110 protein-coding genes and 1 pseudogene are annotated in these 115,343 nt (G+C 35.3%); 60 read left to right on the top strand and 51 right to left on the bottom strand.

What is annotated here, in order from left to right:
- Window positions 1-133 precede the first annotated feature (133 nt).
- Both QZ657_RS01760 and QZ657_RS01755 read left to right on the top strand, forming a co-directional pair.
- The gene (locus QZ657_RS01760) at window positions 134-1,756 is read left to right on the top strand and encodes an alkaline phosphatase PhoX (protein WP_291964557.1); all 1,623 of its coding nucleotides are present in this window, start codon (window positions 134-136) and stop codon (window positions 1,754-1,756) included.
- Between the two features lie 77 nt (window positions 1,757-1,833).
- Window positions 1,834-3,672: a cytochrome-c peroxidase gene (locus tag QZ657_RS01755; RefSeq protein ID WP_291964555.1), complete on the top strand. Its 1,839-nt coding sequence runs from the start codon at window positions 1,834-1,836 to the stop codon at window positions 3,670-3,672.
- Here QZ657_RS01755 and QZ657_RS01750 read toward each other — a convergent pair.
- From QZ657_RS01750 to QZ657_RS01740, 3 genes are read right to left on the bottom strand one after another with little or no spacing between them, the layout of a single operon-like run.
- Window positions 3,669-4,433: a TIGR02757 family protein gene (locus QZ657_RS01750; RefSeq protein ID WP_291964553.1), complete on the bottom strand. Its 765-nt coding sequence runs from the start codon at window positions 4,431-4,433 to the stop codon at window positions 3,669-3,671. The genes QZ657_RS01755 and QZ657_RS01750 overlap by 4 nt on opposite strands.
- The gene (locus QZ657_RS01745; protein ID WP_291960408.1) at window positions 4,430-4,987 is read right to left on the bottom strand and encodes a CPBP family intramembrane glutamic endopeptidase; all 558 of its coding nucleotides are present in this window, start codon (window positions 4,985-4,987) and stop codon (window positions 4,430-4,432) included. Before QZ657_RS01745 ends, QZ657_RS01750 begins: the two co-directional genes overlap by 4 nt.
- Window positions 4,988-4,998: 11 nt before the next feature.
- Complete coding sequence (locus tag QZ657_RS01740) at window positions 4,999-5,679, bottom strand: ABC transporter ATP-binding protein (protein WP_291964551.1); 681 nt, start codon at window positions 5,677-5,679, stop codon at window positions 4,999-5,001.
- A gap of 232 nt (window positions 5,680-5,911) precedes the next feature.
- On the opposite strand from QZ657_RS01740, the gene folE reads away from it, so the two are divergent.
- The 4 genes from folE to QZ657_RS01720 all read left to right on the top strand — a co-directional run bounded on the left by folE (window position 5,912) and on the right by QZ657_RS01720 (window position 8,650).
- A complete protein-coding gene (gene folE / locus QZ657_RS01735) occupies window positions 5,912-6,511 on the top strand; it encodes a GTP cyclohydrolase I FolE (protein WP_291960411.1) in 600 nt (199 codons plus the stop codon).
- A gap of 79 nt (window positions 6,512-6,590) precedes the next feature.
- Window positions 6,591-6,890 carry a hypothetical protein gene (locus tag QZ657_RS01730; protein ID WP_276473355.1) on the top strand — a complete coding sequence of 100 codons (300 nt, stop codon included), beginning with the start codon at window positions 6,591-6,593 and terminating at the stop codon, window positions 6,888-6,890.
- Between the two features lie 53 nt (window positions 6,891-6,943).
- Window positions 6,944-8,164, top strand: a complete 1,221-nt coding sequence (locus tag QZ657_RS01725; protein ID WP_291964549.1) for a sulfite oxidase — start codon at window positions 6,944-6,946, stop codon at window positions 8,162-8,164.
- The gene (locus QZ657_RS01720; RefSeq protein ID WP_291960415.1) at window positions 8,165-8,650 is read left to right on the top strand and encodes a monoheme cytochrome C; all 486 of its coding nucleotides are present in this window, start codon (window positions 8,165-8,167) and stop codon (window positions 8,648-8,650) included.
- A gap of 62 nt (window positions 8,651-8,712) precedes the next feature.
- Here the strand turns inward: QZ657_RS01720 and QZ657_RS01715 are convergent, their stop codons facing one another.
- The 8 genes from QZ657_RS01715 to QZ657_RS01680 all read right to left on the bottom strand — a co-directional run bounded on the left by QZ657_RS01715 (window position 8,713) and on the right by QZ657_RS01680 (window position 17,020).
- Window positions 8,713-9,267, bottom strand: coding sequence for a type 1 periplasmic binding fold superfamily protein (locus QZ657_RS01715; protein ID WP_291964547.1), 555 nt, complete (start codon window positions 9,265-9,267; stop codon window positions 8,713-8,715).
- Between the two features lie 34 nt (window positions 9,268-9,301).
- Window positions 9,302-11,695: a TonB-dependent receptor gene (locus QZ657_RS01710; protein ID WP_291964545.1), complete on the bottom strand. Its 2,394-nt coding sequence runs from the start codon at window positions 11,693-11,695 to the stop codon at window positions 9,302-9,304.
- Between the two features lie 433 nt (window positions 11,696-12,128).
- Window positions 12,129-12,443 (bottom strand): DUF6787 family protein, encoded by a 315-nt coding sequence (locus QZ657_RS01705; protein WP_276473360.1) that lies wholly within the window; start codon window positions 12,441-12,443, stop codon window positions 12,129-12,131.
- A gap of 30 nt (window positions 12,444-12,473) precedes the next feature.
- The gene (locus tag QZ657_RS01700) at window positions 12,474-12,938 is read right to left on the bottom strand and encodes a DUF6146 family protein (protein ID WP_291964543.1); all 465 of its coding nucleotides are present in this window, start codon (window positions 12,936-12,938) and stop codon (window positions 12,474-12,476) included.
- A gap of 67 nt (window positions 12,939-13,005) precedes the next feature.
- On the bottom strand, window positions 13,006-13,638 hold the full coding sequence (locus QZ657_RS01695) for a DUF937 domain-containing protein (protein WP_291960421.1): 633 nt from the start codon (window positions 13,636-13,638) through the stop codon (window positions 13,006-13,008).
- Window positions 13,639-13,708: 70 nt separating this feature from the next.
- The gene (locus tag QZ657_RS01690; protein ID WP_291960423.1) at window positions 13,709-14,659 is read right to left on the bottom strand and encodes a D-2-hydroxyacid dehydrogenase; all 951 of its coding nucleotides are present in this window, start codon (window positions 14,657-14,659) and stop codon (window positions 13,709-13,711) included.
- Window positions 14,660-14,820: 161 nt separating this feature from the next.
- Window positions 14,821-15,885, bottom strand: a complete 1,065-nt coding sequence (gene serC / locus QZ657_RS01685) for a 3-phosphoserine/phosphohydroxythreonine transaminase (RefSeq protein ID WP_276473364.1) — start codon at window positions 15,883-15,885, stop codon at window positions 14,821-14,823.
- Window positions 15,886-15,955: 70 nt separating this feature from the next.
- A complete protein-coding gene (locus QZ657_RS01680; RefSeq protein WP_291964541.1) occupies window positions 15,956-17,020 on the bottom strand; it encodes an acyl-CoA reductase in 1,065 nt (354 codons plus the stop codon).
- An 89-nt stretch (window positions 17,021-17,109) separates the two neighbouring features.
- Here QZ657_RS01680 and QZ657_RS01675 point away from each other — a divergent pair, with 89 nt between their 5' ends.
- Window positions 17,110-17,460 (top strand): 4Fe-4S dicluster domain-containing protein, encoded by a 351-nt coding sequence (locus QZ657_RS01675; protein ID WP_276473366.1) that lies wholly within the window; start codon window positions 17,110-17,112, stop codon window positions 17,458-17,460.
- Window positions 17,461-17,629: 169 nt separating this feature from the next.
- On the opposite strand, the gene QZ657_RS01670 is transcribed toward QZ657_RS01675, so the two are convergent.
- Genes QZ657_RS01670 through QZ657_RS01660 form a run of 3 tightly spaced genes read right to left on the bottom strand, consistent with a single transcriptional unit; the run spans window position 17,630 to window position 22,413 of the window.
- Window positions 17,630-20,749 carry a TonB-dependent receptor gene (locus QZ657_RS01670; RefSeq protein ID WP_291964539.1) on the bottom strand — a complete coding sequence of 1,040 codons (3,120 nt, stop codon included), beginning with the start codon at window positions 20,747-20,749 and terminating at the stop codon, window positions 17,630-17,632.
- A gap of 14 nt (window positions 20,750-20,763) precedes the next feature.
- Window positions 20,764-21,777 carry a FecR family protein gene (locus tag QZ657_RS01665; protein WP_291964537.1) on the bottom strand — a complete coding sequence of 338 codons (1,014 nt, stop codon included), beginning with the start codon at window positions 21,775-21,777 and terminating at the stop codon, window positions 20,764-20,766.
- Window positions 21,778-21,834: 57 nt separating this feature from the next.
- A complete protein-coding gene (locus QZ657_RS01660; RefSeq protein ID WP_291964535.1) occupies window positions 21,835-22,413 on the bottom strand; it encodes an RNA polymerase sigma factor in 579 nt (192 codons plus the stop codon).
- Window positions 22,414-22,614: 201 nt separating this feature from the next.
- Here QZ657_RS01660 and ychF point away from each other — a divergent pair, with 201 nt between their 5' ends.
- A complete protein-coding gene (gene ychF / locus QZ657_RS01655) occupies window positions 22,615-23,709 on the top strand; it encodes a redox-regulated ATPase YchF (RefSeq protein WP_291964534.1) in 1,095 nt (364 codons plus the stop codon).
- Here the strand turns inward: ychF and QZ657_RS01650 are convergent.
- On the bottom strand, window positions 23,706-23,999 hold the full coding sequence (locus QZ657_RS01650) for a chaperone modulator CbpM (protein WP_291961947.1): 294 nt from the start codon (window positions 23,997-23,999) through the stop codon (window positions 23,706-23,708). The two genes, ychF and QZ657_RS01650, sit on opposite strands and share 4 nt — an antisense overlap.
- A 1-nt stretch (window position 24,000) precedes the next feature.
- Entirely contained in the window at window positions 24,001-24,906 is a 906-nt protein-coding gene (locus QZ657_RS01645; RefSeq protein ID WP_291964532.1) for a J domain-containing protein, read from the bottom strand.
- 237 nt (window positions 24,907-25,143) lie between these two features.
- Here QZ657_RS01645 and QZ657_RS01640 point away from each other — a divergent pair, with 237 nt between their 5' ends.
- The 4 genes from QZ657_RS01640 to QZ657_RS01625 all read left to right on the top strand — a co-directional run bounded on the left by QZ657_RS01640 (window position 25,144) and on the right by QZ657_RS01625 (window position 31,197).
- Entirely contained in the window at window positions 25,144-27,009 is a 1,866-nt protein-coding gene (locus tag QZ657_RS01640; RefSeq protein WP_291964530.1) for a DNA topoisomerase IV subunit B, read from the top strand.
- 25 nt (window positions 27,010-27,034) lie between these two features.
- A complete protein-coding gene (locus QZ657_RS01635) occupies window positions 27,035-29,695 on the top strand; it encodes a DNA gyrase/topoisomerase IV subunit A (protein WP_291964528.1) in 2,661 nt (886 codons plus the stop codon).
- A gap of 8 nt (window positions 29,696-29,703) precedes the next feature.
- Complete coding sequence (mscL, locus tag QZ657_RS01630) at window positions 29,704-30,132, top strand: large-conductance mechanosensitive channel protein MscL (protein WP_291964526.1); 429 nt, start codon at window positions 29,704-29,706, stop codon at window positions 30,130-30,132.
- 108 nt (window positions 30,133-30,240) lie between these two features.
- Entirely contained in the window at window positions 30,241-31,197 is a 957-nt protein-coding gene (locus QZ657_RS01625) for a sterol desaturase family protein (protein WP_276473376.1), read from the top strand.
- A gap of 121 nt (window positions 31,198-31,318) precedes the next feature.
- Here the strand turns inward: QZ657_RS01625 and QZ657_RS01620 are convergent, their stop codons facing one another.
- From QZ657_RS01620 to QZ657_RS01610, 3 genes are all read right to left on the bottom strand, one after another.
- Window positions 31,319-32,128 carry a TerC family protein gene (locus tag QZ657_RS01620; RefSeq protein WP_291961955.1) on the bottom strand — a complete coding sequence of 270 codons (810 nt, stop codon included), beginning with the start codon at window positions 32,126-32,128 and terminating at the stop codon, window positions 31,319-31,321.
- 2 nt (window positions 32,129-32,130) lie between these two features.
- Entirely contained in the window at window positions 32,131-32,508 is a 378-nt protein-coding gene (locus QZ657_RS01615; RefSeq protein ID WP_291964525.1) for a hypothetical protein, read from the bottom strand.
- Window positions 32,509-32,578: 70 nt separating this feature from the next.
- Window positions 32,579-32,935, bottom strand: coding sequence for a helix-turn-helix transcriptional regulator (locus tag QZ657_RS01610; protein WP_291964524.1), 357 nt, complete (start codon window positions 32,933-32,935; stop codon window positions 32,579-32,581).
- Between the two features lie 259 nt (window positions 32,936-33,194).
- Between QZ657_RS01610 and QZ657_RS01605 the strand changes: the two genes are divergently transcribed.
- From QZ657_RS01605 to QZ657_RS01595, 3 genes are all read left to right on the top strand, one after another.
- On the top strand, window positions 33,195-34,295 hold the full coding sequence (locus tag QZ657_RS01605; protein ID WP_291964523.1) for a M14 metallopeptidase family protein: 1,101 nt from the start codon (window positions 33,195-33,197) through the stop codon (window positions 34,293-34,295).
- Between the two features lie 119 nt (window positions 34,296-34,414).
- Entirely contained in the window at window positions 34,415-34,894 is a 480-nt protein-coding gene (locus QZ657_RS01600; protein WP_027066901.1) for an Lrp/AsnC family transcriptional regulator, read from the top strand.
- A gap of 80 nt (window positions 34,895-34,974) precedes the next feature.
- On the top strand, window positions 34,975-35,496 hold the full coding sequence (locus tag QZ657_RS01595; RefSeq protein WP_291964521.1) for a DinB family protein: 522 nt from the start codon (window positions 34,975-34,977) through the stop codon (window positions 35,494-35,496).
- Here QZ657_RS01595 and QZ657_RS01590 read toward each other — a convergent pair.
- Together QZ657_RS01590 and aroB are read right to left on the bottom strand one after the other, a co-directional pair.
- On the bottom strand, window positions 35,493-35,822 hold the full coding sequence (locus tag QZ657_RS01590; protein WP_291964519.1) for a hypothetical protein: 330 nt from the start codon (window positions 35,820-35,822) through the stop codon (window positions 35,493-35,495). The genes QZ657_RS01595 and QZ657_RS01590 overlap by 4 nt on opposite strands.
- Before the next feature lie 108 nt (window positions 35,823-35,930).
- Window positions 35,931-36,992 carry a 3-dehydroquinate synthase gene (aroB, locus tag QZ657_RS01585; RefSeq protein WP_291964517.1) on the bottom strand — a complete coding sequence of 354 codons (1,062 nt, stop codon included), beginning with the start codon at window positions 36,990-36,992 and terminating at the stop codon, window positions 35,931-35,933.
- Window positions 36,993-37,102: 110 nt separating this feature from the next.
- Here aroB and QZ657_RS01580 point away from each other — a divergent pair, with 110 nt between their 5' ends.
- Entirely contained in the window at window positions 37,103-38,269 is a 1,167-nt protein-coding gene (locus QZ657_RS01580; RefSeq protein ID WP_291964515.1) for a proline dehydrogenase family protein, read from the top strand.
- A gap of 8 nt (window positions 38,270-38,277) precedes the next feature.
- On the opposite strand, the gene QZ657_RS01575 is transcribed toward QZ657_RS01580, so the two are convergent.
- From QZ657_RS01575 to QZ657_RS01550, 6 genes are all read right to left on the bottom strand, one after another.
- Entirely contained in the window at window positions 38,278-38,667 is a 390-nt protein-coding gene (locus QZ657_RS01575; protein ID WP_366009890.1) for a DUF4258 domain-containing protein, read from the bottom strand.
- Between the two features lie 69 nt (window positions 38,668-38,736).
- Window positions 38,737-39,936, bottom strand: a complete 1,200-nt coding sequence (locus tag QZ657_RS01570; protein ID WP_291961969.1) for an alanine dehydrogenase — start codon at window positions 39,934-39,936, stop codon at window positions 38,737-38,739.
- A gap of 96 nt (window positions 39,937-40,032) precedes the next feature.
- Window positions 40,033-40,674 (bottom strand): hypothetical protein, encoded by a 642-nt coding sequence (locus QZ657_RS01565; RefSeq protein ID WP_291961971.1) that lies wholly within the window; start codon window positions 40,672-40,674, stop codon window positions 40,033-40,035.
- Window positions 40,675-40,781: 107 nt separating this feature from the next.
- Complete coding sequence (locus QZ657_RS01560; protein WP_291964514.1) at window positions 40,782-40,913, bottom strand: hypothetical protein; 132 nt, start codon at window positions 40,911-40,913, stop codon at window positions 40,782-40,784.
- A 223-nt stretch (window positions 40,914-41,136) separates the two neighbouring features.
- Window positions 41,137-41,550 (bottom strand): tRNA (adenosine(37)-N6)-threonylcarbamoyltransferase complex ATPase subunit type 1 TsaE, encoded by a 414-nt coding sequence (gene tsaE, locus QZ657_RS01555; RefSeq protein ID WP_291961976.1) that lies wholly within the window; start codon window positions 41,548-41,550, stop codon window positions 41,137-41,139.
- Between the two features lie 7 nt (window positions 41,551-41,557).
- Window positions 41,558-43,102, bottom strand: coding sequence for a response regulator (locus QZ657_RS01550; RefSeq protein WP_291964513.1), 1,545 nt, complete (start codon window positions 43,100-43,102; stop codon window positions 41,558-41,560).
- Between the two features lie 86 nt (window positions 43,103-43,188).
- On the opposite strand from QZ657_RS01550, the gene QZ657_RS01545 reads away from it, so the two are divergent.
- The 22 genes from QZ657_RS01545 to hisIE all read left to right on the top strand — a co-directional run bounded on the left by QZ657_RS01545 (window position 43,189) and on the right by hisIE (window position 63,673).
- Window positions 43,189-44,418 carry an HD domain-containing protein gene (locus QZ657_RS01545; protein WP_291964512.1) on the top strand — a complete coding sequence of 410 codons (1,230 nt, stop codon included), beginning with the start codon at window positions 43,189-43,191 and terminating at the stop codon, window positions 44,416-44,418.
- A 23-nt stretch (window positions 44,419-44,441) separates the two neighbouring features.
- Window positions 44,442-45,458, top strand: coding sequence for a UDP-3-O-(3-hydroxymyristoyl)glucosamine N-acyltransferase (gene lpxD, locus QZ657_RS01540; RefSeq protein ID WP_291964509.1), 1,017 nt, complete (start codon window positions 44,442-44,444; stop codon window positions 45,456-45,458).
- Window positions 45,459-45,460: 2 nt separating this feature from the next.
- The gene (locus QZ657_RS01535) at window positions 45,461-46,861 is read left to right on the top strand and encodes a bifunctional UDP-3-O-[3-hydroxymyristoyl] N-acetylglucosamine deacetylase/3-hydroxyacyl-ACP dehydratase (RefSeq protein WP_291964507.1); all 1,401 of its coding nucleotides are present in this window, start codon (window positions 45,461-45,463) and stop codon (window positions 46,859-46,861) included.
- 1 nt (window position 46,862) lies between these two features.
- A complete protein-coding gene (gene lpxA, locus QZ657_RS01530; RefSeq protein WP_276473392.1) occupies window positions 46,863-47,648 on the top strand; it encodes an acyl-ACP--UDP-N-acetylglucosamine O-acyltransferase in 786 nt (261 codons plus the stop codon).
- Window positions 47,649-47,693: 45 nt separating this feature from the next.
- Window positions 47,694-48,260, top strand: coding sequence for an elongation factor P (gene efp, locus QZ657_RS01525; protein ID WP_276473393.1), 567 nt, complete (start codon window positions 47,694-47,696; stop codon window positions 48,258-48,260).
- Between the two features lie 41 nt (window positions 48,261-48,301).
- Complete coding sequence (locus QZ657_RS01520; RefSeq protein WP_291964505.1) at window positions 48,302-49,237, top strand: UDP-3-O-(3-hydroxymyristoyl)glucosamine N-acyltransferase; 936 nt, start codon at window positions 48,302-48,304, stop codon at window positions 49,235-49,237.
- A 70-nt stretch (window positions 49,238-49,307) separates the two neighbouring features.
- Window positions 49,308-50,180: a succinate--CoA ligase subunit alpha gene (gene sucD / locus QZ657_RS01515; protein WP_291962768.1), complete on the top strand. Its 873-nt coding sequence runs from the start codon at window positions 49,308-49,310 to the stop codon at window positions 50,178-50,180.
- A gap of 106 nt (window positions 50,181-50,286) precedes the next feature.
- On the top strand, window positions 50,287-51,036 hold the full coding sequence (gene fabG, locus QZ657_RS01510) for a 3-oxoacyl-[acyl-carrier-protein] reductase (protein WP_291964503.1): 750 nt from the start codon (window positions 50,287-50,289) through the stop codon (window positions 51,034-51,036).
- A 162-nt stretch (window positions 51,037-51,198) separates the two neighbouring features.
- Window positions 51,199-53,226, top strand: coding sequence for a VWA domain-containing protein (locus QZ657_RS01505; RefSeq protein WP_291964501.1), 2,028 nt, complete (start codon window positions 51,199-51,201; stop codon window positions 53,224-53,226).
- A 10-nt stretch (window positions 53,227-53,236) separates the two neighbouring features.
- On the top strand, window positions 53,237-54,052 hold the full coding sequence (locus tag QZ657_RS01500) for a prohibitin family protein (RefSeq protein ID WP_276473398.1): 816 nt from the start codon (window positions 53,237-53,239) through the stop codon (window positions 54,050-54,052).
- A gap of 234 nt (window positions 54,053-54,286) precedes the next feature.
- Window positions 54,287-55,144: an ATP phosphoribosyltransferase gene (gene hisG, locus QZ657_RS01495; RefSeq protein ID WP_291962775.1), complete on the top strand. Its 858-nt coding sequence runs from the start codon at window positions 54,287-54,289 to the stop codon at window positions 55,142-55,144.
- 126 nt (window positions 55,145-55,270) lie between these two features.
- Window positions 55,271-56,554, top strand: coding sequence for a histidinol dehydrogenase (hisD, locus tag QZ657_RS01490; protein WP_291964499.1), 1,284 nt, complete (start codon window positions 55,271-55,273; stop codon window positions 56,552-56,554).
- A 43-nt stretch (window positions 56,555-56,597) separates the two neighbouring features.
- A complete protein-coding gene (hisC, locus tag QZ657_RS01485) occupies window positions 56,598-57,644 on the top strand; it encodes a histidinol-phosphate transaminase (RefSeq protein WP_291964498.1) in 1,047 nt (348 codons plus the stop codon).
- 1 nt (window position 57,645) lies between these two features.
- Window positions 57,646-58,782 carry a bifunctional histidinol-phosphatase/imidazoleglycerol-phosphate dehydratase HisB gene (gene hisB, locus QZ657_RS01480; RefSeq protein ID WP_058102629.1) on the top strand — a complete coding sequence of 379 codons (1,137 nt, stop codon included), beginning with the start codon at window positions 57,646-57,648 and terminating at the stop codon, window positions 58,780-58,782.
- A gap of 32 nt (window positions 58,783-58,814) precedes the next feature.
- A complete protein-coding gene (locus QZ657_RS01475) occupies window positions 58,815-59,165 on the top strand; it encodes a four helix bundle protein (protein ID WP_291963759.1) in 351 nt (116 codons plus the stop codon).
- A 60-nt stretch (window positions 59,166-59,225) separates the two neighbouring features.
- Window positions 59,226-59,807, top strand: a complete 582-nt coding sequence (hisH, locus tag QZ657_RS01470) for an imidazole glycerol phosphate synthase subunit HisH (RefSeq protein WP_291964495.1) — start codon at window positions 59,226-59,228, stop codon at window positions 59,805-59,807.
- Window positions 59,807-60,214, top strand: coding sequence for a GNAT family N-acetyltransferase (locus QZ657_RS01465; RefSeq protein WP_291964493.1), 408 nt, complete (start codon window positions 59,807-59,809; stop codon window positions 60,212-60,214). Before hisH ends, QZ657_RS01465 begins: the two co-directional genes overlap by 1 nt.
- 71 nt (window positions 60,215-60,285) lie before the next feature.
- A complete protein-coding gene (locus tag QZ657_RS01460; RefSeq protein ID WP_291963757.1) occupies window positions 60,286-60,636 on the top strand; it encodes a four helix bundle protein in 351 nt (116 codons plus the stop codon).
- Window positions 60,637-60,737: 101 nt separating this feature from the next.
- Complete coding sequence (gene hisA, locus QZ657_RS01455; protein ID WP_291964491.1) at window positions 60,738-61,469, top strand: 1-(5-phosphoribosyl)-5-[(5-phosphoribosylamino)methylideneamino]imidazole-4-carboxamide isomerase; 732 nt, start codon at window positions 60,738-60,740, stop codon at window positions 61,467-61,469.
- Window positions 61,462-61,977: a DinB family protein gene (locus QZ657_RS01450; RefSeq protein ID WP_291964490.1), complete on the top strand. Its 516-nt coding sequence runs from the start codon at window positions 61,462-61,464 to the stop codon at window positions 61,975-61,977. The genes hisA and QZ657_RS01450 overlap by 8 nt, the downstream gene beginning before the upstream one ends.
- Window positions 61,978-62,093: 116 nt before the next feature.
- Window positions 62,094-62,849 (top strand): imidazole glycerol phosphate synthase subunit HisF, encoded by a 756-nt coding sequence (gene hisF, locus QZ657_RS01445; RefSeq protein ID WP_291964489.1) that lies wholly within the window; start codon window positions 62,094-62,096, stop codon window positions 62,847-62,849.
- 215 nt (window positions 62,850-63,064) lie between these two features.
- On the top strand, window positions 63,065-63,673 hold the full coding sequence (gene hisIE, locus QZ657_RS01440) for a bifunctional phosphoribosyl-AMP cyclohydrolase/phosphoribosyl-ATP diphosphatase HisIE (RefSeq protein ID WP_291964488.1): 609 nt from the start codon (window positions 63,065-63,067) through the stop codon (window positions 63,671-63,673).
- A 3-nt stretch (window positions 63,674-63,676) separates the two neighbouring features.
- Here hisIE and QZ657_RS01435 read toward each other — a convergent pair whose 3' ends face one another.
- From QZ657_RS01435 to QZ657_RS01415, 5 genes are all read right to left on the bottom strand, one after another.
- Window positions 63,677-64,414 carry a class I SAM-dependent methyltransferase gene (locus tag QZ657_RS01435; RefSeq protein WP_291964487.1) on the bottom strand — a complete coding sequence of 246 codons (738 nt, stop codon included), beginning with the start codon at window positions 64,412-64,414 and terminating at the stop codon, window positions 63,677-63,679.
- Window positions 64,407-64,826: a GNAT family N-acetyltransferase gene (locus QZ657_RS01430; RefSeq protein ID WP_291964485.1), complete on the bottom strand. Its 420-nt coding sequence runs from the start codon at window positions 64,824-64,826 to the stop codon at window positions 64,407-64,409. Before QZ657_RS01430 ends, QZ657_RS01435 begins: the two co-directional genes overlap by 8 nt.
- Window positions 64,827-64,869: 43 nt before the next feature.
- The gene (locus QZ657_RS01425) at window positions 64,870-65,064 is read right to left on the bottom strand and encodes a hypothetical protein (RefSeq protein ID WP_291964483.1); all 195 of its coding nucleotides are present in this window, start codon (window positions 65,062-65,064) and stop codon (window positions 64,870-64,872) included.
- Complete coding sequence (locus QZ657_RS01420) at window positions 65,061-65,729, bottom strand: hypothetical protein (RefSeq protein ID WP_291964481.1); 669 nt, start codon at window positions 65,727-65,729, stop codon at window positions 65,061-65,063. Before QZ657_RS01420 ends, QZ657_RS01425 begins: the two co-directional genes overlap by 4 nt.
- A 129-nt stretch (window positions 65,730-65,858) precedes the next feature.
- A complete protein-coding gene (locus tag QZ657_RS01415; RefSeq protein ID WP_071342139.1) occupies window positions 65,859-66,179 on the bottom strand; it encodes a winged helix-turn-helix transcriptional regulator in 321 nt (106 codons plus the stop codon).
- 116 nt (window positions 66,180-66,295) lie between these two features.
- On the opposite strand from QZ657_RS01415, the gene QZ657_RS01410 reads away from it, so the two are divergent.
- A complete protein-coding gene (locus QZ657_RS01410; RefSeq protein ID WP_291964479.1) occupies window positions 66,296-66,808 on the top strand; it encodes a lactoylglutathione lyase family protein in 513 nt (170 codons plus the stop codon).
- Between the two features lie 63 nt (window positions 66,809-66,871).
- On the opposite strand, the gene QZ657_RS01405 is transcribed toward QZ657_RS01410, so the two are convergent.
- From QZ657_RS01405 to QZ657_RS01395, 3 genes are read right to left on the bottom strand one after another with little or no spacing between them, the layout of a single operon-like run.
- Window positions 66,872-67,960, bottom strand: coding sequence for a hypothetical protein (locus tag QZ657_RS01405; RefSeq protein ID WP_291963058.1), 1,089 nt, complete (start codon window positions 67,958-67,960; stop codon window positions 66,872-66,874).
- The gene (locus QZ657_RS01400; protein WP_291963056.1) at window positions 67,944-68,483 is read right to left on the bottom strand and encodes a hypothetical protein; all 540 of its coding nucleotides are present in this window, start codon (window positions 68,481-68,483) and stop codon (window positions 67,944-67,946) included. The genes QZ657_RS01405 and QZ657_RS01400 overlap by 17 nt, the downstream gene beginning before the upstream one ends.
- A complete protein-coding gene (locus QZ657_RS01395) occupies window positions 68,483-69,025 on the bottom strand; it encodes an RNA polymerase sigma factor (protein WP_252736432.1) in 543 nt (180 codons plus the stop codon). Before QZ657_RS01395 ends, QZ657_RS01400 begins: the two co-directional genes overlap by 1 nt.
- 227 nt (window positions 69,026-69,252) lie before the next feature.
- On the opposite strand from QZ657_RS01395, the gene QZ657_RS01390 reads away from it, so the two are divergent.
- Both QZ657_RS01390 and QZ657_RS01385 read left to right on the top strand, forming a co-directional pair.
- Window positions 69,253-71,661 carry a TonB-dependent receptor gene (locus QZ657_RS01390; RefSeq protein ID WP_412759669.1) on the top strand — a complete coding sequence of 803 codons (2,409 nt, stop codon included), beginning with the start codon at window positions 69,253-69,255 and terminating at the stop codon, window positions 71,659-71,661.
- 4 nt (window positions 71,662-71,665) lie between these two features.
- Entirely contained in the window at window positions 71,666-72,505 is an 840-nt protein-coding gene (locus tag QZ657_RS01385; protein ID WP_291964477.1) for a DUF4249 family protein, read from the top strand.
- Window positions 72,506-72,633: 128 nt separating this feature from the next.
- Here the strand turns inward: QZ657_RS01385 and QZ657_RS01380 are convergent, their stop codons facing one another.
- The 7 genes from QZ657_RS01380 to QZ657_RS01350 all read right to left on the bottom strand — a co-directional run bounded on the left by QZ657_RS01380 (window position 72,634) and on the right by QZ657_RS01350 (window position 80,163).
- Complete coding sequence (locus QZ657_RS01380) at window positions 72,634-74,181, bottom strand: hypothetical protein (RefSeq protein ID WP_291964475.1); 1,548 nt, start codon at window positions 74,179-74,181, stop codon at window positions 72,634-72,636.
- Between the two features lie 175 nt (window positions 74,182-74,356).
- The gene (locus QZ657_RS01375; protein WP_291964474.1) at window positions 74,357-74,971 is read right to left on the bottom strand and encodes a hypothetical protein; all 615 of its coding nucleotides are present in this window, start codon (window positions 74,969-74,971) and stop codon (window positions 74,357-74,359) included.
- A gap of 261 nt (window positions 74,972-75,232) precedes the next feature.
- Window positions 75,233-76,072: a class D beta-lactamase gene (blaOXA, locus tag QZ657_RS01370; protein ID WP_291964472.1), complete on the bottom strand. Its 840-nt coding sequence runs from the start codon at window positions 76,070-76,072 to the stop codon at window positions 75,233-75,235.
- A 168-nt stretch (window positions 76,073-76,240) separates the two neighbouring features.
- Window positions 76,241-76,849, bottom strand: coding sequence for a hypothetical protein (locus QZ657_RS01365; RefSeq protein ID WP_291964471.1), 609 nt, complete (start codon window positions 76,847-76,849; stop codon window positions 76,241-76,243).
- 100 nt (window positions 76,850-76,949) lie between these two features.
- Window positions 76,950-78,767, bottom strand: coding sequence for an RNA-directed DNA polymerase (locus QZ657_RS01360; RefSeq protein ID WP_291964469.1), 1,818 nt, complete (start codon window positions 78,765-78,767; stop codon window positions 76,950-76,952).
- A 156-nt stretch (window positions 78,768-78,923) separates the two neighbouring features.
- The gene (locus tag QZ657_RS01355) at window positions 78,924-79,259 is read right to left on the bottom strand and encodes a hypothetical protein (protein ID WP_291964467.1); all 336 of its coding nucleotides are present in this window, start codon (window positions 79,257-79,259) and stop codon (window positions 78,924-78,926) included.
- A 154-nt stretch (window positions 79,260-79,413) separates the two neighbouring features.
- Window positions 79,414-80,163 (bottom strand): DUF1853 family protein, encoded by a 750-nt coding sequence (locus QZ657_RS01350; RefSeq protein ID WP_291964465.1) that lies wholly within the window; start codon window positions 80,161-80,163, stop codon window positions 79,414-79,416.
- 632 nt (window positions 80,164-80,795) lie between these two features.
- On the opposite strand from QZ657_RS01350, the gene QZ657_RS01345 reads away from it, so the two are divergent.
- The 3 genes from QZ657_RS01345 to QZ657_RS01335 all read left to right on the top strand — a co-directional run bounded on the left by QZ657_RS01345 (window position 80,796) and on the right by QZ657_RS01335 (window position 85,040).
- Window positions 80,796-81,947 carry a vWA domain-containing protein gene (locus QZ657_RS01345; RefSeq protein ID WP_291964463.1) on the top strand — a complete coding sequence of 384 codons (1,152 nt, stop codon included), beginning with the start codon at window positions 80,796-80,798 and terminating at the stop codon, window positions 81,945-81,947.
- A gap of 15 nt (window positions 81,948-81,962) precedes the next feature.
- Entirely contained in the window at window positions 81,963-83,432 is a 1,470-nt protein-coding gene (locus QZ657_RS01340; protein WP_291964461.1) for a magnesium chelatase, read from the top strand.
- 429 nt (window positions 83,433-83,861) lie between these two features.
- The gene (locus tag QZ657_RS01335; RefSeq protein ID WP_291964459.1) at window positions 83,862-85,040 is read left to right on the top strand and encodes a Calx-beta domain-containing protein; all 1,179 of its coding nucleotides are present in this window, start codon (window positions 83,862-83,864) and stop codon (window positions 85,038-85,040) included.
- 100 nt (window positions 85,041-85,140) lie between these two features.
- Here QZ657_RS01335 and QZ657_RS01330 read toward each other — a convergent pair whose 3' ends face one another.
- The 3 genes from QZ657_RS01330 to QZ657_RS01320 form a co-directional block, all read right to left on the bottom strand.
- Window positions 85,141-86,637, bottom strand: coding sequence for a sensor histidine kinase (locus QZ657_RS01330; RefSeq protein WP_291964457.1), 1,497 nt, complete (start codon window positions 86,635-86,637; stop codon window positions 85,141-85,143).
- On the bottom strand, window positions 86,634-87,332 hold the full coding sequence (locus tag QZ657_RS01325) for a response regulator transcription factor (RefSeq protein WP_291964455.1): 699 nt from the start codon (window positions 87,330-87,332) through the stop codon (window positions 86,634-86,636). Before QZ657_RS01325 ends, QZ657_RS01330 begins: the two co-directional genes overlap by 4 nt.
- A 231-nt stretch (window positions 87,333-87,563) precedes the next feature.
- Window positions 87,564-88,049 (bottom strand): hypothetical protein, encoded by a 486-nt coding sequence (locus QZ657_RS01320; RefSeq protein WP_276472580.1) that lies wholly within the window; start codon window positions 88,047-88,049, stop codon window positions 87,564-87,566.
- A 288-nt stretch (window positions 88,050-88,337) separates the two neighbouring features.
- Between QZ657_RS01320 and QZ657_RS01315 the strand changes: the two genes are divergently transcribed.
- The 3 genes from QZ657_RS01315 (at window position 88,338) to QZ657_RS01305 (ending at window position 90,981) form a co-directional block, all read left to right on the top strand.
- On the top strand, window positions 88,338-89,123 hold the full coding sequence (locus QZ657_RS01315) for a tRNA pseudouridine synthase A (protein WP_291964453.1): 786 nt from the start codon (window positions 88,338-88,340) through the stop codon (window positions 89,121-89,123).
- A 34-nt stretch (window positions 89,124-89,157) separates the two neighbouring features.
- Window positions 89,158-90,252, top strand: coding sequence for a magnesium/cobalt transporter CorA (gene corA, locus QZ657_RS01310; protein WP_291964451.1), 1,095 nt, complete (start codon window positions 89,158-89,160; stop codon window positions 90,250-90,252).
- Between the two features lie 186 nt (window positions 90,253-90,438).
- A complete protein-coding gene (locus QZ657_RS01305; RefSeq protein ID WP_291964450.1) occupies window positions 90,439-90,981 on the top strand; it encodes a hypothetical protein in 543 nt (180 codons plus the stop codon).
- Window positions 90,982-91,052: 71 nt separating this feature from the next.
- Here QZ657_RS01305 and cysM read toward each other — a convergent pair whose 3' ends face one another.
- Together cysM and epsC are read right to left on the bottom strand one after the other, a co-directional pair.
- Window positions 91,053-91,937, bottom strand: a complete 885-nt coding sequence (gene cysM / locus QZ657_RS01300; protein ID WP_291964448.1) for a cysteine synthase CysM — start codon at window positions 91,935-91,937, stop codon at window positions 91,053-91,055.
- A complete protein-coding gene (gene epsC / locus QZ657_RS01295; RefSeq protein WP_276472575.1) occupies window positions 91,930-92,721 on the bottom strand; it encodes a serine O-acetyltransferase EpsC in 792 nt (263 codons plus the stop codon). The genes cysM and epsC overlap by 8 nt, the downstream gene beginning before the upstream one ends.
- Before the next feature lie 94 nt (window positions 92,722-92,815).
- Here epsC and QZ657_RS01290 point away from each other — a divergent pair, with 94 nt between their 5' ends.
- Window positions 92,816-93,496, top strand: coding sequence for a DUF2461 domain-containing protein (locus QZ657_RS01290; RefSeq protein WP_291961760.1), 681 nt, complete (start codon window positions 92,816-92,818; stop codon window positions 93,494-93,496).
- Here the strand turns inward: QZ657_RS01290 and QZ657_RS01285 are convergent.
- Window positions 93,485-93,895: a glyoxalase gene (locus QZ657_RS01285; RefSeq protein ID WP_412759659.1), complete on the bottom strand. Its 411-nt coding sequence runs from the start codon at window positions 93,893-93,895 to the stop codon at window positions 93,485-93,487. The two genes, QZ657_RS01290 and QZ657_RS01285, sit on opposite strands and share 12 nt — an antisense overlap.
- A 373-nt stretch (window positions 93,896-94,268) precedes the next feature.
- Between QZ657_RS01285 and QZ657_RS01280 the strand changes: the two genes are divergently transcribed.
- Window positions 94,269-94,673: an acyl-CoA thioesterase gene (locus tag QZ657_RS01280; protein ID WP_276472572.1), complete on the top strand. Its 405-nt coding sequence runs from the start codon at window positions 94,269-94,271 to the stop codon at window positions 94,671-94,673.
- Here QZ657_RS01280 and QZ657_RS01275 read toward each other — a convergent pair.
- A complete protein-coding gene (locus QZ657_RS01275; RefSeq protein WP_291964446.1) occupies window positions 94,670-95,959 on the bottom strand; it encodes a dipeptidase in 1,290 nt (429 codons plus the stop codon). The two genes, QZ657_RS01280 and QZ657_RS01275, sit on opposite strands and share 4 nt — an antisense overlap.
- Window positions 95,960-96,101: 142 nt before the next feature.
- Between QZ657_RS01275 and QZ657_RS01270 the strand changes: the two genes are divergently transcribed.
- Genes QZ657_RS01270 through QZ657_RS01245 form a run of 6 tightly spaced genes read left to right on the top strand, consistent with a single transcriptional unit; the run spans window position 96,102 to window position 105,827 of the window.
- Window positions 96,102-97,862, top strand: coding sequence for a sensor histidine kinase (locus QZ657_RS01270; RefSeq protein WP_291964444.1), 1,761 nt, complete (start codon window positions 96,102-96,104; stop codon window positions 97,860-97,862).
- 1 nt (window position 97,863) lies between these two features.
- Window positions 97,864-98,229, top strand: a complete 366-nt coding sequence (locus QZ657_RS01265; RefSeq protein WP_276472569.1) for a response regulator transcription factor — start codon at window positions 97,864-97,866, stop codon at window positions 98,227-98,229.
- A gap of 15 nt (window positions 98,230-98,244) precedes the next feature.
- A complete protein-coding gene (locus tag QZ657_RS01260; RefSeq protein ID WP_291964442.1) occupies window positions 98,245-100,707 on the top strand; it encodes a HEAT repeat domain-containing protein in 2,463 nt (820 codons plus the stop codon).
- The gene (locus QZ657_RS01255) at window positions 100,700-102,130 is read left to right on the top strand and encodes a glycosyltransferase family 2 protein (protein ID WP_276472567.1); all 1,431 of its coding nucleotides are present in this window, start codon (window positions 100,700-100,702) and stop codon (window positions 102,128-102,130) included. Before QZ657_RS01260 ends, QZ657_RS01255 begins: the two co-directional genes overlap by 8 nt.
- Window positions 102,131-102,135: 5 nt before the next feature.
- A complete protein-coding gene (locus tag QZ657_RS01250; RefSeq protein ID WP_291964440.1) occupies window positions 102,136-104,517 on the top strand; it encodes a sulfatase-like hydrolase/transferase in 2,382 nt (793 codons plus the stop codon).
- Window positions 104,517-105,827, top strand: coding sequence for a YaiO family outer membrane beta-barrel protein (locus QZ657_RS01245; protein WP_291964438.1), 1,311 nt, complete (start codon window positions 104,517-104,519; stop codon window positions 105,825-105,827). The genes QZ657_RS01250 and QZ657_RS01245 overlap by 1 nt, the downstream gene beginning before the upstream one ends.
- Here QZ657_RS01245 and QZ657_RS01240 read toward each other — a convergent pair.
- Together QZ657_RS01240 and QZ657_RS01235 are read right to left on the bottom strand one after the other, a co-directional pair.
- Window positions 105,817-107,109, bottom strand: coding sequence for an interleukin-like EMT inducer domain-containing protein (locus QZ657_RS01240; RefSeq protein ID WP_291964436.1), 1,293 nt, complete (start codon window positions 107,107-107,109; stop codon window positions 105,817-105,819). The two genes, QZ657_RS01245 and QZ657_RS01240, sit on opposite strands and share 11 nt — an antisense overlap.
- A gap of 753 nt (window positions 107,110-107,862) precedes the next feature.
- A complete protein-coding gene (locus QZ657_RS01235; RefSeq protein WP_036154298.1) occupies window positions 107,863-108,726 on the bottom strand; it encodes an RNA polymerase sigma factor RpoD/SigA in 864 nt (287 codons plus the stop codon).
- Window positions 108,727-108,898: 172 nt separating this feature from the next.
- Here QZ657_RS01235 and QZ657_RS01230 point away from each other — a divergent pair, with 172 nt between their 5' ends.
- The 5 genes and pseudogenes from QZ657_RS01230 to QZ657_RS01210 form a co-directional block, all read left to right on the top strand.
- A complete protein-coding gene (locus QZ657_RS01230; protein ID WP_291964434.1) occupies window positions 108,899-109,408 on the top strand; it encodes a DUF6155 family protein in 510 nt (169 codons plus the stop codon).
- Between the two features lie 3 nt (window positions 109,409-109,411).
- Window positions 109,412-110,341 (top strand): 2-hydroxyacid dehydrogenase, encoded by a 930-nt coding sequence (locus QZ657_RS01225; protein ID WP_291964432.1) that lies wholly within the window; start codon window positions 109,412-109,414, stop codon window positions 110,339-110,341.
- A gap of 98 nt (window positions 110,342-110,439) precedes the next feature.
- On the top strand, window positions 110,440-111,951 hold the full coding sequence (locus tag QZ657_RS01220) for a DEAD/DEAH box helicase (RefSeq protein WP_276472561.1): 1,512 nt from the start codon (window positions 110,440-110,442) through the stop codon (window positions 111,949-111,951).
- Between the two features lie 165 nt (window positions 111,952-112,116).
- On the top strand, window positions 112,117-114,327 hold the full coding sequence (locus QZ657_RS01215; protein ID WP_291964429.1) for a hypothetical protein: 2,211 nt from the start codon (window positions 112,117-112,119) through the stop codon (window positions 114,325-114,327).
- Window positions 114,328-114,642: 315 nt separating this feature from the next.
- Window positions 114,643-115,343: pseudogene (locus tag QZ657_RS01210) on the top strand (glycosyltransferase); the annotation flags it as partial.

The following is a 115,343-nucleotide window of genomic DNA, read 5'->3' as shown; positions in this document are numbered from 1 at the left end:
CTTCAACTTCAAGTTAAGTTTACATGTTAACATTATCATAAGGTTTAGTTCATTTATTGCTAATTTTTAGAATACCTTATTACAAGGTTATCTCTATAGTTTTGGCATTCATAACCTAAAAACTATATTGATAATGAAACAAACGAAAAATTTACTATTTAAAGCCCTTTTCCTTTCTTGCTTAGGATTAGCTGTTATGAGCTGTGATGGAGAAGACGGTGTAGATGGTACAAATGGTATTGACGGTGTAGACGGTGCTGATGGCGCAGACGGAGCCGATGGCGCCGATGGTGCTGACGGACAAGATTTGACTCTGGAAGAATCTATTCCATTAACTAGTTCCGTAACTCCAAACGAACTATTCGAACTTAAAGGTGTTTTTGCAGGTTCTGCCGACCTTAATATGATCATGTCTTCTGCAGATATCTTAGAATCTGATTCTACTTTTGTTTATGGTTCTTATATGGATGGAGCTGCACTTTACCCTACAGAAGATGGTAACTATGCTTTGATCAATAATTTAGAAGCAGATTACTCTATTGCAAGAATTATGTTGAATTCTAATTTAGAGCCTTTACAAGGAGATTATATCGTAAATTCTACAGCTACTGCTTTTACGGCAATGTGTTCTGGATCTTCAGTTACTGTTGAAGAGCACGGGTTTGGTCCTTTATACCTTTCTGGTGGAGAATGGGGCGGTAACGCTAAAGGTGTTTTTAAAGTAAACCCGTTTAGAGCAAAAGAAGATAGGGTAGAAGTAGAAAGATTACCTGCAATGGGTGAGTGGTCAACAGAAAATGCTGTTGTTATTGGAAAAGATGCCTATTCTTCTCAAACAGTAGTTTTTATGGGTGATGACCACAGTGATAATACATACCCACAAGCTCATTTTGGAATGTACGTTGGTCAAAGAGGTGATCTTTATGGAGGTAAACTTTATGTACTTAGAGGTACAAACCCAGTAGAATCTGCTCCTGGAGAAGGCGGTCAATTATTTGAAATGGGTATGGCTCAAGACATTGAATACGATGTAGAATGGGTAGAAGTTACCGAAAGAACAATAGATGAATTGAACCAAGAAGCTATTGACTTGGGTGCTATAGGATTTCAAAGAATTGAAGATATCGATTGGAGAAGAGGTTCTGCCGACGCTCAAAGAGAAGTATATTTTAATGCTACCGGTAGAATTCGTGGAGATAATCCGGATCTTAACTTAAGAGGAACAGGTTTTGGTCGTGTTTACAAACTGGTTTTAGATCCTGAAGATCCAACGGCTCCTGCTAAATTAACTGTTGTAGTTGATGGTGACTTAGAAGGTGGAAAAGGTGATGGAATGCATTCTCCAGATAACATTTTGGTAACTGAAAACTATGCTTACATCCAAGAAGATCCAAACGGATATTCTGACTTAAACGCTGATATTACTGGGTTTGCGAAGTTGTGGCAATTAGACCTAAATACGGGCAACTTTGTTGAAGTTATGGAGTGTAACCAAACATATGCTGCTAGTGTTGGTATTGGTAATACCGATAGTATGTGGGAAATAACCGGCTTGATCGATGTTACCGATATCATAGGTGCATCTGAACCAACCTTTATTGGTGGAGCTCAAGTACATGGTTGGAATTTTAGTACCACTCCTGATACAGCTGTAAGGGCAGACGGACTTAAATTTGTTGACCCTACTGCAATTAGTGAAGGCAGTGCTCGCTTAGAAGGTTCAGTTTTATTCAAATTGACTGGCTTACCTAGATAAGTGATGTAATTGTACCAAGTTTAAAGGTTCCCTTCACTGGGAACCTTTTTCTATTCATATTAATTTCAAAGTGAAACATGAGCGCATTTTATTATAAATGGATTTTGATAGTATTTGTTTGTTTTTTTCTGTCTTGCAAGAATGAGGAAACAAAACCTTTGTTGGCTATAAATGCTAATGATCAATCTATGTTCAACAATGCTATAAGGGAACATTATTTTTTGGCATTGGATAGTACTTCTTATTACATGCAGCAAATAGATACCGCACAATCGCTCTCAAAGAACAAAGAACTGTTTTTAAAAAGTAGGGAATGGTATAAAAGGGTAGAGCCTATGCTTATCGCATATGATTATGAGAATTACATCTCAATGAATGCGCCTAATTTGCTTAAGGTAGAAATAGACGACCATACCGATATTAAAAAACAAAAACCAAAGAGTTTTCAAGTATTGGAAGAGCTTCTTTATAGTGAAGAAGGATATTCCAATGAAGATTTGAATATCGTATTGGAGTATTTAAAGATTAGAATTCCGTTTGTACGAAAAAATCATATTCTTATCACCCAAAGAGATAGGCATCATTTAAAAATGATAAGAGATGCCATTGTAAATGTGGCTACTAAAGGTATTACAGGTTTTGATTCTCCAATGTTGGCAAACTCTTTGAACGATGCTGTTTATAATTATGAAACGCTACAAACAGTTTTGGATATTTATAAAAAGGCTTTCAAGGATAATACGTTATATGCACAATGGGAAAAAGAAATTTCTTCCACCATTGATGATTTACAAAGTGCCAATTTTGATGAATTTGATCGATACTCATTTATAAAATTACATACCAATAAGCAATTGGAGCTAGTTGATAAGACTGCTAATGATTGGGGAATTGAATTAAGCCAATCAAGAGCTTTAGACCCTAAGGTGACCAATCTTTTTGACAAGAACTTTTTTAATATGAAGATGTTTTCCACGCAAAGAGCACCAGATATTACTGAAGAAAGAATTGAGTTAGGAAGACAGTTGTTCAATGATACAGATTTATCCGGCTCCGGTACTATAAGCTGTGCCACTTGCCATATTGCGGAAAAAGCATTTACCGACGGTCATAAAATTGCTAAAGGTATAAACGGCCAAGATTTGCAACGTAATTCACCAACATTAACTTATGCCGTTTACCAACGTTCTTTGTTTTATGATGGTAGGGCAGATGGTCTTGAGGATCAAATTGTTGGAGTCACCAATAATGAAAATGAGTTTCACATCGATTTGGAAAAATTAGAAGAGAAAATTCAAGATAAATCAGTGTATAAAGTTCAATTTGATTCGCTTTACGATGGCAAAATTACCGATATGAACGTGCGTAATGCCATTGCAACATATATAAGAAGTTTAGCTCCGTTCGATTCTAAATTCGATCGGAACATGAACAATCTAGAAGAAACAATGACCAATGAGGAAATTAATGGCTTTAATCTTTTTATGGGTAAAGCTGCGTGTGCCACTTGTCATTTTCCACCGGCATTTAACGGTACAGTGCCTCCTAAATATATGGAAAGCGAATTTGAAAATTTGGGCGTGCCCAAAAACGCAAGTTTTGAAAACCCTGTTTTAGATGATGATTGGGGGCAGTATTATCCTTATGAAGTAGAGGAGAAGAAGCATTTTTTTAAAACTTCAACAGTGCGTAATGCAGAATTAACCGGACCTTACATGCACAACGGAGTGTATGAAACTTTAGAGGAAGTAGTGGAGTTTTATAATGTTGGTGGTGGTCAGGGCATGGGTTTAGATGTACCTTACCAAACATTACCTCCAGATTCTTTACATCTAACGACTACAGAATCTAAGGCAATTATTGCGTTTATGAAAACACTGACCGATAAAAGATTTGACAAAGAAGCCTTAAACTAGAATTTTTCAAAAACACCTAAACCAAAAAGGGCAAAATCATATTTAACTGGATCCAAAGGGTCCAGTTTTCTTAAGCTTTTATCTAGTTCGGCTAACGCTTTTGCATCGTTTTGTTTTCGTTTTAATAATCCTAATTTTCTAGCTACATTACCTGAATGTACATCTAATGGGCAAGATAATTTTGAAGCAGGTATTCCTTTCCATATGCCAAAATCTACATTGGTAGTTGCATCTCTAACCATCCAACGTAAAAACATATTTATCCTTTTGGCGGCAGAACCTTTTAAAGGATCAGATACGTGCTTTGTTGTGCGTTGCTCATATGGTAATTCAAAAAATGTTTTCTTGAATTTTGAAATTGTGGGCTGTAGACTGTCATTAGATTGATGCATGGTAAATACACCTTCAAGACCTTGGTGGAACGTGTAAATATTTTTTAAGCTTTTTATAAAATATTTTAAATCATTTTCATTGAACGTTCTATGAACAAATCCTGATAAATTATCTAAATCATCATCGGTATGGTTAAGCACAAAGTCATACGGACTTTGTCCCATTTTTTCCATTAACTTATGAGAATTATTGATGATGCTCTTTCTGTTGCCCCAAGCAATGGTTGCCGTTAGAAAAGCACTGATTTCAATATCTTCTTTTTGTGTGAAAAGATGTGGAATTTGTATAGGATCGGTTTCTAAGAATTCAGGTTTGTTATATTCAAAAACCTTTTCGTCAAGAAATATTTTTAGCTCACTTTTTGTCATTCAATAGAAATATCTAACAATTGCATAATTAGCACAGGAACCACTAAAACCATATTGTAAATGGCGTGTAGCGCGATGGACCATAACAAACCAAATTTTACCCGTATGTAGCCTAAAAGAAATCCTACACTAATTTGTGGTGCAACCAACAATGGAGAAAAAAGTAAAACCTGAGTGCTCATTTCAAAATTACTGATATGCATAAGGCCGAACGCAATTGTAAACAAATAGAAAATTAATTTAAAATATTTTGAATCTTTAAAAAAGACAAGCGGACCTCTAAATAACAATTCTTCAAAGAAAGGAGCTACAATTACTGCTAAAAAGAAAATAAGTGCCACTGAGTAATTTCCGAATAAATCATCCATGGCATGTTTGCCCATCTCAAGCTTTAGAATACTTTCTAAAACTCCTGCTACCATTAATAATACAATACTTGCCGTTAATGCGATAATTAAAAGGTTGAAGAGAATTCTCAATTTTTCTGATAGAGAACTTTCAATATCTTGTGTATAGACAGGTTTTATTATAAATGAAAGTAGCTCTTGAAGCATACGGATCTTGGTTATGCTATTATTATTTCCTTGTCTACAATTTTACCATCTACCATGGTTAATTTACGATCTGCCGTTTCTGCCAATTCAGCATTGTGGGTAACGATTACAAAGGTCTGTCCAAACTTTTCACGTAGCTCAAAAAATAGTTTGTGCAGGTTATCAGCGCTTTCTGAATCTAAATTACCGCTAGGTTCATCGGCAAAAATTATGGAGGGGTTGTTGATCAAGGCACGGGCAACCGCTACACGTTGTTGTTCTCCGCCAGATAGTTCTGATGGTTTGTGGTCGTAACGATGGGATAATCCTAAAAAATCTAAAAGTTCTTTGGCTCTATCTTCAGCTTCAGATTTTGGCGTCTTTTTAATAAATGCAGGTAGGCATACATTTTCAATGGCCGTAAATTCTGGCAATAATTGGTGAAATTGAAAAATGAATCCTATATGTTCATTTCTAAATTTTGCTAAATCTTTATCATTTAGTTCTGTAGTTTCAATACCATTTATCAGTAACGTACTGTCTTTTCTATTTGATTGAACGTCTAAAGTTCCTAAAATTTGTAATAAGGTAGTTTTACCGGCACCGGAAGCACCAACTATAGATACTATTTCTCCTTTTTGAATATGAAGGTCAACTCCTTTTAGTACTTCTAATTCTCCGTAGTACTTATGAATGTTAGAAGCTTTTATCATGGGTAAGTTTATGTTTAAGGTTGTAAATTGATCAAATTCAAATTTAATGAAAAACGATCATGCTAAATATAGTTATTCATTTTAAGTATTAATTATTATCCGGTTTAAGCGTAATTGAAAATGGCTATTCTAAAATATGCACTATTTTATGATATTTTTACGTTTGATGATGAAAGAAAATATTAAATTTGTTCAACCTAAAATGAATTAGGTTAAACACAAATAGAAATTTATGTCCCCTTATAAGAATTTAGAAGAATACAATCTTGAAATTACCGATGAAGTTAAAAGTAGATATTCATCTATAATAGATGAAATTGGTGAAGATGTATCTAGGGAAGGTTTGGTTAAGACACCGGAACGTGCAGCTAAAGCTATGTTGTTTTTAACACAGGGGTATCAGCAAGATGCCGTTGAAATTTTACAAGGGGCAATGTTTAAAGAAGATTATGATGACATGGTCATTATAAAGGATATTGAGCTATATTCTTTGTGTGAACATCACATGTTGCCATTTTTTGGTAAGGCCCATATTGCTTATATCCCTAATGGACAAATAGTTGGGTTGAGTAAGATACCTCGTGTAGTTGATGTTTTTGCTAGAAGATTACAGGTACAGGAGAGACTTACGCATGACATATTGGAATGTATTAACAATACACTGAAACCAAAGGGAGTGGCCGTAGTAATTGAAGCTTCGCACATGTGCATGATGATGCGTGGTGTGCAAAAACAGAACTCTGTTACCACAACATCTGGCTTTAGAGGTCAATTTGAAAAGATTGAAACCAGAAATGAATTTTTAAAATTGATTAGCTCAGATCTTTCATAATCTGAAAAATTGCGTATAATCAATTTTTAAATTTGGCATCTTTGTTGCATTATTTAGTTAGAATAACTAATTTTTCAATATGTCAATTTTAAAAGATAAAAAATACAAGCAACTTTTTATGGGTTTGCTTTTTGATGGTATAGGTATGCTTTCTTTTGCTATACCGTTCGTGGGCGAATTTTCTGATATAGTTTGGGCTCCGCTCTCTGCTTGGTTAATGACCCGCATGTATAAAGGCAAAGTAGGTCAGGCAGCTGGGATATTCACTTTTGTAGAAGAGATTATACCAGGTTTTGATGTAATACCATCGTTTACCTTAATGTGGTTATATACCTATGTTTTTAAGGGTTCAAAAAAAGGTCAAACAATAGAGGTTTAGAACATTATTTAAATTTGTAAAATCACTTAACTTTATCTCAAATACCATGAGTTGTGAAGAGAAGAAGTTTTGTTGCAAAATCCAGTTTAAGTAGTATAGCTACTTTGTTAGGAGTAGATATTGTCTTTAAACAAGTAATGCCCGATGGTTATACTCCAATAGCTTTACAAGATACAGACCCATTTAAATTATTCAATAAAGATAAGGGTATGATGGTTTTGAACGATAAGCCTTGGAATATTGAAGCACAAGCCCATCTCTTAGATGATAAGGTAACTCCCAATAAGTCTATTTTTATTAGAAATAATGGACTTGTTCCTGAAAAAATCGATGTAGAAAACTGGACTCTTACCATTGACGGGGAGTCTGTAGAAAAGCCAAAAACTTATTCACTTGCAGAGTTAAAGTCAAAATTTAAACATCATACTTATCAATTGACCTTAGAGTGTGGCGGTAATGGTAGAAGCGAATTTGATCCACCTGCAAAAGGAAATCAATGGACAGTGGGTGCGGTCTACTGTGCTAATTGGACTGGTGTAAGGTTAAAAGATGTGTTAGAAGATGTAGGTATTAACGATGATGCTGTCTATTTTGGTTATCACGCTGCAGATGTGCATCTTAGTAGAGATCCTGGTAAAGAACCTATATCTAGGGGAGCACCCATTGCAAAAGCTTTACAAGATGAAACATTGTTGGCCTTTAAAATGAACGGAGCCGATATTCCTTTAGTACATGGTTATCCCTTACGGGTCATTGCAGGAGGATGGCCTGCCTCGGTTTCTGGAAAATGGTTACAACGTATTAGTATTAGAAATATAGTTCATGACGGTACCAAAATGACCGGAACGGCATATAGAGTGCCTTGTAAACCCGTTGCTCCTGGTGAAAAAGTCGCGGATGAAGATATGTGTATCATTGAATCTATGCCGGTAAAATCTTTAATTACATACCCTAAATCTGGTGCTATTTTATCAAAAAGTAAAAAGTTAAGTATTAGGGGTCATGCCTGGGCAGGTGAATTAGAGGTTGCCAAAATGGAATATTCCATAGATTTTGGTGCTACTTGGAACTCTTGTTCTTTACAAAGACCGGTAAACCGTTTAGCGTGGCAGCATTTTTCAGCAGATATTTCATTTCCGCAGGAGGGATATTATGAAGTTTGGGCAAAAGCCACTGATACAAACGGGGTAGGGCAGCCTATGTTACTACCCGGATGGAACCCGAAAGGGTATTTAAATAACGCTTGTCATAGAATAGCCGTAAAAATCACCTAGATGAAAAAGCAAAATCTTGATACGCTAAAACGCGATTTTAAAGATTTATATAGAAAGACTATACTTGCCAGTGTTGTAATTGCTATTGGAGGTATTGCTTTACTATACTTTATAGTTGACCCAAATTTATCTGCTTTTAAAGCTAACGAACCTAAAACGGAAATTGTAGAGATACCTGCTGAAAACGATTTTAATAAAATAGAAAATGGTATTCATGTAGCAACTGGTTTTATAGAGGCGCCAGGTATGACAGAAACAATACAGAATTGTACCAATTGCCATTCATCTAAGTTGGTCATGCAGAATAGAATGAATGAAGAACGATGGAAATCTACTATTGAATGGATGCAAGAAACCCAGAACCTGTGGGATTTAGGAGAAAATGAAGCTGTTATCATCAACTATTTAATTACCAACTATCCACCAAAAAAAGTGGGTAGGAGGGCGGTACTTGCGGATGTTGAATGGTATCAACTAGAAGAATAAATAGAAAAAGCCTTTGAATTTAATTCAAAGGCTTTTTAATTACGTTAAGTGGTAGCGTATACTTATTCTACTACTACGTCAAAAGTCTGAGTAATATCAGTTTCTCCACCTGCATCTGCCAAAGTACCATCGTTTGGTTTTGTGGGTTCATGACGTAATGTAATAGTTACAGTTCCTGTTCCTGCATCACCAGTTAACAATTCAAATTCAAGACCAATAGGATTTCCATCTCCATCTTCATCAGAATATGTTACCTCTGTAATAGCTCCTGATAGTCCAAAGAAAAATTGGTGTTCGTCAGCTTCTTCAGCTACTTCTTCGGTAATATCTTCAGCAGGAGTTTCAGTTTCGTTCAATAATTCAATACTACCTGCGTAGGTTGTGTTTGCCGTTAAATTATCTGCCGTTATAACAGGTTTATTTGGTCCATCACCATCTAAATCTTGAGATTGAAGTGTAGCAGTACCGTCAGCACTAGTTAAAGTAACAGTCATTGTAGTGATAATTTCTTCTTCGTTTACTACTTCTGGTGTATCATCGTCACTAGAACATGATGTCATTACTGTTGCCATTAAACTTAATGCTAAAATGGTTTTTACTGTTTTGTTTCTTTTCATAATTGTACTTGTTTTCAATTGTTAATATTTATTCTTAATAGTTAAAAATTAGGCGCAGACGTATATTTCTGCCCATGTCGTCTGCAAAATATCGTTGCCTATTTAGGTAGTCACGATAATTGGTATTCAATAGGTTGCTTGCATTTAGACCCACAGTAAAATCGTTTTTATTTTTTAATGAAAAAGATGCTTCTGTATTTAGAGCTAAAAGGTGATAAGCATCTGGTGGTGTATTTATGTCCAGAATCACATTTTCTTGCTGTTCTGGAGAAAATACTTCAATGTTATCAGGATATCTTGTTTGTTCAAAAACATACTGACTTTCTAAACTAACTAGAAAGTTGTTCCATTTAGGATTTGTATATGTAATACTGTTAGAGAAATTTACGGCAGGCATATTTATAAGCGGAGTATCTGTATCTGTATCCGTTCCTCTTACCCAAGCAAACTTATGGTCCGTTCTTATATGTGAAGACCAATTTTTGTATAAAGATGCATCAAGTCCTAATAAAACAGCGTTAGTCTGGCGATAAGACCATACAGGGAAAGCTCCTCTAAGCGTAAATTCTACACCCGTAGGTTCCACAAGTATAAAGTCTTTTATACTGTTTAGAAACGGAGCAATAGTATAGCCCCAGGTATTGGTGTTTCTTTCTAAAGATGCTGAGAATTTAGATGATGTTTCGCTTTTAATTCTTAAATCGCCTAATTCTATACGTGCCGCAGAATGATGTAAACCATCACTGAACAATTCTGAAGGATTGGGCGCTCTTTGTGAGTAAGCGTAATTAAAACGTAAATGATCTTTGTTGTTTAATTTGTAATGCAACCCTGCTGTGCCAGAGAAATTATGGTAGTCAAAAACAGGATTAACAAGTAATTGCGTGCCCAAGTCCTCAAGAATTATATCCGAAAAATCGGTATCGTAGCCACGTTCTTCCCATCTTGATGTCCTATAGAATTTTTTAGCATCTATTCTACTATAGTCATAACGAGCTCCGGCATCTATGTTCCAATCACTGTTAAGTTCATAGCTACCTATAGCATAAAGGCCAAAGTCGTATTTGTCATAATCAGGAATTAGCCTTCTGACACCGGTATCAGGGTTGGCAAAATTGGTTTGAAATCTACCTAATGCCCCTACTTTAAAATCAAAGCCTTCTTTGGCATCAAATTTTAAATTGGTCAATAAGGAATGTGTGGTCAATTTTAAATCTAACGATGCTTTGTCTGCATCATCACCTACACGAACATCATATTCTAATCTTCTATTTTGTTGAAAATCATATTGTGAGGTCCATTTTCCAAATCCTTCAAATCTTTTATAGTAACTAAGTTTACCCAAATGATGGGTTACTTCTTGGTAGGGTTGGTCAATATCATAGGTAAAATCGTTGATTACGCTAGGTACATCACTATTAATGGCAGTAATTAAATCATCTACATTACCAATATGTGAGGCCCTTAAAATTCCAATTTCTGAATTAAAAAAGGAATAGTAACCTTCCCATCCTCTTTCAAAATCGGTTTTTCCAGCATTAAGGGATAGACCACTTTCTTTTATACCAGTGTTTGAAAGTATATAATCTGGAGCTTCTAAATCCCCTAATTTTTTATAAGAACCTTGTGCCTTAATATACAGACCGGATTTATAAGATTTGGTCAATGTAGATGTAATATTTCCGCCACGACCATTTGAAGCAAGATTTAGTTGTGTTTTACCAAACAAAGAATCTGTTCTAACAACAGGTAGTGCTTCTAAAACAATTACCCCGCCAATGGCATCACCACCGTATTCTATAGCGGCCGCGCCCTTGATTACACTTATGTTTTGATTTGCATTGACATCTACGTTAGGGGCATGTTCCTCACCCCATTCCATGTCCTGCATACGAACGTTATTATTCAGAATTAAGATTCTACTGCCTTTTAAGCCTTGTATTACCGGTTTTACAATATTACCACCTGTATTTAACGTAGATACTCCGGCTATTTTTTTAAGTGCATCGCCTAAACTGTTACCGCTATTACGCTCTATATCTTTTACGGATAAAACATTTTCTTGTGCAGAATTGGTGGTCTTTTGTATATCACCTATAACCTTAACTTCCTTTAATTCTTCTAAGTGATGTTCTAATCTTATTTCAGAAAACGTGTCACCATTGATTGTTACCGTAATAAATTTGGTGGTACATTCTGGGTGGGAAATCTCTAATTCTATAACTCCATCACATAGATTTTTAAAGGTAAATTTTCCATTTTCTTTAGAAACTGTAGAAAGATTTTTACCGGTTATATTGATAGTTGCTCCACTTAACGTACTGTTGTCATGGAAATCTACTATTTCTCCTAATAGAATTGAATTGCAATCTTGAGCGTAAGCTATTGTATAACAAAAGATTGCAAAAATATATAAATATGATTTCATTATATGATTTTAGCGCGAATAGGTACCGATGCAGAAATTGACATCGATTATTTTTTTTCTGGGAGTGAGTTAATTCTGAATAGGGGGAGGCCTGCCAAACGTTGCATACCTGAAATAGGAAGAAGGAACTTTACTAACAAAAGGCGATATTTTTTTACCTGTATATATTATCAACGGTAAAAGAATAAATATCAATGTAGCAACAAACGTAAAATCTGAATTTAGATTTTGTACTGCAAAATCACAAATGCTACAATTCTCAATTGTATCTACAGCATTATCTTGATGAGTGTAAACATGAAAAGAAGTCACCTTAATAAGCATAAGGCAAAACAAAATAAATACAGAGAAGTATGTAAATATTGATTTCTTCACAAAGCTAAATTACTAAAAGAAGTAGAACTGAATGTTAAAGAAAACCTAACACGGTTATTTAAAAGAGAAATCCTAGTCCTAATCTTTTAAGCATTTTTTTTTCAAAGGCCCAAAAGAATTTGAATTGTCCAAATAACCAGCCATATATTACCAATAATATCTGATAAAACGGAAAAATCAGTAAAATACGTAAAATCCAATAGATTGCAGAACCCCACCATGTATCTGCAAAATTAGCTTGTTGTAAGCCAATTAAATTTAAAAAAGGTTTTGCAACATATACAGAAGAAGATCCTGTAATGGCAAAAACTATGAAAATAATGATTAATTGAAAATTGCTGGTAACGCCCCAGCGTTCTTTTAATTTTTGCATGACATCTATTGAATGCCGCAAATATACTTTTTAAATGCGGGGTACAAAAGGACCTAAACGTTGATTGTACTTTCTTTGAAAATAGATGAAATAATTATACAATTTATAATTTACTTCATATCCATAATCTATATGACGAGCGTAATCTATTTGTAGTTCATATAAATTGGGATTAAACCTAGTGGGTTGTAATACTCTATTATTCCATTCTAAAACCATGATATAATTTCTATTCTCAAGAAAACTTTGAGAATAATAGCCCTCAGGTTTTGCAACGGAGTTTAACCAAACATTAAAACCAGGTTCTATTATAATTATTTCGTATTCTGTTTTGTCGCTTGAAATGGTAATAGTGTCTCCTTCAACTTGTTTAAAGGCCTGCTCTTCATCACTAGATATAGATAAAGATTCTTTTGAAGAACCGCAACAAACCATAAATGATGCAAGCACAGCAAGTAAAAACAAATTCTGAAATAGTAAATAGTTCTTTTTCATAAGTTATAAGATACAAAAAAACCCACTTGCACCTGCAAGCGGGTTATTTAGATAGAATTTTATAAAATTATTTACCGAACAAGCCTCCTAAAAGACCTCCTATACCGCCACTACTTTTATTACCCCCCATTACCATACCGGCAACATCATCTAATATGCTACCATCACCATCAGCATCTAATAAAGAGGTAATTAAACTTTGGTTTTCCTGTGGCTGTCCACCTAGCATACTTCCTAATAACGCATTCATTCCCGTACTGTCATTTACGTTACTTTGTGCAGTTTGCTTACCTATCATTCCCATAACTATAGGAGCGGCTATCTTTAAAATTTGGGCAACCGAACCAGAATCTATACCGGATTTTGAGCTTAGGGCACTTTCTACCTGAGGTTGTTTGTCACCAAACACATGTCCTAAAATACCGGCGCCGTCTGCCATTACACTATCGTCAACTCCACCGCCAAAAAGGCCTCCTAGATTGTCTAGAATACTACCGTTGTGATTGCTAGATAAGGCACTCATTAAACCTTGTGCACCTTCTGGTGTAGAAACATTTTTCTTCATAGCACCAAGTATTAACGGCATAGCCATACTTAGTACATTTGCGGTTTTATCTGCTGGTTGATTTGTCTGACCTGCAACTCCACTAATTAATTGTTGCCCCATTGGGCTATTTAATAAATCTAATAATCCTGCCATTGTAATGGTTTATTTTATGTTTATGTTGTAAAATACAAAAAAGCGAACACAATTTTGATTATCTGTAACCTTAATTTAATAATGAAATTATCTGTTCCGCTAGTTCTAGTCCTATTCTTTCTTGAGCTTCTAAGGTTGCAGCACCAATATGTGGAGAAAGAGAAATGCTTGAATGCATCAATATTTTAATTTCTGGTTTTGGTTCGGATTCGTATACATCTAAACCTGCAAAAGCTACCGTGCCGTTTTCTAAAGCATCAATAAGGGCAACTTCATCCAAAACTCCACCTCTTGCAGCATTAACGATGCCTACACCTTTTTTCATTTTTGCAAATTCCGATTGGCCTAAAACATAATCATCTTGTCCGGGAATATGTAGGGTTATGTAATCGGCCTGCTTAAGTAAATCTTCTTTTGTTGAATTTTTTAAATTAAAAACTACCTTTTGTCCATCAAAAAACGAAAGTTCAACGTCGGTTTGTTCTACCTCTGGGTCACAATACATGACGCTCATACCTGCGCCAATGGCAAGTTTTGCAGTTGCTTGACCTATATTGCCAAAACCGAAAATACCTAGGGTTTTTCCTCTTAGTTCGGTGCCTTTTGAATATGATTTCTTAAGTCCTTTAAAGTTGCTGTCTCCTTCTAAAGGCATATTTCTATTGGCGTCATATAAAAAACGGGCGCCACCAAAAAGATGACCGAACACTAATTCCGCTACAGATTCTGATGAAGCGGCAGGTGTATTGATTACATGTATGCCTTTTTCTTTTGCATAGTCAACATCAATGTTATCCATGCCAACACCACCGCGGCCAATTAGTTTAAGGGTAGGGCAGGCATCGATCAATTCTTTTCTGACCTTTGTGGCACTTCTTACTAATAAGGCATCGATCTTATTTTCATTAATATAATTTACCAACTGCTCTTGAGCAACGGTCGTTGTCAAAATTTCAAATCCTGATTTCTCAAGTACGGCAATACCGTTTTGAGAAATACCATCATTTGCTAATATCTTCATATAATTTGCTCGTTAATCGAGATTTTATTGTTCTAAGGTTTTCAGTACGGTATGAGCGTACCTAAAATTTTACGCTGAGTTTTTTAAGCAATACACTCATCGCATAGTTAAGCGCATATTTCCTTGTTCTAATTATGGAAAGAAATGTTCAGGACAAGTGATTATCCTTTTCGCTCCATTTCACTCATAACATCTACCAAAACACCAACACTTTCTAAAGATAGCGCATTGTACATACTGGCTCTGTAACCACCCACTGAGCGGTGACCGTTTAAACCATTTATACCGGCTTCTTTTAGCATATTGTCAAAGGTTGTTTTTAATGCTTCGTCAGTAATGTTGAAGGTTGCATTCATTAATGAACGGTCTTCAGTATTTGCATAGCCTTCAAAAACTGGATTTAAATCAATCTCAGAATACAACAATCTTGCTTTCTTTTCATTCACTTCTTCTATTGCAGCTATACCACCAAGATTTTTAAGCCATTCTAAGGTTAGCATTGAGGTGTATACCGCAAAAACAGAAGGTGTGTTGAACATACTATCTTTAGATATATGTACTTGATAGTCTAGCATAGATGGGATTTTTCTAGAAACTTGACCTAGAATCTCTTCTTTTACGATAACTAGCGTTGTTCCTGCTGGTCCCATATTTTTTTGTGCACCGGCATAGATTAAATCGAACTGAGAAAAATCCAATGTTCTGGAAAAAATATCAGAACTCATATCACATACCAAAGGACAGTCTGTCTTAGGGAATTTTTTGAATTGGGTACCGTATATTGTATTGTTTGAAGTAATATGTAAATAATCTAAACCAGTTGGTACGGAATATCCTTTTGGAATGTACTTAAAGTTTTCGTCTTTAGACGAGCCCACTTCCACTACTTCTCCAAACAATTTTGCTTCTTTGATAGCTTTATCGCTCCAAGTACCTGTATTTAGATATCCGGCTTTTTGTTCCAATAAGTTATATGCTACCATTAAAAACTCAAGACTTGCTCCGCCTTGTAAAAATAGTGCTTTGTATCCTTTATCCTTTAAATCTAAAAGTTCTAATGCCAACGATCTTGCATTCTCCATTACGGCCACAAAATCTTTACTTCTATGTGAAATCTCTACAAGTGAAAGTCCGGAACCATTGAAGTCCATAACGGATTCAGAAGCTTTTAATAATACTTCTTTTGGTAAAATACATGGTCCGGCACTAAAATTATGTTTTTTCATTTGTCTGTAAATTAAGGATGCAAATGTCAGAATTTTTTAAAGATTTTTCGATACGGAACGGTATTTAATTCTAAGATGTTCTCAACAAGAAATCAACTGTGTCTATACCATCGGCATAATCGTTCAAGGAAGGTTTTTGGGTGTTGCCAAATGAAATCTCACCATCTATAAAGCCAGAAGATACAATACATTGAATTTTGTCCTCATGTTTCTTTAAAGCTGTTTTTAATTCTATAGCATTTTCATAATACTCGTAAAATAAAGATGCGATAGGGGAACCAAAACTTTCTTCCTCTTTTAAAATAAGAAAACCGTTATCTAAAATTTTAAACTCGCTCATTAAATACACCGCCTTATTGTAGTCATAATTATTAGCGTATTTATGATGGTTGATAATATCATTGTAGGGGAACATGGCCTTGTAAAAAGTATCTATATCGTAGTTTTTTGGGATATAGATTTTCGATACACTTCTGCAGCCTAAACCAAAATATCTAAATATATCTTCGCCCAAAGCTGTTAGTTCTTTAGAACTTTCCTTTCCGTTTAAAACAGCTATAGAGTTTCTGTTTTTTCGTATAATATTTGGTTTTTTGCTAAAATAGTATTCAAAATATCTTGCAGTATTGTTACTGCCCGTTGCTATAACTGCATCGTAATTTGTTAGCTTTTCTTTGGTGAAGGTTACTTTGTCCTTAAAAGATGGTTCAATAGCAATTAAATAATCAATTATTAATGGAATTAGCTTTTGATCGTTGCTCGATAATTTTACAAGCGCTTTGTTACCCGTAATTAACACGCACAGCAGGTCATGAAATCCAACCAAAGGAATGTTTCCTGCCATTATCAAAGCAATAGTCTTTTCTTTATTAATTGTTAAATCATAATTGTTCAACCATCTTTCTATGTTTTGCTTGGTAAGTATATTGCCCCATTCGTTATAAGCATGTACACAATTTTCTTCTGAAAACCATCCATTATAATGTTGCGCTTTTTCAGCCTCGGATTTAAAACGCGCTATCCATTCGTCATTTAAATGCTCAGAAATGGTGTTTGTTGTGACTAAATGGCAAAATGTTCTTAGAAAATTTCCAAGTTTAACAAAAGCTTCTATAGTAGGGTTGCTATGGGTCATTATATTTGTATACTAGTTGAGGAGGAATTACCTTTGTGCAAAAATAAGCATGCCCGTTCTTTTTTGGGCATTTTAACGTAGAAGAAATTATGGCAATTATAATAACAGACGAATGTATTAATTGTGGAGCTTGTGAACCTGAATGTCCTAACACCGCAATATATGAAGGAGCAGATGAATGGAGATACGCTGATGGTACTTCTTTAGAAGGCAATGTTGTTTTACCAAATGGTAAAGAAGTTGATGCCAATGACGTTCAAGAACCTATTAGTGATGAAGTGTATTATATAGCACCCGATAAATGTACGGAATGCATGGGATTCCATGAAGAGCCACAGTGTGCAGCAGTATGTCCTGTAGATTGTTGTGTGCCAGATGATGATCATGTAGAAACTGAAGAAGCACTTTTGGCAAAGCAACGTTTCATGCACCCAGAATAAAAAATATTATAAGTTTTAAGGGATATTACCTTAAGATTAAGGATTATCTTATTGCATAACAGAAATGTGGTAATGGTTTTTACAGGCTTAAAAATCACTTAACATACTTATAAATGAAAAAAGCTACCTAAATAAATAGGTAGCTTTTTTTAATAAAACTAAATCAAAACTAAAATTTATAATTCAACGATAGGTTGAACATTGTACCTAATTGGCTAAAGTGATAACCATCATAAGTCATTTGAGAATAACGTTGGTTAAAGGTTATTAAATTAGATTGGTTTTGAGTTTGTGCAGCATCGGCTAATATGGCATCACCTGCAGCATTTTGTGAAACAAAACTCCATTCAGGCAGAACATTCAGCAAATTGTTGATGTTAAGTGCAATAGTCAATTTGTCAGAAGCGCTATAATTAACTCCTAAATCTGTAACAATTTTAGGGTCAAACTCAGTACCTAAATTAAAGTTGCCGTTTGCATCTGTACTTAAACCTTGTTGAAAAAAGCTTGTTTTACCAAATAAGGTGTTGTTCAATGAAAAACCGAATTTGTTGATTTCATAATTAGCACCTAAGATCCATTTTGTTCTTGGTCTCGATGTAAAAAATAAAGCTTCTTGCGTTTGGTTTACTACAGATTGGCCTGAATTTGCAACTAAAGCAATATCCTTTACCGGTCCGTCTAATTCATTTTGAATTGTATAGTTACCTGATAAGTTTAAATCTAAGCTTCCTTCACCAATATTAATTCCTTTGTAAGCTAGAACAACATCTACACCAGAGGTTTTAGTGTCTATAGCGTTAGAAAAGAAGCTAACATCACTTAAATTGTTATTTGCCAAAAGAACATCTAAAGGATTTGTTGGGTCCCCACTTCCGCCTATTTCATTACCCAATACAATTCTATCTTTTACTTTAATGTTGTAATAATCAAAAGTATAGCTGAATTTGTTAGCAATTTTCCCTCCAAAACCAACAGTAAAGTTAGTAGAAGTCTCAGCATCTAATTGTGGTATACCCAAAAGTTTTGCTTGGGTAGAAACGTTGTTGATTAGACCACCGACTTGAATACCTTGACCCGGCACAAAACTATACTGTGCTTTTTGAGTGTAAATTTGGTGAAGGGTAGGAGCTCTAAAACCAGAGGAAATAGAACCTCTTAAAGTGAACGCATCACTAAACTTATAACGCGAACTAAATTTGTAGATGAAAGTATTACCAAAATCAGAATAATTTTCTGTTCTTATAGTACCGCTTAGTAAAAACGCATCAGATACATCATAATCTAAACTTAAATATCCACCAATGTTGTAGCGATTGAATTTTCCTGAGTTTTGAGGGGAAGCACCTGCAAATGAATCTGCACCACCACCATCGTAAGATGCCAATTCACCTTCTATAATTTCAAAAGTTTCGGTTCTAAACTCGGCACCAACACCAATACTTACTTTGTCCGAAAGTAATCTTGAAATATCAATGTTACCTACGTTATGAGAAAACCTAGTTCCTCCCGGATCAAATGACTGTTGGCTATTTTCTCTATATAATTCTGAACCTTCAGTTATTTCGCCGTCATCTACAGAGCCATTACCATTGGCATCTATAAATACAGAAGGAGAATATACAACGTTTCTATTGTGGGTATTGTTTACCTTGTACGTTTGTAAGTTGCCACCAGTAGTAAAACTTGCATCAATATTCCAATCGTTTATCACCGATTTGAAACCAATAGTTGCATTATAATCACTTAATAAACCTTCAAATGTTGGTAAGTATCCATCGTATCCACCAGCTGTATTTGGATTGTCACCGGGAAAGAAATCAGCCAGGTAAGGAAAATCATCAACTGTTCTCCAATACGGTGTTCTATAGTTTGCAAAACTATTTACTGCTTTATAAACATAGGCGGCATTACCATATAAAGAGGTGTTCGCACTTAGGTCATATCCTAAATTTACAGAAAACTTTGCAGCCGCAGTTTCGGGCGAACCGTTAATGTTCCCTGCATCGGGGCGTCTAGATAGGAATTCTTGTACATCTGCAATATCAGCGCCAAAATCACCAGCTTCACCGGCTGCATCTACCGTACCTGGTCTATTCGCTTGATTAACTTTAGATAAATCTACAGTGTAGTTTACAAAACCTTTGTCATCACCAATTGTGGAACCATTATTAATTGCAACACCGAACATTTCTCCATCACCTTCAGATGTTATTCCTGTTCTCAATGTAGCAGAACCATCATTTGGTGAATCTTTAAGTATAATGTTCATTACGCCCGCAATAGCATCTGATCCATATTGTGCAGAGGCACCGTCACGTAAGATTTCAACTCTTTTAATTGCATCTGTTGGTATAGCTGAAATATCTGCACCGGTTTCACCACGGCCCGGAGATGTCTGCGTATACAATAATGCACTTAAGTTCTTACGTTTACCGTTAATCAAAATCAATGTTCTTGACGGTCCCATGTTTCTAATTTCGTAAGGATCTAATAACGATGTTGCGTCATTTACGGGAGTTTGTACCGTATTAAATGATGGTATTCTGTATTGTAGGGCCTTGTCAAAAGTTGCCTGACCTGTAGAGGTCAATTCTTTTACGCCTACTACATCTACAGGTAAAGGTGTGTCTGTATTACTTCTTGGTGCGGTACGAGAACCTACTACAATAAATTCGTCTAACTGCATACCTTCGGACAATTGCACGTTTATTGTGTTTTTTCCGGCCGTTGATATTTCTTGAGTAGCGAAACCAATATAGCTAAATACTAGTTTTGCATTGTTAGATATGTTAATGGTGTAATTACCATCAAAATCAGAGGTTGTACCGTTGGTAGTACCTTTTTCAACAATGTTAACTCCTGCCAAAGGCATTCCGGAATCATCTGTCACTTTACCTGAAATACTGTTTTGAACTTTTTTGTTCAAAGTTGTAGCGGTAATACCATTTGTAGCAGAATTAACTTTTAGGACTTTGGCCCTTTCTGCTTTTTTATGGTAAACAACATAATATTTGTTGCCCAGATATTCAAAATCAAAACTAGTCTTGCGTTCTAGTTTATTAATAATTTTATCCAAAGCAGGGAATTTATATTCCTCAGGATTTAAACTGGTACTTGATACCAAAGTTGGGTTGTAGGTGAAAAAGACTTCATGTTTTTCACTGATCTCATTAAGAAATTCGCTCAGGGTAACGTTTTCTTTGAGGTCATTAGCTGCCGTTGCGCTGGTGATGCTTGAAAAAAGCATTACCGCAAGCAGTAATCTCATAAGTTTGTTCGTTCTCATAAATAAAAGTTTAGTTAATTAATAGGGTTTTCTTGTACGCGTAAAATATTATCATTGTTTATAATTCTGGTTCCTGTAGCTTTCTCTATAGCCGCTATACATATTTGTAAGTTTTGATTTGGTATTCCCCCGGAAATGGGTAATTCTTTTAAGTAATCCAATTCATAACTTACTTCAACTCCGTATGTGGTCTCTAGGTTGTACATAACTTCTTTAAGTGGAATTTCATTAAAAGTGTATGTTCCACCTCGCCATAATGCATAGGGAGTTTCAATGTCCACTTTTTTATGTGTTAATTTTTTGCTCTCATTAGAGAAAGAAACTATTTCTCCAGGAATCATTTTAGTAACATCTCCATTGGCAAGTTCTAAGTGAATAGAGCCTTCGTCAAGAACCACGTTTGTTTTTTGTTTTCTTGTATTTACATGAAATTGTGTACCAAGAACTTCAACTTTAAGGTCTTCTGTAATTACCCAAAATTTAGCTTTGGTACTAGGTATAGGTTTTACTTTAAAATAAGCTTCACCTATTAAATTTATAAGTCTAGGGTTTTCATTGTCGTACCATATTTTACTATTACCGTTAAGAACTACAGATGTTCCGTCAGGTAATTTTAGGTCAATAATCTCACCAAAATTGGTCTTATGTATAGTTGTTGTATTATAATTTAAATAAGTATAGGTGGTAAAACCTATTAAAACGAGTAATACAGCAGCTGCCGCTGTAATTATAGAATTGTTTAAGGTTCGTGTTTTCTTAAAATTAGATTTTTTAGAAACGTTTAATCCTACCTTGGGTAAAACATTGGCAAGTGCTTCATTAACCTTTTGGTTGCTTGGGTATTCTTGGTTGAAACTTATACCTATTATTATAGATTTTGCATTTTCTACGGTTTCTAAATGTTCGGTATTGTTCTGGATCCAATTATTCCAATATGCTATATCATTTTTATTAGTGCCTTTGGCCCAGTTTTCAAATGAAGCATCGGATAAGAAATAGTGAAGATCGTATTTGTTCTTTTCGTTCATGTAGTAAGGTGTTCCATTAATAAGAGATGGATCTCTTAAAAATATACCCTACTATTTTCAACTTTTTTTTAAAATATTTTTAATTTGTTGATTTTCAGATGATTTTCTAAGTTTTGTTAAGGCTTTTTGTAATACGTTCAAAACACTTTGGTAGTTCATATCCATTACTTCTGCAATGTCCGAACTTTTCATTTCGCTGTAATATTTTAAGTATAATACTTCTTTTTCTCTTGGTGATAATTTGTTAATGAGGTTGGCTAGGGTAGAAGTACAAAGAAATTGTATTTCTTGGTGTATGGAAATTTCTTCTGCAGAAAATGTAAAATTCGCTTTAAATAATTGCGCTTCTGAGATGGGAACGTTGTTTTGGTTTTTTTGTAATTGTTTTATTAACCTTCTTTTAAAAGATACAAATAAGTACGCTTTTAAATTATTGATCGAATTTTGCTTATCTCGATCTTCAAATAATTGAATAAAGAAATTTTGTAAACAATCCTCTGTCAATTCTTGATCATTGCTCAGTTTTAAACCATAAACGTGTAATTGTGGATAGTACTTTTTAAAAAGTAGACTAAAGCCATTGGCTTCGCCCTTTTTAAAAAAATACCATATCGTTTCATCAGAATGAAGTTCCATAAATTCTTACATGTTCTGGTACCAAAGTAAGAATAATTTCTTAAAATGTGTTAAAAGTATTTATTTTAACTATCCTTTGACTAATTATTTTGGTTATTGCTTAAATAATTATTAGGAAGATCGTTATAAATGTTAGGTCAAATTTTGAATGCATAATCTTCTGGTAAAAACTATATTTGCACCCTTGAAATATTTTAAATTATGAAAGCAGGTATTGTAGGATTGCCAAATGTTGGTAAATCAACACTTTTTAATTGTTTGTCAAATGCCAAGGCGCAAAGTGCAAATTTTCCATTTTGTACCATTGAACCTAATATAGGTGTTGTAAACGTGCCCGATTCCCGTTTGCAAAAATTAGAAGAATTGGTTAATCCTGAAAGGGTTTTGCCTGCTACCGTAGAGATCGTGGATATTGCCGGTTTGGTAAAGGGCGCTAGTAAAGGTGAAGGTTTGGGCAACCAATTTTTGGGGAACATTCGCGAAACCGATGCCATATTGCATGTATTGCGTTGTTTTGATAATGATAATATAGTTCATGTAGATGGCAGTGTAGACCCAATAAGGGATAAAGAAACCATTGATATGGAGCTCCAATTGAAAGATTTGGAGACTGTTGAGAAAAAGTTGGAGAAAGTAAAACGGGCCGCTAGAACAGGAAATAAGGATGCACAGAAAGAAGAAGCTGTTTTATTGGCGATAAAAACTGGATTAGAGGCCGGTACTTCAGTTAGGGCCATAGAAATAGAAGAAGAGTCTAGGGCCGAATTTGTAAAACCTCTTCAGTTCATTACGGATAAACCGGTTATGTATGTGTGTAATGTAGATGAAGAAGCTGCCGTATCGGGTAACGCATATGTTGAAAAAGTGAAAGAAACTGTAGCGGCCGAAAATGCAGAGGTTATATTTTTGGCAGTAGGTACAGAAGCGGATATTACGGAGTTGGAGACTTATGATGAACGCCAAATGTTTTTAGAGGATTTAGGTTTGGAAGAGCCAGGTTCTGCAAAATTGATACGTGGAGCCTACAGGTTATTGGATTTAGAGACTTACTTTACGGCTGGTGTAAAAGAAGTTCGTGCATGGACAATTCCTGTTGGTGCAACTGCTCCACAAGCAGCCGGTGTTATACATACCGATTTTGAAAAAGGTTTCATTAGGGCAGAAGTTATTGCTTATGATGATTACGTGTCATTTGGTAGTGAGGCTAAAGTTAAGGAAGCTGGTAAAATGAGGGTTGAAGGTAAAGAGTACATCGTTAAAGATGGCGATGTAATGCATTTCCGTTTTAACGTTTAATGTTCATATATAGTCAACCGGTCACGTAGCAGTTTTAATTCTTGCTCTAATCGGTTGACTTTTTTTATCATATGGTTTAAAGTGTCTATTCCTTCCATATTAATTCCTAGCTCTTCTCGTAATCTATAAACACGTTCAATTTCTACAATAGAATGTGGTTCAACATAGATTTTATTTTCTATTTGCTGTACTTCTATCATTTCAAATTCTAGAAGGTCCTCTATGAATTCCATTGGAGTTTGTGTTTGCTGACAGTATACTTCTATTTGTATGTAGTTATCTGGATTCATATTATCGTAATTCTGAAAGTTGTTTAAATAATTCCTTTTCTTTTTCTGACAGTTTTGTTGGCATGATCACCTTGTAGGTAATATATAAGTCGCCATGTTTACCTTTTTTCTTGTAAACAGGCATACCTTTTCCTTTTAACTTCACCTTGGTGTCGTTTTGGGTTTCTGGTTTTACTTTTAGTTTTACTTTTCCTGATAAAGTTTCTACTTCAATGGAGCCACCTAATATTGCATCATACAATGAAATAGATTCATTTTTATATAAATCGTCCTTAACTCTTTGAAAGGTAGTATCGTTGTTAATTTCAAAAGTTAAATAAAGATCTCCTTTAGGTCCGCCGTTTACACCTTCGCCGCCATAACCTGAAATTTTAATGGTTTGCCCATCTTCTACGCCTGCCGGTATGGTAATTCTAATTTTTTTATTGCCCAGGTCTAAAGTTTGTTTTTGGTCTTCAAGTATATCTATAAGATTTAATTTTAGGGTAGCATTTAAGTCTTGCCCTTTAAATCGTGTAGACCTTTGTCGACCACCACCAGTAAAACTTCCGCTGGCGCCGCCAAACATAGATTCAAAGAAATCGGAAAAATCTTCATGTGTTCCTGTAGAGCTAGAATAGGTTCTTCGATTTCCGCTGGTAGAACTTCGCTGATTTCTTTTAGCTTCTTCAAAAGCATCGGCATGTTCCCAATCTTTACCATATTGGTCATATTTCTTTCTTTTCTCGGGATCGCTCAAAACCTCATTTGCTTCGTTTATGCGTTGAAACTTTTCTTGCGCGGTTTTATCGTTCGGATTTAAATCCGGATGAAGCTTACGAGCTAATTTTCGATAAGCCTTTTTAATATCGGCTTGTGTTGCTTTCTTGTCAATTTCAAGAATTTTGTAATAATCAATGAATTCCATGGCTGTTTAAATTCTACAATAAATATATTAAAAGAACTATTTTTTGACAATGACTTTGGTCAGTTATCCCTAACTCGTTTAAATAAATTTTTAACGAAATATTTTATGGAACATGATCGGAATAGTAACGGCTATCAACAAAGAGAACTGGTTAATTGTTAATTACTTTAACAGTTAGCTATTTTATCTTTTGTTGAGTGGTGCTATCTTTAACGCAACTTTCATAATTTTTATTAAATGTCTAAAGACACTACTCAATATACCGAAGACAATATACGCTCGCTTGATTGGAAAGAACATATTCGATTACGGCCTGGTATGTATATTGGTAAGTTAGGGGATGGGTCTTCTGCCGATGATGGAATCTATATTCTTTTAAAAGAGGTCATAGATAACTGTATAGATGAATTTGTAATGGGCGCCGGTAAGACCATTGAGATTTCTATTAAGGATAAGGTGGTTAAGGTTAGGGACTATGGTCGTGGTATACCGCTAGGCAAAGTTGTAGATGTGGTCTCCAAAATGAATACCGGTGGAAAGTACGACAGTCGCGCCTTTAAGAAATCTGTTGGTTTAAATGGAGTAGGTACCAAAGCGGTAAATGCCCTATCCAGTTTTTTTGAAGTTCAGTCATCTAGGGATAATCAGTTAAAAACTGCTCAGTTCAGTTCTGGTAACTTAGAAAAAGAAATTGGTCCTGAAGAGACCGGTAAGAGAAAAGGAACCAAGGTTACTTTTATTCCTGATGATACCATTTTTAAAAATTACAAATATAGAAATGAGTATGTTGAGCGCATGCTTAAGAACTATGTGTACTTAAATCCAGGCCTTACCATTGTTTTTAACGGTGAAAAATTTCATTCTGAAAACGGATTAAAGGATCTGCTAGATGACAATAACAATGTGGAGGATATGCTTTATCCTGTTATTCATTTAAAAGGGGAGGATATTGAAATTGCTATTACACATAGTAAAACACAATATAGCGAAGAATACCATTCTTTTGTAAATGGTCAACATACTACCCATGGAGGTACCCACCAGGCCGCTTTTAGAGAGGCTATCGTTAAAACCATCCGTGATTTTTATGGAAAATCATATGATGCATCAGATATTCGTAAATCTATTATATCCGCAATCTCCATTAAGGTAATGGAGCCGGTTTTTGAAAGTCAGACAAAAACGAAATTGGGCTCTACTGATATGGGAGGAGATTTTCCAACGGTTAGAACCTATATTAACGATTTTGTAGGTAAGTATTTAGATAACTACCTACATAAAAATGCCGATACGGCCGAAAAGCTTCAGCGTAAGATTATGATGGCCGAGAAAGAGCGTAAAGAGCTTTCCGGTATTAGAAAACTGGCTCGTGACCGAGCTAAAAAGGCTAGTCTGCATAATAAAAAACTCCGTGATTGCAGGGTGCATTTAGGTGATATAAAACATGATCGTAGATTAGAGACCTCTTTGTTCATTACCGAGGGTGATTCTGCATCTGGCTCTATAACAAAATCTAGAGATGTAAACACGCAGGCGGTTTTTAGTCTTAAGGGGAAGCCGTTGAACTCTTACGGGATGTCCAAGAAAATCGTTTATGAAAATGAGGAGTTCAATCTCTTGCAGGCGGCATTGAATATAGAGGAGTCTATTGAAGATTTGCGATATAACAATATTATTATTGCTACTGATGCCGATGTGGATGGAATGCATATTAGATTACTGTTAATTACATTTTTCTTGCAGTTTTTTCCTGAGCTGATAAAAGAGAATCATTTGTATATTCTGCAAACGCCATTATTTAGGGTTAGAAATAAAAAGGAAACTATTTATTGTTACAGTGATGAGGAGCGCCAAATGGCTATAAACAAATTATCTGGCAAACCCGAGATTACACGATTTAAAGGTTTGGGTGAAATTTCTCCAGATGAGTTCAGGCATTTCATTGGCGATGATATTAGGTTAGAGCCGATAATGTTAGATAAAGCTATGTCAATTGAAGAATTGCTGAGTTTTTATATGGGCAAGAATACGCCTGATAGGCAAAAATTTATTATCAACAATCTTAAAGTTGAAGTTGATTTAATTGAAGATAAAGTAGTATAAACTAGATTAATACGATTGCTTCTGAATGGAAGAAAATGACGATTTGAACGAAGAAATAAACGATAGCCTTTCTGAAGAGAATAATGAACAAACTGATTCATCTGAAGCGCTTACCAGGGTTTCTGGTATGTATAAAGATTGGTTCTTGGATTACGCTTCTTATGTAATTTTAGAACGAGCGGTCCCTGCTATTGAAGACGGATTTAAACCTGTGCAACGCCGTATCATGCATTCTTTGAAAGAGCTAGATGATGGTCGTTACAATAAGGTTGCCAATGTTGTTGGTCATACCATGCAATACCATCCACATGGTGATGCAAGTATTGCGGATGCCATGGTACAAATTGGACAAAAAGACCTGTTGATCGATACTCAAGGTAACTGGGGAAATATTTTAACAGGGGATAGGGCGGCCGCTTCAAGATATATTGAGGCAAGACTGTCTAAATTTGCATTAGAAGTTATTTTTAGCCCTAAAATTACGGAATGGCAAGCTTCTTATGATGGTAGAAAGAAAGAGCCTGTAAACTTACCTGTAAAATTTCCTTTACTATTGGCCCAAGGGGCAGAAGGTATTGCCGTTGGTTTATCTACAAAGGTTCTTTCACATAACTTCGTTGAGCTTATTGATGCTTCAATAAAACATTTAAAAGGACAGCGTTTTAAAATATTTCCAGATTTCCCCACGGCCGGTATTATAGATGTTACCAACTACAACGATGGATTAAGGGGAGGTAAGATAAGGGTGCGTGCCAAGGTTTCTCAATTAGATAAAAACACCTTGGTAATCAGTGAGATACCTTATGGAACCAATACTGGTAGTTTAATTGATTCAATCTTAAAAGCCAATGAAAAAGGCAAGATAAAAATTAAAAAAATTGAGGATAATACAGCTGCTAATGTAGAGATTCTTATTCATCTTCCTTCCGGAATATCTCCTGACAGAACTATTGATGCTCTTTATGCATTTACATCCTGTGAATCTTCCATTTCACCTCTTGGGTGTATTATTGAAGATAATAAGCCTTTATTTATCGGGGTAACGGAAATGCTTAAAAGATCAACGGATTCTACGGTAGATTTGTTAAAGCAAGAACTAGAAATTCAATTAAGGGAGCTTGAAGAGCAGTGGCATTTTGCATCTCTTGAGCGAATATTCATAGAAAATCGTATCTATCGTGATATTGAGGAGGAAGAGACGTGGGAAGGTGTTATTGCTGCTATAGATAAAGGCTTGGCGCCATTTACAAAACACCTAAAACGAGCGGTAACCGAAGAGGATATTACAAGGCTAACCGAAATTCGTATCAAAAGAATATCAAAATTCGATTTGGATAAGGCGCAACAGCATCTAGAGAGTTTGCAGGAGCGAATTGCGGAGGTCAAGCATCATTTGGCCAATCTTATTGAATTTGCTATTGATTACTTTAAGAATTTGAAAGAAACTTATGGTAAGGATAGAGGTCGGTTAACTGAGATTCGGGTTTTTGACGATATTGAAGCTACTAAGGTAGCTATTAGGAACACTAAGCTTTATGTAAATAGGGAAGAGGGCTTTGTGGGTACTTCCTTGAAAAAAGATGAGTATGTAACCGACTGTAGTGATATTGATGATATTATTATGATAACCAACTCAGGTAAAATGATGGTGTCAAAAGTAGATTCCAAAATTTTTGTGGGCAAGGGGATTATTCATGTAGCGGTATTTAAGAAAAAAGATAAGCGTACAACCTATAATATGGTGTACAAGGATGGTAAAGGCGGTCCAACCTATATAAAGCGTTTTAATGTAACCAGCATAACAAGGGATAGGGAGTATGATCTAACGACTGGTAAGGCCGGGTCTCAGGTCTTGTATTTCTCCGCCAACCCAAATGGTGAAGCCGAGGTAATTACGGTTTTACTGCGCCAAGTTGGTAGTATTAAAAAATTGAAATGGGATATCGATTTTTCTGATGTACTCATAAAGGGTAGGGCTTCTAAAGGAAATATTGTAACGAAGTATTCTGTTAAGCGTATAGAGTTGAAAGAAAAAGGCGTATCTACCCTTAAGCCTAGAAAAATTTGGTTCGATGATGTGGTGCGAAGATTGAATGTTGATGGTAGAGGGGAGCTTTTGGGTGAATTTAAAGGTGATGATCTAATACTGGTAATCAATCAAAAAGGTGTTGCCAAAACATTTTTGCCTGTACTTACCTCTCATTTTGACGATGATATGATCGTGTTAGAGAAATGGATTCCTGAAAAACCTATTTCAGCTATTTATTGGGAAGGGGAAAAGGAACGTTATTATATTAAAAGGTTTTTGATCGAAAATGAAAATAAGGAAGAAATGTTTATTTCTGAACATCCAAAATCATATTTAGAGCTTGTTTCTACAGATTGGAAACCTAGGGTTGAAATTGAATTTCCTAAGCCCAGAGGTAAAGAGGCGAAAGAGAATGAAACGGTTGATGTAGAAGGTTTTATATCAATTAAGGGAATTAAAGCATTAGGTAACCAGTTTATTGTAGAAAAAGTTAAGAATATAAATCTTCTTGATCCTGTACCTTATGAACCTGAGGAGCCCGAAGAAGTGGAAAATATTGAAGTGGTTGACGAAGAGGCTTTAGGTTCTGTCGAAGAATCAGAAACTAAAAAAGGTGAAGATGGTACTGCTACCGATGAACCAACTTTATTTGATTAGTCCTTGTTATGAAAAAGTTTTTTGAAGAGTTCAAGAATTTTGCCATTAAAGGCAATATGATAGATTTGGCCGTTGGTATCATAATAGGTACGGCTTTTAATAAAGTGGTAAGTACAATTGTTTCTGCTATTATTATGCCACCGTTGTCCTTGTTGACTGATGATGTTAATCTTTCAAATAAAAAATGGGTTCTTAGGGAAGCTGCAGAATCAGTGGAGGAAGTTGCCATTGTTTATGGTGAACTCATTGAGTCTTTGATAGATTTCGGTATTATAGCGTTTACCATATTTGTTATGGTGAAGTTTATAAATAGGTTTAAGGCAAAATCTGACGATCCCGCCAATAAAGAGGTTGAAACGCCTAAGAATATCGTATTGCTATCTAGCATGGAAAAATTACTACAGGAACAAAATGCTCTACTTAAAAATAAAAAGTAAATAAACTGTTTAATAATTGAGAAGTCTTATGCTTGGATAGAATGTTAAGATTAGACAAATTCTAAGAATAATTTCTTTTATAACTACCTTTACAAAAATTTTTGATTAATGGATTTCACTAACCCCCTGGTGTATGGCGCACCGGCCTTTATTGCATTTATTTTATTAGAATTAACCTATAGCAAAACCCATGGAGATGATGATCTTTATGATTGGAAAGATTTTGCGGCAAGTAGTGTTATGGGAATTGGATCTGCCATTATCGGTCCATTGTTAAAAGTAATCTTATTAGTTGTTCTTTTTGAATATGCCTATGAATTATTCAACCCAATGGTAGATGGTGTTAGAACAAATATAATGGGGTATGAGTCCTTTGGTTATGCTTGGTATGTTTGGTTGCTCTGTCAATTAGCGGATGATTTTACGTACTATTGGTTTCATAGGGCAAATCATGAAATACGAATTTTATGGGCCGCGCACATAGTACATCACTCTTCAGATAATTTTAATCTTGGTACCGCTATAAGAAATGGGTGGTTCACCTTATTGTATAAACCTTTTTTCTATGTCTGGATGCCTATTATTGGTTTTCCGGTAGAAATGGTGGTTGTTTGTCTGGCTATAGAATCTTTCTGGCAGTTTCAATTACATTCCCAATATGTACCTAAAATGGGATTCATAGAAAAAATATTCAATACACATACCATGCATCAGGTACATCATGCGCAGAACGTGGAGTATTTGGATAAAAACCACGGTGGATTCTTAAATTTTTTCGACAAAATTTTTGGGACCTGGAAAGAATATGATGAAAATATTGATGTCAAATTTGGGGTAATTCACGCTCCAAATTCCAATAATCCTTTAGTGATCCTAACTCATGAGTTTAAGGATATTTGGGCAGATACTAAAAAGTCTAAAAAACTAAGTCATAAGTTGATGTACATATTTGGACCTCCAGGATGGAGCCATGACGGCAGTACAATGACGGTAAAGCAGCAGCAACGCTTGTACAAAGAACAGAAGGAGGCTAATCCTGATGTTGCTTTTGATAGGCCTAATTAAACGGTTTAGACCACTGTAGCAGGCTTAGAAACTAATTTGCTGTATAATATCTTAAAATAAATAATCCCGATTGAGCACTGGCTTAATCGGGATTTTATTTTTTTCAGAATTATCTAAATAGTTAATCTACAATCTCATTATTAGGTCTCTTGTTCTTTTTCATACGTAAATCAAAGAATTCAACCATTAATGAGAATGCTATTGAGAAATATAGATAACCTTTAGGTATAGTGCCAACCTCGTTACCAAATACCACTAAGTGACATAAATGAGCTGATTCTGCAATTAGCATGAATCCAATTAATATCAAGAAAGACAATCCTAGTATTTGTATAGAAGGGTGTCTGTTAACAAATTCGCCTACAGGATTGGCAAATAGCATCATGATCACTACAGAGATGACAACTGCTACTACCATTAGAACAAGAGCATCGTTTGGGTTGGGTGAAATACCATTGGTCATACCTATGGCGGTAAGGATAGAGTCAAAAGAAAATACAATGTTTATCACGGTTATTTGAAGTATTGCATTGGTCAAAGAAGTTGATCTTGCTTTTTTTACCTCGCGTTCGTCATGACCCTTGTCTTCAACCTTCTCATGTATTTCCTTGGTGCTTTTGTAAAGCAAGAATAGCCCTCCTAAAAAGAGTATAATTCCCTGGCCACTTATTCCACCGGTAATCCAGTCGCTATCAAATACCCAAAAAGGTTTTTTCATTGAAGTCAATAACGTAATACCGAATAACAAAACAATACGCATTACCATTGCTAGGATCAGACCAATATTCGTTGCTTTTTTTCGTTGTGCAGGGTCTAGTTTGCCTGCGGCTATAGATATGAATATGATATTATCAATTCCTAAGACTATTTCAAGAAAGGTCAATGTTAACAATGCAATCCAGGCATCTGGATTAGTAAAAATTTCAAACATGGTTAGTTGGTTTTAATTGCGGTTCCTGTTTTAACTATTAATTTTTTATTTGGATCTTTTACAGCGCTTTTGTATTGAAAGGTGTATGAGGAATCTGTGGTGCTGATAATTTTATAATGTATGGCCGTTTTGCTATTTATATCTTGTAAAACAAATTCACAGTCGTTAAACCAGCGTACAGTGGCACTGTCTACTTTATTTTCATAGTAATCAACGCTGTAATTATTTGTTCTTGTAAATTTACCTTCTTTTAAGGTTCCGTCTATTTCATAGTTAAATTTAAAAGTACCTGTTTTATACTCTTCGCAATCACGCTCGGGTTCATAACATGAACCTAAAATTAAACCTATTGCCAGGGTCATAACAATTTTTTTCATCATGCCGCAAAATAATGAAAATAGGGGTTATGTAGATGTAAAAAGTTAATATAGTTCTGAGTTGTAGTGTATTTTAAAGCTCGGTATATGTCTTAAAAGTGCCATCGCTATAAAACATTATAATGCGTTCTAATTTTTTACCTATGGTTTTATCGATTTTATCATTACTGCCTTTGGTGCTCTTTTGGGAATCTGAAGTTTTGGTTTTTGGATAATTGCCTTTATCGTACAGTAGCCATTGTAGATCAACTTCAGGAAAGGCATCGTTCACCTTCATAATGAATTCTAAACTAGGTTTGTTTCTTCCGTTTAAAATATGGGAAATGCTTGATCGTTGCACAGCTATCAAATCTGCAAATGCGGCAGAAGAAAGTTCGTTATGCGTCAAAATTGTCTTTAATCTTGAAATGAAAGAAACAGTATCTAGCATGTTTACAAAATTAATATTTTATACAAACCTAAATAGTTAAAAGAGATCTATAATACTGTTAAAAACATAGAATTGCTGCAAGTTATAGTTTGTTTTAATGTATTTAATAATCTGATTTATAATTAGTTAATTGAATTTAGTAGCGGGCGTTTAGTAATGTGAATTTCTTATAGTAATTATATAGTCTTGTGATATAATTAAATGTTTACAATTGTAAACATGTGCTGTAGTATTTTTGTGATTCTTTTAATTGGATAAAATGAAAGATTTGGATTATAATAAAATAATGGTGCCTAATATATCTGGACGCTATGTGACATATGATCATATAAATGATTTTTTAAACTCGCTTCCGGATACTTTTAAAGTTGATGTTGTAGGTGAGTCTGTGCGAAAAGAACCTATTACATGCGTCACCTTTGGTAACGGACCTAACAAAATTTTGATGTGGTCTCAAATGCATGGGAATGAATCTACGACTACAAAAGCCGTGATTGATTTATTTAGTTTGCTTAGTAATGATGCGAGTGATGTTTCGCATATTTCAAGGTCTTGTACATTAAAGATCATTCCTATCTTAAATCCGGACGGAGCTCGAGATTATACCAGGTTCAATGCAAATGAAGTAGATCTGAACAGGGATGCTCAAAATTTGTCGCAACCAGAGAGCTTGGTTTTAAAAAAGGTTTTTGATGATTTTAAGCCTAATTATTGTTTTAACTTACATGACCAGCGTACCATATTCAATGTTGGTGAAACCAACAAACCTGCAACAGTTTCATTTTTAGCTCCGGCGTTTGATCAAGAGCGTAACAATTCACCTTCTCGTATGCTAAGCATGCAGTTAATAGCTGCAATGAACGAAGAAATGCAGAAAGAGATTCCTGGTCAAGTTGGAAGGTATGATGATGGTTTTAATGCAAACTGTGTTGGCGATGCTTTTCAAATGAGAGAAACACCTACTGTTTTGTTTGAATCTGGGCACTATCCAGATGACTATAATAGAAATAAGACCAGAGCTTTAATCTTTAAATCAATTTTAAAAGCTATACATGTAATTTCTAAAAATAGTATAAATGATTATACTGTAACGCAATATTTGTCTATCCCAGAAAACGGAAAGCAGTTTGTAGATATTTTGGTTATTAATCCAGATTACAAGGAAAACAAGATCACCAAAACCAAGATTGTACCCATACATTATAAAGAAGTCTTACAAAATGGTGAAATACTATTTGAACCTCAAGTGCATGTATTTGATAAGGTTCCTAATGAAATTTTTGGTCATAAGACATTGAATTGCAATGATGAAAATGATATTTTGTACTTAAAACAGAATAGCTTAATGCATCTGCTTTAGTGATATTTATTATCTTATTTCTTTGAAATAGTAATATTGTTTACATTTTCATTAAAAAAAATCAAGTTTCAATGAATTTAATGTGATTATTTTTTATTTTTGGCAAAAATTTTACAACTATGGGCAAAGTCAAATTAGACGAAATAGACCACCAAATTCTGGATATGTTGATTGACAATACCAGAACTCCTTTTACCGATATTGCAAAAAAACTTCTTATTTCTGCCGGTACCGTACATGTTAGAGTTAAGAAAATGGAAGAAGCCGGAATCATAAAAGGTTCTTCCCTTACTTTAGATTATGTGAAACTTGGATATGCATTCATAGCATATGTAGGTATTTTTCTTGAAAAAACGCATCAAACTAAATTTGTACTTGAGCGTTTAAATCAGATACCTAATGTTACCATTGCACATATTACAACTGGTAAATTCAATATCTTCTGTAAAATTAGAGCAAAGGATACAACCCATGCCAAAAATATTATTTTTAAAATTGATGATATAGATGGTATTAGTAGAACAGAAACGATGATTTCATTAGAGGAAAGCTTTAATGATAAGAAACGTTTGATGCATACCATATTTAATGAGCTATAAATAAAAGTATACTCAATAACTTATGAAGCCCGGTTATATGATAATTGGGCTTTTTTCATTTTCAATTTTAATTACTCAAAATGACAGTTAAAGATTTACAACAAGATGAATTCCAATTTTTCTATGGTACTTATTTAAAGACCTTAGATGTTAATGAAGATTTGAAGTCAGTTTTGTTGAAGGGACGAAAAAGTATAAAAGATTTGGTTCACGGTCTTACCGAGGATCAATTTTTGTATAGTTATGGTGAAGGAAAGTGGACCGTTGCCGAAGTATTGGTGCATTTAATTGATACGGAACGTGTATTTCAATATCGCGCTTTTAGAATTTCAAGAAATGATAAAACTGCTTTACCAGGTTTTGATCATAATATTTTTGTACTTGAGAGCAACGCAAACGAACGTACCAAGGAAAATATATTAAAGGAATATCTTACTGTACGTGATGCTTCCATAAGTTTGTTTGATAATATGTTGAATGAAAATTTAAAAAGAATGGGTACGGCAAGTGGTATACCTTGGTCCGTTGCTGCTTTAGGCTTTGTAATAAGTGGGCACCAAAGGCATCATGAAAATATACTGCACGAGCGTTATTTTAATTAATCGAACTCTTCTTCGGTTTCCGTTTCAAAATTAAGATTAAGTGTTCTTGTCATTTCTTCGGACTGCATTACCTCTTCAGGAGTTTTAGGTTCAAGCTCTTTTTCTATGTTTTCTTCAAAGTTTGCTATGAAGTTAGAAAGACTTTTACTGATTTTGACCAAGTACAGTGTGTCTGCTGTTTTTAATTCAACAGCTTCAACATAATCTCCATTTATATTTTTAAAAGTGATAATGTCTTCGTCCCCATAGCCATGTGGGTATGTCTCTATTAATAATGATGCTAACTTGTGGTCCAATTTACGGTAATCGATAAGGCGTCGTGTCATAACTGTTTTATTTATAGAAGGTTGTGTTTATCTATAACTAAACTAGTCATTTATGCTACATATCGTTTTATAGAGTTGTGAAAACACTATTTTAGGTAGGTGAAGTTTTTAAACTTTGTAGTAAGCAAATGCATCGGTAAATAATTCAATGGGAATTTCAACGTCAACAACAGGTTCTCCAATGTTTTTCAATAACACAAAATTCACTTTTCCATGAGAATTTTTCTTGTCGTATTTCATCAATTTTAAAATATTCTCAATGTCAGTATCTATAAATTCTACTTTATCATATTTATTTAAGAAAGTAGATTTTATGTCCTCTAAAGATTGCTCGGATAAACCTAAAAGTTTGTGAGATAGGTAACCTTCTAAAATCATACCAACGGCAATTGCTTCGCCATGTAATAACATTTCTTTGGATGCATTCTCCAAAAAGTAGGATTCTATGGCATGCCCAAGTGTATGGCCGTAATTCAAAATTTTTCGTATGTTTTGTTCCGTAGGGTCTTTAAGTACGACTTCATTTTTTATTTGAATAGAGGTAAGAATATGACTTTTCATATGCTCTAGGCTTTGGACCTCTTTTAAAGCTTCCCAATAGGTTTTGTCCTTTATAAGACCATGCTTGAGCATTTCCGCAAAACCACTAATAATTTGTCTTTTTTCTAATGTATCAAGAAAATCTGGCACTACAAGTACCATTGCAGGTTGGTTTATAACACCAACTTGATTTTTTAAAGCACCTAAATCTATGCCGGTTTTACCACCTACAGAAGCATCTACCATAGATAGTAGGGTAGTAGGTACATTAATGAAATCTATACCCCTTTTAAAGGTTGAGGCTATAAACCCTCCCATATCCGTAAGAACTCCGCCTCCTAAGTTTATTAAAACACTTTTTCTGTCTGCTCCTAATTCAGATAAAGCTTCCCAAACACCTACGCAGGTTTCAATATTCTTATTGATCTCGCCAGATTCTATTTCAATAATCTCAAATTGATATTCACCGTTTATCTCTGCCATAAAATTTGGCAAACAAAGTTCGTGTGTGTTCTCATCAACTAGAATAAAAACTATAGAATATTTCTTATTGGCTAAATGAGTATTTAAAGCTTTAAAGGCTTCTTCGTTAAAATGTACTGCGTAAGAATCTGAGATTATGGAATCCATTGAAAATATGGCTTTTTTTATTTGCATTTCTAGTACAAAATAAAGGTTATTTTTAGTCTTAAGATTATAAATTCTGTTATTATATTTGATCGTTATTGAAATAATAAAGAATGGACCAAATTTTTGAAAATACTGCAACTGCATTTGCCTTAAAAACCGATTCGGAATTAGAAAGAGCTTACTTTCTTTTTAAAATGATTTCCAATGAGCCATTGGTGAAAATGGGATCGGTTATTACCAATTTTGCCTTTAAGGCACATTTGCCGGTAGAAAGTTTGATCAGGGCAACCGTTTTTGATCATTTTTGTGGTGGGGTAAACGAACGTGACTGTTTGCCTGTTGTGGATCGTATGTGGGAAAAAGGTGTATGTTCCGTACTTGATTATTCTGTGGAAGGAAAAGAAGAAGAAGACCCTTTTGATGTTGCTACAGATATTATTTTAACCATTTTGGATTTTGTAAAAGAGAAAGAGGCAATTCCATATGCTGTTTTTAAACCCACGGGGTTTGGTCGTTTTGCACTGTATCAAAAAATTAGCGAAAAGAAAGCACTTACCAAATCAGAGGAAGAAGAATGGCAGCGTGTAGTCAATAGGTTTGATAGGGTATGTAAAAAAGCTCACGATCTTGAAGTATCCTTGCTGATAGACGGGGAAGAAAGTTGGATGCAAGATGCCGCCGATGATTTGGCAGAGCAAATGATGCGTAAGTATAATAAGAAAAAAAGAATTGTTTTTAATACGTTGCAGACCTACAGATGGGATCGTTTGCCATATTTGAAGGCGTTACATGAACGTGCCGTTTCTGATGGTTTTCTGGTAGGAATGAAGGTTGTAAGAGGTGCTTACATGGAGAAAGAAAATGACCGTGCTAAAGAAATGGGTTATGTTTCCCCTATTTGTAAGAGCAAAGAAGAGACCGATGCTAATTTCAATGCAACCATAGCGTATATGATAGACAACCTTGATGTGCTTTCCATTTTTGCAGGTACTCATAATGAGGAGAGTTGCTATAAGTTAATGGAATTAATGGAGGAGAGAGGTATCGAAAAAAATAATACACATATCTGGTTTGGCCAATTGTATGGTATGAGCGATCATATTTCTTACAATTTAGCTGCCAATGGGTATAATGTTGCCAAATACTTGCCATTTGGACCAGTACGGGACGTTATGCCATATCTGATCAGGAGAGCTGACGAAAATACTTCAGTTGCCGGGCAGACTAGTAGAGAATTGTCCCTGTTAAAAAAAGAAAGAAAGCGTAGAAAAATGTAATCAATGAATTACTCTATTTCTACTTTTTGCAAAATAGCTTTTTCCCTACAATTTCTTACTGTAAATATATAATCATGTTCCTTGTAGTCAGACTCAACAACGTAAGTCTTACAGGGAACTGATTTTGTGTCACTTTTACTGAAATCTACATCACCTTCGGTTAAAATGTACGTAACCGCGACAGAATCTAATTGATATTGTTGGAGTTGTTTTTTGGCTTCATCACTGTAATGCATAGATTTGGAGCGAATATCTTTAAGCGTTCTGCAGTCTGGTAGATAGCAGAAATAAACTCCTGTTTCTTGAGATTTCTTTTTTAGAAAAAAGGTTAGAAAAACGATACCTATTGAAAGGCCTACCAGGAAAAAACCTAACCTCTTAACAAAATCCATATTCATAGCTCATGCATTTAAAGTCGCGAAATTATGCCTTTTAAAATGGAATGGAAAAAGAATGGCTTAAGTAATCTAAAAAATCAAGAAATTTATGTCGCTATATTGCAAATCGAACCATTCTCCTACAGACTTATTTGTTAGAATACCATGGTACATATACAGACCGTTACGTAAACCTTTGTCAAAACGAAGGGAATTCTCTAGCCCACCGTCTTCTCCAATTTTTAGTAAATAAGGTGTAAATATGTTGCTTATACTGACCGATGCCGTTTTTGGATATCTAGAAGGAATATTGGGTACGCCGTAGTGAATAACATCGTATTTTTTTCTAGTGGGTTTATTGTGGTCTGTAATTTCGCTAGTTTCAAAACATCCGCCAGTATCAATACTTACATCAATAATTACGGCACCTTTTTTCATGTGCTCTACCATTGTACTGGTTACTACAACTGGAGATCTATCCTTGCCACGTGTTGCGCCAATAGCTACATCACAGCGTTTTAAGGCTTTTAAAAGGTTTTTTGGTTGAATAGTAGAGGTGTAGACCGTTTGTTTTAGGTTGGTCTGTATATTTCTTAATTTGGTGATAGAGTTATCAAAAACCTTAACGTTCGCACCAATACCAATAGCTGAACGTGCAGCAAATTCACCAACTGTTCCCGCTCCAATGATCACGACTTCTACAGGTGGCACACCGCTTATGTTGCCGAACATTAGCCCATTACCATTATTATTTGCAGCCATTAATTCTGCGGCGATCAATACTGATGATATCCCTGCAATTTCACTAAGCGATCGCACTGCTGGATATTTTCCTTCCTCATCCCTAATGTATTCAAAGGCAATGGCAGTAATCCGTTTTTTGGCCAACTCTTCAAAATACTCTTTATATTGGGTTTTTATTTGAAGAGCGGATATTATTGTTGTTTGCGGATTAACGTACTCAATTTCCGTTAACGTTGGGGGTTCTACTTTTAAGATCAACGGACAGGCAAAAACCTTTTTGGTATCTCTGGTAATCTCCCCGCCTGCGGTTATATAATCTGCATCAGAAAAATGGGCGCCTTCACCTGCGCCAGATTCTATAAGCACCCTATGGCCATTAGCGGTAATAGCGTTAACGGCATCTGGAGTAAGACAAATTCTTTTTTCTTGATATTGGTTTTCTTTTGGTATACCAATGAACAATTCACCTTTTTGACGTAAAACTTCTAAGGTTTCTTCTTGCGGAATTAATTGATGCTTACTAAAAGGGGAGGTGGGTTGATTCATAACTTAATAATGAGTTGTTCAAATCATTGACTTGAAACTCAAATGTACAATTTTTAAAGAAATGAATGATTTGTCCTATTTAAAGATATTTAATGGTTACGATTTTAAATGTAACCAGCTTTCTATGCGATGTTGAACGGTTTTAAAAATGTTCTCTAAATTTCCTGTAGAGAGACTAGAATTTATATCGTCAGATATAGATTGCTGTTCATTAAGTACACCATCTTTACTTTTATCGTTGGTATAACCTTTAGCTTTTAATTCTTCAAGTTCTGCCTCCATAGCTTCTAGATCTATGCCATGTACGTGCTTATCATATAGTTTAACTCGAATAATATATACGAAAGGAATGGTTATCATGCAAATAGGTATTAACCACCATATGTTATCAGTATCTACGACATCATCAGAATCATATAAAACTTCAAATAATTGAAAAGCATACATTGCAATTGGTATGATAATTATGTGATACCACCAGTCTCGAGAAGTTAGAAACCAAAAAATCATTAAATAAAGAGGAACTACTTTAGTCGTTAAAAACCATACGTAGGTTTTGGCATCTGAAAAACCGTTACCTCCCAATGTAAAACCAAAAAAAGTTAAATCTCCATTAGAACTATAGGGTAAATATTCGTAACCTTTATATAAGAAAGGAGAAATTGCTATAAAAAAGACTAGAAGAGTTTCTAAAAAAATCTTCTTTTTAGCTTTCTTCTTTTTAACTTTCTTTATCATTTGCTTTATAGTATTACTATATGCTAACGACGTAATGTGTTAAATATTATATATAAAAAAAGAGCAATAAAATTGCTCTTTAAAAAATTTGAAAAATTATTTTTAAATTATATTCTCTTAGTTATTTTTTTCTTTTCAATATTTAATTCCTGATTATCAATATCTACAATAGGTGCAGTCATTGCTAAAAGGAATACGCCTAAAGCGATTGAAGCCAAGAATGTTCTTTTGTTTTTCATTTTCAAGGGGTTTTTGGTTATACTAAATATTTAGTTCTCCTACAAACGTAAGAAAAAATATACAACTAATTTGTTTTTAAACGTTAAAATTGCCGTTTTTATCGGATTAATTGTACATTTCATCGAAATGCTTGTTTTTCATCGAAAAAATACAATAAATCTTTAGCGTCTACGATATTTAGGATTTTACCATTGAAATCAATAAATACAAGGGTTAATTACTTTATTTATAAAGTGTTAGCTTTCTTGTTGTTTCATCAATTACTTCAATCGTAATTTTTTGATACGTTGTAGGAAGTAGGTTCGAAATTTTTTCTGGCCATTCCATAAATATCCAGTTGCCAGAATCTAAGTAATCATCTAACCCCATATCAAGTGCTTCATTTTCATCATCTAATCTATAGAAATCAAAATGATAGCCTAATACATCTCCAGATTCTAACGCATATTCATTGACCAGGCCAAATGTTGGGCTGCTAGCATTGTCATTACTGCCTAATTCTTTGATCAGTGTTTTTACTAAGGTGGTTTTTCCTGCGCCCATAGGTGCGTAGAAAGCAAGTGTCTTGCTTTTGGTGTGTTTAATTATTTGCTTGGCAATATTCTTTAATTCACCTTTATGATAAATGAATTCCATTTCCGTATTATTTAGGTTCCAAAACTACAAAAGGTATGATCATTTCTTCTAATGAAACTCCACCGTGCTGATATGTATTTCTATAATAACTGACATAATGGTTGTAGTTGTTTGGGTAGGCAAAAAACAAATCGTTTTTTGCGAAAATAAAAGAACTACTCATGTTAATACTTGGAAGATGAATTGATTTAGGGTCTTTGGCCGCCAATACATCATTTTTTTCATACGTAAGACTTCTTCCTGTTTTATAACGTAGGTTTAAACTTGTATCTCTGTCACCCACAACTTTAGAGGGCGACTTTACATTGATTGTGCCGTGGTCTGTCGTAATAATCAATTTCATGCCCAATGTCTGTGCTTGTTGTATAATTTCTAGCATAGGTGAATTCTTGAACCAGCTAGTTGTAAGTGATCGATAAGATTTATCGGTCGATGCCAGTTCTTTGATTACTTCCATCTCCGTTTTTGAATGAGAAAGCATATCAACAAAATTATAAACGATAACTGTAAGGTCGTTATCCTTTTGTCCTTTAAAGTTTTGGCTTAGATGTTTTCCTTGTTTAAGACTACTTATTTTATGATACTCCCATTTTAAATATAACCCTAATCTTTTTAATTGTGCATCTAAAAACTTGTCTTCAAACAGGTTTTTGCCTCCTTCATCGGTATCGTTTTTCCACCATTCCGGATATTTCTTTTCCATATCCAATGGCGTCAATCCAGAAAAAATAGCATTACGTGCGTATTGGGTTGCAGTTGGTAAAATACTGTAATAGGAGTCTTCTTTCTTCTTTTTATAGAATGAATTTACTGAATCTTCAAAAGCATACCATTGGTCATAACGTAAATTATCTACTACAATTAGTAAGGTCTTTTGGTCTTTCAGCTCTGGTGCTATCCAATTCTTGAATAAGGTGTGAGACATTACGGGAGCATCATTGTCGGTAAACCAATCTTTATAGTTGCGATCCACGAATTTTCCGAATTGCTGATTGGCTTCCGTTTTTTGGGATTCTAGGATTTCGAACATTCCACTATCTTCAATCTGTTCTAGCTGTAATTCCCAATAAATTAGTTTTTTGTACAAATCGGCCCATTCTTGATAAGTGCTGACCATAGAAAGGTCCATTGCAATTTTTCTAAATTCTTGCTGATAATTGCTAGTGGTTTTTTCGGAAATTAGTCTTGAATGATCCAAATTCTTTTTTAACGAAAGTAATATCTGATTCGGATTCACCGGTTTTATAAGATAATCTGCAATCTTAGAGCCTATGGCTTCTTCCATTATAGATTCTTCTTCGCTTTTTGTAATCATGACCACCGGTAAAGAATTATCAATAACTTTTATTTCAGAAAGAGTTTCCAAGCCAGATATTCCCGGCATATTTTCATCCAAAAAAACTATATCAACTCTGGTTTCGGCTAATTCTTGTAACGCCTCTTGTCCACTTTGGCAAGTAATTACACTATAATTTTTAGATTCTAAAAAGATGATATGTGGCTTAAGTAGATCAATTTCATCATCTACCCACAATATTTTTATTTTGTTCATTGAATTATTATTTGACGATAATCAAATTCTATGCTAATGCTTTTGTATAACTTTGAAATGTTTAATTCAGAAAAGACAACGTTATCTTGAAGACATCAAACAAATTGAAAATTTTTAATGACCCAATTTACGGATTTATCCGAATTCCCAACGCGCTCATTTTTGACCTCATTGCAGATCCTTACTTTCAAAGGCTTCGTAGGATCTCACAAATGGGCTTATCCTATTTAGTATATCCTGGGGCACACCATACCAGATTTCATCATGCTTTAGGCTGTATGTATTTAATGCAGAAATCTATTCAAGTGCTTCGTTTTAAAGGTGTTGAGATAACAGAAGCTGATGAGGAAGGGCTTTTATGTGCTATTCTATTACATGATATTGGCCACGGTCCTTTTTCTCATGCCATGGAACATAGTATTGTGGAAGGAGTAAGCCATGAGTTTATTTCACTTCAATTTATGCATGAACTAAACGGCCGATTTAACGGAAGTTTAACGGAGGCCATTTCAATATTTACCGGGAATCACGAAAAAAAATTCTTAAATCAGTTGGTGTCCAGTCAGCTAGATATGGACAGGTTGGATTATTTAAAACGAGATAGCTTCTATACCGGTGTTGCAGAAGGAAATACCAATGCAGAGCGATTGATTACCATGCTAAATGTTGTAGAAGGTGATTTGGTCATAGAGGAGAAGGGTATTTACTCCGTTGAGAAGTTTCTAATGGCACGCCGCTTTATGTATTGGCAAGTATATCTGCATAAAACTGCCGTTGTTGCTGAAAGATTGCTTATTAGTATTCTAAAGAGGGCTCGTTTTTTAATAGAAAGGGGTGATTCCTTAAATTCTAGTGAGGCGCTACATTTTTTTCTTACCAACCATATTGATATCAACAATTTTAATAATGAAACCTTGGCAAAATTTGCAAGGCTTGATGATATAGATATTCTCGCGGCATTAAAAGAATGGCAGTATTCAGATGATTTTGTTTTGGCCTCTTTATGCGAAATGATTATAAATCGAAAACTGCTTCATATTAAGGTGAAAAAAGAACCTACTGCGGAAAGCAAGTTTTTAATGCAATTAAATAAAGTAAAAAATCAGTATAACCTTACAGATGAAGAAGCATCTTACTTTGTGTTTAAAGGAGAGCTTAAAAATAAAGCTTACGATAGGCAACACCAGACTATCAACATTTTAAGGAAAAACGGAAAGATAACCGATGTTGCCAAATTATCCGATCACCTTAATTTAAATGCACTTTCAAAAACGGTGACCAAATATTATATGTGTTATCCTAAAGAAGGGGTTTAACAATTTTTCTTACTTTTACGCTCATGAAATTTACAGCAGGCCAGATTGCAGGAATCTTAGAAGGAGAGGTGCATGGAAATCCAGATATAGCCGTTCATAAACTTGCTAAAATCGAGGAAGGCGAAAAAGGTTCGTTAACTTTTCTAGCGAATCCGAAGTATACTTCTTTTATCTACAAGACCAAAGCATCGGTAACCATAGTAAATAAGAGTTTTGTTCCAGAACAGGATCTAAATACTACACTGATTAAAGTAGAAGATGCTTACAAATCTTTTTCCAAGCTATTGGAATATTATAATCAAGTTAAAAATAATAAAGTAGGTATTGAAGAGCCGGTCTTTAAATCAGATACCGCTACCTATGGTGCCAATGTGTATATTGGTGCTTTTGCTTATTTGGGCAACAATGTTGCTATAGGCGATAACGTAAAGATTTATCCTAATGTTTACATAGGTGATAATGTTAAGATAGCGGATAATGTTACCATTTTTGCAGGTGCCAAGATATATTCAGAAACGATTATTGGTAATAATTGTGTAGTTAATAGTGGAGTGGTCTTGGGTGCGGACGGATTTGGTTTTGCCCCTAACGAAAATGGAGAATTCGCTAAAGTACCACAAACCGGTAATGTAATTTTAGAAGACAATGTAGATGTTGGTGCTGGTACTACTATAGATAGGGCAACTTTGGGCTCTACCATCTTAAGAAAAGGGGTAAAGCTAGACAACCAGATACAAATTGCCCATAATGTTGAAATTGGTGAGCATACCGTAATTGCTGCTCAAACCGGTATTGCCGGTTCAACAAAAATCGGCAAACATTGTATGATCGGAGGGCAAGTGGGCATTGTAGGACATATTGTTATTGGCGATAATGTAAAAATACAGGCACAGTCGGGTATCGGTAGAAATGTTAAGAATAATGAAGTGCTACAAGGTTCTCCCGCATTAAATTATGGTGATTATAACAAATCATACGTTCATTTTAAGAATTTACCAAAAATAATAAGTAGAATCGACACCTTAGAAAAGAAAGATTGACGATGAGCACAACAACTATTAAACAAAGAACAATAGGTAAAGAAGTAACGCTTACAGGGGTAGGTTTACATACTGGAAGTGACGTTACAATAAAATTCGTTCCGGCAGATAAAAACCATGGCTATGCCTTTAAAAGAGTTGATCTTGAGGGTACACCGGTGATTCCTGCCGATGCCGCTTTGGTAAACAATACCCAGAGAGGAACAAATCTGGAAAAAAACGGCGTAAAAATTCAAACTTCAGAGCATGTTTTGGCCGCTTTGGTAGGATTGGAAATAGATAATGTTTTAATTGAGTTAAATGCCGCGGAGCCACCTATTATGGATGGTTCTTCCAAGTTTTTTGTAGAAGCTTTGGAAGAAGCCGGTATTGTTGAACAAGACGCTTATAGAGAGGAATATGTGGTAAAGGAAGTCATTTCTTATAGAGATGAAAAAACCGGAAGTGAAATAACCATAATACCATCTGAAACCTACCAAGTTACCACAATGGTAGATTTTGGCACCAAAGTATTGGGTACCCAAAACGCTACCCTTGAAAAACTCTCAGATTTTAAGTCGGAAATTGCGGATGCCCGTACCTTTAGTTTTTTACATGAGTTAGAGGCTTTATTGGAAAACGGACTTATAAAAGGTGGCGATCTTAACAATGCCATTGTTTATGTGGATAAGGAGATTTCCGATGAAACCATGAAAAAGCTAGAGAAGGCCTTCAATAAAAAGAAGCTTTCTGTTAAGGCAAACGGTATTCTTGATAATTTAACCTTACATCAACCAAACGAAGCTGCACGTCATAAATTATTAGATGTAATTGGTGATTTAGCTTTGGCCGGTACAAGAATTAGAGGTAAAGTAATAGCGAACAAACCGGGTCATTATGTAAATACCCAATTTGCTAAGAAAATTGCGCAAATCATTAAATTGGAAAAGCGTAACAACGTACCTAAGTATGACCTAAGTTTGCCGCCATTGATGGATATCCATAAAATTATGGATATGTTGCCACACAGACCTCCTTTTTTATTGATAGATAGAATTTTGGAGCTTTCAGATTCGCATGTGGTAGGTATGAAGAATGTTACCATGAACGAGCCGTTTTTTGTTGGTCACTTTCCTGGTGCTCCGGTTATGCCAGGGGTTTTGCAAGTAGAGGCAATGGCACAAACAGGTGGTATCTTAGTTTTGAGTACCGTTCCGGACCCAGAAAATTATTTAACACTTTTCATGAAAATTGATAAGGTGAAATTTAAAAGGCAAGTATTACCTGGAGATACTTTAATTTTCCATTGTAGCTTAATTACTCCTATTAGAAGGGGAATCTGTCATATGCAAGCTTATGCCTATGCCAATGATAAATTGGTAAGTGAAGCTGAAATGATGGCTCAAATTGTAAAAAGAACATAGAATGAATCAACCTTTAGCCTATATACATCCGGGAGCTAAGATTGCCAAAAATGTGGTAGTAGAACCTTTTACAACTATTCATAACAATGTTGTAATTGGTGATGGCACTTGGATCGGGTCTAATGTGACGATAATGGAAGGCGCTCGCATTGGTAAGAATTGTAATATTTTTCCTGGTGCGGTTATATCTGCATCTCCACAAGATTTAAAGTATGATGGTGAGGATACCACCGTAGTAATAGGTGATAATACTACCATTAGAGAATGTGCCACTATTCATAAAGGGACTTCTGATCGCATGAAAACCGTTATCGGTAAAAATTGTTTGATTATGGCGTATTGCCATGTTGCTCATGATTGTTTGGTGGGCGATAATTGTATTTTTTCAAATAATTCAACTTTAGCAGGTCATGTTACCATTGGCGACAATGTTATTCTTGCAGGTTTGGTCGCGGTACATCAGTTTGTATCTGTTGGTCAACACGCTTTTGTAACAGGTGGGTCTTTGGTGAGAAAAGATGTTCCGCCATACGTTAAGGCAGCAAGAGAACCTTTATCGTATGTGGGTATCAATTCTGTTGGATTAAGACGTAGAGGATTTATTTCTGATAAGATCAGGGAAATACAGAATATTTACCGAATCCTTTATCAGAAAAACTATAATAACACCCAAGCAGTTCAGATTATTGAAGCAGAGATGGAAGCAACACCTGAACGTGATGAGATATTACAGTTTATTCGCGACTCTCAGCGTGGTATCATGAAAGGATATTTCAGCAATAATTAAACAATTTCTTTAAACTTAAGTTAACTACATTAATATAAATTTAGAATGGCATCTACATCAGATATACGAAAAGGACTATGCATAAGATATAACAACGATATCTATAAAATAATTGAATTTCTACACGTGAAACCAGGTAAAGGACCTGCTTTTGTGCGTACTAAATTAAAAAGTGTTTCTACGGGTAAGGTATTGGACAATACATTTTCTGCAGGGCATAAAATAGAAGATGTTCGTGTAGAAACACGTTCTTATCAGTACTTATATCCAGAAGGTGAAACATATCACTTTATGAATACGGATGATTACAATCAAATTACACTTCAAGAAAGTTCTTTAGATGCTCCGGGTCTATTAAAAGAAGGAGAAATTGTAAAGATCATGTTCAATACAGAAGATAGCATGCCTTTATCCGTTGATATGCCGGCAAGTGTTATTTTAGAAGTTACGTATACTGAACCTGGTGTTAAAGGTAATACGGCTACCAATGCTACAAAACCTGCAAAAGTTGAAACGGGTGCAGAAGTAAATGTTCCGTTATTTATCAATGAAGGTGACAAGGTAAAAATAGATACTGCTACAGGTTCTTACATGGAGCGTGTAAAGGAATAATTGCCATTGGTGAATTCTTTATTTAAAGCTAAAAAAGTCATTTGAAATTTCCTACTACTTTTTCGTTAAAACAGATCGCAGAGATAATCTCTAGTGAGTATGTTGGGCATGATGATTTTCCTGTATTGGGCATGAACGAGATTCATGTTGTGGAACCAGGGGATATCGTGTTTGTAGATCATCCAAAGTATTATGATAAAGCATTGGAGTCCAAGGCTACCATAATATTGATCAATAAGCAAGTAGATTGTCCTGAAGGAAAAGCTTTATTGATTTCAGATGACCCGTTTAGGGATTTCAATAAGCTTACCACGTTCTTTCAGCCATTTGTACCAAGCAGTCAATCAATTGCCGTAACTGCAAAAATTGGAAAGGATACTGTTATACAGCCCAATGCTTTTATTGGTAACAATGTTGTAATTGGGGAGAATTGCATAATTCACTCAAACGTTTCAATTTATGATAATTGCTTAATAGGTAATAATGTTACCATTCATGCAGGAAGTGTTTTAGGTGCAGATGCTTTTTACTACAAAAAACGCCCAGAAGGATTTGATAAATTAATATCAGGAGGTAGGGTAGTGTTGAAAGATAATGTAGATATTGGAGCACTTTGTACTATAGATAGAGGCGTTACAGGCGATACTACTATAGGCTATGGTACTAAATTGGATAATCAAGTGCATGTGGGGCATGATACTATTATTGGGCAGAAATGCTTGATTGCCTCTCAAACCGGTATTGCCGGATGTGTAATTATTGAAGATGAAGTAACATTATGGGGTCAAGTTGGTACAAATAGCGGAATAACTATTGGTGCCAAAGCAGTAATAATGGGACAAACAGGAGTAACAAAATCTGTAAAAGGAGGTAAGAGTTATTTTGGTACACCTATAGAAGAATCTCGTGAAAAGCTGAAGCAATTGGCACATATCAAGAAAATTCCAGAAATAATTAAAAAAATGGATAAGAAATAAGGTTATTAATGCTATAAAATTCATTAACAACTTTTATTTTTGTCTAACAAAAAAATAAAACTACAGTAGTATGAGCGTATTAGTAAATAAGGATTCAAAAATAATCGTACAAGGTTTCACCGGTAGTGAAGGTACTTTCCATGCTGGTCAAATGATTGAGTATGGTACTAATATCGTGGGTGGTGTTACTCCGGGAAAAGGAGGACAAGAGCATTTAGGTAAACCGGTATTTAATACGGTTGCTGAATCTGTTGAAAAAGTAGGTGCGGATACTACTATTATATTTGTTCCGCCAGCATTTGCCGCAGATGCAATTATGGAAGCTGCCGAAGCTGGTATTAAAGTTATTATTACAATTACGGAAGGTATTCCTGTTGCCGATATGGTAAAGGTAGCCAACTATATTAAAAATAAAGATTGTCGTTTAATAGGACCTAACTGCCCAGGTGTGATTACACCAGGTGAGGCAAAAGTTGGTATTATGCCAGGTTTTGTATTTAAGGAAGGTAATGTAGGTATCGTTTCCAAATCAGGAACTTTAACTTACGAAGCTGCTGACCAAGTAGTTCGCCAAGGTTTAGGAATTACGACTGCTATTGGTATTGGTGGTGATCCAATTATTGGAACTACAACTAAAGAAGCGGTTGAGTTATTGATCAATGATCCTGCTACTGAGTGTGTGGTAATGATCGGTGAGATCGGCGGACAATTAGAGGCTGATGCTGCACAGTGGTATAAAGCTAGTGGAAGTAAAAAACCAGTTGTTGGATTTATTGCTGGTGAAACTGCTCCGGCCGGTAGAACAATGGGTCATGCTGGTGCTATTGTTGGTGGTAGCGATGATACTGCCCAGGCCAAGAAAAGAATTATGAGAGAATGTGGAATTCACGTTGTAGATTCTCCAGCTGAAATTGGCTTAAAAGTTAAAGAAGTAATAGGATAAGAATCCCTCTTTATAGTATAAAATCCCGTTTATAGCGGGATTTTTTTTAGCCTATAAATGAAACAAAAGGTATATTTGATAAACATCGGTTTAAAACAACGAACTTATGAAATTATTAGAAGATAAAAACGTAATTATAACAGGGGCAAGCAGAGGAATTGGTATGGGAATAGCCCAAGTTTTTGCGGATCATGGAGCAAATGTTGCATTTACATATAGTTCTAGTGAGGCACCTGCATTAGCGTTAGAAAAAGAATTAACAGAGAAAGGCGTTAAGGCAAAAGCATATAAAAGTAATGCTGCAAGTTTTCAAGAAGCTGAAAAGCTGGTTGCCAAAGTACTGGAAGATTTTGATGGAAGAATTGATGTGCTGATCAATAACGCTGGTATTACTAAAGATAATCTTTTGATGCGAATGTCAGAAGCGGATTTTGATGCGGTGATAGATATCAACTTGAAATCTGTTTTTAATATGACCAAGGCCGTACAAAGAACTTTGTTAAAACAACGTAAAGGTTCTATCATTAATATGAGCAGTGTGGTTGGTGTAAAAGGGAATGCTGGTCAAACCAATTACGCCGCGTCAAAAGCAGGTATGATCGGTTTTACTAAATCCGTAGCATTGGAATTAGGCTCTAGAAATATTAGATGTAACGCTATCGCACCAGGATTCATTGAAACTGAAATGACCGAAAAATTGGATGAAAAAACGGTTCAGGGATGGAGAAACGGTATTCCGTTGAAGCGTGGTGGAACTACGGAGGATATAGCCAATGCTTGTTTATATTTTGCTTCAGATTTATCTAGTTATGTAACTGGGCAAGTATTGAATGTTGATGGGGGTATGCTAACCTAAAATGTTATTTTTACCCTTTAGAGCAGCAAATTAAAGTATTTTATTGGCTGCGCCAAAAGGTATAATACCCCGAGGCTTATCTCGAATTTAAAAGTTTGTTTCCTTTGAATGCCTCATGGGCTTACCCTGAGGTGTTTTACTAAGTTCAATTTGATAATATACATGGAGAGTAAAACGGTATTGTATATCATTCTTGCTGCAATAGTAGCGCTCGGTATCGCTGTTTTTCAGTATATATATAAACAAAAGGCTAAAAGTAAAATTTATTTACTTTTAGCCTTTTTGCGTTTTGTTGGTATTTTTGGTTTGTTATTACTTTTGGTCAACCCTAAGTTTCTACGAAAATCATATACACTTGAAAAGCCTAATTTGGTTATTCTAGCCGATAATTCCACTTCTATTACTGAGAGTGCAAGTGATTTAGAACTTTTTGTTTCAGAATTAAAAAACGCTGAACAGGTTACTGACATATTTGATATTGCGTCTTATAAGTTTGGAGCAACATTAGATGTTTTTGATAGTCTTTCTTTTGCGGATAAGAATACCAATATTAATAAATCACTTACTTCCTTAAAAGAAATTTATGCACGAGAACAGACTGTAATTATCTTGTTATCAGACGGTAACCAAACCATTGGTGAAGATTATAGTTATCTTAAAACAGATCAAAACAATACTATTTATGCAGTTGTCCTTGGTGATACTACAAAGTATAAAGATATTTCTGTAGGACCTATTCTGACCAATAAATATGCATTTCTAAAAAATAAATTTCCATTGGAAACTTATGTTTCCTATCAAGGAAATACAGCAATTTCCGCAAACTTATCGGTAAAAATGAACGATAAGATAGTGTATACGCAAAATTTGAATTTAGATTCAGAGTCTAACTTTAAGACTATTGCCTTAGATGTTGATGCCAATACCGTAGGTATTAAAAATTTAGTTGTAGAAGTAACCAAACTGCCAAATGAACGTAATGTTCAAAATAATAAGAGAAGTACAAGTATTGAAGTTATTGATGAGAAAACTAAAATTGCATTAATATCAGATATTTTGCATCCAGATCTGGGTGCGCTGAAAAAGGCTATAGAAAGTAATAAACAGCGAGAAGTACAAATTTTAAAATCTAACACTGCAAACAGCATTTTTGATGATATTGACTTATTTGTGCTCTACCAACCAACTTCACAGTTTAAAAAGACTATAGATTTTGTCAAAAATAAAAATGCAAATTCCTTTATAGTTACAGGGCTACAAACCGATTATTCTTTCCTGAATGATGCTGATTTAGGTTTTGAAATAGAGAGTGGCTATCCTGAGCAAGAGGTTTTTGGTGTTTTGAATAATGGGTTTCCTAAGTATGATATTTCTAAGTTTGATCTTACGGATTTTCCTCCTTTAGCTAGTGATGCTGGTCCCGTTACTTTTAATATAACTCAAGAAACGCTATTAGGGACACGAATAAAAGGGTTGGATATACAACAACCGTTGCTGACCGTCACAGAAAAAAACAATAGTAAACAGGCTATTTTATTAGGTGAAAATCTTTGGAAATGGAGAATGCAGACCTTCAGAAATACTAACGATTTTAATAATTTTGATGAATTTATTGGCAACTTGGTGCGTTACCTAACAAGCGCTAAGAGTAAATCTAGATTAAATGTTGACTACCAAAAAGTTTACGATGGTAACGGTAATGCAGTTATTACCGCTACGTATTTTGATGAAGCATTTTTGTTTGATGAAAATGCGAAAGTCAGCATCCGTATAACTAATACTTCAACTGATCAGGTGAAGAATATTCCTATGGTCTTAAAAAATGAATATTTTGAAGCCGATCTTTCTAACTTAATAGCCGGGTCATATGCGTTTGTGGTTTCTGTAAAAAATGACTCTAAATCAGAATCTGGAAATTTTGTTATTTCAGAATTTGATATGGAAAATCAGTTTGTATCAAGTGATAATGAAAAAATGGAAAAACTTGTGCAAAATAACGGAGGTAAATTATTTTATCCTTCTCAGATAAATGAAGTATTGAAGGTTTTGAGTGAAAACAACGCATATGTTCCTACAGAGAAAAGCACTGAAAATATCGTATCTTTGATAGACTTTAAACTGCTATTAGGGCTTATTATATTAGCCTTTGCTGCAGAATGGTTTATCAGAAAATATAACGGATTAATTTAAATAGACACTAATGGATAAGTTACCTAAGATTGCGTTGCCCGCAATATTTATTTTTATTGTAATTGTAATTGCAATTTCAAAATCAACTGTAACAATAGACTCTGGTCAAGCGGGAGTATTGTACAAAACATTTGGCGATGGTGTAGTAACGGATGAACCTCCAATGGGAGAAGGGTTTCATATAGTAGCACCATGGAATAAAGTTTTTATTTATGAAGTAAGGCAACAAGAAGTTTTTGAGAAAATGAATGTGCTTTCTAGTAATGGTCTAGATATAAAATTAGATGCTTCGGCTTGGTTTCAGCCTAAGTTTAATGAATTAGGGAAATTACATCAAGAAAAGGGTGAAGATTACGTACAACGTGTTCTTTTGCCAACTATACGTTCAGCCGCCCGTTCTGTTGTTGGTCGTTATACACCAGAGCAGTTATATTCTAGTAAAAGAGACGCAATTCAAGCTGAAATATTTGAAGAGACCAAAAAGATTGTGGAAGACGAGTACATTCAATTAAACGAAATATTGGTACGTGATGTAACTTTGCCACCAACAATTAAAGAGGCTATTGAACGAAAGTTGCGCCAAGAACAGGAATCTTTGGAGTATGAGTTTCGTTTGGTAACGGCCAAGAAAGAAGCGGAAAAAGTAACTATTGAAGCCCAAGGTAAAGCAGATGCCAACAGAATTTTAAGTGCTTCCTTAACTGATAAAATACTTCAGGACAAAGGTATAGATGCTACTCTAAAGTTGTCCGAATCACCTAATTCTAAAGTAATTGTCGTGGGTGGTGGAGAATCTGGTCTACCTTTAATTTTAGGTAACAACTAATACACATGTAACATTATTTTTGTTTCATTTTAAACTTTTGTTTTGTGAAATGAAAAATACCTTTTACTTTTACATCAGAATGAAAAACAGAACTACACATCATCATTTCCATATTCACGCTCAGGCGAGGTAGGAATGTATTGTAGTAGAACAACATATTTAAAAACCCGTTTGAGCAATCAAACGGGTTTTGTATTTAAATCTCTTTTGGTTGCCAAGCATTAAATTAAAACAATGACTAAAATTAGAATTGCTATTCAGAAATCGGGAAGACTTAATGAAGAATCCCTTCAAATTTTAAAAGACTGCGGAATTTCAATTGATAACGGCAAAGATCAATTAAAAGCATCTTCAAGAAATTTTCCAATGGAGGTTTTTTATCTAAGAAATGGTGACATCCCGCAGTACTTAAGAGATGGTGTAGTAGATATTGCTATTATAGGAGAAAATGTATTGATTGAAAAAGGAGAAGATATTTCCATTGCAGAAAAATTGGGCTTCTCTAAATGTAAAGTTTCCTTGGCCGTACCAAAATCAGTTAAATATAATTCGGTAAAGGATTTTGAGGGTAAACGTATTGCTACTTCCTACCCAAATACAGTACTTAACTATTTGAAAGATAAAGGGGTTAGTGCAGACCTCCACATTATTAACGGTTCTGTTGAAATAGCGCCCAATATTGGACTTGCAGATGCCATTTGTGATATTGTATCTAGCGGTAGTACTTTATTCAAGAATAACTTGAAAGAAGTAGAAGTAATGCTTACCAGTGAGGCGGTGTTAGCGGTTTCTCCCAAAATATCAAAAGAGCGAAGAGAATTGCTTGAGAAACTACAATTCAGAATTCAATCGGTTTTGCGCGCAAGAGCTTCAAAGTATGTCTTGTTGAATGCGCCAAATGATAAATTAGAAGGTATTTTGAAATTGTTACCGGGCATGAGGAGTCCTACAGTTTTACCTTTAGCGGATGCGGGATGGAGTTCTGTGCATACCGTAATCAATAAAGATACTTTTTGGGAAGTAATAGATGAATTAAAAAAAGCCGGTGCAGAAGGTATCTTGGTTTGCCCAATTGAAAAGATGGTATTGTAAAATAGTATTAAGTACTAAGTATTAAGTAGTATTATTTGGAATTGATATTAGATGGAAATGTTCATTGTTCTATTTACATTTCGTAAACCAAAAACGAACAACCATCAACGAACAATTAAATAAATAATGAATAAAATATATAATCCACAGAGAGTAGATTGGAACAACGTTTTAAAACGACCTACGCAAACCGTTGCTGATATTGAAGGTTTGGTGAATGGTATTTTTGAAGAAGTACGATCAAATGGTGACGATACCATTAAAAAGTATACCGAACAATTTGATAAGGTGGTCTTGGAAAATATGCTTGTGACAAAGACCGAAATTGAAGATGCTCAAAAATCGGTCTCGGATGATTTGAAAGAAGCTATAAAGCTTGCAAAAGCTAATATAGAGGTATTTCATAAGGCTCAGAAAACCGAGCGTATTGAAGTGGAAACTGCTGCGGGAGTTTCTTGCTGGCAAGAGAAAAGACCTATACAGAAGGTAGGATTGTATATACCTGGAGGTACGGCACCTTTATTTTCTACTATTTTAATGCTGGCCGTGCCTGCAGCTATAGCTGGCTGTAAAGAAATAGTATTGTGCTCCCCACCGGATAAGGATGGTAAACTAAACCCGGCTATTCTTTATACGGCAAATTTATGCGGTGTTACCAAAATAGTGAAAGTAGGTGGTATACAGGCTATTGCGGGAATGACCTTTGGTACAGCCACTATTCCGCAGGTATATAAAATATTTGGACCGGGTAACCAGTATGTAACCGTCGCCAAACAAATTGCTACCAAATATGGTGTAGCCATAGATATGCCGGCAGGTCCTTCAGAATTATTGGTGGTTGCAGATGATTCTGCAAACGCCGCCTTTGTTGCTTCAGATTTACTGAGTCAGGCTGAACATGGCGTAGATAGTCAGGTAATTTTGGTATCGACTTCAAAAATTATGATTGATGCTGTTGAGAAGGAAGTAGCGCTACAATTAGAAGAATTGCCACGTAAGGAAATCGCAAAGCAGGCAATTGCAAATAGTAAATTAATATATGTTGATAATGATCAAGATGCTATTGATTTAATAAATGAATACGGACCGGAACATTACATTGTTTGTGTAGAAAATGAAGATTTCTACATTGACAACACCCAAAACGCAGGTTCAGTGTTCATAGGAAATTATACGCCTGAAAGTGCCGGTGATTATGCATCGGGTACCAATCATACCTTACCTACCAATGGTTATGCCAAGCAATATAGCGGTGTAAACTTAGATAGTTTTATGAAGAGTATGACCTTTCAAAAGATAAATGAAAAAGGAATCCAAACCATAGGCAAAGCAATTGAGCTAATGGCTGAAGCAGAAGGCTTGCAGGCTCACAAGAATGCTGTGACCTTAAGATTAAACAGTTTAAAATAATGTCATTTTGGCTATGCTGAATGACCAATTCAATGTTGAACTAATGAGTTTCAATTTAAACAATATTACAAGGGAAAATGTTAAGGGTTTAAGTCCGTATTCTTCTGCACGTGACGAATATGTGTCCGATGGTTCTACCATGGTTTTCTTAGATGCTAATGAAAATCCGTTTGAAAACGGAGTTAATAGATATCCTGATCCACAACAACGTGGTCTAAAGGCTATTTTAGCTGAACAGAAAGGAATCAAGGAAGAAAACATACTTTTAGGTAATGGTAGTGATGAAGTTTTGGATCTGTTGTTCAGAGCCTTCTGTGAGCCTAAACAGGATAATATTATCACCTTGCCGCCAACATACGGCATGTATAAGGTACTTTCGGGTATTAATTTAGTCGAAAATAGAGAAGTATTACTGACTACTGAATTTCAGCCGAATATTGTAAAAATTAAAAAGGCAATTGATGAGCATACCAAATTGTTGTTTTTCTGTTCTCCAAATAATCCTACGGGGAATAGTTTCTCTACTTCAATCATTGAAGAGCTTTTACATTCTTTTAATGGGCTAGTGGTTATCGATGAAGCGTATATCGACTTTTCATCCGAAGAAAGCTGGACATTTAAATTAGCAGATTATCCTAATTTAATTGTTACTCAGACCTTATCAAAAGCTTATGGTATGGCAGGTATTCGTCTGGGTATATGTTTGGCATCCCCAGAGATTATCGCGGTAATCAATAAAATTAAACCGCCATATAATGTTAATCAGCTTACCCAAGACAAGGCTATTGAAAGGGTATCTGACCAAAAAGCCGTGCAAACAGAAGTTGCTTCCATTCTTGAAGAGCGTGAAAAACTGATGGAAACATTGAAAACCATATCTTTTGTTTCTACCATTTATCCTACCGATGCTAATTTTATCCTGGCTAAAGTTGATGATGCTACACTACGTTATAATCAATTATTAGAAAAAGGTATCGTTGTACGTAACCGAACTACGCAACCCTTATGTGAAAATACGCTTAGATTTACCGTGGGTACATCAGAAGAAAATAATATTGTAATTACCGCTTTAAGAGCACTATCGAACTAATATGAAAAAAAGAGTACTATTTATAGACCGTGACGGTACAATTATAAAAGAAACTGTAGATGAGCAGATCGATGCATTTGAGAAAATGATTTTCTATCCTAAGGCATTTACATATTTAGGTAAAATAGCGAAAGAATTGGATTATGAATTGGTCATGATTACCAATCAAGACGGCTTAGGTACAGATGTATTTCCAGAGGATACCTTTTGGCCGGTTCATAATTTCATTCTTAAGTCTTTCGAGAATGAAGGCGTTGTTTTTGATAAGGTTTTTCTTGACCGTACTTTTCCCCATGAAAATGCCGACACTAGAAAACCTGGCACCGGATTATTGACCGAATATTTTTCCGAGGATTATGATCTGGAGAATTCCTTTGTGATCGGTGACCGATTAACGGATATGGAATTGGCTAAAAACTTAGGTTCTAAAGGGATTTTCATTAACGATAATACGAATCTTGGCACTGGTGAAATCACAGTAAAACGTGACGAATTAGATAGCCATATTGCTATTGAAAGTAATGATTGGGAAAAGATATATGAGTTTTTAAAGCTGAATGATAGAACGGCTGAAATTCATAGAAAGACCAATGAAACCGATATTGCCATACAATTGAACTTAGACGGTACCGGTAAAAGTGATATTAAAACCGGATTGGCATTTTTTGACCATATGCTAGACCAATTGGCTCGTCATGGGCAAATGGATTTAACCATTAAGGTTGATGGCGATTTAGAAGTTGATGAACACCATACTATTGAAGATACCGGTATTGCCTTAGGTGAAGTTTTTCATAATGCCTTAGGGAATAAATTAGGCATAGAACGTTACGGATTCTGTTTACCAATGGACGATTGTTTGGCGCAATCCGCTATTGATTTTGGTGGCAGAAATTGGCTAGTATGGGATGCAGACTTTAAGCGTGAAATGGTAGGGGACATGCCAACTGAAATGTTTCACCATTTCTTTAAGTCGTTCACAGACGGAGCAAAAGCCAACTTGAACATTAAAGCCGAAGGTACCAACGAACATCATAAAATAGAAGCTATATTCAAAGCTTTTGCAAAAAGCATCAAAATGGCGGTAAAAAGAGATGTAGAAAAGATGGTGTTACCAAGTACTAAAGGAGTATTATAAGTTACGAGGTGTGAAGTTAAAAGTACAAAGTAATGCAAGATTTAAAAAATCGAACCAAACAATTTGCAATTGATTGTTGGGTGTTCTGTAAACATGTTCCAAGATCAAGGGAGTTAGATGCTTGGGTAAGGCAATTAATTAGGTGCTCTAGTTCTGTTGGTGCAAATTATAGAGCTTCGCAAAGAGCAAAATCTACCGCTGATTTTATAAATAAACTCAAGATTGTTGAAGAGGAAATTGATGAATCTGCATATTGGTTAGAATTGTTTTTAGAAGTTAATTCTGAAAGAAAAGAAGAAATAGACAAATTGCACAGTGAGGCTAAAGAACTTTTAGCAATAATCGTTGCCTCGATAAAAACGTCAAGAGCAAATAGAATGTAAAGAAATGAAAAATACAATAAACACCTTGTACTTTGTACTTTTAACCTTGTATCTGAGCTTATGAAAATTGTTATCATAAATTACGGCGCCGGAAATATACAGAGCATAAAATTTGCCATCAAAAGGTTAGGTTTTGATGCTGTTTTAAGTAGCGATGCCGAGGAAATAAAAAATGCCGATAAAGTAATTTTTCCGGGAGTAGGTGAGGCAAGCAGTGCTATGAAAATGCTTTTGAATAGTGGTCTGGATAGCATAATACCAACCTTAAAACAGCCTGTTTTAGGTATTTGTTTAGGCATGCAATTAATGTGTAATTCATCTGAAGAGGGGAATACCAAAGGTTTGGGCATTTTTGATGTTAATGTCATAAAATTTGATACTAGCGTAAAGGTTCCCCAAATTGGTTGGAATCAAATATCGAACTTAAAATCAGATTTGTTTGGCTCCATTGCCGAGGATGAGCATATTTACTTGGTTCATAGCTTTTATGCCCCATTGTGTAGCGAAACTATAGCTGAATGTTCATACGGACTCAACTATAGCGCAGCATTACAAAAAGAAAATTTTTACGGTACGCAGTTTCACCCAGAGAAATCTAGTGATGTTGGTGAGAAAATTTTAGAGAACTTTTTAAAAATGTAATGAAGCCGAATTACTTTATTTCCAAAGATAAAAGTCTATTAAACGTAGAAGCCATACAGGAGTTTATCGCAAATTCTTATTGGGGAAATAATAGGACTATTGATGATGTAAAGACCACTATTGAACATTCGTACTGTTTTGGTATTTATACCACTGAGAATGAACAAATTGGTTTTGCCAGGGTAGTAACCGACTACATTTATTTTGGATATTTTATGGATGTCATTATCCTTGATAAATTCCAAGGTAAGGGTTACGGTAAAAAATTGGTAGCCTTTATGTTAGAAGACCCAATCATAAAAAACCTAAAAACACTTGCATTAAAAACCAAGGATGCCCATAAAATGTATGAGCGTTACGGATTTAATAAAATAGGAGATTCAGCATTGTGGATGTCTGTTGATTAACAAATTTTAGAATAGTTAGTGAGAAGTACAGAGTACAAAGTATTAAGTAAAAAGTACTGGGTATTAAATAGATGAATAATTATAGAGAACTACATATTTGGAAAAAAGGGATGCAGCTTGTTGAGGAAATTTATTTCTTATCAAAGAAATTACCGGATGATGAAAAATTTGGTTTGACTTCTCAGATTAAAAGATGTAGTGTTTCTATACCATCAAATATTGCAGAGGGAGCAGGTAGAAATTCGAATAAAGAATTCGCACGATTTCTTAGTATTGCAAATGGCTCAACCACAGAACTTGAAACACAATTAATACTAACTGTAAACTTGAAATTTTTACTAGAAACAGATATAAATAATGCTTTGGTGTTATGCCAAGAAATTAAGAACATGAATTATGCTTTACAAAAAAGCTTAAAATAATGATAGTTAACATAAGTAAGATGTATGTAATTTAGTAATGACTTATTCCTAAGGACTTAATACTTTGTACTTTTTACTTAATACTTAATACAACTATAAAAATGAGAATAATACCAGCCATAGATATCATAGACGGTAAGTGTGTACGCCTTTCTAAAGGGGATTATGATACCAAAAAGATATACAATGAAAACCCGTTAGAAGTTGCGAAAGAGTTTGAAGCACATGGAATAAGACACTTGCATTTAGTGGATTTAGATGGTGCAAAATCTAAGCATATTGTGAACCATAAAGTACTGGAGCAAATTGCAACCAAAACCGGACTACAGATTGATTTTGGTGGCGGATTAAAAACGGATGAAGATTTACGTATCGCTTTTGAAAGTGGTGCCAAGCAAATTACTGGTGGTAGTATTGCAGTTAAGGATGCTGAAACATTTATGGGTTGGATAGAAAAGCATGGTTCCGATAAAATAATATTGGGAGCCGATGCCATGGATGAAAAAGTAGCTGTTTCGGGCTGGTTAGAAGAATCTAAAGAAGAGTTGATTCCTTTTATACAATCGTACCAAGAAAAGGGAATTCAATACGTAATTTGTACGGATATTAGTAAAGATGGTATGTTAGAAGGTCCGTCTTTTAATTTATACTCAAAAATTATCAGTTCAACGGAATCTGGAATAAAACTGATTGCAAGCGGAGGAATATCTACTTTTGATGAGTTGCCTAAATTAGCCGAAATGGGTTGTGAAGGGACAATTATTGGTAAGGCTATTTACGAGAACAGAATTAGTTTAAAACAGTTGGAATCTTATATTTTAAGCAATGGATAAGGAATTTCAAATTATTGAAGAGCTAAAGCAAAATGCCTTGTATCGTATAGATGAAAGTACACGTATGATCAAGAAAAGTCTTGCTGTTATTTCTGAAGAAGAAGTATGGCAAAAACCGAACGCTTCTTTAAATAGCATTGCAAATTTAATTCTTCATTTGTGCGGTAATATATCGCAATATGCTATATCGTCTTTAGGAGAAAATGAAGATAAGAGAAATCGTGATGCAGAGTTTACTGCTACTGGTGGTTACACCAAAGAAGAATTGCTAAATAAGTTGGATGATGTGCTAGACTCGGCAAAAAGAATCATTTTTGATGCTTCAACAGCTCAATTGGTTCAAAAACGTTCAGTACAGGGATTTTCTTTTTCTGGAATAGGTATTATTCTCCACGTGGTAGAACACTACTCATATCATACTGGACAAATAGCCTTTTGGGTAAAACAGCTGAAGAATAAGGACCTTGGCTTTTATGACGGTGTAGATTTGAATATAAAAAATAAGTAACGAGATAAAAGTACAGAGTACAAAGTACGAAGTACTGAGGTTACAGTAATTGACAACTTGATGTTAACAAAGAATACTTAGTACTTAATACTAAGTACTTAATACTTTTAAAAAAAATGCTTGCAAAAAGAATAATTCCCTGTTTGGATATAAAAGACGGTAGAACGGTTAAAGGCGTGAATTTTGTTGATTTACGTGATGCCGGTGACCCTGTTGAACTTGCTGAAATTTATAGTAAAGAAGGGGCAGATGAATTGGTCTTTTTAGACATTTCAGCAACGGAACAAAAACGCAAAACATTGGCTGATTTGGTATTTAGAGTTGCTGAAAAAGTGAATATTCCATTTACCGTAGGTGGCGGAATTTCCTCTGTAGCAGATGTAGATATTCTATTGCAAAATGGTGCCGATAAAGTGTCTATAAACTCATCGGCAGTTAAGAATCCGCAGTTGATTAATGATTTGGTGGCCAAATTTGGTTCACAATGCATTGTGGTGGCTATAGATGCCAAACAGATAGATGGAGAATGGATTGTGCATTTAGTGGGTGGCAAAGTTCCTACCGAGCGTAAGTTGTTTGAATGGGCCAAGGAAGTTGAAGAGCGCGGTGCTGGTGAAATTCTATTTACATCAATGGATAATGATGGTACCAAAGATGGATTTGCAAATGAAGCTTTGGCTAGACTGTCGACAGAATTGAATATACCCATTATCGCTTCTGGTGGTGCAGGTAATATGCAGCATTTTTCAGATACTTTTATAGAAGGAAAAGCAGATGCAGCTTTGGCGGCAAGTGTTTTTCATTTTAAGGAAATAGGGATTCAGGAATTGAAACTTGAATTACAGGGGAACGGAATTCCAGTAAGGGTTTAGTTTCAATAAGTAGTCGCTAAGTGGTTAGTTGGCAGTTACAGTTTTCAGTAACAGGTGACAGTGACCGACATTAGATAGAATGTCACCCTGGGCGCAGTCGAAGGCTTTGGAACACGAATTTTCACTTCGGCTACGCTCAGTGACCTAGACAGAACTAAAGGCTTAGAAAAGAATTAAAATAAAATTAGAATACAATACAATACAATACAATACATATGGAGTTTAAAACACCGGATTGGAATAAAACAAATGACGGATTAATACCTGCAATCATACAAGATGCACGTACTAAAAACGTATTAATGTTGGGCTACATGAATGCTGAAGCGCTAAGTAAAACCACCGAAACGGGTAAGGTTACTTTCTTTAGTAGATCTAAAAACCGATTGTGGACCAAAGGTGAGGAAAGTGGCAATTTTCTAAATTTGGTATCCATTAAAAATGATTGTGATCAAGATTCATTATTAATTTCGGTAAATCCTATAGGTCCTACATGCCACACAGGTACCGATACTTGTTGGAAAGAAAGCAATGATTCAAACTTTGGGTTCTTTTCTGAATTGGAATCAACTATTGAACAAAGACGCACGAATGCCGATGGAGAAAAATCATATGTAGCTTCCTTATTTGCAAAAGGCATTAATAAAGTAGCCCAGAAAGTGGGAGAGGAGGCCGTTGAAACTGTAATTGAGGCTATGGATAATAATGATGAGCTTTTCTTGTACGAAAGTGCCGACTTATTGTTTCATTATCTAATGCTCTTACAAGCAAAAGGTTTTACACTTAAAGATATTGAGGCTGAATTGATGAAACGTAAAAAATAATCTTTACAACCCATATATTTTTACCGTATATGCGCTTAAAAATGTGTTTGCTTTTATTGTAGGATGGGTTGTATTCAACTTGGTTTCTAATTCTTGTTGTAGCTTTTCAAATAAATTTTCTGTTCCAAAAGTATTGGCCATTGTTGTGTAGTCGTTTTTAGAGGACAACAACACATGTGCTAAATCGGCTACTGTGATATCAAAGCGAATTGACTGTTTATACTGGCTATTTAAATGTACGTTCGTGGTATGTAGTCCAGAAAAGTTGATTTCATGATCATAGTCAGAAGTCACACCTGTTTCTGTACCTACGCCAAGCAGTTTTAATATATCTGTCAAAAGAATTTCAAAATCATAAGCTATGATGAGGGAATTAGCTTTTGATACCCTTATGCATTCATCTAATAGTTCTTGAGATTTTGCATAAAATAATGACCCTGCAAACGTAATGATATCAAACCTTTCACTGTCAAAGTTCAGGGTTTTGGTTTGCATTAACTCATAGCTAACGCCAGTGTGTTTAATGGACTTTTTGATCATCTCTTTACTTGGGTCAACACCAATTACGTTATTGCAAAATTTGGATAGGGCTATGGCAGATTGCCCGGTACCGCAACCAATGTCTAATCCAAAATTACTTTTAGGGGTAGTAGGAAGGTACATTTTTAAAATATCTTCATGTAAAGAAGGTCTATAAGCTGCGTAATGCAGGGCTGTTATTTGGTCATACTCTTTACTCATATTCAAAAGTTCTTTCCATGATTACGAAATCTATTCCCCCTTTCACATAGGTTTTATTGGTTTTGTGCATTTGGAATTTGGTGTAAAAGGTGCTTTTGTTCTGTCTGGCATTACACCAAATTTTTGTCAATTTTTTAGTATTGGCAATGTGCATTATTTCTTCCAATAATATGCTTCCATAGCCTTTACCTTGGTAGTCTTCTAAGGTAGCAAATTTTCGAAATTGACCTTCATCGCCATCAATAAATAAAGAAAGAACCGATATAAGTTTGTGTTCTATAAATAGTCCGTAATGCAGACCTTCATGGTCTTTTGGAAGCTTTACGTAGTCCAATGGTTGATTTGGCCACATAACCAAATGTCTTATAGGTAGTGTGTCTGCGGCAGAAATCTCAATTATTTTTGTGGTCATTGACATGGTGCAAGCTTGACCTCAAATATAACTAGGTTCTGGATTATTCAAGTACTAAACGATCTTGAACTTTTTCAATTGACACCCATTTAAAAGTTATTGGTGACCATTCACTTATTGGATTTGCCTTGTATGAAGCTTTGTTCTTTACGAAAACCTGATTGTTTTCAGTGAACACGTGTTGCGTGTCTATACCTTTTTTAGCGTAACGCTTTTTTGATTTTCTTCTGTTGATCATTGCACGTTTTTCTTATAACGGTTACGTCCCATATTAAATATGCCAACTTTAATGCCTATACCGGCTGAAAAGCCGTTAATTCTAGAAATTCTGGTGGGTGGTAATTCTATTTTGCTAGAAAAACGATATTTCACACCTGCTTCTAGTTGTAAGTATCTAGAGATATTAAAAAGAGCATTTATTCCCGGTTCGGCAACAAATACTTCATCAAAATCATCTTCGGTAAGTTCCTCTTCAAAATTATCGTCGTGTCTATATGTTGCGTCCACGTAACCTACGGCACCGGCTCCAAGCAACAACGGAAAACTTAAATTAATTCTTTTCTTACTGAACAATATGGGTTCTAAATGTAACCCGCCATAAACAGCAATTAAATCTTCATATCTAGAGAGTGTATTGTTAAAGATATCTTGTTCGGAATATAAAAAATTGGCAGCAAATCCAACTTCGAACTGTTGATTGGCAACATAGGCAATTTTTAATCCCCCCAAATAGGCCCTTTCATTTTCAACTTCTCCTAAGCCCATATGAATACCAACATAGACGCCATGTACTACATTGTTGCGATCGTTAAATTCAAGGTAATCATCAGTTTCCTCTTGTCCGTAGCTACACATGGCGGACAGGAATAAAAACAATAGAAGGCTAAATTGAAGTGGTTTCATTACTGTTCGATTTTTGATTGATTATCTAATAGACAACCTAAGCAACAAATAGTTGCACCAAAAACCACTATTTTTTAGATAAAACCCAAAATTCTACATTTTGTTGTGTAAACATACCTCTAATTACTTTTAAACGAGCTTATTAGAGGTGTCATTGGCTCCCCATGAGTCAAGACTAAGTAAAATAGTTTTAAGGGATTTTCCACGTTCGGTCAAACCATATTCTACTTTTGGAGGAACAACAGGATACACTATACGTTCTACCAAGCCATCTTTTTCCAATTCGCGTACGGTTTGTGTGAACATTTTATTGGATATTCCCGGTACTTTTTTCTGTAATACTCCCGATCGTAATGCGCCATCCAATAAATGAAAAAGTACAATAGGTTTCCATTTGGTACCAATTAGATTCATCGTATGGTCTAACGGGCAATATTTTTTAGTGTTCATTTAAAATTTAATTATTTGAAAATCAATATTTTACTCTTTTTGGTAACTATGGCACTTTTGGGTAAGTTATTGTCCATAAGGCAAATATAGATTTATTTTGCAGTAAAATTAGAACTATGGATAAGAATAAAGAATACCCAAAATCATTTTCGCATATTGGCATTACAGTACCGGACTTACAGAAAGCGGTAGAATTTTACTCAGAAGTAATGGGTTGGTACGTAATTATGAAACCATCAAAAATTAAAAAAGAAAAAGAAACAGCGATCGGATTAATGTGTATTGATGTTTTTGGTAATGATTGGGAAGAGTTTGAAATTGCACATATGTCTACCTCAGATGGTATAGGTGTAGAATTGTTCTCTTTTCCTCATGGGGTTAAAGAAGCACCGGAATTTAATCCTTTCAATACAGGATTATTTCATTTTTGTATTCAAGACCCAAATATAGAAGATTTGGTCGCTAAAATTGTGGCACATGGAGGCAAACAGCGTATGCCTATACGTTCATACTACCCAAATGACAAACCCTATAAAATGTGTTATGTTGAAGACCCTTTTGGGATTGTTTTTGAAGTATACACGCACAGTTATGAACTAACTTATTCTTCTGGTGCGTATTCAGAATAGATTGGATTATGATACAAAAGCGATTAGCTTATACAAGATAACTAATCGCTTTTTCTAATTCCATTAAATTTCTTTTATTAGAACAACCCCTTTTTTACCTGAAATAGAAATGTGTCCTTGTCCTTTTTTACCATATTTTGCCTTTATTTCACGTAACTTTTTGCCCTTGTCCAACATTTTGGAATCTACGTCATGAAATGATTTTGGCAATCTTACCAAACCTTCTTCTAAAGTTGCAGAGAAGACATGTGGAAAGTTAATAACATTGATGTGTATTTCAGATGATTCTTGCTCCAAGCTTATTTTAGACGTTGCAGAAAGGATATTCTTTACCCATAAATCTGAAATTTTTAAGTTCAAATCAATATCCTTTTTAAGGCGATGTAAGCGTAGTTTACTAAATTTAAGATTGCCGTAAAGAGTACCTATCTCCCGTATATCAACTTCATCTTTATTAGAGTAAAATTCAAGGGACTCTACTTGGTGTATTTCTATGTTGCTACCGCTACTATTAAGTCTCATGGTATTCGCATGGTCCATATCCAAACCGCCATTGGTAATATCTATATTGGCATAATTGATATTTTTTGCCCTAAGCTTTCCATATTTGATACTTACATCCGCTTTATTCAAATTATCGCTTATCCACATATCTCCATGCTGTACATCTGCCATTAATATACCTATCCAATCCTCAATAAAAACATCGCCAAATTTATTGATGACCTCTAGTTCAACTTTTTGGGGCACGTAAACCTTATAATCAATTTGCACATTGCTTCGGTCAAAATCGAACGGATTGGCTTTTTCAAAAAGGTTAGAGAAAAATCCGGAGTTCTTATCCGCTATTTCATAGTTAACGGATATAAATTTATCACTATGTCTTATTACAGGTTTTATTCTATTCAAGAGCTCTTGGGCGTTTTCCCTTTTCTTATCGGTCACCGTAATATTGACGGTGATGGAGACTTCATTCTTGACCCATCCGTAGATATTGATATCACCGTATTTATTTTCCAAATGAAGCTCTCCTGCGTTGGTAAAAGGGTAGGTTTTAGAGATATCGTTAGATACCTTTTCTTGTGCCAAGGCTGTAAAACCAAGCAGCATCGCCAAGGCGAAAAGCTTAAGCTTCTTACAAAGTATATCCATAATCGTCTTCTTTAATTTTAGATTCGTTTAGCTGCTGCAATAGATTTTCAATGAGTTCTATGCGCTTTCTATAATTGGAAACAATGGCTGCCAAAACCTGTTCATTATCTAGATTGTTCTGCATTTCAAGTTTTAGTTGCTCATATTCGGCATCAAGCTCTACCATAAATGACAGAAACTCTTCTTTATCTGCCGCTGTTAATTGATTGTTGTTTTGCACTAATTGTACTTGGTAGGTTACCAAACCTTTGTAATGCATATCTATATCCTGTAGTTCCTTAGAGACATAATGGGTTGGTGTATTGGGGTTGCCAAAGAAGGTAAGCCCAACAATTCCGGTAATTCCCAGCAGAATTACTATACTGGCAGCAATACGTACCATGGGCGATTTCCAGAGCGGTACCACCTTTGGTGGATTTTCGTTCAATTGCGCTGCAATATTTGCCCACATTTTTGCACGGTCTGCCTTGTGATCATCAAAGACCGCTTTATTATCCCGTATATGTTTTTCAAATTGATCCATTACAATCCGTTTATAATTTCTACTAATTTCTTTTTTGCTCTGTGATACTGTGATTTAGAGGTAGATGTGGTTATGCCCAAAACATCACTAATCTCATTGTGATCATATCCTTCCAATAGGTATAGGTTTATTATTTGCTTATACCCTAATGGAAGTTTTTCAATACCAGATTTCACTTTTAAAATATCCATGGCATTCACTTTTTCAATTTCCACTTCATCGGTTAGGTGGTATTCATGCTCATCCATAGAGGTAAGCGGTAGCCGCTTTACCTTTAAATGGTTAATACTCTTATTTATGACAATACGTTTTAACCAAGCACCAAAAGAAGACTCATATTTAAACCTATCCAGGTTTTTGAAAGCATCTACAAAACTATCTTGCACAATATCTTCGGCATCTTCCTTAATTCCCAAAAACCGCATACTAACGTTGTACATGGCATCAACATAGAGCTCGTACAGTTGATACTGCGAGGTTCTATCGCCAGTCTTGCTGCGCTCAACAAGGGATCGATGCGTAAAACGAATTTCGGTTTCCAATGAATTTAGGTGGTTATTTGTACTCTAAAATTGGTTTCTATGATAAAGACAACCAATTTTTTAGATAGTTGCATTTTGCTACAATTTATTTGAAACTAATAGACTTGTAAGTTAGTACGATCCAAAGGGGCGAATGTTACCATTTCGATAAAACTTTCTTAAGCATGCAACCTTTTACAAATTATGTTGTCAATTAGTAATGTTCATCAATCAATTAAACAAATAGCATGATTAAAAAACAAAATCAACAAGTATGCATAAGGCAGCTAAAACGTATGGCAGCGCTTATGTTACTATTTGCGGGCATTCAATTACATGCCCAAGAAAATTATACCATTAGTGGTAAAATTACCGACATTGACAACGGAGAAACTCTTTTTGGGGCATCTGTCTTTTTAGAGGGTACCAGTATTGGGGTGGTTACCAATGAATACGGATTTTATTCGTTGACCGCACCAGAAGGACCTTATCGTTTACTCATTACCTATATGGGATATGGTGATGTTAAGCAAGATGTAAACCTGAACAGAAACCAAAACTTCAATTTTGAAATTTCTGAAGTTTCTACCAAGTTAGATGAAGTAGAGGTAACGGCAGAGGAATCTGAAATTGCCGTATTACGGAAACCGGAAATGAGCGTCCTCAAAATGAACATTGAAACGGTTAAGCAAATGCCCGTGGTTCTGGGTGAAGTGGATATTTTAAAATCGTTACAAATGCTACCGGGAGTAACCAATAACGGTGAAGGTACCGGCGGTTTTCACGTACGTGGCGGTGCGGGCGACCAAAACCTGGTTCTGTTGGATGAGGCTATCATTTATAATACCTCTCACATGTTCGGTTTTTTCTCGGTCTTCAATGCAGATGCCATTAAAGATGTAAAACTGTACAAAGGTGGTATACCGGCAAGGTATGGTGGGCGTGTTTCGTCGGTGTTAGATGTTAGGCAGAAAGACGGTAACAGTAAACGGTTTGCTGCAACGGGCGGCATTGGTATCATATCTAGCCGTTTGGCACTAGAAGCACCTTTGTTTAAAGAGAAAGGTTCTTTTTTAATTGCTGGTCGTCGTTCTTATGCCGATCTGTTATTAAAAGCTGCGGGGGAAGATAATAGCGTAAGTTTTTATGATCTAAACTTAAAAACGAATTATAAGATCAATACGAACAACCGACTTTTTCTTTCTGGTTATTTTGGGCGCGATGCTTTTGAGCTGGGAGAAAATTTTAGTAGTTCTTATGGGAATTCAACAGCAAACCTGCGTTGGAACCACATTTTTAACGATAAACTTTTTTCTAACCTGTCCGCTATTTATAGTAAGTATGACTACGAGCTAGGTATTACCTCTGCGGAGTTCGATTGGGTGTCGTCCATTACCAATTACAATCTAAAATATGACTTAAAGTATTACTTCAGTGATGCATTTAAGCTAGATTTTGGAGCAAGCGGCATACACTATGAGTTTGATCCGGGGGAAATTATTCCAACGACCGAAACGTCATCTGTCAATCCTTTGGTATTGGATAAGAAAAGGGCGTTGGAAACTGGAGTGTATTTAAATGCGGAACATAAATTAACGGAGAAGCTGACTGCAAAATACGGTTTGCGCTACAGTGCATTTTCTAGACTTGGGGGGCAGCCCATGACGGAATATGCCAATAATCAACCGGTAGTCTATAATGAGGACCTTGGTATTTATGAACGTGGTGAGGCCATTGGTGAAACGGTATACGAAAAGGGAGACGCCATTAAGACCTTTGGCAATTTGGAGCCTAGGGCGTCATTGGCATATACCATAAATGACAATTCTTCTTTAAAGGCTGGCTTTTCTAGGGTGGCACAATACATACATCTATTATCCAACACTTCTTCAGCTACGCCATTAGATGTTTGGACACCAAGCGGTCAATACATAGACCCGCAATTATCCAATCAATATGCCTTGGGCTATTTCCGTAATTTTAAGAACAAGGCGTATTCCATGGAGGCTGAAATCTATTATAAGAATACCGATAATAGAATCGATTACATAGATGGTTCTGATCTTATTGGACAGAATACCATTGAAACCGAAATATTAAAAGGGGAGTCCAGGGCATACGGACTTGAGCTTTTATTCCGTAAGAACGAAGGTAAATTTACGGGGTGGATTTCCTATACGCTATCCAAGTCAGAGCAGCGAACTCCCGGTGGTAATGCCGGTGGTTTGGGTATTAATGATGGTAATTGGTACAACACTCCTTATGATAGAACGCATGATGTCTCTATATCCGGGGCCTATCGATTAAACGATAAATGGAGTTTTGGCACCAATTTGGTCTTTCAAACGGGTAGGCCTGTTACGTATCCTAATGGTCAATATGAGTATGAGGGCGTTTCCATTGCTAGTTATTCCGATAGAAATTCCGATCGCTTACCTGCGTATCATCGTTTAGATCTGTCAGTCAATTATAAGCCCAACAGAAAGCCAAATGCCAAATTAAAAGGGGAGTGGGTACTAGGTATTTATAATGCCTATAATCGCAAGAATGCTGCTTCGGTATCCTTTGGGCAGAATATTGAAACGGGGGCAAATGAGGCTACCAGAACCGCTATTTTCGGAATTGTACCATCCATTACCTATAACTTTAAATTTTAATACGATGAAAAATTATATAAAACCAATAATAGCCCTGTTCACCGTTATTCTTACGGGTTGTACAGATGTTATAGATGTTGACGTACAAACAGATACCTTACGTTTGGTGGTGGAAGCTTCCTTAGACTGGGAAAAAGGAACTACGGGTAATGATCAAGTGATTACGTTACGTACGTCCACACCTTTTTTTGACACTCAAAGTACCAATGTTACGGGTGCAGAAGTTACTGTGACCAATAACGCTACGGGAGAAGTTTTTAGATTTACGGATCAGAATGATGGCACCTATACCACAAGTACCTTTCAGCCTCAATTGTTTGCCACCTATACTTTGGAAATTGTATATAATGGAGAACGATATGTTGCCGAAGATACTATGAATCCTGTTCCCAACATTACCGATATCTACCAAGATACGGAAGATGGTTTTGATGATGAAGCTATTGAACTGCATATTGTATTTACAGATTTTGAGGACGAAGGCGATAATTACCTTTTTAAGTTTGAACGACCACAGGACCTGTTACCTACTTTGGAAACGGGCGATGATGAGTTTATAAACGGGAACGAAGTGGACTGGTGGTATGAAATCGATGATGATGAGGACGAGGAAATAAAACCGTTATTACCTGGTGATGTAGTAAATATCAGCATGCACGGTATTTCTAGAGCTTACTATAATTATATGGATATTGTTATAGACCAAATTGGCGGCGTAGGTATTTTTGAAGCTACACCGGTAGATGTTCGTGGCAATTGCATTAATACGACCAACCCGGATAATTATGCCCATGGCTATTTTAGGGTAACGGAAACCAATAAGGTAAGTTATACGGTAGAGTAGAAGACTTTTTTAAGAATAGAAAAACCAAGCGCTAAAGAATTATTTAGGGCTTGGTTTTTTAGTTTTGAATATGAAGTTTAACCGAATGTCAATCGAACCTTTTTATAATTTCAAAAGAAATTAAATTATTAATTATCAAGTGGGATTGTCCAGTAAAATGCATCACCGTTTTCACGACCTAAAGAATAATGGAATACGCCATTGGGAAACAAATTGTCATCATAATTAGTGATTTGAATATTCAATTCACCGGTATGATTGGTGGTAGTAATTCCAAATCCTCGCTCATTCAAAATTTGGACAATTTCTTCTGGTATTTCAAAAGTATCAAAGGGAATGTCAATAGTATCCAATCCAAGATTTTTATACGACATTCGGAAAATATCGTTCTTTGCTGGGTCAGGGTGCAAAACTTCTAAGTTCAACTCAGAAAAATCATGAGCTCCATCTATCTCTATATCTCCTTCATTTTTTTGAACTGTAATATCAGGAATAGTAATATCTAGGGTGTTTTTTTGATCTAAAATAAGGTTACTGCCATCTAGAAAATCTAGTCCTATGCTTTTTACAACAATAGGGTATTCTTTTATATATGGATAACTTGCCGTGTAACCAGAGGTACCTGTTTGAATGCTATTGACAAACAGAAGCCTATATAAATTTTCTCTATAACTTTCTTCATTGTTGAAGCCAAAAAGGGTAATACTGGCACTATCTACTGTATTGGGTATTTGAAAGGTAGTTATATCCTCTTCTTGAAGCATGGTCATTTCTTCAAATTGTATGCTCTGATCTTCTAAATTATCGAAAAAGGAATAGCGGTAATTATTTAAAATATTATTATCGTATTGATTATAATAATACAAAAATACATTCTCTGTTAGTGCTTCATCATATTTAATTTCCAACGTAGGAAAGGATGAATTGCCAAAGTTATAATCTCTTCCAAGAAGTGAAATGAAACCTGAATTAGATGTCCCTTCAATAGTTACATTAAATGCTGTTTGATTACTTGGCCATACTACATCAATACCTAATTGATTAGCAACTTCTTCTATACTTATTAATTCTGTGCCAGGTTTTACATTACCAAACATTCTAGCCATTTGAAAACTAGAATTGTTACTAATTATGTATTGGGTAACTATAATATTTTCTTCTATAAAATTATCTTCGGCGTGCAAAAAGATAGGGTCGTCATATGTAATTATCTTTTTAAAACCAACTAGTTCTCCTGTACTTTGAAGATTTATGGCTAAATAAGAATCTACAGATTCGCTAGACAACCCTCCAAAAGATCTAAAAAGTAATTTATTGATTTCAATTTCTTCGTCTTTTACACTTTCTAGATTTCCTGCCGTTACTGATTTTACTTTAAGTGATGTTTTACCGTTAGGATAATCAAAAGGGTTTATTTCTAACTCAAAATCTTTCTGATCGGTAGAAGCCACTTCAATATCATTAATTAGAACTGTGGTGTTGGTTTGTGCTTCTGTGCCAGAAATGGTAACATTAAAGCTTGATTTTGTCTCAATTAAATTCTCAAGTTCAGAGATTGAAATTACCGGTAAAACATCTTCGTTTTGATTAGGTTCTGGTTGGTTATTCTCTGAGTTATCTTTTGAACAGCTAATGTATAGGGCAATGAATAATAAGAATAGTATTTTTTTTAACATAGGTTGTTAGATATTTGAGCGGTTTAAATACAATATAAACTTAAGTTGACGTGCTCGAAAATTTTATTTTACAGAAGGTAAATTAGTGTTTATTTTTTTTATGACAGAGACTTTAATAATTCCGAGTGGATTAGGACGTAGTCGAATCCGCCTTAATTGCGGTGTAAACTGACTTTTATGCGACTCTTTCAATTCGGCAATTTTCACATTCAGGATGAATGTTTACCAAGTTTGCAATCGATTCATTTATTTTCTCAAATGATTCTCCATAATAATATAATCCAGTTTCTGTATTTCCTTGCCAATATCTAAGAACATTATCTTTTATATTCGCTAATCGTCTAATCTCTATAGCCAAAGCTTCAGAGTCAGAATTTTTATAAACTTCATCGGATAGATTTATTCCGTCAAGATAAATTCCTAAACCTTCCTGTTTTCCAAATTCAATTTTCTGTTCCGTTTTCTCAGTTGTCAGTTTAGAACCTTTTGGCGCTCCACGCTCTTCAAGTTTCTCAATGATTAATTTAATATGATTTTCATTAATCTCATCAGAATTTAGTTGGATTTCTACGTCACAGTATTCCAATTCTCCAGATTCTAATTGCATAGTTCCTCCACCTGTAACTTCTCCAATTCCATTAGCTTGAAGAAATTCATCTAATGGGTCTTCATAAATTTCTCCTCTATCAATTGGCATTACTTTATCATTTAGAGTTGCGACAATAAAATTTCCAGAGTATTCTTCTTCCTTTTTTTTATTTAATCCGAAAAGTTTTTTAAAGAAATTCATATGTTGGTTTAGCTTGTTTACAACGTTTTAACTAAGCGTAGTGCGGTAAGCAAGGAAACTTTTTGTTTCCGCCTGCCTGCCTGCCTGCCTGCCGGCAGGTCTACGCACGAAGCTAAAGCATATTGTTCAGTTTATCTTTTATTGTCCAAAGCTGAATCCATTCCCGATAGCTATCGGGATTAGCGACTTTATAAATTTATACAGATTTTTCGATTTAGCCCATAAGTCCTCATTACGTTCAGGTTTGGCTAGCACCGGTATTTAGTATAGAACATTCAATTTTTTAAGACCTAGAAGAGTTAAATCTAATCTTTTTTTAATAAAAGAATTTAAATCAAACTCTTTTTTAGGCTCTAGATTTGTGGCAAATAGGTATGTGTTGTATTCAAATTCAACAAACCCAATAAACCAACCATTATATTCTCTGTTATAATTTGATAAACCAGATTTTCCACTAAGTTTAAATTGGTCAGTTTCTTCAATGAGCAAAATCTTTCGCATTATACTATCAGTTCTTTTGGAAATAGGAAGTTCAAAATTGTAGAATCTTTTCAGGAAGTCGATTTGTTGCATTTGACTTATTTTTGATTCTCCTTCTAACCAAAATTTATCAATATTGGTAGAATCAATTTCTAGATTCCCATAGTTAAGTTTTAAGACATAATCGTTCATTCTTTTTGAACCAATTTTTCTTGCAATTACTTGATAACAATGAACACAAGAAAATTGAAAAGCATCTCTAAGAATTAGGTCTTGTTCCCAACTTTTTAACCATTTTTTTTCTCCGTCCCATTTAAATATGACACTATCATTTTCTATCACACCAGTTTCAAGTCCAATAATAGAATTGGCAATTTTGAAGGTAGATGCCGGTAAATTTCCGTTGTTAGACCATTCAAAGTCATTTGAATAGTACATGTCTTTGTTTAAATCATAGATTAATATTGAACCTTTAACATCTGCAGAATCAATAATTGATTGAAATTCAGGTTTTATAATGTTTCTATTCACCAATTGCTCGTTATGTAGATTATTGGTTCCTTTTCTTTCTTTGCAAGAAATAAAAAGAATTAAAAATACTGCTATCGATGTTATTCTCATTTTTTATAGTGGTGCTAACTTCCTGGCTATAATCGTGTTTCGGGGAAATCTTTATGGATTTTTACGCACAGTCCCGAGCCATTGCCTAAAGTTGAAGTTTTGGCTTAGGAAATTCGCTTGCAATGGATTATAGATATTAATGTAAAACTTTTTTATTTCCGTACTAATTTAGTCAAGTCTATTTGTTTCGTATTTCTTGATTAGTTTTTTAGCAGCCTTTACCATTAAGGTTTCCGCACTAGAATTAATGCTAGGTACTCCTTTGTTATCGTCAAAATGGGAATTTTCTGAGGTAACTTTCGCCATGGCCTGAGATGAAGAAATAATCTCGCCCGTATTAAGATCATATATCATAATGGAAACTGAAGATTGATTACTTGCGCTGTAATGGCCATTACCACTATCAAATGATACAGTTCCGGCTCCATTACTAATGACATACCCTCTTATGTTGATCAGAAAATCACAATGTGTATCTCGTTTAAGCGTTTCCAATTCCGTTTTGTTTAGCTCAAATCCAATTTTAGGCGAAATAAGTTTGTCCATTCTTAATGTATTAATGTCAACCAAAGAGTCTCCAAGAATTTTTTTGAATTGTTCATAGGAAGCATCATACAATTCCTTGTCGAATATTTTTGAATTGGATTCCGTTCTATTGAGTACCCATAGTCCTTCACCAAAATCGAGTTGTTTACCGGTATCGAATAGATAATTGTATTTCCCACCTCCACATGAACATAAAATGACAATTGAAAATAGATAGTATATTTTTTTCATAAAATTTTAATTGTTAAGCTTTAAATGTTTTAAAAGCTCTCAGTAAATGTTCGTATTAGCAAAGACTTGCGCTATTTTTAATATACAATGTTATGTATTGTTATTTCACGTTGTACTGTAATTCAAGCCATTTCCTATAGTATGGGTCGTCAATATGAAATTTAATTTTTTCAATTACATCTTTGTTTGTTCTATATGTCTCACTATTTAGAAATGAACAAAGTACCAAAAACTTTTGTAATGGATATGTTTTGTATTTGTTTTGAGGAAATAAGTACAATTTCACTTTTCCTTCAATAGAGATTAATTTCTTTAGGTTAATAAGATTATTCGCAGTTGATACAACTTGTTGTTCGGCAGTTGAGATTTGAGTTTCTAAAAATGTTCTTACTTTATCTTCTTTGTAAAGAAATAATCTTCCCATAATTGATGTCACTTGTCTTCTGAGAAAAGGATGGGAATTCCAAATACCTTTATAATCCATAATGAATTTGTACAAATCCTCGGGATGGTCATATTTTGTTTTTACCCAAAGCAAGCAGTAAAAGTCAAAGATTTGTTTTCGAGTCATACTAAATGACTTAATCTTTTTTATTGCGTTTTCTACAAATTCATCTCCTTCTTTCGTCAATGGAATATTCCAATCTGTAATTAATCTGCAAATATTAAATAGAGAAATATCGTCGTGTAATTTCAATTCGTCAAAAATTTCTAATACCACTTCAGATGTTCTTTTACTATATCCAAGAGTTGATAAATAAAATAACAAATTTTGACGTATTCCCGGATTCTCGTTGAAAAGAGACGCAACATTTTTCAGAATCCTTTTGGAATTTATTTTGCCAAAAGAAGTAATGTATCTTTTACTGATTTTTTCATAGTATTTGGCAGATTGGTTTGATTTTAGGTGTTTATTAAATCTTTTTACTAATTCATTACTTATAGCTTTAATTCCGTGTTCTAAATGATAGTCAAAATCTATTGAATCTAAATATTTATTTTCATCAATTAGAAAATGATATTCAGCTTCTTCTGCGGAATAGATACTCGTCTTTTTTAGGTTTAAAGCAAGACCCCGACTTTTTAATACATCTGAGGAAGAGCTTAAAACATTTACTGCTTCTTCTCTTGTGTCTACAGCAACAACAACGTCATCCATCCATCTCGTAAAGCTGTTGTTCGATTTCTTTTTTATTATTTCGTCAAATTCAAATAAGAACGAATGAGCCATCAATCTAATTCCTTCTAAGTTTGAAGTTGGTAATCCTCTACCAGTATAAGGTAGGTAATCTGGAAGCCAAGAATTACGTTCTATTATACCAAAGAGGATGTCTAACAGAGCTTCGTTATTATTAATATATCCTGTAATTAATTTTCGTAGCTCGGGAATAAAAATTGAATCATAATAATTAGATAAATCTGTTACAATGATTAATTCCTTTTGGTCGCTAAACTTGAAAATCTTCTTTTGCATTTTCTTCCATAACTTTCTCCAATTGAATCCGTATTCATCAATTTCGTGCGGTTTCTTTATAAAATGTTTATCTCTTGAATAAAATGAATTTTTCGACGGTTGATTTGATAAAATTTCTGGACTAATCTTATCAGTAATAATTTGTAGAATGAGAGCGTCGGTTGGCTGAGGAATTATCAAATGTCTACAAATCCCAAGCTTTTTTTCAACTCTATAAATCAGCGGTTTAGAGCTACTGTAATTTCCTGAGAGTATATCACTCCTTAGTAAAAGAGCTCTTGAATCAATATTATAGTTAAAGTCATAGTAATCATAGATGTCTAAAATGTCAACATTCCTTAATTGTCCTCTGACTACCTTTCGCCAAATTTTGCTAATATTTGATTTAGAGAAAACCTTATCTAATTCTTCTTTTCTTAATTGATGAAATCTATCTGTAAGCATAAAGTTTTGTCATAATAACACATAACGGTCTTGTATAACCGTCATTTACGGGTTTATATGTGTTAATTTTCGGTTAAGCACAGACGTTAGCAATTCCGAGTGGATTCAGACTTGGTCGAATCCGCCGTAATTGCGGTTATACAATGTTGTGCCCAGTTATTTTTTCTCTTTTTCGTTAATTTCAATGTCAAGTCGAATTAATTTCTGACGTAATTTTTCTTCAAACTCCTTATCAGTGACATCTTTATATTCGGTCATATATTTTTTTAATTCCTCTGAATTTTCAATAATTGTTTCCAGCATATATTTTAGCTGTTTTGCATTTTCAATATATTCAGTTTCACTTTTATTAAGATTGGATTCTAACAATTCAATTTGTTGATTTTTTAAGTCCAATTCAGCATTCTTGTTAGAGGAAAAATAAATATTCAGTAAACCAACATTGATTATTAAAAGAATAAAAAATAAAATCGTCCAAATATTTTTTTTCATTTACGTTTCGGTTTTAATTGTGTCCAACTATTGTCTTTATGTACAATTGCACATATTCCACCTATAAAAGTAATCTAATTCCCACCCACTTAAAAAAAGACCTATCAACAGTTATTAACAGGCATTTGTATTAATTTAAACTAAGAAATTAAGCTTACCACCATACCACAAAGAACTTTTCAAACGTGTTGTTTTTCTTCATCCAAACCATGGGTGCGCTGTTGTTTTCTAAGCGTTCTGTAATAGCAATAGCAATTTCTTCATGTGAACGCCATGCTACGGTGTCCATAGGGTGCAACACCCATTCGCTTTTGGTAGGCATATAGAATGTATGTGGTGTAAAGTCAGCCGTATGAAATGCTGCCAAGCGTAACCAATAGCCTATAATGCAATTTTTGTTTAACGGTGCAATGGATAATGTGTCGCTAGAATAGGGTTGAAATAACTGTGCTTTATAGCAAACTTGCTGCGTCATGTTTTCGGCATTAATTCCTTTTTCCAACAATGCGGAGCGACCAATAGGCGTGTGAATCAATGAAAATTGGTTGTTTTTTATTTTTTCTAGCTTGGCATAAAAGGCATCGCGCCGGTTGGGACCTACCAATTGCTTTATGGGTTCTTTAATATCGGTGTCAATCAGATAGAATTTATAGGTCAATTCTATGTGAATTAGCTGCTTTGTGGCGGTTTCCTGAACAATAAAATCTATTTCACCAATAGTCCGTTTTTCTTCCCGTATGGGCATATTGTGCAGGAGTACATCATACGTATTACTAGCTTCTAACAACTGTTTGCACACAAATTCCATTTGATGTCCCAAACGCAATTTCTCCGGTATTTCACTTACCACAAAACTGTCTACAGACACATCAGGAAATTGAAACTGAGATACACCAAACTGCACACCTTCCCAAAGCGGTGGAGTGCTTAAAAAGCCTTGTATCTGTTTGATGGTTAAAGCTTGTTGGTCGATGGTTTATCTTTTTAGTTGTTGGTTCTTAGTTGTCGGTTGTTTGTAAATAGTGTTGCTAAATACCGGTAACTGAGCGTAGCCGAAGTTACTTTTTTAAAACGCTACGCGCAAAACGTTGCATGTTAAACGCTATACGCTTTGCGCCGGTCGCTTTTCGCTACGCGCTAAACAAATGTCGCTTATCTGCATAATAATTGAATCTTGAGTTCACGAAACAAATAGATTGTTTCCTCGCTAAAAATCTCCTCATAAATATAAATTCTTTTATGCCAAGCGCTAATCGCCTTTCGCTTTTTTTCAGCAACTATCCTAGAGAGAAAAGCGAACAGCGTATTGCGTTCGGCGACCAGCGAACAGCGACCAGCGTCCAACTCAACACGAATAACCAACAACGAACAACTATCAACCGACAACCAACAACCATCAACGAACAACCATCAACCGACAACCGACAACCAACAACCAACAACCAACAACCGATAACCAACAACCAATCTTAAACAACAACGTTAACATTTCCCAAAAGCCGCGGGCATCCAAGGTAAAAGTGTTAATTTTATAGTATGGCTATGAATGAAAGAAAAGGGTTTCGCTTTGAAACATACGAAGCACCCGAACAATCGATTTTTGATAAGCTTTTTGATATTTTTCAAGAGCTGATCACACATACTTCTGGCGATTTTGACGAAGCCATAGACTGGTTACGTGAGCTGGACAAGGAATATGAACTGACTACCGAAGACTACACCATTGACGATTTTATTGAAGATCTAAAAGCGAAAGGGTATATACGCGAAGAGTTTAAGGATGGCGGTGGCAACGGTGAAGATGGGGAAGAAGGTTCTGGTGGCGGAGATATTTCCATAACCGCAAAAATGGAGCGTATTATTCGTCAGCGTGCATTGGACCAAATTTTTGGTAAGTTAAAACGTAGTGGTGCGGGTAACCATAAAACAGGCAAATCCGGACAAGGTGATGAGCACACGGGTGACCTTAGGGAATACCGTTACGGCGATGGTCTAGAAAACATATCTATGACCGAGAGTCTTAAAAATGCCCAAATTAATCACGGTGTAGGTAGTTTTCAATTGAGCGAAAATGATTTGGTGGTAGAAGATACCCAGCATAAGGCGCAAATGAGCACCATTCTTATGATTGATATAAGCCATAGTATGATTCTGTATGGCGAAGACCGTATTACGCCCGCCAAAAAAGTTGCTATGGCATTGGCGGAATTGATTACCACCAGATACCCAAAAGACACATTGGATATTTTGGTTTTTGGTAATGATGCCTGGCCCATACCCATTAAAGATTTACCGTACTTAAAAGTAGGTCCGTATCACACCAATACCGTTGCCGGATTACAATTGGCTATGGATATGCTGCGCAGAAAGCGTAATACCAATAAACAGATTTTTATGATTACCGATGGTAAGCCAAGTTGTCTGCGCATGCCAGACGGTACGTATTATAAAAACAGTGTGGGGCTAGATGATTTTATCGTGGAAAAATGCTACAATATGGCACGCCAAGCACGTAAATTACATATACCCATTACCACGTTTATGATTGCCCAAGACCCATATCTCATGCAGTTTATTCGCCATTTTACGGAAGCCAACAAGGGCAAGGCATTTTTCACGGGATTAAAAGGGTTGGGTGAAATGATATTTGAAGATTACGAAGCAAACAGAAAAAAAAGATTGAAATAAGACCAAAGGAATACTATGAAATTAGATTATAAAAACATACAAACGTTGGGGGCCTTAAAAGCTGCCGGATACCAAACCAAAAGTGTAAAAGATGAGTTGCGAGACAACCTTATTGATAAAATAAAAAAGGGAGAAGATGCCTTTACCGGTGTATGGGGCTATGAAGACTCGGTTATTCCAGAATTGGAGCGCGCCATATTATCTAGACACAACATTAATTTATTGGGACTTCGTGGTCAGGCAAAAACACGTTTGGCGCATTTAATGGTAAATCTGTTAGATGAATATATTCCTGTTGTGGAAGGTTCTGAAATCAATGATGATCCTATGAAACCCATGTCTAGATTTGCCATGGAACTAATTAAAGAAAAAGGGGATGATACCCCAATTTCGTGGTTGCATAAAAGTGAGCGTTTTGCAGAAAAATTGGCAACGCCAGATGTTACGGTGGCAGATTTAATTGGTGATGTAGATCCTATAAAAGCGGCAAACCTAAAATTATCTTATGCAGATGATAGGGTAATTCACTTTGGGATGATTCCACGTGCCAATCGCTGTATATTCGTAATCAATGAGTTGCCCGATCTACAGGCACGTATTCAGGTATCTTTGTTCAATATTCTGGAGGAAGGGGATATCCAGATCAGGGGATTCAAACTGAGATTGCCTTTGGATATTCAGTTCGTATTCACAGCAAACCCTGAAGATTACACCAATAGAGGTAGTATTGTAACTCCACTAAAAGATAGAATCGGGTCGCAAATATTAACGCATTATCCTGATGATATTGAGATAGCCAGAAAAATTACGGAGCAAGAAGCCAAGCTTGATGCCCGCCAAACCGATGCTGTTTACGTTCCAGATCTTGCAAAAGACCTTTTGGAACAAGTGATTTTTGAAGCTCGGGACAGTGAGTATGTAGATGCCAAAAGTGGGGTGAGTGCCCGTACGAGCATTACGGCTTTTGAAAACTTGTTGAGTACTGCAGAGCGCAGGTCTTTATTGAACGGTGGTGATCATACCATGCTACGTTTAAGCGATTTCTTAGGAATTGTACCTGCCATTACGGGGAAAATAGAATTGGTATATGAAGGAGAGCAGGAGGGAGCGGATGTTGTTGCCGGTATTCTTATAGATGATGCTGTAAAAACATTATTTCCCAAGTATTTTCCAAAAATCAATAAGCTAGAGCGTAAAGACGAAGAAACCGTTTATGATGAACTGTTGCACTGGTTTTTTCAAGGAGAAGGTTTTGAATTGATGGACGATTTTACCGATGAGGAATACAAACGTGCATTAGATAGTATTCCCGCATTAAACCAATTGATGAAAGATCATCAGCCAGATTTTGATGCTAAAGATGCCTATTTCTTAAAAGAGTTGTTATTATGGGGATTGGTTTCCTACAAAAAATTGAACAAACAACGCTTTACAGATGGGTATGAGTTTAAAGACCTGTACAGTAGTTTCTTGAAAGGAATTTAAAAAACCATATAAAATAGAAAAGCCCGTTCAAACTTTAACGGGCTTTTTTTTATACTAAAAATGAGTTTGTTATTCTATTACCCAAACATCATTTGAATGTGTTCTACTGTTAGTGCTTGCATTAAGGTCTAAACCGCCAGAAACAATAACCTTATTTTCAAACAATGTGGTCGCGTGTCCTAAACGAGCAGCAAAAGTCTCATTGATTGCTATTTATACCCAATCAATACCATTCTTAAAAAACCGGTCTTTTTATTAATTACTACCAGAAAAAAAATAATTATTCAAGAATCCTTGATTTTAAGATACTTACGAAAATAACATAAGTTATTTCCTACATCGAAAATTATTACCGTTTTTGCTTATTAAACCATTAACATATCTTTATGGTATAATTTAAATTAACCATTAATTAATCTAAGTATTATTATGAAAAAAACTCTGATGTATTTATCAGTTGCAGCGCTGTTATTTTCTTGTACCAAAACCGAAGAAGTAGAGGTAGAAAGAATCGTTGAAAGAGAGGTGGAAGTGGAAACAATAGTTGAAGTACCTACACCAATAGATTTATCAAAAGTTTCCCTTGCCTCAAGTGCTACAATGACTACAGAGTCAGATGCTCAAGTTATTGTAATATCTGCGGCCATAGAAGCGGCACAGGAAGAAGATGTTACTATACAACTAAACTTTGCAGGTTCTGCAATTATAAATACGGACTATACGGTTAGCTCAAATGCAATTACAGTTACTGCGGGTGAATTGACCGGTACAACAGAACTTACTATTATATCTGATGGTGTTTTTGAAAGTGGAATGGAAAATATCGTTATTAGCTTAGCGGAACTATCCAATACCATTACACCTAGTGATAACGGTAGTTTTGTACAGATAGACATTACGGATGGTGAGGCCTTAATAGGTTTTGAAACTTCAACTGTAACCATAGAAGAAAACTCTTTTTATGTTATAGATGTTGTATTGAGCAAAGCTCTTAATGAAGATATTGTCGTTTATTATACTGCGGATACCGATAATAATAGATATGGTGTTAGCGGAAATGGCGAGTTGATTATTCCAGCAGGCCAGTTGTCAAGAGCTATTACGGTTGATGCCAATGATAGTGAGATTACCGCGGCAGGTAATAACAGTATTACAGTTTCTATTGACAGTGTTGAAAATGATGACGTTATTATAGGATCTAATTCAAGTATGGCTATTACAACTACCGAGATAAGTGAAGGGTTGCAGATTATAAGCACATGGTCTACCCAGAGCGATTTATTCGATCTTAGGGTTTACAATGCTAGTGGTACCCAAGTAGAGTCTTCTTCTTCAAGTAACCCAGGTAATGAAGATTTATTTATAGATAAGCAGGATTTTTCACCACTTGCAAACGGTACGTACACTATCTCATTATTTGCGTTTAATTTTGATGGTACTTCTCCAGAAACGGTAACTTTTAATTTTCTTGATGAAACAGGTAACACTTTTGGCGGAGCTTACACATTCGTAGCAAATAACAGACCTGCCAATGATAGATTGCCGGTATTTGAATTGGAAGTTTTAGATGGCAATTACACAATTACTCAAATAAATACTTCTAACTAAGGATAATCCAGGTTGTTTTTTTAATAGCGACCTTATAATTAAGAAAGCCCTATCCAAAAATTTTGGATAGGGCTTTTCCTTTTCATAGCAATAATTAAAATCATTGTAATTGATATGCGGGCAACTTAAAAATGAAAGAACTTCCTTCATAGGGTTTACTTAATACTACTATAGTAGTGTCATGCAGATCCATTATTTTTTTAACAATGGCCAGGCCAAGCCCTAATCCTTGTTTGGTAGTATTTTTATCTACTTGCTTATATCTGTCGAATATGAAAGGCTGATCGTTGACGGGAATTCCGGTACCGGTATCCGTAATATTTATTTCAATTTGTTTGCCCATCTTTACCAAGCTCAATGTTACCTTGCCCTTAGGTTCAGTATATTTTATGGCATTTTCTATTAAATTTTGCAGAGCTCTTTCTACCAATCCTATATCTGCATGCACCATACAATTTTCTTCAGGATTTTCTAATTGAAGATCGATCTGTTTTTGTTCTGCCAAAAGTCTGAATTTTGCAATTAGATCATGCGAAAGTTCAGTGATGGAAAAAGGCTCTTTAATTGGGGTTACTTGTTCCGCTTCTAATTTAGAATATTCAAATAATTGATTTATTAAACTTGAGAGCTTGTCTATATTATTATGGGTTATCTGTAAATATTCTGCTTTCTGATGCTCCGTAAGCGTTTCGTTTTTAATTTGCAGCGTTTCTATATATCCTTTTAATACGGCCAATGGTGTTCGTAAATCGTGCGAAACATTGGCGATCAATTCTCTACGCAGATTATCAACGGACTTCATCTTTTCCATGTTATCTACAATGGTGTCTGCCATTTCATTAAAGGAAAGGGCCACTACTTCAATATCCGATTGTTCCGGATTCTCAATTCTAATATCTAGATCGCCTTCTTGAAATTTTCGTACTGTCTGCGTGATCAGTCTTAGATTTTTGGTCAAGAACCAGATGCTTAAAATACCGATCAGCGCAGCAAACGACATTGTCAATATTATAGCCCCAATACTTAGTTTTGTAAAATAGGAGCTAAATAAGCTTTCTTTTATAAGCGCCAGCTCTTTACCTGCAACGATGATATAAATGTATCCTTCATGACCGTCTATAGAAAACGGTGCCGCAGAAAATATGTTCTGTTCCTCTGGGTTTAACGGGTCGTCTCCCAAAATAAATTCTTGACCTTTTGTATCAATGTATTTTTTAATGGGCCCTAAAGAAACGGATTTCATAGGTTCGTTTTCATTATGCTCAAGAACTACGGAGTATAAGATATCGCCAGAATTGTTTAAAAGATAAACTTCTATACTGCGATTTACGGCCATCATATCATGCATAAGATCTCCAAAAAGCGCTTTGTTTACGCTACCGTCCTCTAAGAATGGAGCTTCCTCTTGAAATTTCTCCTGTATAACATGTTCGGCAATATTGGCATTAATACGCTGAGTAATTGCTTGGTTATAATTAAGTGTTAGGTAACCGGTAATAAAAATGTACGAAGCACCCATTAATAGAATAAGAAAGATGAAGGCAATCCATAATTTCTTTATTAATTTAGGCGTAAGGGTTTTACCATTGTTTATCATGCCAATATTTCTTCATTAAATTTATAGCCAACGCCCCAGGTTGTTAAGATGTACGTAGGGTTTGCCATATCAGATTCTATTTTTGCACGTAGTCTATTAATATGAGAATTTACGGTATGCTCATAACCTTCAAAATTATATCCCCATATAATATTCAGTAGTTCTGTTCTTGTATAGTTTCTGCCCGGGTTGGATGCCATTAATACAAGCAGTTCAAATTCTTTTGGAGAAAGTTCTATTTTATAATCGCCCAAAACTACTTTACGTTTGTCAATATCTATTTTAAGTCCTTCGGCCAGAATAATAGAGGTATCCTCTTGTTTTTTTTCTACTTTATTGGTTCGCCTTAATACTGCTTTGATCCTAGCCAATAACTCTCTAATACTAAAGGGTTTGGTCATATAATCATCTGCGCCTATTTCTAAACCTAAAACCCTATCTATTTCTTCAGATTTTGCGGTAAGCATTATCACCGGCGTGTTTTTGGTAGCACGTAATTTTCTACACACTTCAACACCATCCAAACCAGGTAAAGTAAGGTCTAACAGAATTAATTCAAAATCATTTTCCAAGGCTAATCGTAAGCCTTCATTGCCATCCATGGCCATGGTTGTCTCATAGCTAACATCAGAAAGATGTAGTTCTAACAATTTAATGATTTCAGGATCGTCCTCAATAATTAATATACGCTTCATAGTCAATTACGAATAAAGAAAAAAAGTATCACAGAAAAATCACATCGGTGATAAAATCGTTTGGTAAAAGGTTTTACTTGCTAATTAGGTCGTATAATAATTTGATAATTACATGACCATTAGTTTATTATTTACTTTTTGTATGGATTTATAATAGCCTAATCAACAATAAACAAGCAAAAAAAAAACCTCGATAATTTCTTATCGAGGTCTGCTAAATATTTTTGGTTCTTAGTTATTCCAGTGATCAACATGTTGGTTCATATCGTCAAATATATACGTACCTACCATTTCTTTTCTATAAACGACTGCTAACAGTGTTACCAGTAGAAGAACAACATATAATGCCACTATTACAAACCCGATTGGTAAAAATGTACTCGGTATCAAGTGATTTTCAAACTCAGAATAACTGGACAATACGATCAAAGTATCTACCAATTTATAAATGTATACCAATGAAATGCCATACAACGCATATTCTAAAGTTCTCATTGGTGGGTCACTTAGTTCGTTTTCATTGATTTTAAACCATAGTACGTATAAAAAGACAAAGTGTACTACGGATAAAATAGGAAATATATAATTATCGATTTTAAAGAAATAAAATTTATTAGTGTAGAGGCCATAAAAACTAAAGACGTTCAGTAAAAAGAGCACCACAATTGACAGGATCAGCGTTCGCTTCCAAGTAAATAATCCTTTAATAGAATTCATAAAGTTTGGTTTTTATGGGTTTAGGAGAACCATTATTTCATAGCAATTACGGGGAAGCTTTGGTATTAACTAAAACAATTCGATAAAAGGTTAAGTTCGTTGTTCAATTCCTTGGTTGTAAAGAATCTTATAGGTTAATATTACTATTTTTTATACAATTTAACAATAAAAACCTTATCATTTAATTGTAGGGGTTTGTAGTGCCAATATCTCCATAAAAGTTTTACCGTGTACAATTCGTTGTTACCGTTTGTCTGCTTATGTTTAATAAGTAATTACATTTACATAATGAAGAAACAGCGCTTTTGTTATTTGGTACGGTTGCAATATTTGGGTTTTAGGTTCAATGGTTGGCAAGAACAGCCAAAGCTTAAAACAGTTGTTGGTATGCTAAACAAAACGTTTGCTTTTCTATATCCAAATGCTTCTTTTAAAATTTTGGGTGCCGGTAGAACAGATGCCAAGGTTTCTTCTCTTGCCGGTGCTTTTGAACTTTTTGTAGAAGATCCCATTTTAGATTTTGACTCTTTTTTAATAGAATTCAATAAAAATTTACCTTCGGATATTCGGTTGCTTTCTATAGAACCTGTTGATTCAAACTTTAATATTATTAAGAGTAGTAAAACAAAAGAGTATCATTATTTTTTTTCTTTTGGATGCAAAAATCACCCGTTTAGTGCTCCTTTTATAACGAATTATGTAGATGAGCTTGATTTAGGGTTAATGAAGCAGGGAGCCGCTATGTTTGCTGGAACACATGACTTTAGCGTATATACTGCTTCATTAAAACCTAATACCATTACCATGCGCAAGGTTGATTCCTGTGCCATTGTTGCGAACGATATTTTAACGGCGAATTTTTTCCCTGAAAAGAGTTACGTATTAAAAATTATTGGAAATGGTTTTATGAGATATCAAATCCGTATGATTATGGGGGCTTTGGTACAGCTTGGCAAGCATGAACTTACGTTAGAACTGATAAAAGAGTCCTTGGTAACTGGCGCCACGCATAAACTAAATACGATTGCCCCGGGATCTGGACTAATGTTAAACCAATTGCACTTCAATAAATAGAACGTAGTTTTAATATATTTATAAAAAATTGTTCATGGCTACAAATAAGAAGCTCAACTTCCCAAAAAGAAAAAAAAAGAAATCCCGCCAGCAGAATAAATTAGGTAAAGCCCCCGGAACTATAAGTTATATGGGCGATAAGGAGCGTAGCGATAGTGTAATATATAGCACCACCTATAATGCCGAAGGATTTGAAACCAAAGAATTTGAAAATTTAGAGCAATTTTTTAAAGAGGAACGTGCGGATAAAATTACTTGGGTCAATGTAATAGGTATTTCAGATGAGCCTTTCATTGAAAAACTTGGTAAGCATTTTAACCTTAACCCTTTAGTGCTTGAAGATATCGTTAACACTGAACAACGCCCCAAAATAGATGAATACGATGATTATATTTTTGGCATATTCAGAATGCTATATATCTCTGAAGAAGATGAAATTATTGGAGAGCATATTGCTATAGTTTTACACGAAAATACCGTATTGGTTTTCCAAGAGGTAAAGGCAGATGTTTTCAATGGTCTCAGGGAACGAATAACCGGTAAGTTAGGCCGTATTAGAACTAGAGGGGCAGATTATCTGTTTTTTGCCTTACTTGATGCTATAGTGGATAATTATTTTTTGGCCATTGAAAACCTAAATAATAGAATAGAGAATTTGGAAGAAGAGGTCTACCAGAACCCAGAGCCAATAGTAGCCCAAAACATTCAACAATTAAAGAAAGAGATTTTAAAAATAAGACGATGGATCTATCCTGTGAAAGAATTGATCAGCAGGCTTATAGACTCTGAAAATCCGAAGATTACCAAAGACACCAAACTATTCTTGCGTGATGTTTTGGACCATGCCATAGAGATTAATGAAAGTTTACAGATTTACCGAGAAATGTCTATGAGTTTAATGGAAATGTATATGAGTAATATGAGCAATAAAATGAGCGAGGTAATGAAGGTGTTGACCATAATGGCATCCATTTTTATTCCTTTGACATTTATTGCAGGAATTTATGGTATGAACTTTGACCATATGCCAGAACTTCATTACAAATATGGCTACTATATTGTTTGGGTGGTAATGATCTTATTATTCATTGGAATGATGTTTTATTTCAAAAAGAAAAAATGGTTATAAGCCATATACCAAAAGAACTTATAGATTTCCATCATTTTGCTTAAAAACTAAATCCATTAAATTTTAATTTTTATGGGTCAGTGATTTTTTCTGTTTTCATATATCTTGCTGATATCTAAATTATTAGATATGAGTGGTTTAATATCAAGTTTATATTGAACCTATAATTAATTTAAAATTTTATATATGAAAATTAGAACTATGTATATGTCAATTGCAGGACTGTTATTAGTAACGGGAACGGTAATGGCACAAGAGGACAATCAGGAAGTATTAGATACTAAAATTTCAAAATCTTATACGGTAAATGACGGTAAAAAACTGGTAAAGAATACGGTGGAGATTACTACAAAACGATTAAATACCATAGAACGTTCAAAAGATGACGAGGGAAAGGTAGACCAAGATAGGATAGTGGATAGCGTTGCTACCCTTATTAAAACGGTAAATATAGATAACGACGATGACGATGCCTTTGATGAAAAAATCGTATTTAGTTATGAATCTAAAACACCAGAAGATTTTGTTTTGGTCTCCAAGAATGATGAACTAGTTGTTGCAATGAACGAAGGGGATAATTTAAAGGTTGTTGAAAATATCAACTTAAAGAGTAAAGAAACGATGGACAATAAAACAACATATGTTTTTACCAACGAACATGGTGAAAACTTGGAATTTTTGGTTGAAGAATATAGTAAGCCAAATGAAACAGAGATGTTAGAAAAATAAACTTACCCAACAGGATGCAAAAAAGAGCCGTTATTACGGCTCTTTTTTTGTTTCATTGTAATTTAAAAAAGTTAATCGAACAAGTTTGATGACAGGTAACGATCGCCGCGATCGCACACTATTGAAACAATGACCCCGTGGTCTAACTCTTGAGCTAAACGTAACGCTACTGTAGCTGCGCCGCCACTACTCATACCTGAAAAAATACCTTCTTCTTTAGCCAATTTTCTAGCCATTTCCTTGGCTTCTATTTCATTGACTTCCATAATGCGATCAACTTTTTTTGCATCGAATATTTTTGGCAAGTATTCTTGTGGCCATTTTCTAATGCCTGGAATACTGGCATTATCGCTAGGCTGCACACCTACAATTTTAATATCGCTATTTTTTTCTTTTAGATAAGTAGATGTACCCATGATGGTGCCCGTAGTACCCATGGCAGAAACAAAATGGGTGACTTTGCCATCTGTATCGTTCCATATTTCCGGTCCGGTGGTTTTATAATGTGCTTTCCAATTATTGGGGTTGCCAAACTGGTTCATCATTATATACCCTTCATTTGTTACTTTACTTTCGGCATAATCGCGAGCTCCTTCAATACCTACATCAGAAGATGTCAAGGTAACTTTGGCGCCATATGCCCTCATTGTCTGTACACGTTCTATGGTAGAGTTCTCTGGCATTACCAATTCTATGTCAAGACCATATATACCGGCAATCATAGCAAGGGCTATACCTGTGTTGCCACTGGTGGCCTCAATTAACTTGTCTTTGGAAGTAAAATCGCCATTATCGTAACCGGTTTTGATCATGTTATAGGCAGCACGGTCTTTAACACTACCACCAGGATTATGGCCTTCCATTTTAAAATAGACAGCTACATTGGGGTTGGTATTTAATACTCTTGATTTTACTAATGGCGTGTTACCGATCAGTGATACTAAAGAATTAGACATTGGGTAATGTTTTTATTTTAATTTCAGGTGTATGAAAAACTGTTGAATGTGGTGGTACAGATGCGGTAATCCAAGCGTTACCACCAATTACGCTATTTGCGCCAATGATAGTCTCACCACCTAAAATGGTGGCATTGGCGTAAATGGTTACATTATTCTCTATCGTAGGGTGTCGTTTGGTCTGCTGTAAGTTTTTGGCAACAAAAAGTCCGCCTAGCGTTACACCTTGGTATATTTTTACATCATTCTTTATAATTGCGGTTTCACCTATAACGACACCGGTGCCGTGATCTATATGAAAAGACTTTCCGATCTGTGCGCCTGGGTTAATGTCAACACCTGTTTGTCTATGCGCATACTCTGTCATTAAACGGGGTACTAATGGAAATCCTGTTTTATACAGTTCATGCGCTAATCTGTATACCGAAATGGCATAAAAACCAGGGTAAGCCATATAAACCTCTTCAATAGATAAAGAAGCTGGATCACAATTTACAGTTGCCTCTGCATCTAAATTTAAACTCTCTAGTACCAAGGGTAATTTTTCTACATAATTTTCCCAAACCTTTTTACAAGGTTTATCACTTTCCCAGCACGCCAGGTCTACCAATTCATCAAATTGTTTTTCTAGCGCATCTAGACTTTCTGCAACCGGTGTTTCAATATCAAAGAGCATATAAAAAAGAAGGTCAGTAAATTTTTCGGTATTCTTTTTTAAGCGAAATCTTAAATTCGGTTGTTTTTTGTGGGTATTAATCTTTTCGATTATAGATCGATGGTCCATGGGTCTTCATTAGTTCATCAAAATTAACCAAATAAAAAAAAGTACTTCTCATCTAATGGTTAACTTTAGCTTAAAATCACAACAGTTGAGTCGAATGTTAGAAACGAATATTACAAAAAGTACTTTTCAATTTTTAAATAAACTAAAGAATAACAATAATAGGGAGTGGTTCACCGAACATAAGGCTGAATTTAAAGCTGAAGAAACTAAGGTGAAAAGTTTTTTTAATTACATGCTTGACAACCTTAAAAAACATGATGAAATTGAAAGATTAAAAATTTTCAGAATTTATAGGGATGTACGTTTTTCTAAAAATAAAACACCCTATAAGACCCATTTTTCAGCCTCTTTTGCTAGAGCTGGAAAACATAGAAGAGGCGGTTATTATTTGCAGATTGCGCCAGGAAATAGCTTTATTGCAACCGGATTCTGGAATCCTGAAAAAGAGGATTTGCTTCGTATAAGAAAAGAGTGGGAGATAGATACGGCAGAGTTGACCAATGTAATTAATGATAAAAAATTTAAATCTATTTGGGGAGAATTGGTTGGCGATGAATTAAAAACTGCACCAAAAGGATTTGACAAGGAAGATCCCAACATTAAATTTATACGTAAAAAGCAATTCATTTTCGTTAAGAATTTTACGGACAAAGAGGTATTGTCCGCCGATTTTGCAGCTATGGTAAATGAAAGCTTTATAGCCATACGCCCTTACTTTGATCTTATGAGTTCTATTTTGACCACTAATTTAAATGGCGAGTCTTTATTGGACTAACTCATAGGTATCAAAATATTGAATCTGATCCTGAATTCTTTTTATTACCATGTTCATCATTCTTTTATTTAGGGCAGAAGAGTTTTTAATATAAAGTTCATATTCTTCTACCGTAAATTGACCAATGATCATTCCTTTTAAAGAATTTCTGAATTTAACGTCTTTTTGAATGGCTTTGGTAACGTAGTCTAAACGTTTTTCAAGTTTTAGCTCGTAAAACGTATTTTTCATTTTTTTAATATAATTCTGAAAAGATGCTAGAAATAAATCGTTCTGTAATTTTAGTATGGGCCGTAACGTCTGGTTTTGAAAACGTTCATCATCACTCATATTGGGCATTATTTTGGCAGAGGCAATTAAAGGGCGAATAGATTGCAATTTCTGTGTCCTGTCCATTATATTTTAATTTTGCTCGTTAACCGAGATTTATGTTTTTTGATGTATGATTGCTCTATTAATGAAGCTTTCAATTCAATTTTTCGGGTTTATTCCAAAGTTGCTTTTCTAAAGGTACGTATTAGATAAAATTGAAATTTAAATGGTGTAATTAGTTTTTAACCTGTTATAAACAATTGGTCCATTATGTCGGTAATCAAAATAAATAGCATAAAATTAGGGTTCTAATAATACTGTTGCACAACAATTGTTAATATGCAACTTAATAAATAGGCTATTGTTACAATTGACAAATCGGTCTGCTTAGATTGTTCAAATTGTAGTTTTGAGAATTTTTAGACCTAACTTTGTGGCATAGAATTTCAAAAATAAAGCTATGAGATTTCATACAAGAAAATTAGTTAAGCCAGGTGATTTAAACTCTAACGGAACATTGTTTGGAGGAAGATTATTGGCTTGGATAGATGAAGAGGCTGCACTTTATGCCATTATTCAGTTAGAAAACGGTAAGGTAGTTACCAAATATATGTCAGAGATTAATTTCATGAGCGCCGCTGTAAAAGGTGATGTTATTGAAATTGGTATAGAGGTAGTTAAGTTCGGTAAGACTTCGTTGACCTTGAATTGTGAGGTGCGTAATAAAATGAACCATGAAACAATTGTTACCGTAGACAACATTATTATGGTAAACCTTGGTGAAAATGGTAAACCAGCGGCACATGGTAAAACTAAAATAGAATTTGTAAAGGACCGTTTAGCGGCTATGGGTGAAGATAATTAACTTTCACCCATTTCTTTTGCAACGGCCTGTACGTCATCAAGTACACGCATTAGGTTACCGCCCCATAATTTTGCAATATCTTCTTTAGAGTAGCCTCTTTCTACAAGTTCCAAGGTTACATTGAAGGTTTCTGAAGCGTCGCTCCAACCTTCAATACCGCCACCACCATCAAAGTCAGAACTGATGCCAACGTAGTCAATGCCAATTAATTTTACCATGTAATCTATATGGTCAACAAAATCGCCAACATCTACGGCATTGGGTGCATCAGGTCTTTTAGTTGCCAATTCCTTTCCTATTTTCAAGACTTTAGGATAGTTGTCCATAAAGACTTCTTTTTCAGCATCGGATAAACTCGAAAACTGAGAGCGCTCATACCAGGTAATATTTAAAGAATCTGCTACCTGTTGGTATATTGATTTCATATAAGCTGCTCTAGCTTCATGCTTTTCCGTATTTAAATATGAGCTAAAGGCTACAGTTTGCACAACACCGCCATTTTCTTTCATCATCAATAACTGTTCGTCATCTAAATTTCTGCTATGGTCACATAGTGCACGTGCAGAGGAGTGAGAAGCTATAATTGGAGCTTTTGATAAAGCGATCATCTGTTTCATAGCTTCTTTTGATGGGTGAGATACATCTATCATAATACCCAACTTGTTCATTTCCATTACCGCTTGCTTACCCAAATCACTTAAACCATTATGAAGCCAAACATCATCTGTCTCACCTGTATTTGAATCTGAAAATTGACTATGGCCATTATGTGCCAATGATATATAACGGGCACCCAAGTCATGGTACTTTTTAAACTGAGACATATCCGTACCAATAGGGTAAGCGTTCTCAACACCGATCATGGCCGCTTTCTTGCCCGCAGCAACAATACGTTTTACATCTTCAGAATTTAATGCCAGTTCAATGTCGTTGGGTGCTATTTCTTCGCATAATTTATGGATAGCTTCAAATTTGGACATTGCGTTCTCTTTTGCTTTCATATACCCTACTTCCGTAAGGGTATCTTGACCTGTATAAACGATCAACCAAGTGACATCTAAACCACCTTCTTTCATCTTCGGTAAATTAACTTGTGAATCTAGCTTCTGACTGTAATTTACACTGTCTGTAAAGTTTTTGACATTAATGTCATTATGGGTGTCAATGGTGACAACTTCATCGTGAATTCGATGTGCTTTTTCTAGCGTAGTTTCTTCAATTTTTTCTTTTTTCTCGCCACAAGAAATAATGGTCGTAAAGCACAAAAAATAGATAAGCTGTTTCATAGAGGTAGTTTAGACCTACAATTTAAGTGTATTCACAACAAATAACCACCCTTTGAGAACTTTTTATTGTCCACACAATAGTATTGACCCATTTTTAGGTAATTATAAATAACAACCCCCTTAAACTAAAGAATACCTATTTATGGCAATTTCAAAATCTAAGGATTTACTTGGTCAATTATCTCAACTAGAAAGAACAGTGGGTGAATTTTCTTTTGAGGAACTAAATGCCCATGAGGCCAAAGAATTAAAGGAGAGTTTTAATTCATTTCGATCAAGTCTAGAAAAGCACATTTATACGCCAAAAGCGGAGCAGATCGTGCCGGTAGAAATAAAGACCGGGGCTTCTAATAAAAACGAGGTTTCAGAAAAGCAGTTAATAGCGACCGTTAGCCATGAAATTCGTACTCCATTGAATAGTATTATAGGTTTTGCCAATCTTTTAAAAGAAGAAAAGCTTACTAAAGCACAACATAAAAAGGTACAGGCCATACAGTTTGCATCTAACACTCTTTTAAAACTTATTAATGAAGTTTTAGAATATTCTAAAATTTCTTCGGGCAACACAAATTTTGAGTCTGTTGACTTTAATCTACATAGCTTACTTAAAGATGTCATGTTTTTATGTGAAACTTTAATTGTGGATAGAAACGTAGAGTTGTTAATAGATATAGATGAAAATGTACCTAATATAGTTAAGGGTGATCCTTCTAAGTTATCTCAAGTATTACTGAACCTTTTGGGCAATGCAGTAAAATTTGTTGAAAGAGGATTCATAAAACTAGAAGTATTTACAAAACAAAGAAATAACAATGAGTTTCTAATAGAATTTTCTGTGGCAGATACGGGTATTGGTATATCTCCAGAAAAAATTGAAACCATTTTTAACGGGTATACCCAAGCAGAGGATGATATCGCAAAAAAATATGGTGGTACAGGATTAGGGTTGACCATAACAAAAGAGATCATAGAAAAGCTGAACGGTGAAATTGAAATTGATAGTAACGTAGATAAGGGAACCACAGTAAGGTTTAGGTTGCCCTATACAATGGGCAAGCCCACAGCTACACCTGTAAGGAAAATACAGAAATCCACCTTTAAAAAGGATGTAAAACTATTGGAAGGTACCGAGATTTTGGTATTTGAAGATAACAAAATGAACCAACATTTAATTGTTGAACAATTAACGCAATGGGGCTGTACCGTTCATGCCGATAATGATTTGGATAAAGGCTTGTATTTATTATCCTCTAGAAAAATAGATTTAATTCTAATGGATCTAAAAATGCCTGGGCAAAACGGATTTGAGGTTTCTAAAGTCATTAGAGACCATAAAAACTCAAGAGTAAGTGCTGTTCCCATCATTGCCTTTAGTGCAGATTTTACGGAACAGGATAGTAGGGACTGCAAAGAAATAGGAATCAACGATTTTCTGTTAAAGCCATATACGTTAGATGATTTGTTAAGTACCATTTTAAAATATAAAGAACATAAAGTTGAACAGATAGATTTCTCATCAATACTGCAAAAACCTATGATAGAACCTAAAGAAACTACTGTAGTAGATTTAAATCACCTAATGAAAGATTGTTTTGGTGAAATAGATATGTTGAACGAATTGGTGAAATTGTTCAAACTCAATGCCATTGAGTTCATAGGCAATGTAAAGATTCATTTAAAGACCCAGAACTTAAAAGAAATTGCTTTATCTGCCCATAAGCTAAAAGCTGGTTTTGCCATGATAAAGGCCAATGGCATGCGCAACTTAATCGTTGAACTGGAAAGTAGCTGTAAAAAAGATGATTTTGAAAAAGTAAAGGAGTTATATGATGTGTTCTTGAACGATTATCCAATGTTGGAAGATAATTTGGACAAAGACCTAAAATTAATGAACAAGAAATAATATGGGTAAACGTGTACTATTAGCAGATGATGATCAACTTTTGGCCTCTTTATTGAACTTTAGGCTTAAAAAAGGTGGCTATTCGGTGCATCACTCACCCAACGGAAAAGAAGTAAAGGAATATTTAAAAAATGAAATGCCGGACATTATCGTGAGCGATATTATGATGCCTTATTGCTCGGGTATAGAACTCATAGATTATGTGCGTAATGAACTTAAATCAAAGACACCAATAATAATTATATCATCGGCGGGCAATGAACAAAATGTGCTGACCGCTTTTGAATTGGGAGCAAATGATTTCATTACTAAACCGGTAAGTCCAACAGAATTATTAGTACGTATAGCAAGAGAGATAAATAAGTAAATAAGATAAAATTTGTTGATTCCCCCTAATCAAATTAAAATATCGCTGATTACTGCCCCAGAATTCAATTTAGAATACCTGTGGTGGCTGACTATACTATTTTTTGTATTGGCCGTAATTTACTTTATCGGTGTGTTCATTATTAGAAATAGAATTACATTAAAAAATAGCCGTACAAAAGATAAAAAGGTAGAGTTCTCCCCAATGATCAATGAGTTTTTATTCTATGAAGACTCAAATACCAAAGAGGAAAAAATGAACTACTTAAATCTTAAGGTACAAATTAGGGAGTTGATCAAAAACAACTTTGACAGAGAAGTGCTGACAGAGGTATTGTTAGATTTAAGAAAAGATCTTTCGGGCAATTCACAATCGGTTCTTATTGAATTATATCAAGATTTAGGACTGCATCATGATGCATATGAAAAGTTAAAAAGCAGTAAATGGCAAGTTGTTTCTAGCGGAATTCTAGAATTGACTACCATGGAGGTAGAGGATTCTTATGGACTGATCGTGAGATTCATTAATCACCGCCAAAGTACCATTCGCAAACAGGCAGAGATTGCAGTGGTCAATCTTAAGGAAGAGGGTATTAAATACTTTTTGGATAACACCAAATATAAAATTGCCGAATGGCAGCAATTAAAGCTTTTAGATGTACTTAGGCATAAACCTAATTATACACCTCCTCAGTTTGGTCTTTGGCTAACATCGACCAATACGCACGTGGTGCTGTTCGCTTTGCGTTTAATTAAATATTATAACCAAAGCGATGCTGAACAGTCTATTATCACCTTATTGAAGCATAAAAAGAGAGAAATACAGGCAGAGGCTATTGAGTGCATCAAAGAATTCCATTTTGTAAATGCCTTACTTACACTAAAACTTGTATACACCAAGGCAAGCCATGATATTAAAATATCCATTCTAGATGCTATTGGTGAATTGGGTACCATTGCAGATGTCCCGTTTTTGGAAAATTTACAATTGACCGAACGTAACTTCAATATTAAAGGTAAAGTTATAGGTACACTAAATAAAATTGATCCTGAAAGAATTTTGCCTACAAAGAATATAGCAACGACAGACTTTTATGATGTTGAATTAGATGAATTATCTCCAGATTTTGAAGATAAATCAGTCGAGATACATGAAGAAATGCCTTTGCATAATACCATTGATGAAATTGATACTGAAATAGAAGTTGCTACCGCAGCCACCTCTGAACAAGCAGAAAACTTGTCGGTTTCATGGTCTTCCAATGAAGTTGATATTTCTAGTCAACTGACAGAAGAAGCTGTTAGTGAAGAAATAACTGAAGAAAAATTTATAGAAGAAGAGTTTGTTGAAGAGGTTGTATCTGAAGAAGCTGGTTTAGATGAAAAGGCATTAATGGATGAATTGTTTCCTTTAGAGAATAGGAAAATAAATTCAATAGATGATATAGACTTGAGCTTTTTACCCCATATAAAAAGTGACTATTCTAATGAAGACAACATAGAAGAAACGGAAGAAGCTGTTGCTGAATTAGTGGAACATAAAGCCGAGCTAGAGCCAGAAGAAGAATTAGAAGAAGGATTTTCTTTCAATTTTCTACCGTTAGTTGTTGATGAAATTACAGTGCAAGAGGAAGAGGAAGAGGAAGAGGAAGAGGTTGTGGCTTTGGAACAAGAAGAATTTAATCCGTTGTTTGATTTGTATGATTCATCAATATCTTATGAACACACGGAAAAAGTTACTGAGAATTATAGCGATGAATCAGAAATGATTATTGACGAAATTGACTGGTCTACCCTTAGTGCACCTTTGCAAGAGCAAAATGACGATAGAGTTCTGATTACAGATGCCGATACCGAAGAGACAATTATCTCATTTGAAGATGATGGTATTTCTTTTTCTCCAAATTTTATGCCTCAAGAAGAGCTTGATGCCATGGTTTTGTTAGAAAATATAGCTGAACTGGGCGATTGCCGTGAACTGATATTGTTATACCAGATTATAGACGAGCATAGTTCTGATGTTGTTATAAACAGGGCCAATGAATTAATTCAAAAATTTGCTTATCAAGCTCCGCGACCAAGTGAATTATTTTCTGATGATCATGACCTTGCAGAAAGTGTATTTACAGAGGTTTATCATCTTGCCGATGACGAGACTAAACTCGTGTTATTGAATGAGATGATGATCGTTGGCGATCAGAAAGAAATTCAATTGCTTGAAAGTATTTTGGAATCTGAATCAAAATTATTGGTTGAAAAAGCTACCGAAGTTTTAGATCATATTAAAGCTCATTTGTCAAATGTGTTGGAAAAGACAACGTCATCCATAGATGAAGAATTCATATTTGATCTAGATTTTGAACTTGAAATGAAAGAACCTACGGAGCAAAAGAATACTTCTGCTAGAGAACAAGGTTCTACATTGTTCGATCAGCTATGTGCTATGTCCAACTCTTTATACAACAAGAAAAATGGATAGCGAGCTATTTGGTGTGGTACTGGAATACATCAATTTTGTATTCTTTGTATTCACCATAATTCTATTTATACTGTTTTCCCTAATGGCGTATTTCTCCACAAGAAATTCACTGCATTACAGAAATAAAAATAGTTTTACGGATATTTCTAAAATAATGGCTTCGCCATTAGCTCCTACCATTACGATAATTGCACCTGCATATAATGAAGGTTTGACTATTGTAGAGAATATTCGCTCTTTATTATCACTACAATATGTCAATTATGATGTAATGGTCGTCAATGATGGTAGCAAGGACGATACATTGCAGAAACTTATAGATTCTTATGATCTAGAAAAAATTGACGTGGAAATGGACCCAGATTGGAAATCTAAACCAGTTCGTGGCATTTACAAATCTAGAAATAGGGCTTTTGAAAAGTTGACGGTTATAGATAAAATGAACGGTGGCAAATCTGATGCCTTAAACGCGGGAGTATCGTTATCTACCAGTAAATATGTGGGTTGTATTGATGTTGATTGTCTTTTGCAGCCAGACGCCCTGTTACATGTGGTTAAATCATTTTTTCAACGCTCAAAGAAAAGGGTTATAGCCGTTGGTGGCGTTATACGGGTCGCAAATTCTTGCGTTATTCAAGGTGGTCAGCTTGAGGAAATTAGGTTGCCCAGCAATTGGTTGGCAAGATTTCAGTTATTGGAGTATACCCGTTCTTTTATTCTAGGCAGAATGGCCTGGGGTAGAATAGATAGCTTACTGATCATTTCTGGGGCATTTGGTTTTTTTGAACGTGAAATTGCTTTGGCGGTGGGCGGCTATGATACGAATACGGTTGGTGAGGACATGGAAATTGTTTTTAAAATGCGCCGTTATATGCATGACAGAAAAGAACCATATACCATAGAATATATCCCTGATCCTTTATGTTGGACAGAAGTACCGGAAGATCTTAAAATTTTAGTGAACCAAAGAGATCGTTGGGCCCGTGGCAACCTGGAGACCTTGTTTAAGCACAAAGATATGTTGTTCAATTCCAAATACGGTAGACTGGGGCTATTGAGCTACCCGTATTGGTTTTTTTATGAGTGGCTGTCACCGTTGTTGGAGTTCTTTGGCTTCTTTACCATTATACTTTTTGCCTACTTGGGCATTCTTAATTGGGAGTTCTTTTTTATGATTACCCTGGCAATATTCCTGTTCTCTATCATGATTTCCTTTTATGCCATTTTGTGGGATGTGTATTCGTATAATCAATATAGAAAAACAAAGGATATTTTAATATTAATGGGCCTGGCCGTTCTAGAGCCCTTCATTTTTCACCCCATTGTAGTTTATGCCGCGGTTAGGGGCAACTATAAAAAATTGTTCAAAATAAAGTCTGGTTGGGGATCCCAAGTTAGAAAAGGTTTTGCAAAAGCATCATAGCAATAATGAATACAAGTAGTATAGATAGATATACATTAAAGCAGTACACACGGCTTATGATATCCTTTTTTGGATGTTTGTTCGTGTTAACGCTTTTTCAATATGGTATGCTATACTATAAAGGGGTCATAGATACTATATTTTCCGTCAGTCTATTAAAGGCCATAGTACACCAGATCGGTTTTACGGCATTAATGGGCATCGTAATGGTTTTTCCGTTTAATTTTTGGGAAAATTTACGTTCTAAATATGGCTTCAACCTAGTTTTTGTGTTATTGGCGCTGGTACTTATTATTGAAGCTGTACTTACCGCATATTACTGTACAACATTAGTTCCTTTGGGATCTGATATTTTGGGATATAGTTATGCCGATGTGAAGATAACCATTGCAAATTCCGGTGGTTTTATGATTTCGGTTTATCTGCTCATTACAGCTGTTTTCTTAGTAGGTCTCTTTTTAATACTATACAGGATAACTTCTAAATTCTATCATAGAATTAGTAGAATGTATCCCTTTACCATAGTATTGTTCAGCCTTTTTGTGGCCTCCTTATTTACAGATGGCAAACCTATCAACCAGAACAAGGTCCAGTATTTGGCGGTTAATGTATACCAGACCAGTACAGAAGATAATTCATACACGTCAACAGAAGAATATCCGTTGGTGCAAGGTCCCAATATTGAGAATGTATTGGGAGATTATTTTGAGCTGAAAGAGGAGAAACCAAATATCGTTTTTGTAATGGTAGAAGGTCTGGGAAGGGATTTTGTGGGTGAAGGTGCCGAGTTTGGCGGTTTTACACCGTATTTAGATTCCCTAACGACCAAATCATTATACTGGGAGAATTTTTTGAGCAACACCGGTAGAACTTTTGGGGTGTTACCGTCCTTGTTAGGTTCATTGCCATTTGGTAAAAGCGGGTTTATGGAATTGGAAGAATACCCCAACAAGCTTACCATGTTCAGTGTACTTAAAAATAATGGGTACCATACCTCATTTTATCAAGGGACCAATAGTTCTTTTGATAAGGTAGACCGATTTTTAAGAAGTGAAAACGTTGATTTTGTGCTAGATAAATCTGGGTTCGGAAACAAATATCAAAAACAGGCAGAGGATGCCGCAGGTTCTTCTTGGGGATATCCTGATAAGGAATTGTTTAAAAAAAGTCTGAGTTTAGAAAGAAGCAAAGATCAGCCTAGACTAGAGGTTTACATGACCATAAGTACGCACGAACCTTTTATACCGCCAAATCAAGAATATTTTGAAGGTAAGGTAAAGGATATTTTGGCAAAGGGTGATTTTGACTCTAGGGCAGAAAAAATCATTAAAAAGAACGATAATGTTTTTGCCACGCTTTTGTATACAGATGATGCCATAAAATGGTTCATGGAATCTTATGAAAACCAACCAAATTACGAGAATACCATTTTTATATTTACGGGAGACCATAGGCTAATACCCATACCGCAACGTAATAATATTAGTCGTTTTCACGTACCGTTGATCATGTACAGCCCCATGCTAAAAACAACACGTAAAATGAGTTCTATTTCTTCTCATTTTGATGTTACACCTTCTATATTGGCGTTGCTCTCAAATTCATACGAATTAAAAATGCCAAAAAAAGTTGCTTGGATGGGCGGTGCGCTAGACATGGAAACCGCATTTAGGTCTACTAAGAACATTCCTTTAATGCGTAACAAAAATGAGTTGAAAGAGTATATAAGTAAGGAAAAATTATATACCGATGGCGATATTATGGAACTGGATGAAGATATGGATATCAGTTCTACATTTGGCGGTGGTTCTGTAGAAAAAACTTTGGAAAGATTTAAATCCGTAAATCATTACGTGACTACAGAGAACAAGATTATACCGGATAGCTTAACTATTTTTTCTGTTCAGAAAGAAAAGTTTACTCCGGCAGAAATCACTTGGATCAATAGTATCTACGACGGAAGCAATTTTGACCGTTCTTTCTTTAAGGCGCGAGATTTGGCTTTTAATAGAAAGTGGGATGATGCCCTGTTGCTATGCCGTTATATACTTTCAGAATCTCCAAGCCATATAGATACCAAGATTTTAACGGGCAGATTACATATTTGGAAAGGTAATTATGAAGAGTCTGTCAAGATTTTGAAAGACTGTATTGCTATGAACCCAAACTATATAGATTCTTACGCTGCACTTTTTGATGTGTACTTCTGGTACGAAAAGCATGCAGAAGGGCTTGCGTTGGTAGATATAGTTCAAGAGAATAGTGCTAGTGTCCATGAAATATCCACCAAAATTTCCAGGGCTAGGAATTCTGCGCGAAAAGCAGGTTTGCAAATTCATAAAAAAACCAATAAAGATGCTGAAAATACGTTAGCATCCATAGAATAATGCAAAAGTGCAGTTTACATATCACCCTATTTGTTTTACTTTCCTTTATTTACAGGGTTAGCGGTCAATCTATGCAAAATGAGCTTCCATCCTTTAAAACTGCCTATGCTTTGGCATATGAGGGTAAGACCAATACGGCGCATAACATGCTATATAATTTGGTGAACGAGAGAGAGACCAAAGTTGAAACGGCTATATTATGGGCAAGTACATTAAGCTGGAGAGGCGATTATGATCTGGCAAGGTCTGAATTCAACACTATTTTATCAAAGAACAAAGCCAATAGGGAAGCATGGATATCCGCAGTTAAAAATGAATTATATGCAAAGCGTTTTGCCACTGCATTAGGTCTTGCCAACAAAGCTTTAACATTTATAGAGAACGACAAGGAACTATTAAGATTACAGCATATAGCTACCGATGGGGTGCAGGGTATTACCTATGCCCAAAAAGGCTGGTTTAATGTAACAAGTGTTATAAATACCTCATTCGGCGATAGTAAAAAAACTGTTGATATTAAAGATGCCAATGTTGCAGGTGAAGAAAATAAACACATAACGCCCGTTACGGAAGAAAAATTGAAGAATACCGTTATGGTCAATAGTGCGGTTACGTTTTTTGATAAACGCTTTGATCCCATTACAACATCAAGTATTTCCTTTAAAAGACAAACACCTTATGGCGCTATAATACCTAGAATAAATAATAGCAACAGAATAGGTAAGAACGGTATTCAGTTAGATATAGATTTGTACCCTAAAATTGCCAAAGGATTTTACGCCTACTTAAATTATGGGTATTCCGAATCTGATCTATACCCTAACCATAAGGTTGGTGGTGATGTATATTACAACCATAAAAGCGGAATTGAATTCTCGGCAGGGGGGCGTATTATAAATTTTGCGACTAGGGATGTTAAATCTATTACCAACTCCTTGGGCTATTATACAGGCAATTATTATTTCTCTTTACGCTCCTATATAACGCCTGAGTCTAATAATTTGACCAATGTATCCGGTAATTTACTGGTGCGTAAATATCTTAAGGATGCCAAAAACTATATGGGTTTAAATGTTGGCTTCGGGTTCTCACCAGAACTTAGACAGTTTACGTCTGGGGATCAACTCTTGGCAGAAACATTACTTTATATAGAATCGCAACGTTTAAGTTTTGAATATCAATTCACCAGTAAAAACAATTTAAGTGCCTATAGAACTAATTTAGGGGTATTACGCCAAGAGCAATCTTTTGATCCCGGTAGCTACTTTTATTCTATATCCGCAGGATTAACGTATGAGTTTAATTTTTAGACTTCATTGCGGGTATCCATTTATCGGCATACATACCATAAACCAGTCCTAGTTCATTATCATATACATATTGCTCATCTTTGCCCATATCAAAATTTACGTTGAATACATAAACCTTTATCCCGGCATCCCTTAATTGAAGCATCAATTTTTTTTGACTGGCAATAATTCTTCTAGAAACGGCAACATGCTTAACGTTGTTCACCTTCAGAAAATTAATTTTATCTCCTTTTATAGCCAATAAGGGTTCTTGGGAAATCATGGTTTGTATGCCGTGCTCAGATGCCTTTTCTACGGCCATTACGCTAAAAAGTTCCATTATTAGACGGTCTTTGTCAACAAAAGCATTCGCAAAGGCTATTGGGTCGTTCACCTTATCTGTAATCAATGTAGCATCTGGGTGATTTTTAAACCAGGTATTTATACCGTCCATATCTAATGTTGTGTAGTCGCCATATATTTTTTGTTCCATGAACTGATTGTGCGTAGGGGGCAGGCTGCCTGTAAAATCCGTAAAACGTGCCCACATGTTCCAATCATGTGCCGCTACCAATTTTCCATCGGAGGTTTCAATGATATCCAATTCAAAATTTCGAAATCCCTTTTTGTAATTCTCGTCTAAAGCGTGCTTGGAGTTGGTAGATTTTACCCCGTTGATCTCTCCTCCGGCATGGGCAATGTATCTATCTATGTGCGATTCAAATTCATAAACTTCTCTTGGAAAGTAAGTTTTCTTATCACTTAAGGGTTTAGATATTGTAATGGTTTCCGTTATGGAACTATCATTGATCTTTTCGGTAATTATGCCGTTACTGTTATGCATAATGTAGGCTTGTCTTCCTTTTAAGCTGCTCAATTGTATAAACCCCAAAGTATTTAATTGTTTTTGAAAAGCCGTTAGTTGTGCAGCGGCTGAATCATGTGCTAAAATTGCAAATACTGCCTGGTCATCTATCAGTTTGGAAAGTACGTCTACAAAGGCCTGTACGTCTTCTTTACTACCATAGGTATCAAAGGTCTTAAATTCGAACGTGTTCCCTGCTTGTAAATGAACAATGGTTAATCCACGTTCTATGGCTTCGGTCTGTGATGCGTAGGTGAACGTACTACGCTCATGTGTATTAAAGCTATGGCTGTTCAATACCAATGTTGTGGAAGTCGATACATAATCGTTAGCTGGTATAATTTTTATATTGGCAGCCTGTACCGGTTGTAAAGTATATAGTATACTTATAAGTACTACCATTTTTAAGCTTAAAAGAATAGGGGAAAATGTCTTCATAAGTTCAATGTTATCATCTTTATCAAAGTTATAAGAATAATCTACTTATACAGTTATATTAAAACGTATAAGTGCGCAGGGTATTATAAAGCAATACCTAAAGGGACCATATTTCCTGTTGAAGAAAAAATGTAGTTTACTTAACCTTATTATAAAGAGATTTTCGTGGAGTTTTATAAAGTTCCTGTGATATAACTGGCTGGAAATGAATTGATTTTATGGTAAAAATCGATTAAATACCAATAACCGGGATGAAATACACCTCTCTAAACCCCTATAAAACCTAGCGTTTAACATTTTTTAACGTTAAACAACACTTTTGTGTATGTTTTACAACAGTTTTAAATTGGTTCACCACAATTTGTTGTCACGATCTTAACATCGGTATATATTTACTTCAAGATAAAAACCCAAATCAAGATTAACTTTTAAACCTGCAATATGCTTTACGACACTTACGGAGAAGAATACCTAGTTTTTCTTCAAGACTTAAACGAAATTCTTAGTATCAACGAATTAGCTGAGTTGGACTATATGTAGATCGACCAAAAACCTTAACCAAAAAAAATATTCTCATGGCACATCAGAATCAAGATTTTTCATCGTATCAAAATTTTATACAGGATCTTAATAACATCCTAGTAAACTTTAATATCAACAAATTGACCTATTCTTAGTATACCCAAAGACTAAGTAAAAAGAAAGCGCCCGTTATATGCGGGCGCTTTCTTTTTTAATAAATAGTACAAATAATTAACCTAAATACGTTTTTAGCAATTTGCTTCTAGAAGCATGACGTAGCTTACGTATTGCTTTTTCACGAATTTGTCTAACACGCTCCCTGGTCAAATCGAACGTTTGTCCTATTTCTGCCAAGGTCATGGACTGCTGATCACCAATACCGTAGTAAAGTTTTACAACATCTGCTTCTCTAGGAGATAGGGTGTCCAATGCTCTATTAATTTCTGTATTAAGTGACTGTTGTAATAAAATATTATCCGGTCTTGGAGATTCACCTGAACGCAAAACGTCATATAGGTTAGAATCTTCGCCTTCACGTAAGGGTGCATCCATAGATACATGTCTACCTGAATTTTTAAGCGATTGTTTCACTTCTGAAACCGTCATTTCCAATTCCTTTGCAATTTCTTCCGGAGAAGGCGGGCGTTCATGTGCCTGCTCTAAATAAGAAAATGTCTTCTTTATTTTGTTGATCGATCCAATTTTGTTCAATGGCAAACGAACAACTCTAGATTGTTCCGCTAAAGCTTGTAATATAGATTGTCTGATCCACCAAACGGCATAGGATATAAACTTAAATCCTCTTGTTTCATCAAATCTTTTTGCTGCTTTAACCAAGCCTAAATTTCCTTCGTTGATCAAATCCGGTAATTTAAGACCTTGATTCTGGTACTGTTTTGCTACCGATACTACGAATCTCAAGTTTGCTGTGGTCAATTTTTCCAAAGCTGCCTGACTACCTTCTCTAATCTTCTGCGCAAGTTCTACCTCTTCATTCGCTGTAATCAAATCAATTTTACTGATATCTTGCAAGTATTTATCCAGTGATTTCGATTCACGATTCGTTACCTGCTTGATAATCTTTAGTTGCCTCATATGTATGTATGGAATTTAGAAGTTGTACAAGAGTACAGTATAACGCTTTTTATCGGTATTTCCTAATGAATCTCACTATACTTCTACAGCATTTGTTAGCATTAACAAAGATTTAAGGATTTAGGAGGTTGTTGCCTTAAAGCGTATTTTTGAATATATACACTGAACTTTTATGAGTAAACGGGCATTAAAAACCTACCTGTCAAAGCTTCCTAAAAAGGCGTTGGAAGAGCAAATTATTGAGCTGTATGAAAAATTTCCTGCGGTAAAGACCTATTACGATTTTGCCTTCAACCCTAAAGAAGATAAATTGGTACAAGATGCAAAAGCTAAAATAGCCAATGAATATTTTCCGTTAAAAAGACGCAGGCCAAAAGCAAGACGATCTGTTGCCCAAAAATTTCTAAAGCATTTTATTAAACTAGGGGTAGACCCTCATTTAATTGCGGATGTTATGTGCTATAATCTTGAAATTGCACAAACGTTCTCAGCGGAGAAGAATGTTCCGGATGCTTTTTATAAAAGTATGCTTAACTCTTTTAACGAGGTAATTCAATTTACTACGGTTCAGGGAATCTTTCCTGAATTTAAGGAGCGTATCTTAAAGATATATACGGAAACACAAAATCAAAAATGGCTTTTTGAAGAGGATTTCTCAAAGGCCTTGGATATAATAGATTAACCTATGGCCATTGTAGTAATTAGACAAGATGATAGAATAGACCTTTGGAAGAATGCCTTACAGAATGCCCATAACGGTATAAAAGTATATAGTTTTCTAGAAGATCACCCTAAGGAGGATATTACCATGGCGGTTATCTGGAAACACCCCAAGGGTTCATTGCCAAAGTATCCCAATCTACAATGTATTGCCTCTGCAGGTGCCGGTGTAGATTATATTTTTGAAGATGATACACGTCCCAAAAATATACCCATTACTCGCATTGTAGACCCATACCTTGCCAGCGATATGTCAGAACATGTATTGGCGGTCATATTGGCTCATCTTAAAAACTTGAATTCCTACAAATTAGATCAGATGGCCAATGTTTGGGTACCTAAAGATTATCTAAGAATAAAGGATGTTACCGTTGGCATCTTAGGTCTTGGTGAATTGGGAGCACTAACGGCACGTGATCTTGTTTCCTACAACTTTAATGTGCAAGGTTGGAGTAGGAGCAAAAAGGAAATTGAAGGAGTAAAAACGTTTTATGGGCCGCAAGGGCAGCAAGATTTTTTAAGGGCTACGGATATATTGGTCTGTCTTCTTCCATTGACTCCCGCTACTAAAGGTATTTTAAACAAAGAACTGTTATCGCAACTTCCCCAAAATGCATTTGTTATCAATTTGGCCCGTGGCGGTCATTTGGTAGATGAAGATTTGATCGCCTTGTTAGACTCAGATTATTTATCCGGTGCTTGTCTAGATGTCTATCATACGGAACCATTGCCTGCAACACATCCGTTTTGGAATCACCGGAAGGTTCACATGACTCCGCATTACGCAAGTGTTTCTGATACAAATTCTGTAATTCCCCAGATTATAGAAAATTACAACAGGCTGGGTTCCGCAGAAAAACTGCAGAATTTAGTAGATTCTGACAAGGGATACTAAAATTGTTTTTTCAAGTTTTTTATTTCCTAGACCCATAAAAATCTTATAATTTTATAAGGTTTTTGCATTATTAACATAAATAAACGCCTACAAACCTTTTGAAGCTACAAAACGATACTACTGAGAAAACCCTGTACGATTATCAAGAGGAAGATCTACATTCTATTTTTAAATATTTAGAAGAGAACGGCGATAATTCTAACCTACTGTACCAACTGCCTACGGGTGGCGGTAAGACCGTGGTGTTTTCTGAGATTGCCAAACGTTATATTGCCAAGACCAATAAAAAAGTCATTGTACTTACCCATCGTATAGAACTTAGTCAACAAACCTCTAGAATGTTGAAAGGGTTTGGGGTAAAGAACAAAATAATAAATAGTGAGGTAAAAGAGTGGCAGGACCAAGATGAGTTCATGTGTTTCGTTGCCATGGTAGAAACACTGAATAATAGATTACAGGAAGAGAAGGTTGAAATAAATAATATTGGTCTCGTTATTATTGATGAGGCGCATTACAACTCTTTCCGTAAACTTTTCAAGTTTTTTGAAAACTCGGTTATACTTGGGGTAACGGCAACGCCTTTAAGCTCCAATATTAAGCTGCCCATGAAGGACAACTATAAAAAGTTGATCGTGGGCGAGTCTATAGAATCCTTGATTCAGAAAAAGTTCCTGGCCAAGGCGAACATGTATAATTACGATGTTAGCCTACAATCCTTAAAATTGGGGATTAGCGGGGATTATACGGTGAAGTCTTCAGATGAACTTTATGGTAACCATAGTATGTTGAACAAGCTTGTATCTGCCTATAATGAAATAGCAAAAGGTACCAAAACGCTTATATTCAACAATGGTATCAACACTTCTAGGTATGTTTGTGAGACTTTTAGAAAAGCCGGCTATAATATTCGCCACTTAGATAATAAGAACAATGCTGCGGAGCGAAAAGAGATTCTAAAATGGTTTAAAGAAACGCCCGATGCCATCCTTACTTCTGTGAGTATATTGACTACAGGTTTTGACGAACCAAGTGTGGAGACCATTATTTTGAACCGTGCTACACGTTCATTGACCCTTTATTTTCAAATGATCGGTCGTGGCTCTAGATACCTGCCTAACAAACAAGAATTCAATGTTATAGATATGGGTAACAATGTTGCCCGTTTTGGACTTTGGAACGCTGGTATAGACTGGCAGGAAATTTTCCATTTTCCAGATTTCTACTTGGAGAATATTAAGAACGATGAAGAGATAGAACGTGAATTCGTTTATGAAATGCCCGCTGATCTTCGTGCCGAATTTGCAAATTCTACTGATATCGATTTTGATATTAAGGCGGAATATAAAAAGAGCTTTGCCAACGGTGAAAAATCTAAACTGGTGCTAGAAAGAAGTATTCAGCAGCATGCAAAAATATGTGTAGAAAATTCTGAAGACGTCTTTGACGCCCGCATCCTGGCCAAAAAACTGAAAGAAGAGATCAAATATCGTGTGCGTCAGTATTCGTATTGTATTATGAACAATACCAAGAACTACAAAGAGTGGCTAGAAGAAGATTATGAACGTAAACTACGTTCTAAGATTTCAAAGATGTTCGCCGCCAAAATGTGATTTTTACAGGGCATTGGGTATTCAGAATTATCTCTTATATGGTTACCAATTCTATATTCTAAAGAGGTCTTTATTGTCTTATTTTGAAAAATGGACACAGCGTTATCTAAATCGCTAGAAGTTGGTTAAATTCAAGTGCTTGAATCACTAGAATGCGCTCAACTAATGAAAAACAACTTACTTCTATTTATCCTTGTTTTAACAATTATCTTTTACGGCATTACCGGCTATCATTTTTTAACTGGCTGGCATCCTCTTGTAATGATGTGTATTGCCATCATTATTGGTTTGTTGATCAATTTGACGATTTACGGTCTCTTAAACCTTATTGGTAGGGCATTGGGTACAATTCCATTGAAATCTACAACGGCCGTACTTAGTACTGTTGCTGTTCTAACCATTTTAAAATATTTTGGATTTGGCTGGCCAACCTTGTTCTATAGTGCCATCATAGCATTGGGTATTGTATTTTGCATTGCTTTATACAGGTATCAACTAAAACGTAACGCATTTTCAAGTCTTTTTCTTTTCATCACTTTCATTGCTGTGGGGTATGTATTTTATGCTTTGTCAAATGATGGTACAGATCCGTACGAAAAGGAAACACCTCTTGCTTTTGCCGAAGAAGTTCGGTCATTACTTCCAGAAGTATCGATCAATAATCCAGCTGCAGAAGGTTCTTATACCGTTAAAACATTTACCTATGGCAGCGGTACAGATGAACAACGAGAGGAATTTTCAAGCGGCGTAAAGTTTAAAACAAATACTGTTGATGGTTCCCTGTTAATTCCCGATTGGAAGGATAAAAAGAAAAAATGGCGCGAACAGTACTGGGGTTTTGGGGCTAAAAACTTTCCTTTAAATGGAAGGGTATATATGCCAGAGGGCGACGGACCTTTTCCTTTGACCTTAATCGTACATGGCAATCATAGTATGATAGATTACTCCGATGATGGTTATGGCTATTTGGGGAGTTTATTGGCGAGTAGGGGAATTATTGCCGTTTCTGTAGATGAGAACTTTTTAAACGGTCATTGGTCCGGCGATTTTAGGGGAAAAGAAATGCCTGCCCGTGCCTGGTTGTTGTTAAAGCACTTGGAGCAATGGAGAAACTGGAATGGTGAAGTAGGGCATGAGCTTTCCAATAAAGTGGATATGGACAATATTATGCTCGTTGGGCATTCCCGTGGTGGTGAGGCGGTTTCTATTGCGGCAGCCTATAATCCGCTACCTTATTTTCCTGATCAGGCCAAAGAGAAATTTAATTTTAATTTTAATATCAAAGGGGTAGTAGCTCTTGCGCCAACAGACTATAGGTATGATCGTAAAATAGTTTTGAAAAATATCAATTTTTTGAGCTTACAAGGTTCTTATGATGCGGATGAAGTGAGCTTTTGGGGTATGAGGCCCTACCGCCGTTTGCAGTATACAGATTCTATTTCCAGGTTTAAGGCCGGCGTATATATTCACCATGCCAATCATGGGCAGTTCAATTCTACTTGGGGAAATTCGGATTTTGGAGCTCCTTCTAAATGGTTATTGAATTTACAACCTTTATTAAAAGAAGAAGAACAGCAAGAAGCTACCAAAGTATTTATCAGCGCGTTTGCAGAGGCTTCTTTAAAAAACAATCAAGAATACCGTTCTATTTTTAGGAACGTCGCTAGCGCCAAAAAGTGGTTGCCTGTAGAGCATTACCTTACTTCTTTTGAAGCTTCTAATTTTCATACCATTGCTGATTTTGAAGAAGATATAGATATAACTACGGCAAAAGATAGTACGCAGATATCAACTACGAACATGGCGCTTTGGAAAGAGCAGAACTTGCCTACGCGTGATAAAGGTAGCCAAGAGAACAATGCCGTTATACTTGGATGGGATTATGAGAATTCACATTTGTCTACGGATAAAGCTGTTTATGACATTAAGCTATCCAAGCAAGACTCGCTACCCATTTCAGCAAACGCCAGTTTACAATTTACCCTTGGGGCAGGTGACCATGAGTGGTTAGATGTTAATTTAACCGAAGAACAGAAGGAAGCGAAAAAGAATGACGAGCCAAGAGAAGTTCCTCAATTAGATTTCACCATTAAGCTTACAGATGAATTTGGACAGACCAGTGCCTTAAAAGTGAGCGATATAAATGGTATTACCAAGCCGTTGAAAACTAGATTTACCAAGTTTAAATTTTTAGATAAAGATATGATCGGTGATGATTGGGAGGTGCAGTTGCAAACCTATCATTTTCCTATGGAGGTATTTACAAGTAAGAATCCGGAATTTAAGTCCGATCGTTTACAAAAAATCTCATTTATTTTCGACCAAACCGATTATGGTGTAGTAGTGCTAGATGAACTAGGTATTGAATGGGAGTAGTTGTTGGTTGTTGGAAATTTAGCTTTGCTAAATTTCATTAAACAAAAAATCTATACTCTAATTTCTATTTTCTATTTTCTCAATTCTTACTTAACAAATTGTAAATCAAACTACTTAATACTTCGTACTTAATACTTTATACTTAATACTTAGTAAACTAAAACATTAGAAAATGAAACTGAGACTGTACACTGATACTGAATACTGTAAACTACTTCCAAATATTCCACGAACAGATTGCCACGTTGCGAAAAGCTCCTTGCAATGACGTAATAAACTTGCCGACCAACAACCATTTCCCGTACTTTGTACTTAATGTACTTAAAAAAACATCCCAAAACCCTTCTTGTAATCGCATTGGTATGGCCAGAACCTGCTTCTACTGCGGCCGGTGTTCGTATGATGCAACTGTTACAGGTTTTTAAAAACCAAGGGTACCGGATTACGATTGCTTCTGCGGCTTCAACATCTGAATATTCAGAAGATTTGAATGCTTTGGGTTACCAAACGGCAGAAATTAAAATGAACGATAGTTCTTTTGATGTTTTTGTAAAAGAGTTAAATCCTGATGTGGTGCTGTTCGATCGTTTTTTGACCGAAGAGCAATTTGGGTGGCGCGTGGCGGAAAACTGTCCCAATGCAGTGCGTGTGTTAGATACGGAAGATCTGCATTCGCTGCGCCATGTGAGGGAGCAGTGTTTTAAAAAAGAAATTCCATTTACTACAGATGCTTGGTTAGCTGATGACAAGACCAAACGGGAAATTGCCAGTATATATCGCTGTGATCTGTCCCTGATCATTTCCAGCTATGAAATGGAACTACTGACCGAAGTTCTAAAAATAGATAAAAGTCTATTGTTGTTACTCCCTTTTATGATCAATGAAATTGATAATGACACCAGTTGGAAAACATTTGAACAGCGACAAGATTTTATTTTCATTGGCGGAGGTAAACATGCCCCGAATATAGATGCCGTAAAATGTCTGAAATCTATGATCTGGCCATTGGTGCAAGT

The organism is Maribacter sp. (assembly GCA_020629415.1).
GTDB classification, from domain to species: domain Bacteria; phylum Bacteroidota; class Bacteroidia; order Flavobacteriales; family Flavobacteriaceae; genus Maribacter; species Maribacter huludaoensis.
The sequence above is the reverse complement of the archived record's forward strand: the minus strand, read 5'-3'. Positions and strand labels throughout refer to the sequence as shown.

Bases quoted from the DNA above. Each gene is read 5' to 3' on its own strand.
- QZ657_RS01705 (WP_276473360.1), bottom strand. From the start codon at position 12,443: ATGCAAAAATTAAAAGAACGCTGGGGCGTTACCAGCAATTTTCAATTA.
- QZ657_RS01755 (WP_291964555.1), top strand. From the start codon at position 1,834: ATGAGCGCATTTTATTATAAATGGATTTTGATAGTATTTGTTTGTTTT.
- QZ657_RS01320 (WP_276472580.1), bottom strand. From the start codon at position 88,049: ATGAATTCTATTAAAGGATTATTTACTTGGAAGCGAACGCTGATCCTG.
- hisH (WP_291964495.1), top strand. From the start codon at position 59,226: ATGAAAATTGTTATCATAAATTACGGCGCCGGAAATATACAGAGCATA.
- QZ657_RS01625 (WP_276473376.1), top strand. From the start codon at position 30,241: ATGGATTTCACTAACCCCCTGGTGTATGGCGCACCGGCCTTTATTGCA.
- QZ657_RS01365 (WP_291964471.1), bottom strand. From the start codon at position 76,849: ATGAAAAAAATATACTATCTATTTTCAATTGTCATTTTATGTTCATGT.
- lpxD (WP_291964509.1), top strand. From the start codon at position 44,442: ATGAAATTTACAGCAGGCCAGATTGCAGGAATCTTAGAAGGAGAGGTG.
- QZ657_RS01560 (WP_291964514.1), bottom strand. From the start codon at position 40,913: ATGAAAAACAAAAGAACATTCTTGGCTTCAATCGCTTTAGGCGTATTC.
- QZ657_RS01680 (WP_291964541.1), bottom strand. From the start codon at position 17,020: ATGACCCATAGCAACCCTACTATAGAAGCTTTTGTTAAACTTGGAAAT.
- QZ657_RS01385 (WP_291964477.1), top strand. From the start codon at position 71,666: ATGAAAAATTATATAAAACCAATAATAGCCCTGTTCACCGTTATTCTT.
- QZ657_RS01245 (WP_291964438.1), top strand. From the start codon at position 104,517: ATGCAAAAGTGCAGTTTACATATCACCCTATTTGTTTTACTTTCCTTT.
- QZ657_RS01715 (WP_291964547.1), bottom strand. From the start codon at position 9,267: ATGAAAAGAAACAAAACAGTAAAAACCATTTTAGCATTAAGTTTAATG.
- QZ657_RS01640 (WP_291964530.1), top strand. From the start codon at position 25,144: ATGTCTAAAGACACTACTCAATATACCGAAGACAATATACGCTCGCTT.
- tsaE (WP_291961976.1), bottom strand. From the start codon at position 41,550: ATGGAATTCATTTATCATAAAGGTGAATTAAAGAATATTGCCAAGCAA.
- QZ657_RS01415 (WP_071342139.1), bottom strand. From the start codon at position 66,179: ATGAACACTAAAAAATATTGCCCGTTAGACCATACGATGAATCTAATT.
- hisC (WP_291964498.1), top strand. From the start codon at position 56,598: ATGAGTTTCAATTTAAACAATATTACAAGGGAAAATGTTAAGGGTTTA.
- QZ657_RS01450 (WP_291964490.1), top strand. From the start codon at position 61,462: ATGGATAAGGAATTTCAAATTATTGAAGAGCTAAAGCAAAATGCCTTG.
- hisA (WP_291964491.1), top strand. From the start codon at position 60,738: ATGAGAATAATACCAGCCATAGATATCATAGACGGTAAGTGTGTACGC.
- QZ657_RS01740 (WP_291964551.1), bottom strand. From the start codon at position 5,679: ATGATAAAAGCTTCTAACATTCATAAGTACTACGGAGAATTAGAAGTA.
- QZ657_RS01225 (WP_291964432.1), top strand. From the start codon at position 109,412: ATGGCCATTGTAGTAATTAGACAAGATGATAGAATAGACCTTTGGAAG.
- QZ657_RS01425 (WP_291964483.1), bottom strand. From the start codon at position 65,064: ATGATCAACAGAAGAAAATCAAAAAAGCGTTACGCTAAAAAAGGTATA.
- QZ657_RS01605 (WP_291964523.1), top strand. From the start codon at position 33,195: ATGAAAGATTTGGATTATAATAAAATAATGGTGCCTAATATATCTGGA.
- QZ657_RS01505 (WP_291964501.1), top strand. From the start codon at position 51,199: ATGGAGAGTAAAACGGTATTGTATATCATTCTTGCTGCAATAGTAGCG.
- hisG (WP_291962775.1), top strand. From the start codon at position 54,287: ATGACTAAAATTAGAATTGCTATTCAGAAATCGGGAAGACTTAATGAA.
- QZ657_RS01745 (WP_291960408.1), bottom strand. From the start codon at position 4,987: ATGCTTCAAGAGCTACTTTCATTTATAATAAAACCTGTCTATACACAA.
- folE (WP_291960411.1), top strand. From the start codon at position 5,912: ATGTCCCCTTATAAGAATTTAGAAGAATACAATCTTGAAATTACCGAT.
- QZ657_RS01360 (WP_291964469.1), bottom strand. From the start codon at position 78,767: ATGCTTACAGATAGATTTCATCAATTAAGAAAAGAAGAATTAGATAAG.
- QZ657_RS01215 (WP_291964429.1), top strand. From the start codon at position 112,117: ATGAAAAACAACTTACTTCTATTTATCCTTGTTTTAACAATTATCTTT.
- QZ657_RS01565 (WP_291961971.1), bottom strand. From the start codon at position 40,674: ATGATAAAGAAAGTTAAAAAGAAGAAAGCTAAAAAGAAGATTTTTTTA.
- QZ657_RS01280 (WP_276472572.1), top strand. From the start codon at position 94,269: ATGAGATTTCATACAAGAAAATTAGTTAAGCCAGGTGATTTAAACTCT.
- QZ657_RS01255 (WP_276472567.1), top strand. From the start codon at position 100,700: ATGGATAGCGAGCTATTTGGTGTGGTACTGGAATACATCAATTTTGTA.
- QZ657_RS01340 (WP_291964461.1), top strand. From the start codon at position 81,963: ATGAAATTAGATTATAAAAACATACAAACGTTGGGGGCCTTAAAAGCT.
- QZ657_RS01410 (WP_291964479.1), top strand. From the start codon at position 66,296: ATGGATAAGAATAAAGAATACCCAAAATCATTTTCGCATATTGGCATT.
- QZ657_RS01760 (WP_291964557.1), top strand. From the start codon at position 134: ATGAAACAAACGAAAAATTTACTATTTAAAGCCCTTTTCCTTTCTTGC.
- QZ657_RS01420 (WP_291964481.1), bottom strand. From the start codon at position 65,729: ATGAAACCACTTCAATTTAGCCTTCTATTGTTTTTATTCCTGTCCGCC.
- QZ657_RS01600 (WP_027066901.1), top strand. From the start codon at position 34,415: ATGGGCAAAGTCAAATTAGACGAAATAGACCACCAAATTCTGGATATG.
- QZ657_RS01500 (WP_276473398.1), top strand. From the start codon at position 53,237: ATGGATAAGTTACCTAAGATTGCGTTGCCCGCAATATTTATTTTTATT.
- QZ657_RS01335 (WP_291964459.1), top strand. From the start codon at position 83,862: ATGAAAAAAACTCTGATGTATTTATCAGTTGCAGCGCTGTTATTTTCT.
- QZ657_RS01665 (WP_291964537.1), bottom strand. From the start codon at position 21,777: ATGAACGAAAAGAACAAATACGATCTTCACTATTTCTTATCCGATGCT.
- hisD (WP_291964499.1), top strand. From the start codon at position 55,271: ATGAATAAAATATATAATCCACAGAGAGTAGATTGGAACAACGTTTTA.
- QZ657_RS01750 (WP_291964553.1), bottom strand. From the start codon at position 4,433: ATGACAAAAAGTGAGCTAAAAATATTTCTTGACGAAAAGGTTTTTGAA.
- fabG (WP_291964503.1), top strand. From the start codon at position 50,287: ATGAAATTATTAGAAGATAAAAACGTAATTATAACAGGGGCAAGCAGA.
- QZ657_RS01465 (WP_291964493.1), top strand. From the start codon at position 59,807: ATGAAGCCGAATTACTTTATTTCCAAAGATAAAAGTCTATTAAACGTA.
- QZ657_RS01435 (WP_291964487.1), bottom strand. From the start codon at position 64,414: ATGAGTAAAGAGTATGACCAAATAACAGCCCTGCATTACGCAGCTTAT.
- QZ657_RS01690 (WP_291960423.1), bottom strand. From the start codon at position 14,659: ATGAAGATATTAGCAAATGATGGTATTTCTCAAAACGGTATTGCCGTA.
- QZ657_RS01710 (WP_291964545.1), bottom strand. From the start codon at position 11,695: ATGAAATCATATTTATATATTTTTGCAATCTTTTGTTATACAATAGCT.
- QZ657_RS01595 (WP_291964521.1), top strand. From the start codon at position 34,975: ATGACAGTTAAAGATTTACAACAAGATGAATTCCAATTTTTCTATGGT.
- QZ657_RS01535 (WP_291964507.1), top strand. From the start codon at position 45,461: ATGAGCACAACAACTATTAAACAAAGAACAATAGGTAAAGAAGTAACG.
- hisIE (WP_291964488.1), top strand. From the start codon at position 63,065: ATGGAGTTTAAAACACCGGATTGGAATAAAACAAATGACGGATTAATA.
- QZ657_RS01325 (WP_291964455.1), bottom strand. From the start codon at position 87,332: ATGAAGCGTATATTAATTATTGAGGACGATCCTGAAATCATTAAATTG.
- QZ657_RS01265 (WP_276472569.1), top strand. From the start codon at position 97,864: ATGGGTAAACGTGTACTATTAGCAGATGATGATCAACTTTTGGCCTCT.
- QZ657_RS01720 (WP_291960415.1), top strand. From the start codon at position 8,165: ATGAAAAAGCAAAATCTTGATACGCTAAAACGCGATTTTAAAGATTTA.
- QZ657_RS01580 (WP_291964515.1), top strand. From the start codon at position 37,103: ATGGACCAAATTTTTGAAAATACTGCAACTGCATTTGCCTTAAAAACC.
- QZ657_RS01575 (WP_366009890.1), bottom strand. From the start codon at position 38,667: ATGAATATGGATTTTGTTAAGAGGTTAGGTTTTTTCCTGGTAGGCCTT.
- QZ657_RS01730 (WP_276473355.1), top strand. From the start codon at position 6,591: ATGTCAATTTTAAAAGATAAAAAATACAAGCAACTTTTTATGGGTTTG.
- QZ657_RS01315 (WP_291964453.1), top strand. From the start codon at position 88,338: ATGAAGAAACAGCGCTTTTGTTATTTGGTACGGTTGCAATATTTGGGT.
- QZ657_RS01270 (WP_291964444.1), top strand. From the start codon at position 96,102: ATGGCAATTTCAAAATCTAAGGATTTACTTGGTCAATTATCTCAACTA.
- QZ657_RS01250 (WP_291964440.1), top strand. From the start codon at position 102,136: ATGAATACAAGTAGTATAGATAGATATACATTAAAGCAGTACACACGG.
- QZ657_RS01390 (WP_412759669.1), top strand. From the start codon at position 69,253: ATGATTAAAAAACAAAATCAACAAGTATGCATAAGGCAGCTAAAACGT.
- QZ657_RS01330 (WP_291964457.1), bottom strand. From the start codon at position 86,637: ATGATAAACAATGGTAAAACCCTTACGCCTAAATTAATAAAGAAATTA.
- QZ657_RS01650 (WP_291961947.1), bottom strand. From the start codon at position 23,999: ATGAATCCAGATAACTACATACAAATAGAAGTATACTGTCAGCAAACA.
- QZ657_RS01430 (WP_291964485.1), bottom strand. From the start codon at position 64,826: ATGACCACAAAAATAATTGAGATTTCTGCCGCAGACACACTACCTATA.
- QZ657_RS01610 (WP_291964524.1), bottom strand. From the start codon at position 32,935: ATGCTAGATACTGTTTCTTTCATTTCAAGATTAAAGACAATTTTGACG.
- QZ657_RS01700 (WP_291964543.1), bottom strand. From the start codon at position 12,938: ATGAAAAAGAACTATTTACTATTTCAGAATTTGTTTTTACTTGCTGTG.
- QZ657_RS01275 (WP_291964446.1), bottom strand. From the start codon at position 95,959: ATGAAACAGCTTATCTATTTTTTGTGCTTTACGACCATTATTTCTTGT.
- QZ657_RS01235 (WP_036154298.1), bottom strand. From the start codon at position 108,726: ATGAGGCAACTAAAGATTATCAAGCAGGTAACGAATCGTGAATCGAAA.
- QZ657_RS01620 (WP_291961955.1), bottom strand. From the start codon at position 32,128: ATGTTTGAAATTTTTACTAATCCAGATGCCTGGATTGCATTGTTAACA.
- QZ657_RS01375 (WP_291964474.1), bottom strand. From the start codon at position 74,971: ATGAATTTCTTTAAAAAACTTTTCGGATTAAATAAAAAAAAGGAAGAA.
- QZ657_RS01645 (WP_291964532.1), bottom strand. From the start codon at position 24,906: ATGGAATTCATTGATTATTACAAAATTCTTGAAATTGACAAGAAAGCA.
- QZ657_RS01290 (WP_291961760.1), top strand. From the start codon at position 92,816: ATGTTAGAAACGAATATTACAAAAAGTACTTTTCAATTTTTAAATAAA.
- QZ657_RS01355 (WP_291964467.1), bottom strand. From the start codon at position 79,259: ATGAAAAAAAATATTTGGACGATTTTATTTTTTATTCTTTTAATAATC.
- ychF (WP_291964534.1), top strand. From the start codon at position 22,615: ATGAAAGCAGGTATTGTAGGATTGCCAAATGTTGGTAAATCAACACTT.
- cysM (WP_291964448.1), bottom strand. From the start codon at position 91,937: ATGTCTAATTCTTTAGTATCACTGATCGGTAACACGCCATTAGTAAAA.
- QZ657_RS01380 (WP_291964475.1), bottom strand. From the start codon at position 74,181: ATGTTAAAAAAAATACTATTCTTATTATTCATTGCCCTATACATTAGC.
- QZ657_RS01570 (WP_291961969.1), bottom strand. From the start codon at position 39,936: ATGAATCAACCCACCTCCCCTTTTAGTAAGCATCAATTAATTCCGCAA.
- QZ657_RS01615 (WP_291964525.1), bottom strand. From the start codon at position 32,508: ATGATGAAAAAAATTGTTATGACCCTGGCAATAGGTTTAATTTTAGGT.
- QZ657_RS01590 (WP_291964519.1), bottom strand. From the start codon at position 35,822: ATGACACGACGCCTTATCGATTACCGTAAATTGGACCACAAGTTAGCA.
- hisB (WP_058102629.1), top strand. From the start codon at position 57,646: ATGAAAAAAAGAGTACTATTTATAGACCGTGACGGTACAATTATAAAA.
- QZ657_RS01405 (WP_291963058.1), bottom strand. From the start codon at position 67,960: ATGGATATACTTTGTAAGAAGCTTAAGCTTTTCGCCTTGGCGATGCTG.
- QZ657_RS01230 (WP_291964434.1), top strand. From the start codon at position 108,899: ATGAGTAAACGGGCATTAAAAACCTACCTGTCAAAGCTTCCTAAAAAG.
- aroB (WP_291964517.1), bottom strand. From the start codon at position 36,992: ATGGATTCCATAATCTCAGATTCTTACGCAGTACATTTTAACGAAGAA.
- corA (WP_291964451.1), top strand. From the start codon at position 89,158: ATGGCTACAAATAAGAAGCTCAACTTCCCAAAAAGAAAAAAAAAGAAA.
- QZ657_RS01660 (WP_291964535.1), bottom strand. From the start codon at position 22,413: ATGGAACTTCATTCTGATGAAACGATATGGTATTTTTTTAAAAAGGGC.
- lpxA (WP_276473392.1), top strand. From the start codon at position 46,863: ATGAATCAACCTTTAGCCTATATACATCCGGGAGCTAAGATTGCCAAA.
- QZ657_RS01345 (WP_291964463.1), top strand. From the start codon at position 80,796: ATGGCTATGAATGAAAGAAAAGGGTTTCGCTTTGAAACATACGAAGCA.
- hisF (WP_291964489.1), top strand. From the start codon at position 62,094: ATGCTTGCAAAAAGAATAATTCCCTGTTTGGATATAAAAGACGGTAGA.
- mscL (WP_291964526.1), top strand. From the start codon at position 29,704: ATGAAAAAGTTTTTTGAAGAGTTCAAGAATTTTGCCATTAAAGGCAAT.
- QZ657_RS01460 (WP_291963757.1), top strand. From the start codon at position 60,286: ATGAATAATTATAGAGAACTACATATTTGGAAAAAAGGGATGCAGCTT.
- epsC (WP_276472575.1), bottom strand. From the start codon at position 92,721: ATGGACCATCGATCTATAATCGAAAAGATTAATACCCACAAAAAACAA.
- sucD (WP_291962768.1), top strand. From the start codon at position 49,308: ATGAGCGTATTAGTAAATAAGGATTCAAAAATAATCGTACAAGGTTTC.
- QZ657_RS01550 (WP_291964513.1), bottom strand. From the start codon at position 43,102: ATGAACAAAATAAAAATATTGTGGGTAGATGATGAAATTGATCTACTT.
- QZ657_RS01240 (WP_291964436.1), bottom strand. From the start codon at position 107,109: ATGAAGACATTTTCCCCTATTCTTTTAAGCTTAAAAATGGTAGTACTT.
- QZ657_RS01695 (WP_291960421.1), bottom strand. From the start codon at position 13,638: ATGGCAGGATTATTAGATTTATTAAATAGCCCAATGGGGCAACAATTA.
- QZ657_RS01400 (WP_291963056.1), bottom strand. From the start codon at position 68,483: ATGGATCAATTTGAAAAACATATACGGGATAATAAAGCGGTCTTTGAT.
- QZ657_RS01675 (WP_276473366.1), top strand. From the start codon at position 17,110: ATGGCAATTATAATAACAGACGAATGTATTAATTGTGGAGCTTGTGAA.
- QZ657_RS01670 (WP_291964539.1), bottom strand. From the start codon at position 20,749: ATGAGAACGAACAAACTTATGAGATTACTGCTTGCGGTAATGCTTTTT.
- QZ657_RS01635 (WP_291964528.1), top strand. From the start codon at position 27,035: ATGGAAGAAAATGACGATTTGAACGAAGAAATAAACGATAGCCTTTCT.
- blaOXA (WP_291964472.1), bottom strand. From the start codon at position 76,072: ATGAGAATAACATCGATAGCAGTATTTTTAATTCTTTTTATTTCTTGC.
- QZ657_RS01475 (WP_291963759.1), top strand. From the start codon at position 58,815: ATGCAAGATTTAAAAAATCGAACCAAACAATTTGCAATTGATTGTTGG.
- serC (WP_276473364.1), bottom strand. From the start codon at position 15,885: ATGAAAAAACATAATTTTAGTGCCGGACCATGTATTTTACCAAAAGAA.
- efp (WP_276473393.1), top strand. From the start codon at position 47,694: ATGGCATCTACATCAGATATACGAAAAGGACTATGCATAAGATATAAC.
- QZ657_RS01305 (WP_291964450.1), top strand. From the start codon at position 90,439: ATGAAAATTAGAACTATGTATATGTCAATTGCAGGACTGTTATTAGTA.